Source organism: Psychrobacter sp. KCTC 72983 (assembly GCF_014280455.1).
Taxonomy (GTDB): domain Bacteria; phylum Pseudomonadota; class Gammaproteobacteria; order Pseudomonadales; family Moraxellaceae; genus Psychrobacter; species Psychrobacter pacificensis.
In genome coordinates this window covers 1,326,445-1,441,787 of sequence record NZ_CP060390.1, presented here as the reverse complement: position 1 = coordinate 1,441,787, position 115,343 = coordinate 1,326,445, and the positions used below count along the sequence as shown (strand labels likewise).

Below are 115,343 nucleotides of genomic sequence, written 5' to 3'. Positions count from 1 at the left end.
TTACGATGTTGTGCCATAATTGTGGTAGTCTCAATCCAGTATGACTAATGACGATTTTTGCCTTTATAATATAAAAAGTGTCATTGCTCTAGTTATCGACCTTTTTATAGAATCTTAGATTAACACACCAAGTGCAACGCTAATTAATATTATAGAACGCCTGCATAGGCGTTTTAAACCCTAATCGTTTTCTTGGTCTGTTGTTTAGTTTGTTCTCAATGTCCTGTATTTCATTATCAGAGACTTGTCTAAAGTCACAACCCTTAGGCAAGTACTCTCTGATAAGGCCATTGGTATTCTCGTTGGTTCCTCGCTGCCATGACGCATAAGCATCGGCAAAGAAGAAAGGGCTAAAGAGCTTTTGTTTCACCTTCTTATGCTGAGCAAACTCTTTACCATTGTCAGAGGTAATGGTCTTAACCTGCAACCTCACTGGCGCTAAGAGTTCTATCATTGCCTCTGATACTTGCTGTGCTGTTTTATGACCCACACGCTTCATCTTCAGCAGCCCCGTTTTACGTTCAACGAGCGTGACAATCGCTTGCTTGTGATGCTGACCGATAACGGTATCCGCTTCCCAATCTCCAATACGTGAGCGTTCTTCAACAATACAAGGGCGCTCATGAATCGAGACTCTGTCATTGATACGGCCTCGAGTCTCAGCGGTTAGACGCTGCCGGTATGGTTTTCCTTTACGTCTGAGACACTGCCACAATGTACCGCCCTGCCTCTTATCACGCCAAATATAGCGATAAATGCTCATATGACTGATACCAGCATGAACGCCAGATATTTGCTCAGGACTCCAGTTCTCTTTAAGCTTGTCTGTCACCCATGCCCAGAGGTCAGTCACAATAGTTGTGGCGTTGTTAGCCCGTCTGTCACAAGCCTTGTTATTAGCATGCTTTGCTCGGTAACCTCGTAGGCTTTTATTACGCCTAAGCTCTCTTGATATGGTACTGGGACTTCTGTTTAACACCCTCGCTATAAAATTAATACTATGTTTTGCCCCTTTAAGGGCATAAATCTGGTATCGTTCACCTAGGCTTAGATGTGTATAGCTCATGGTTGCAATCTCACTTTGGTCGGTGGATAAAAACTTTGATGCTAGCGCATCTAGGTCTTTTTTTCACCTTGCATTTGGTATTGCACTTCATGTGTTAATCTAAGAATAAAAATACTTCTTCAGCAATACTCTATAAATAACACACTATTATTCTGCTATAGATAATAAAAAGGTATCAGTACCAAGGTTTTGAATAAATCAATTACTATAACAAACGATGATGATTTCACTATATGTTTTTGTGTCGATATAGGGCCATGCTCTCATGCAACAGTTTAAGTCCTTACAGCGATTATTGATCTTCTATGCATCGACCTTGCTGGTCATGCTATTGCTGTACTATGTCACGTTTTTTGATGGGTTGAGACATCATAGCGAACAACACAGTATAGATACTTTTCATGCATTACAGTACAGTATTACTGAGCATGCCGCGCCTATCGATGTAGAAATAGAAAAAATCCTAAAACAGCCTGCTTTTGACCATATCAGTTATCAGCTTATTTTGATGATGCCATCTGGGCAAACCTATATCCATCGTAAGACTCGACCTAATGAATCAGCTTTTACGACAGTAACGTTTCCAACAGTCAATGCCGCCACTTTTTCTAAGGACAATCAAAGTGCTTATACAGTCAGTAGTAGTGCTTTAACAGGAACGATAAAGCTCGAAAGTGGTCATCAGGTTTATATTGTGTTGCGCTATGAGCCTTTGACTGTCGAATGGACCTCGTACCGTTATTGGCTACCATTAACGGTGGCTTTGATACTATTTTTTATTGCTTTATTTTACATGCTCCACCGTCGAACCAACTGGGAGCAGCTAATAGCTTACACTGATAATTTGAGTGTTCATGCAAAAGAGTCTTATACGCCGCCGCCCTTTTTACAAGAAAAGTCCACCACTGAGTTTTTGCTGCTAGGTCATGCACTGAGCCGTGTCAGTTATCGGCTACACAACGACTATCGACGTATCAAAACATTAAATCATCGTTTGGAGCGCTTGGTTGATCAGGCACCACTGCCAATGCTGATGAGCTTACGTCATGGTCAGATTAGTTTCTATAATCAACGCTTTGAAACAATATTTACACCCTCTACCAAAAACGGACACAGGCATATAATCACTGATTTCGTCATGGGCAAAGACGAGGCTACTCAGCACATACTTCAAACGCTAGCTGGTTTACAAGTCTCGCGTACATTGACCGTCTACGGAATACAAAACAAACAAAACTACCAGTTGCATGCCACTCCATGGTTCGGTGAGCATGGACAAGTTCATGGTTTTACGGTAATGCTTAATGATATCAATGAGCTGGTTAATCAGAACGAGCAGTTGCAACAGCAAAATAAACAGCTACAGCAAAAGGTTGATGAGTTCAATAAACTTAGGTTTGTCATCGGTCATAAGTTGCGCATACCGCTAGAAGCTATGATCGATATCCTTGAGCCAATCGATCCGAACACGTTGAATGCAAGACAAAACATAACATTAGATACTTTGATTACCACCAGTCAGAACATGCTCACCGCACTCAACGAGACGCTACATATAGGAAATATCGAGGTTAGAAAAACTCGCCTTAATATTGAGCCCGTCGATATTTATAAGCTTGGTCAGGAAGTTAATGAGCTAATCATAAATGATACGAGGCAAAGAGGGCTTGAGCTGATTTACTTTTTTGCCCCAGACTGTCCGCGCTCTATTGGTACTGATGACGTGCGTCTCCGGCAGATTTTGCTGAATCTACTGCATAATGCCGTAAAATTCACCCCCTCCGGACATGTCGCACTTATTATAGAACAAACTGACTACGAGCAAATGTCAGAGGCTAACAAAGAGACCTTACAGTCTATCAATAAAAACCTTACCGCAGATGCAGTGAGTTGCTGGGTGCGCTTTAGTGTGCAGGACACTGGTATCGGTATCACATCTGCCAAACAGCATCAGCTCTTGTCGTACTTAAATAAACCCCATAGCCAAGATATCAACCCAGTAGCGCAAAATGCTATCGATACAGGGTTGGGACTAAAAAACGTCAATAGCTTTGCGCGATTACTAGGCGGCTTTATAGAACTAACCAGTACCGTGAATGAAGGTAGCATGTTCAACCTTTATTTGCCTTGCCGACGCCCAAACTATCAGTCGGTATATCATCCTAGTCAGCACCTAAATCATATTTGCCTAATCGCGATCGTCCACCAGCCGCTTGTCGCGCAACATTTACAGCGGCTTTGTGAGCACTTAGCGATATCTAGCACTATTTATACTGCTGTAGACCTAGCGACTATAGAGCAATTAACAGAACGCCTAAGTCAAGATCAGCAAAGCTTGGCACCCATACTTCTACTAGATTATGAGTACTATGATACCAGCGCGATCTTAGTTGGTAATAAGCCCGATACTGACAGCTCAGCGAAATATCAAAACTCATTATCACAAGAGCAGGCTGACCTCACAAAACCCCATTTAACGCACAGCAATCACATAGTCACTAGCATCGATAGACGGCAGGCATTAAATAGCCTACTCGCTAATACATCCTTACCTAAAATACTATTTAGTATGAAACCTGAGCGCCGTATACCCTCTATGTTACTCGATCAATGCGATGGCTTTTTGGCAAAACCTTTAGATAGTGCGCTATTACTGTCTGAAATCCTGCGCTTGACAATGCCAGCTAGAAAAAAGCTAACACAAACACAAGATATTAAAGAGAACATTAGCGAGACAACTGCTCAAGAAGAAAGTTCGCAGCCATTATCACCCCTTATCTTAGTGGTGGAAGATAGCCCAACCAATCAAAAAATAGCCTGCAAAATGCTAAGTAAACTTGGCTATCGCAGTATCGTTGCAGAAGATGGTCAGCAAGCGCTTGATATATTAGCCAGCCAGCGTGAAGAGATCTCCCTCATTTTGATGGACTGCCGGATGCCAGTCATGGACGGTCTACAAGCTACTCAGGCAATCCGCGCACAAGACGACGATATACCTATTGTCGCACTAACGGCGAATAATACAGAAGAGGATCGCAAGGCGTGCATGCAAGTGGGAATGGATGAGTTTTTATCCAAGCCTATCCGTAAAGAGGATCTAGAAACCGTTCTACAAAGCTTTATACCCTAAACGTTAATAACAAAATCACCCTCTCAACATTATAGTTGATCCAATTTAAGAGCGGTACAAGGCAACCGAGTGCAGATGTATCTGTCATACTTCAAGCGAGGTTAACGATGTAACGCTTTTATAGTGGATTGACTATACTTTGATTTCGTAATATGGACAGGGTGAATATTTAAACAGGTAAGTACAGCCTCAAACGTTATTTCATAAAGCCATTATCTGCTAAAAAAGCTTCTGTAATTTGGCTTTGAGGATTTGCAGTATTCATACCACCAGATTGTGATTTATTTAGCAAACGCTCCAAATAGCGTGCAACGATATCCACCTCTATATTCACCTTACTGCCTACCAGCCAGTGTTTCGCAATATTAGTCACTTGTGCCGTATGCGGGATAATATTTAAAGAAACGATATTGTCACGTACCAGATTGGTAGTCAAACTAATCCCATCTACCGTGATAGAACCTTTGGTCGCTGTATAGTGCGCCAACTCTTGTGGTATCTCAATCTCAATATAAATAGAACGTGCGTCTTGCTGTAGTTTACTGACGACACCTACCCCATCCACGTGACCGGCAACAATATGGCCACCAAAACGAGTCGTTGGTAGCATCGCTTTTTCTAAATTGACCGTATGACCTGCTTTTAATGCTTCTAGCGCTGTTCGAGCAATAGTTTCACGTGAAACATCAACAGAGTAATGGTTATTACCTAGCTCTACAACAGTCAAACAGATACCGTTCGATGCAATAGAATCACCGAGCTTTACGTCGCTAAAATCTAGGTCGTTAGACTCTATTGTTAAGCGTATATCACCGCCCGTTGGTTGCATCGATTTTACGGTTCCAACGCTTTCTATAATTCCAGTAAACATATCATCCTCATCTCGTTATTATAATGCTGTTATAAACACATCACTTTATTTATCAAATACTTAACCAAATTTCTTAGTGCTGTCTTTCTGAGTACACTTCGCAGTGAAACACACGGGAAATGCAGGCGGTCATAGGATAGATTGTGGATAAGTAAGTATAAGTCAATAGAATATTCTTAAAGTCTTTATTAATTATAGAGTTATCCACAATGATGCTAAATTTAGTTTAGCGCTCGCAACGTAAGATTTAAAAAAACATAAGTTATTGATTAGTATATAATTTATCATAAAAACTCAAAAATAATCAGCTTTTCATGTTTCATGTGGAACAAAGTTGTACACAGTTTCATGTGGAACATTTAAAATAGTAACGTACTTATCCACATATAGTTCACATTATAAGCATTTTGCGGATAACAAAATCACAAATAAGCAACCTACAAAGGCAATAGCGTTAATTTAAGGTCAGAACCAAGTTTCTCATAATTATAAATATCGAAGCGCAACTGTTGAGCCAGTGAGATAGGATTGAAATTGACCATTGGTCGCGCTTGATCACCAAGGAGACAAGGCGCCTGATAAACAATCAATTCATCGACGAGCTGCTGACTCAAAAAACTTCCCGCAACGCCAGCACCCGCCTCCACCAAGACATCATAACACTGATGGTCTCTGACTAATGTTGCTAGTAAATCAGTGAGATCATCTGTGCGCCAATAAATCGTATCTGTACGGCGGCACAATTGATAATCAGACTGAGCACTGTGCTCTAAACGCTGACGTCTATCGAGCACTACAATCTGAGGTGATGGTATTTTTTCGGGTAATACGCCTAGTTTATTTGAACGCACGTTGAGCTGCGGATCATCAGCTATCACTGTCTCACTACCGGTTATGATTGCCCCACTTCGTGCGCGTATCTTTTGTACATCTTCGCGGGCTGCGTTTGATGTAATCCATTTTGACTCACCAGATGCCATCGCGGTGCGACCATCTAGGCTAGTCGCTATTTTTAATCTGACATATGGCATCTGAGTCCGCATGGCTTTTAAAAACCCGCGATTTAATGCTTCTGCCTGCTCCGTCAGTATGCCAACTGTCACTTCAATACCAGCTTGCTTAAGTAGCTTTACCCCGCGACCTGCCACCTGTGGATTGGGGTCTAGGCCGGCAATCACAACACGCTTTACATTAGCTTTAATAAGTGCCAACGCACACGGCGGTGTACGGCCTGTATGGCTGCATGGCTCTAGAGTCACATAAGCCGTTGCGCCCACTGCTCGATCGCCTGCTTCTTTTAATGCAAATACCTCTGCATGTGGCTCACCAGCTTTCGGATGAAACCCTTGACCGACCACTTCTTCAGTTTGGACGATGACACAACCTACTACTGGATTTGGCCTAGTAGTATATAAACCGAGCTTAGCTTGTTCGATAGCAAGCATCATAAAGTAGCGATCTTGCGCATCTTGAGAGTGATTTATAGTTGGCATAACAGTAGGCTTATGAATGATTGGTAATAATTACGGAGAATTTTATTTAATAATCTAAGCGCTTTGAACTCAAAATCAGTTTAATAGTTAGACATATTTATTGATGTACCAGCTTATTTGTCATTTGGACGGATATTGGCAATTTCCTGATGAAAAGCATCAATGTCTTGAAAGTCGCGATAGACGCTAGCAAAGCGCACATAGGCAACATCATCTAAAGTTTTTAGCTCACTCATGATGATTTCGCCCAAGACTTTACTACTGATTTCACGCTCACCCATCTGTCTGACGCGTTTTTCAACTCGGCTGATCATTGCTTCTTGCTCATCGATAGTGATGGGGCGCTTTTGCAAAGGCAATAAGATAGACCGACGCAGCTTTTCATTGTCGTAAGGTTCAATCTTGTTGCTGGATTTGATAATCCTTGGCATCACCACTTCTACCATCTCAAACGTTGTAAAACGCTCTTGGCAACTGTTGCATGAACGGCGGCGACGCACTTGCGCACCTTCTGCAGCAAGACGTGAGTCAATCACTTTTGTCTCTGATGCATTACAATACGGGCAGTGCATAGCAATTCCTTCTTTTATGACTAAGAATAAAAGCAAAACTTATGAGATAGACAAATGTATTGAGTAATAGATAGAGTTATTCAACCGTTATTTACCAATACAAAAACTACCAAATATTTTGCCAAGCAAATCATCAGCACTAAACTCACCTGTAATCTCACCCAAACTCTGCTGGGCCTGACGCAAGCTTTCAGCAACCAACTCACCTGCTTGGAATACCGTTAACTGCTCATGCGCCTCTGTTAAACAGTTGGCTGTCCGTCTGAGAGCATCTATATGACGAGTACGAGCGATTAAGCTATTTTCTGGTGGATGAAAACCTACCTTAGCGCATAGTGCTTCGACTAAATTATCGATACCAGCGCCTGTTTCACATGAAACATTAACTTGTTCGTAGCCTCTATCTTTGATTTCGGCTTGCATCGTAGAGGCAGATTTTTCGCTACTATCATCGCTCAGTAGATCACTTTTATTGGCAATGATGAGTAAGCGTTTGGCATCTGGCAGCTCGCCGAATAACTGCTCAGCCAATTGCAACGGTGTGCTTTCTTCTTCAACATCGCGAGTCACATCGTAAACCATCAGCAGCATATCAGCTTGGGTAATGGCGGTACGGGCACGTTCAATGCCGATACGCTCTACGGTATCCTCTGTATCACGTAAGCCTGCCGTATCGGTAAGGTGAAGTGTCAAACCATTGAGCACGACCGTCTCTTGTAACGTATCACGCGTGGTGCCAGCGACATCGGTCACGATAGCACGTTCTTGCCCTGCTAGACGATTTAGCAGGCTTGATTTACCAGCATTTGGCCTACCTGCTAGGACAACATGGATACCATCACGTAAGAGCTGACCTTGCTTTGCTGTGGCTAAGACTTGCTGTATCTTATCTTGCGTTTGCTCAAGTTTGCTCTGTATCACGCCGTCAGATAAAAAATCGACATCCTCTTCATCAGGGAAATCAATGGCAGCCTCAACGTGCAAGCGCAAATGAATCAACTGTTCTAATAGCTGGTTTATTTTTTGGGAGAACTCACCACTTAGTGAACGAATCGCACTACTCGCGGCCGCCGCACTGGTCGCATCAATCGCATCAGCGATCGCCTCTGCCTGCACCAAATCCAACTTATCGTTATCAAAAGCGCGATAAGAAAACTCTCCGGCACTCGCTTGTTTGGCGCCTAATTCAAATACACGTGCAAGCAACTGGTTCTGTAAAATAACGCCGCCATGCCCTTGCAGCTCAATCACATCTTCACCCGTGAATGAGTGCGGACTTTTAAAGAACAGTACGAGCCCTTCATCAATAACGGTGCCATCCGCCTGATAAAAGCGGCAGAAGCTAGCCATACGCGGCGTAAAAGCAGATTTACCCGTCAGCGCGCAGGCCATGGCGTAAGCACGGCTACCTGACAGACGTATAACACCCACACCCCCTCGCCCGAGTGGCGTTGCAATCGCAGCAATCGTGGCGAGTCCCGATGTATTAGATTTTTCAGAATGATTCGGTGTGGCTAATGCCATCTCTAAGGAATCCACAATAACTCTCAATAACTAAAAATCCCATTATAGACGTCTGTGCTCATAGTGACAAAGCAAACTTTGAAACGCGGCCTAATCGTTGATATTTTCTCTTTAATGTTGATAAGCTGTGGATAACATTTTAGCACTTATAAAAAAACCACCGCTTGCGCGATGGTTTTTGTTTTTATCCTTCTGATAGAGCGTCAATTAGTCAACTATTTTTACCGTGCGACGTTTCTGCTCTTCTTCGACTTTCTTATTTACAATATATTGCTGAGTCATACTGAACAAGTTGTTCACTGTCCAATATAGTACCAAACCTGCTGGGAAGAATAGCATGAATGCGGTAAAGATAATTGGCAAGAACTTCATCACTTTTGCTTGCATTGGATCTGCTGGCTGCGGATTCAACTGCTGCTGGATGAACATGGAAACACCCATCAATAGCGGCAAGATGAACCAAGGATCCATGGCTGAAAGATCGCGAATCCACAAAATCCAAGGCGCATGACGCAGCTCGACACTCTCTACGAGCACCCAATACAAAGCTAAGAAAATTGGCATCTGCATCAAGATAGGTAGACAACCCGCCATCGGATTGACATTCTCTTCTTTGTAGATGGCCATCATTTCTTGCGACATTTTCATGCGGTCGTCGCCATGCTCTTCTTTTAGCGTTTTTAGTCTCGGCGCAATAGCGCGCATTTTTGCCATTGAATAATAGCTCTTATTAGAGAACCACATCAAAGCAATTTTGACTAAAATGGTGAGGATAATGATTGACCAACCCCAGTTACCCACAACTTTATGCACACCTTCCAAGATAGCAAACAAGACTTTCGATATTGGCCACAATAAACCGTAATCAACCGTCTTATTCAGACCAACTGCCACATCTTTTAGCTCAGACTGTACTTTTGGACCTGCGTACAGTGTGGCATCCAACGTCACTTGCTTATTCGGTGCGACATTGACTGGCTGACTGTTAAAGCCGATAAAGTAGTCGTTACCAGTCTCGCGGGTAAAGAATTTACCCGTGAAGTTTTCAGGCGTCCATGCAGAGACAAAGTAATGCTGTACGATGCCAACCCAACCTTTATCACTGGTCGTCGTCAACTCACCATCGCTGAAGTCTTTAAACTTCAGTTTATTGTATGGATCATCTGGCGTACCCCACGCACCACCTAGATAAGTCGCCATGCTCAGCGCGCCTTTATCAGACATGCCAGGATCTTTACTATCGTCGCGTTTTAGCTGCGCAAACATCTGACCTTGCCACGCATTGGTAGAGGCGTTTTGAATTTTGTAGCTAATATCGATCGGATATTTGTTTTCAGTAAAGGTGAATGTCTTGGTGATTGTCACGCCATCTTTTTTGTAAGTAAGCGGTACTGACAATGTCTGTTGCCCTGCTTCCATTACATAATTGTTGGCGGTGTGGCTATAAATCGCACGGCCTTCTGCCGTATCAATACCATTTTGACCAATCAAGCCAGACTGAGCCACGTATACACGGTTGCTGTTGTTTTCTAGCAATACGAAAGGCTTATCGCTATCGAGCGTCGCGTCATACTGCTTGAGCGCAGCATAGACAATATCACCGCCTTCTGGGTTGATTTTGATTTCATAGCGATCGGTTGTTACCGTGATTAATCCTGTGTCCTTTGCAGGGGTCGCTGTCACAGCTGCGTTATCCACAGGTAGGGTCTGAACCGGAATATCGCCTGCGGCACCAGTGGTAGAAGGAATGTCAGCACCTACTGAACTTGTAGTTTCTGGCACTGCTTCTACAGCTGGTGCATCGGCATAATCATCTCGCCATGCCAAAATCAGCAGATAAGCGGTAATTAGCATCGCAATGATGATCATCACCCGAAATATCTTTTGCATAAACCTTTCCTAGATTAAAAATTAGGGAATGAAAAATTAGGGCATGTGTCATGACTGTATTGCATAGTTATCATCATGATCGATAACCGCGTTGAGAGTCATTTACATAAAATGTGCATCATTTTACTAAAAATCTGCTTCAAATGATACCAAGAGTGTGGATAACTTGTGGGTAAGTCATTGAAGATGATATCTAAAGCCCGAAGTTATGATTTTTATGTTGTCTTCATTAAGTAGTTAAGACGTGGCACATACCCCTGACGATCTCGGTAAACACCCCATCCTCTACTATCGCTACTCGTTGTAGAAGGTATATATTGATACCGATAAGAAGATAAAGGGAGCGGGACAAAATCAATGCCGTGTCCACCAAGCGGATGACATTTACTAAGACGTTTTAACAGCAACCAACTACCTACACGAGTGCCATGCCACGCCAAAGCTTGTTTACCATAGTTTGAACAGGTGGGATAGTAACGGCAGCGAGCAGGTATGATAGGGCTAATTATTTTTTGATAAAATTTTATTATATTTAATATAAAAACAAAAATTATTTTATTTATTAAAACTAATAATTTTTTCATTTTATTTTTTTTCTATTTTTTTAAAAATATTATTTATTTCTTTTTTTAATTCTTTATTATCAATATCCTTTATCGATTTTTTTACTATAAAAACAATATCTTTATTTTCTAATTTAAAAGCTTTTGTACGGAACTGCTCACGGATATGTCGTTTAATCAAATTTCGAACGACAGCAGTAGGCACTTTACGCTTAGTAATCGCCATACCGATACGTGGCTTGTCACAGGCACTGGGTCTCACAAACGCCATCAAGTGGCTCTGATGTATCTTACGCTCAGGTGCGTCAAACACTTCACGAAAAGCTGCTGGTGTCAGTAGGCGCTGCTCTTTAGTAAAATTGGCTGTAGGTGTAGCTAAAAGAGATTTGGGCATGGTATGACCTAATATGATAGGGAATGGCGATATTAAAGATAATAGCAAAATATAGAAACAAAAAAAGCGCCGATGCGGGCGCTTTTAATATATGGCTAAGTGTCAGTTGTGATGATTGACTATTGCAATCTATAAACAATAGGAGCACAACAAGCAATATTAGCCATGCTTATCGCTATCTACTGATTATACAGTTAGACGATGACGTCCTTTAGCACGGCGACGAGCTAAGACCTGACGGCCTTTTTTAGTTGCCATACGAGCACGGAAACCGTGAGTACGTTTACGCTTGATCACGCTTGGTTGGAATGTACGTTTCATAACTCACCTATCAAAATAATGGACTAAATTCGTAATAACGGAGGATTATACCATCCAGTATAGTTTTGGTCAATAAACTAATTTAGCCTGTTTTCAGAGATTCAGTTTCTGCTATCAGATTGCTAGATATTATTTGTTCAATACTTCCGTTTTGTTTAATCAGTGTTTTTAGTTGACAGTAAATAATTTCTGAAGTTATCCACAGTTTTGCATGAAATCTATAATAATAATTAATTAATATATATAGAGTTGTTGTTATTGGGGCTTTACTTATCTGTGGCTAACTCCACTTTATCCTTATTTATCAAAACACTAGGCTATGGGTAAGGTTGTGGATAACCTGTGGGCTAAATATGGATAACTTATCTTGTAGAGTTATCCACAAAACTATCCACAGTCTTATCCCCAAAAAACAAGGTTTTATCCACAGGGTATTTATGTTAGATTAGCCCCTACTTCGTGTGTGGCTTCTCATAACTTTCCAGTGTGACTTTTAACATAGTTAATCACTGTTGATACCAAGTATTTCTGTAGAAGGTCAGGCTATTAAAGTTAATTATTATTGCAAATTATAGGGTTAGTATTTTTCATGATAGACACAGCAAATATTTGGGATAAATGTCTGAACGATTTGCGCTATAACGTTAAAGACAACGTTTTTACCATGTGGCTGAGACCTCTATCAGCTTATCAAGAAGCACAAACTCTGATCATTCTTGCGCCTAATGATTATTTTGTCACGTATATTAAAAAGAACCATCTTCAAGATATTCAGCAATTGGTTGCTAAGCACAGTCAAGGTAGCATTGAGGAGGTTGTTGTCCGTGTTGATAATGCTGGACGTGAGGTAGACGATAGTCAGCAGACAAAAACAGGATCATTATTTTTGGAGGATAAGCCCTCCCCTACTCCATCTGAGCATAAATTTGAATCTATCCATCATAATAATTCAAAAGCAGGTATCGACGCTAATATGCGTCAGGGAGAACTGATCGACTCAGTGGATGCCAAGTCATTAAGCTATCTCAACCCTGACTTTACTTTTGAGACATTCGTCACTGGTAAGTCCAACAATCTGGCCTACAAAGCTTGTTACGAGCTTGGTAAAAAACAATCAAAAAATCGACACAATCCTTTATTTATATATGGACCTTCTGGATTAGGAAAAACGCATTTAATGCATTCTGTAGCACATCGATATCTAAAAAATAATCAAAGTTTTTATTATTTTACTTCTGAAAAATTTATAAACCAATTGGTTTATTCATTAAGAAATAATAAAATAGAAGATTTTAAAAAGAAAATAAAAAAAGTAGATTTATTAATTGTAGATGATATTCACGTCTTAGCAGGAAAGACCAAAAGCAGTAATGAATTTTTAACATTGTTTGCAGATTTTACCAGTGGTGACAAACAACTGATTTTGGCTTCTGATCGTCATCCATCACAAATGACGGAATTTGATGAACGCTTTAGATCGCGATTTTCTTGGGGATTGACAGTCGCAGTTGACCCTCCTGAGATTGATACTCGCGTGCAAATTTTGCAGAAAAAAGCCGCTTCTTATGGCATGGTGCTGCCTAAAGAGTGTGCATTGTTTATCGCTCAAAACGTGGTATCCAATGTCAGACGTTTGGAGGGTGCTCTCAATCAAGTTTTTGCAAATGCCAATTTGACAGGTGCACAGATTACTCTTGAGATGGTGCAATACGCGTTAAAAGACATCGTTGCTATGCGTGTACAAGCCGTAAATATGGATAATATCCGAAAAATAGTCGCTGAATACTATGATGTAACGGTGAAAGACATTATTGGGCGTAAACGTACGCGTAGCATCGCCAGACCTCGCCAAATAGCGATGGCCTTATCGCGTGAGTTAACAGGTGATAGTTTTCCTGAAATTGGTCAATCATTTGGTGGACGTGACCATACTACAGTGATGCACGCTTGCGATAAAGTAAATGAATTACGAGCAGCAGATCCAGCGTTTGACAAGGATTATAAGACGCTAGCGTTGATGTTACAGGCAGGTTAGTAGAGTAAGTCTTCACTGTATTTTAGGGAGAAAATATCGTTTATAATATTGAAAATATAAGCAGATAGATGCTCTGTAGATTATAGTCGGTAGACAAGGTATTATTAGACGATTACGTCAAATTTTTATAAAAAATCATTCAAATAAGAGTAACTAAGCATGCAATTATCGATCAATCGAGAATCGTTACTAAAAGCTATCAACTTGATCGCCAAAGCCGCTGATAAACGCCATAATATGGTGATATTGGGTAATATTAAGCTGCAGTTATCAGAGTCCGAGCTTATCTTGACAGCCTCAGATTTAGAAGTGGAGCTGACATCGACCTTGAAATTGCCTGCTGGTGCTTGTGTTGAAGCAGGAACAACGACGCTACCTGCAACAAAACTAAAAGATATTTGTAAGTCTTTACCTGCACAAGCCCAAGTTAACCTAGCGACTCAAGCGAATGAGCGTTGTCTACTTACCAGTGGCAAGAGCCGTTTCACGCTAGGTACCTTACCCAGTGAAGACTATCCAAGCTTGGGCAATCCTGAAAATATCACGCCGTTGAACATCAGCCGTAGTCGCTTGACAGATTTGATTCACAAAACTCAGTTTGCGATGGCAATTCAAGATGTACGTTATTATTTGACGGGTATGCTGTTTGATGTTTCACAGCAGCAGCTGACGACCGTTGCGACTGACGGACATAGATTGGCCTTGGCACGTAGCGTTATAGATGTGAGTGCTGATCTGAGCATGCAGGCTATCTTGCCACGTAAGGCAGTGATCGAGCTTGAGCGTTTGGCGACTGAGCTTGGCAAAATGCTAGGGGATAAGGACAATGCAGTGACGCTGAGTTTTGGGCGTGAGTTTTTGCAAGTGAGCTTACCATTTGGCGATGTAGATAGTGCAGGGCAAGTCAGCCAAAACCTAATGGTGACGTTTACTGCCCGTTTGATTGATGGCAAATTCCCTGATTATCGCCGCGTCATGCCAAGCAATACAGATAAGCTCGCGTTATTTAATCAAGAAAAAATGACTGACGTATTACGCCGGGTTGCGATTTTGAGTAATGAGAAGTCGCGCGGTGTGGTCTTTAATTTTGCCAGTGATGGTATGGTAGAGGTACGTGCCAACAATGCTGAGCAAGATGAAGCCGTGGAGATGATACAAGCCAAATATCAGGGCGAACCAATGGAGTTATCATTCAATGCTGCGTATCTACAAGATGTGCTAAGTGTTATTCAAGGTGATTTGCAGATGCATATGAGCCAATCGAATGCTTCAGTGTTGGTCAATCAGCTTAATGATGAGTTCCATCAATACGTCATCATGCCGATGCGTATATAGTCTGATTTTTTGCACATCATACAGCATTGAACCGCGCTAGCATCTTTTAAGTATTTACGCGGACAGCTTAAATTTAAATAAACTTTTGCTTGCTTTGAAAGCTGAAAATAATGGGCGGCTATCGATATCATGATTGAACGTCTACAAGTATCAAATCTGCGCAACCTCACACAAGTTAATTTGCAGTCGACCGTTTGCAACGTTGTCATCGGTGCAAATGGTAGCGGCAAAACCTCTTTACTTGAAGCGATATTCTTATTATCGAGAGGCAAAAGCTTTCGCCATCACCAGCCAAAACGTTATATACAGCATCATCAAAACCATGCAACGGTCTATGCTAAGCTCAATGATGATCGTACGTTGGCCATTCAAAAACAAGCAGATGCGACAACCATTCTGCGTCTTAATCAAGCGACTGTCTACAATCAAAGTATATTGACTGAGCAGCTGCCCACGCTATTGATAGATCCCTCAACGATGGATATGTTAGAGCAGGGTAGTGCCAGTCGTCGCCAGCTATTAGATTGGTTGGTGTTTCACATGAAACAAGGTTTCCACCCACAATGGGTCGCCTATCAACGCCTGTTAAAACAGCGCAATAGTTTACTAAAAAAGACTCGTCAATTGACGCAAGTCCAGCTAGCTGAGCTAAAGTCTTGGGATAAAGGACTAAGTAATCATGCGGCATTGATACATCATTATCGTGAGCAAGTATTTACTGAGTGGCAGCCTTATTTTGCCAAAAGTGTTCTGCAATTGTTGCCGTCTTATGCTGAGAAATTGAGCCTAAGTTATAACGCTGGCTATGACACTAATGTCGCGCTTGATGTACAGCTTAATGAGCGATTAGAGCAGGATTTACAGTTAGGATATACCCGTATAGGCAATCATCGGGCTGATATCCACGTACATTGGCGCTCTGATAATACTGTACGGTCTGATGATGTTATAGATAGTCAGGCGACAAATACAAATACAGCGTCCTCAAACCATGAGGTAAATGCTAAATTACCAACTCTAAAAGAGCAGGCAGCAAATGTATTGTCCCGCGGTGAAAAGAAGCTGCTTATTACTGCGCTACGCTTATCACAACTACCATTACTGCTCAATGATAATAAATATAGCGCTTCGTTCGCTAATAACTCAACATCGAGAGCGACTCCTGTCGTGCTACTAGATGACATCACCGCAGAGCTAGACGATAGGGCGATAGGTATTCTTTTATCAACATTAGCGCAGCTGCCTTGTCAGGTGTTCATGACCAGCTTGACGGATGATATCGTACATCTGGTTAATGAGTTATGGTCAAAACCTAGGTTGTTTCACGTGAAACAAGGTCAGATATGGTCTGTTGATTAATTCCTGTTGATTAATTCTTAATCGCTTATCATCACTTTAAGCATTTTCCTGCCTACTTATAACGCCTTTTATGCGTCCTTTACTGAGTATCACAGTCACGACTATTACTTATACTAGCTATTAGACAAAGACACCGACTCATAAGTCGTAAAACTCCCAGTAAACAGTGACTTACAGACAAAAAAATGCTAAAATAACCCTTTATTTTTGTCCTGTTCTCAGCAATTTATTCGATAGCATCATATAACAGACTTCTATTTTTTATTTCTTTATAAGTAATTGATAATTAAATATTTTATTTATTTCAATAGTTTTAACAATGGCTAGAAAAACAAAGACTATTACTAATAAGTAATTTGCCAATTTTATCTCTATGCAGCCTTTTTTAGGCTAACGGTGGTTAGTAGTTTAGCCGCTCATATGCACTCTAAGTGATGAATAATAGAAGTTGGTTTTAAGATGCCATCATGAGGTGCATTTTTATAAGTGCGCTGATAAAAACGGCTGATTATGGCTAGATTAAGGAATGTACATGAGTGATTCATTACCTATTGACCACGAGCAATTGATAGACGACAGTGCTACTGAAGCCGCTGTATCTACTGTAGTTTCAGAAGTATTACCTTCTGATTATAGTTCTAAGGATATCCGTGTACTACGTGGGCTAGAGGCTGTACGCGTGCGCCCTGGTATGTATATTGGTGACACTGACGATGGCACAGGCTTGCATCATATGGTCTTTGAGGTCGTGGATAACTCTATTGATGAGGCGCTGGCCGGTCACTGTGATCAGATTGATATCATCATTCACGAAGACGAGTCTGTCAGTGTGATGGATAATGGCCGCGGTGTACCAGTCGATATCCATCCAGAGGAAGGGGTGTCAGCGGCGCAGGTCATCATGACAGTCCTGCATGCAGGCGGTAAGTTCGATGATAATAGCTATAAAGTCTCAGGCGGTCTGCATGGTGTTGGGGTATCGGTCGTCAATGCGTTGTCTAAAAAGCTTGAGATGAATATCTGGCGTGAAGGCTATCATTACCGTCAGACCTATACTGATGGTGTACCTGACGCTGATATTCAGCAGATGGAAGCGACCGATCAAACCGGTACGCAAATCCGCTTTTATCCAAGCAGCGACGTATTCACCGGCACAGTCTTTGAATATGATATTTTGGCAAAACGCCTACGCGAGCTGTCATTTTTGAACTCCGGTGTGCGTATCGTTCTGACCGATGAGCGTATTGATAAGCGTCGTGAGTTTGAGCATAAAGGCGGCTTACTAGAGTTTGTCAGCTATATCAATGCAGGCAAAGACGGTATTAATGAAGTATTCCATTTTACCAGTCAGCAAGACGATGGTATCAGTGTCGAAGTCGCGCTGCAGTGGACCGATACGTATAACGAAAAAGTATTGTGTTTCACCAATAACATTCCGCAAAAAGATGGCGGTACGCATTTATCAGGTTTCCGCTCAGCCCTGACACGCGGCTTAAACAGCTACATGGATCGTGAGAATTTATTCAAAAAAGAAAAAGTCGCGGCGACTGGCGATGATGCTCGTGAAGGTCTAACGGCTATTGTCTCGGTGAAAGTGCCTGATCCAAAATTCTCAAGCCAGACCAAAGACAAGCTGGTCTCAAGTGAAGTGAAATCTGCTGTCGAATCAGCGATGCATGATAAGTTCAATGATTATCTGCTAGAAAACCCAAGCGCTGGTAAAGCCATTGCTAATAAAATCATGGAAGCTGCTCGTGCGCGTGATGCGGCCCGTAAAGCGCGAGAGATGACTCGCCGAAAGACGACTCTGGATATTGCAGGTCTGCCGGGTAAGTTGGCTGACTGCCAAGAAAAAGATCCAGTACTATCTGAGCTATATATTGTGGAGGGTGACTCTGCAGGTGGCTCAGCGAAGCAAGGTCGTAGCCGTAAGACTCAAGCGATTTTGCCGCTAAAAGGTAAAATTTTGAACGTTGAGCGTGCACGTTTTGACAAAATGCTATCGTCCGCTGAAGTGGGTAACCTGATCACGGCACTTGGCTGTGGTATCGGCCCTGATGAGTATAATCCAGATAAAGTACGCTACCATAAAATCATCATCATGACCGATGCCGATGTGGATGGCTCACACATTCGTACCCTGCTGCTGACATTCTTTTTCCGTCAAACGCCTGAGCTGATCGAGCGTGGCTATGTATATATCGCCCAGCCGCCGCTATATAAAGTGAAAAAGGGTCGTCAAGAGCTTTATCTCAAAGATGATGAGGCGCTAAAAGCGTATCTATTGTCATCAACCATTGATAGTACCAAGCTACATGTTAGTGCGGATGCGCCTGCTATTACAGGGCAAGCGCTTGAATCATTGCTGAATGATTATAACCAAACTCAGCTGATCAAAGCGCGTTTGCAGATTCGCTTCCCAGCGGTCATCTTGGATGCGTTGACGCATACGCCAAAGCTATCCGTTGATATGACTTATGATGAGTCTGCGATGCAGGACTGGCAAAAAGCCATGCAGGCTCAGCTTGACGTCTTTGGTAGTGAGTTAAATCCTGAGATTGAGTTGGTCAATATTCATGCACCGCAGTCACAAGATATGGATTCAGCGGCTGCCGATCTATTGGGTATGACACCTGCAATTGGCACTGAGGCCGCAAGCACCGCAGAAGGCGAAGCATCAGACAATGAGGCTTTATCTACTAAGGCGCAGTGGCTACCACGTGTCACAGTCTATGTGCATCAATTGGCACACCATTATCTGTTAGATGCTAGCTTTATCAACTCAAGTGAGTATGGCAAATTATTACGTCTATCAAGCGAGTGGAATACCCTGCTTGAGAGTGATGCCTTTATCCGCCGTGAAGCAAGTGCGGGCACGACTAAAGATATTCCAGTACGTGACTTCGATTATCTCTGGCAGCAAATGATGCTCGACGCGCGTCGTGGTCTGGCTATCCAGCGCTACAAAGGTCTAGGTGAGATGAACGCCGACCAGCTATGGGATACCACGATGGATCCAGAAAACCGTCGTATGCTACGTGTCACTATCGAAGATGCGATTGCCGCTGATCATATGTTTACCTGCTTGATGGGTGATCATGTCGAGCCACGTCGTGTCTTTATTGAAGAAAATGCGTTAACCGTCTCAAATCTAGATATCTAATTTTGAAACTGATCAGTAACAACGTATAAAAATACCGCTTCGTCTATCGAAGCGGTATTTTTGTTTCACGTGGAACCTTTTTTATAAAGCTAATCATACCTGCTATTCGAGTTAAGAGAAAATACCATGATTGAAGTAGTGCTGCTCGCGATTGCACTCGCGATGGATGCGTTTGCCGTATCGATAGGACTGGGCGCAAAGTCACAGAAACAAAGCCAGCAATATGCACGTCATCTCGCTATTTATGCCGCATTATATTTCGGTATCGCGCAGGGTGTGATGCCGCTCATTGGCTATTTATTGGGTGCAGCGCTGTTGGGATGGTTGGCGGCGGCCGCGCCTTGGATTGGCGGTATCATCTTAATTGCGCTGGGTGGCAAGATGCTGTACGAAGTGCTCAGTGGTGAGGATGACGAAGAAGATATTGACGTGGGCGGTAGTGTCATTAGCCATCGCACCATGTTTACCCTTGCTATTGCTACCAGTATTGACGCCATGGCAGCAGGATTTACGCTAAATTTATTGGCCTTGAACGCGTGGTTAGCTTGCTTGATTATCGCGGTCGTAACGGCGGTGTTTGGCTGGCTCGGGGTCTATTTAGGACGACGCTCTGGTACATGGCTGGAGGATAAGGCAGAAGCATTGGGCGGTGTAGTGCTGATTGCGATTGGTATCAAAGTCATGTTCTTTGGCTAATCTATTTAGAGTTTCACTTAGCCTTTATGCAAAAAGCACCGCCTTGAATATCAAAGCGGTGCTTTTTTTGTTTCACGTGAAACTTAGGCGTGTTAGGTATTCAACGACTATTCTTCGTCGGTATCAAAGCGCCACGCGAGTACACGAGTGCTCTTTTGACCTTGGCTCATCTCAATGATACGCATCTGCGCGACATTAAGCTGCTTTAATAGTAGTTGTAAAGGTTTCACGTTTTCAGATTTTGATACTAACGTCGTGAACCAGCCGACATGCTCAGCATAGCTTTGGCTTTCTTTTGCCATCTTGGTCAAAAACGCAATCTCGCCACCTTCACTCCACAATTCTTTATGCTGACCACCGAAGTTTAGGTTTTGCGCCGCGTTACCTGACTTGGTTGAATGACGGCTGATTTGCTCGCTTTCATTTTTACCGCGATGGCGTTGCAGGTTGTGCTGCTTGCGGCTATTGGCTTCCATCGCTTCTTCTAATGACGCATGAAACGGTGGGTTACACACCACCACATCGAAATAATCTTGACGACCAATGATGTTTTTAAAGATGAACTTAGGCTCAGGCTGTAGCTTTACTTTGACCGCGCTTTTTAGCTTAGGATTGGCGTCACAAATGAGGGTGGCAGTATTGACCGAAACTGGATCAATATCGCTTGCGGTAAATCGCCAGCCGTAGCTTTGGCTACCGACAATCGGATAGATCGCACTGGCACCAGTACCGATATCAAGGGCGTGAATGTCTTTACCCGTTGGCGGTGTGTTGTCGGCATTCACGTGCGTGGTTTGCGCGAGTAAATCCGCAATATAGTGAATATAATCGGCACGCCCAGGAATTGGCGGACATAGATAGCCGTCAGGAATATCCCAAAACTTAACGCCGTAATAGTGCGCCAGTAATACTTTGTTCAGCACACGAACCGACTGATGATCCGAGAAATTAATCGTGGGCTCGCCTTTGGGGTTAGTGATGGTATGCTCAGCAAGCTCAGGCAACGCGCGAGTCAATACGGCAAAGTCGTAACGACCTTGATGTGGATTGCGCGGATGCAATTGACCAAGTTTTTTGGCGGTCGCAGGCGATCGGTTTCTGTGTTTACTATTGGCAGGATTACGGGTCATGGGCTTACTTGTCATAATGTCAGGCTACGATATATGGATATAAGTCAGCAGTGTAGCAGATTTCACCGCTCGCAAATGAGTTATCGATGACGCAAGATCAGGTTGAGCCCCAATACGATCATCGCAGACCCCAACACACGGTCGATCCAATGCTCAAAACGCTGAAATCGTCGATGAATCGCAGGGGCAGAGAGTAGCATCACCACGGTGCTAAACCAGGCCATCTGCAAGACCATCATCCAGACGCCATAAATCGCCAATTGCCAAAGTGGGATGTCTGGCGATAGGACAAGGGTAAAAATCGCCACAAAATAGACAGGCGCTTTTGGGTTGAAGACATTGCAGAAAAACCCGCGACGCAATGTGGTAAAAGTATCATTAGGCGTTGTAAATTTGGTATGAGTAGAGGCGTCTTGCTTTGCTTGTAAATGATCAATAGGTGCGTTCTCTTGCGTTACTGACGCTGTTAGTTCTACTGGCTTTTTAGGTTTGGCCTGAATGCCTTGCCACCCTAGATAGATCAAATAGCCGCCACCTAGCCATTTAATCGCGTTCAATAGCGGCTGCGAGTGGGCAATCACCGTTGCCAATCCTAGCACTGAATAGATAATGTGTACAGACAGCCCCAAGGTAATACCCAAACTACAAATCAAACCAGTACGTCGACCCTTAGCTAAGGTCTGCTGCGAGACCAACACAAAATCAGGACCTGGTGGAGCGGCTGCCAGCAAGTGAACGCTCGTGATTAGCAAAAACCCATGCCAAAACTCCATAAAACCCTCTGTACCCTATCCAGTCTGAATCATAGTTGCACTTATCACAAATGAGGTCAACTTTTATCTATTATCGCGCCATTCGAGTCATTGCTATCGCTTGTGTTATGGTTATATGCTGTCTATATTAAATGAAGTATTAAAAATAGTCCTATCGACAAATCGCTATAAATAAGCGATCAAGATTCGACGATATAACTAGGGCGTGTTGAACATTCGCAAATAGGCACTGCTGATTGCTAAAATTGTTCCAGACAAGGCACGAAGCGACGATAATGCAGATGCCTTAGCGAGATTTGTAACGCAGTATGGGGCAATTTTAGCATCAGCCCCAACGATAAAAGCAGGGGACAGGACTCTTTTTTGCCGCTTCATCGTTAAAAATAAGCGCTTAGAGTGACTAAACTTATTATTTTTAACATCGAATCGCCTAAAAAATAGTCGCTGTCAGTGCCATGGTCGAATGTTCAACACGCCCTACTCACTTCATAAAAAATAACTTTGACAAGGACATCACCATGACGACGGACAGTACTACGCAAGACAACCGCATTACTTATGACACAGACGGCACTATTTGCCTGATTGGGCTAAACCGCGCCAATAAACGCAATGCTTTTGACAGTCATATGATTACCCAGCTATCTGACGCATTGACTCGATATGAAGACGATGAGCATCTACGCTGTGCGCTTATCTTTGCGTATGGCGATCACTTCACCGCTGGGCTCGATCTGGTCGAGCTACAAGATAAGCTAAACGATGGTGTGTTTGAGTTTGATGATAATCAAATTGACCCGTGGGGCATTAGTGGACGCTTACGCACCAAACCTGTGGTGGTGGCGGTCAAAGGCACGTGCTTTACCGTGGCTATCGAGTTGATGCTCAATTGTGATGTGGTCATCGCAAGCGACAACTGTAACTTTGCTCAAATGGAAGTCCAGCGCGGCATCATGCCATTTGGCGGAGCGACGGTACGCTTTGTCGCGGCGGCAGGCTGGCAAAAAGCCATGCCATATCTACTCACGGGCAAAACGTTCGATGCGCAAACGGCTGATCGACTGAACTTGGTCAGTGAAGTGGTGGCAAATGGGACTGAGTACGAGCGCGCATTAACACTGGCGCAAGAGATCAGCAAAGCTGCGCCGCTGGGCGTTAGAGGCGCGCTATCCTCCGCGCAAGATGCGAGCCGCAATGGTGCCGCGACGGCACTGGCTAATATCCACAGCTATTTGCCGCCGCTCTTTCATTCAGAGGATGCCAAAGAGGGCGTGATGGCGATGGTTGAGAGAAGGGAAGCTGAGTTTAAGGGGCGATAGGGAATTTTTAAATGGACATTGAACAAAGAATGTAATCAATTACTTGATGCCAAAAAAGAACATTCTCTTATTTGCTGAGCCGATATCTTCAAAATCTATATTTAGATTATCGGTAATCAGCTTCTTTCTGACATTTTTGGATGCTATTATTAAATCTCGCTCAAATTTGGCACCATTAATAGCTAAGTCTTCACTATAAAAGTTCGTATATCCTGAGATAAGTATTCTAAGATATAAACTAAAATCAACATAATTACCGCATTCTCGTTTAACCTTAGTCATCGATTGAAAACTATTTATTCGTCCTATAGCCTTATGAAAAACTGGTTCAGGAATGTATCGTTGATAAGATTGTAGTCTGGAGTTATAAACTATATCAAAGCCTAGGTATGTGAAATTGTCTTTAGCACCACATATTTTGGTTTTCGGATCTCCAACTTCCTTTTCAATATCTAAACCAATATTTTTAAGGTTTTCTTGAACGTGGTCTTTTAGTTCTTTAGCTCTATCATAAGAGTTACTAAAGATTAGAAAGTCGTCTGCGTAACGTATATACGGTGTGCTGTTCTTAATCATTAAATTGTCAAACTCGTATAAATACATTGAAGAGCACAATGATGCTATAGGCATACCTTGACGAACACCTTTACCACTAAGTTTTTTTAGGTATGCTTCTATCAGTTTTTTGTGCTTTAGATCGCCATAATCTAATTTAGCATCGCAGTATACGAAACTTTTAAGAATAGCAGTTAACTCTTTATCGTCATTTAATCCAATAAACTCTTTTTCAAACTTTTTTACAGCGATTTCTCTATTTATATTGTCAAAAAATTTGACAATATCTGCTTTAATAACGTATCTATACTTGCTCCGATACTCTATAACGTCATCTAAAGCTTTGCGAATACCATGTATGGTTTTCTTGTTTGGTGTTCCTTTATCATCAATATATTCTACTTCTTTGTCGTTATAACCTTTATTCAAGGCATGATCATATTCACAAAATACTTTGTATATTTCTTCATAATGGTCTTTTAAGTATTTAATAAATAGCTTTTGAACGATTCTATCTTGTACTGAGGGAACACAGACCAAACGAGTATTGTCTAATGTCATTACATCGCGTTTAAGACAGTTAGTTTTAGGCAAAATAACAGGGGTGAGATGGTCACAGTTATACTTGAAATCTGATATTTTTTTACAAATACTATCTAAAGCTTTGTCACTAAAATCATTTAAATAATCATTAACGGTGATGTATTGAGTATGGTAGGAGTTGTCGGCTTTCGACTTGTTTTTAGCGAGTTGATTAAGAGTGGATTTAAAATTTTCTTTCACATAAGATGAGAAGTTAACCTTATCTGTCATGATTATCTCCCTTGCTTCTACTTAACAAACCTTTTGCAAAAATTCATATATCAAGTTCTATTAACAAAATAAAGAATTTATGCAAAAGGTCTATTCACTAGATAATCATGACGAAGGTCGAGTGCTCCACGCAAATTATGAGCAAGCTTTCTTAAGCGTTGAACAATGTCGCCACTTAAATATAGCGCACGTTTGGAACGGTACGTCATATAGCTGTCATATGGAATGATAAGCTCATCTACAACAACCTTACAATCAGTTAAATTGTTAACGTCATTTGGAGCCATACCCATCAGTTTTGCGATTTTCTTACGGATTATTTCACTGTTATATATTAACACATACGAGTGTGCAATCGTTATCAATACTGCCACAAATATGTATGCCTTTGTCGCAAATGGTGCTGTTGGCGATAGTGCGCCGTTTATCAGTACCGCTCTTTCAAGCCATAATAGCGGCTCAATAAGTTTATTTAACAGGAAAGCTATTTTCGATATGTTCACCATGTCATCACCATTTGATATTGTTTCATCCTCTTGAGTAGTAGGTAGCAAGGGCAAGAGTGCTCCACGCAAATTATGAGCAAGCTTTCTTAAGCGTTGAACAATGTCGCCACTTAAATATAGCGCACGTTTGAAACTGTACGTCATATAGCTGTCATATGGTGTGACAAGCTCATCAATAACCAGCTTACAATTTGTTAAATTGTTTACGTTATTTAGAGCTAAATAGATAATAGCATTAATATTTACAAATTAGCAAACACTTGTTAATGAAATCGTTATTATTCAAATCTTACCCTCAAACCTCACCTAAATCTTCCAAATCCACATACTCCTTTTTACCATGAATCTTATACATCTTACGGTCGATCTCTGGATACAGGGTAATATCGATCGGTGGTCGGCTGCCACCCATCAGGTAAGTGGCATCGGCATCGCTCTCATTGCGCATCGAATGCGCCGCGCCATGTGCAGGGAAACCGACAAAATCTCCAGCACTCAGCTCATAATGCTCATCACCATAGCGCAGCGACAGCTCACCTGACAGTACATAAATGAACTCATCCGACTCCTCGTGATAGTGATGGGTCGTCGTCTCATCTCCCGCTTCCACCCGTACGAGGTGCAAGCCAAACTTGGTCAGACCAACGATATCACTGAGCGATACCGTATGGCGGATAGCGTGCTCATTGAACTGGTGAATATGCTTAGTCTCAGGCGTGTTATCGATATCGGATTTGGTCAAGACGTATGCTTGCGTGTCCTTAGGCGGCTTTTGTTCTGGTGTCGTCATCATCGGTCTCCTTGATTGATGCTTTGAGTGTATACCACTATTAGCCAATAGTAACAGGTTTTAAAAGGGACGAGATAGGCGTGATGTTGATAATCAGATAGCGGCTTTATATATCCTGCATAAAGCGATTGTTGATGACGCCATTCCTGTTGTACCCTGAACCATTATTTTAAATGAAGGGGAATGCGGGTGTTGTATAACTTTGATGAAGTCATCGATAGACGTGGTACGGGATCGCTTAAATGGCACTATAGCGATGATACGATTCCGCTGTGGGTGGCGGATATGGATTTTAAGGCCGCACCGCCTATCTTAAACGCGATTGAGCAAGCCGTACAGCATGGCATATTGGGCTATACCAAACCTACTGAGGCGCTATATGACGCCATTATCGAGTGGCATGGCAGTCGCTATGAGTTACCACTTGCTAAAGAAAATATTTTGTTTTCCCCGGGTGTCGTGCCAAGCTTAGCGCTGATGATGAACGTCTTTACCGAGGTAGGGGATGCGGTGCTGGTCAATGATCCTGTGTACACGCCCTTTATGAGTAAGGTTGAGCAAAATGGTCGCACGCTCATCACCTCATCGTTACAAGAGAGCGAGGGTAAATATCACTTAAATTTAGCTGATATCGAAGCCAAGATTATCGATCATGATGTGAAGCTATATTTAGTCTGCAATCCGCACAATCCGGGCGGGCGCGTATGGATGAGAGAGGAGCTTGAGGCGCTACTGACGATTTGCAAAAAGCATGATGTAGCGATTGTCAGTGATGAGATTCATCAGGATTTGACCTTGCGCGAGCATACCTTTACACCGTTTTTAACGCTGGCACAAGGCTATGAGCATAAGGTGGTCAGTCTGACCTCAATGACCAAGACCTTTAATATTGCGGGGATTAAAGGCTCGCTGATTTTTTCTAAGGATGCCGCACTGATAGAAAAAATTGACGCCCAGCAGCATCTAAACGATGAGTATGAGCTCAACATGTTCGCCTATGCCGCGATGCACAGCGCCTATCGTGACGGCGGTGAATGGTTGGCACAGCTGCTTGCCTATATTGAGGACAATATTGAGTTTACCTTGCAGTTTTTCGCTGAACATCTACCCAATATCAAGGTAATGCGACCAGAAGTGTCCTATCTGATTTGGCTGGATTGCTCAGCATATAGTCAAGACGACGAGCAGCTTTATGATATTTTACGTGCGGCGAAAGTGGAGCTGAGCGCAGGCTATAAGTATGGCAGTGAGGGGCATTCAAAAATGCGTATCAATGTTGCCTGTCCGCGTATGCTGTTAGAAGCGGGCTTGGCGCGGATGGTGGTGGCGTTTGAGGGGTTGGGGAATTAAGACATTATTGAGAAAATGGGCAATGCCTTATTGCTGACCTAGTGAAACAAGCAAACTATTGATTCTATTAATCGAGATCAAACATGGATGAAAAAGTTAAAGCATCATGGGAGCGTGTACTTCACCCCACGACGCTTAAAAAAAATATCATTACAGCCTCTATATTTTCGATGGGCTTCGAGATGCTCAAGAATAGTATTGTTGAAAAGATAAAAGGCTTTTTTACTAATGGGTTCGATGAAAATGGAATGATTGTTAGCGCTGAGTATAAAGAAAAGGTGCTTGTCTTGAATAGAAGCCGACTCTATGCATCTTTAACGTGGCTACGAGATATGGGTGCCATTGATGATGAAGATTTAGAGAAATTTGAGTATATCGAAAGGTGCCGCAACACCTTAGCTCATGAAATGTTAACATTTGCTTCGTCTGGGATTGACTTTGATGTCACAGAAACTTTTGAAGAAATGGTCGGTTTATTGAGAAAGATAGAGATTTGGTGGTTTGTAAACCTAGATATGGCAATAGACCCAGATGCTTATCCTGAAGATCTAGATTTAGAGCAGGTTACTCCAGGTCCAGTATGGGGTCTTCAAATGCTTATTGACGTTGCGTTAGGTTCAGAGGATGAGGCGCAAAAATACTATAATTACTTTGTCGCAAACTCGGACAAAGTTTAAGATGTGCATTTCCTCGGAATTTTTCAACTCTCCTACAACTAGCTGCGAATGTATGTTGAATTGTACAAAATAGTATGGTCTAAATTTTCAACCACTTCCCAAAGCTCAATCGGTCATAACCATTGAGCCTTAATATCTATACAGTTACTCTATCGGAGATAGCTTACCATGCGGGCTTGAGCGCAGGTACTGTTTGGGCGCTTTCACTTTTGCGGCAAGCTCACCTGCCACGCATCAACAAAACCACCTCTAAACAAACGGTGCATCAGGACAATGCGACGCTTCCAGTTCTTTTTCTGTAGGTGCGCGCAGCAACGTAATCGGCGCTGTCTGCGCCGCTTGCCACTCAATCAAGCCGAGCTCAGCAAACTCACCCAGCCAGCCTGCCATTGCCCAATGTTGCCACTGATCATAAAAGCGATTGGCATTGATAACGATACTGTCCAAGTGATTTAGCGGCGGACGGCAGACGCTGTGCTGCTGATGGTAGACGATTTCGGCAGTCAGATAAAACGGCATGCCGCACGCGCGTGCGCGAAACGCAAAGTCAGTGTCCTCCGCGCCGTAGCCGACATAAGCGGTGTCAAAGCCCCCAAGCGCATCAAACTGCTGGCGCGTGATGGCAAAGCACAAGCTCCAAAACGCCCCGAAGTCCTCGGTCTGCGTCATCGCGGCGGGCGCGAGTGAGTCTGTGGGCGCAAAGTTGGGACGATAAGGGTTGTATACGGAGAGCGCATCTAGCGCGGCATTATTTAGCATCCCAGCTGACAGCGCTGCTGACTCGGCGGCTGACAGCGGGCGCGTCAGATATTTGGGCTGCCCCATCAGCAGCGCGTTAGGATGCGCCGTGAGCTTGCTATACAGTCCAGCGATGCTGTCCGCCGCAACCAGACAATCGACATCTAAGAATATCAGCGCATCGAAGCTCGCGTGCGTGGCGCCGATATTGCGATTGTGCCCGATATCAAAGCGCGCTTGCTTATCGTTGCCATCTTTCGTGGTCGGAATCTGTACGATGTTCAGCGCGTATTCGTTTAGGCGCTTGGGGTCGGCGTCGTCATTGACGATGATGACTTCGGCAGGTGGCGTACTGCTGTTGGCAAGGGCGGCAAGCAGATTGTATAAGTGCGTGTTACGCCCATAGCAGGTAGTGATGACGCTCACAGGCGCGGTCGGTCGCTTCGGGGAGGCTTTGTCGTGATGCATCATAGGCTTAGTTTTTCTTATTATTAAAAGATGATTATTCGGGACGCAGCGCAAGTTTGGGCAACAGCCACTCATTAAACCATGCCTTGGTATCGCTATAGTCGCCAAAGCTATGCATCAATGCGGCAGCTGAGGTGTCCGAGTCAGGCGCTGTCTGCGTAATGGCTGTCGGCGTAGGCAGCTGCCCGTTATTGTTTTGCACCGTTTTACAAAAGTCATCCCAGCTGAGCGCCCGACCTTGCGCAATCAAGGCATTGGCGGTGGCAACTTGCTCGTCATGCGGGCGCGCGTCAGGCTGTACGATAATGGGCGTCTGCTCGTAATAGACCTGCGCGATGCTGTTTAGCCCGCACGCCATAAACAAGGCATCACTATGAATGATAAACGGGCGCACGTCTTTGACCTGCGTGGCAATATCGACCAAGTGGCGCATGTTATCACTAATAGGACCGAGCGAGATGATAAAGGCATTGGGTAGCAATTCGCGTAGCCTGGGCAGGCGCGCATCGATGGCTTGGTGTCCGCCATAGCCTTTTATCACCGTGATAATAGGCGCGCCTTCACGATACGGCGTAGCATCATTTTTTAATTCATTGAGTAATGTCAAAAACTCGGAACGGGTTAAATCCGTACTGGGCGCTGTACCGATAAAGTCCAAATATAGGCTTTTCTTTGGCATCCATGCAGGCATGTCTATCGCCTCAAGGGCGCGCGGATACGGTGCGAGCATTGCCAGCGCCCCTTTAAAAGCCTCTACGTGCGGCGTATCGTCCCGCACGCCAGTCAGACGCACGTACAGATAGGGCATGCTGATCGTGCGACACAGCATAGCAATCTCAGCACTGACATCGATGATCATCAGATCAATCTGCCGCGCGTCTAGTGCCTGTATCAACTGATAGCTGCGCGCTTGAATGTCGCGACTGCCGACAGGGGAATAGTGTAAGCTCTCAGGCTGCCAGTATTGTCCCGCACGCCCTTTGAGCACATCGTCTGCGCGCTCATCTTCAGGCGCGAGACGGATAACTTGCGCTTCCCTAATATTGCTAAAGCTATAATCCGCCGCAGACACGCTGGTAAAAACCGTGAACTGCGCGCGCACAGGTTCAGGCAGCAGTGCCGCCAGCTTGTCCGCCTGCCGACAATGCCCCGAGCCGTGATGATGGGCGTAATAGCCGATGCGCATCCCTTAACCCTCGGCGTGCTGTGGCAAGGTGTCGAGACTTGGCGTCGCTTGTGGTGGTGGCATCGAAGGTAAATGTTTGGGCGTGGCAGCACTGGGCTTTTGCGCTGTGGATAGCGATTGTTGTTCTGGCGCCAGCGTCTGATAATACAAGTCTAAATAGCCATCGACCATCGTGGTATCGGCACAAAATAACTTGGCACGCGCACGGCACGCCGCCCGTGAGATGGTTTTGATATTATCAAAGGCTTTGATAAAGGCGGCTTTGTCTTCTTTAGCGACCACAATGCCCGTTTCAGACGTGACAATCTCCGCGCACGCACCCACATCAAAGCCAATCACAGGCGTGCCGCAGGCGAGACTCTCTGCCAATATCAGCCCATACGGCTCATCCCACGTGCTGGTAAACAGCATCGCCGTCGCTTGACTCAAGTAGCGGTTAATCTCTGCTTTGGTTTTGTGACCGACATAGTCGAGCAAATCGCTGCCTTGCTGCTTGTCTTGGAGTAATAACGGCGCGACAGATTGCTCAAAATACTGCGCATTGCTTTTGGGGCCTGCGATAATCAGGCGTTTGCCCGCCGCCAAGCAATATTGCATTGCCAAATGCGTGCCTTTTTCAGGACAAATACGTCCGTACCACAGATACACTTCGTCATCGATAGGTGTTAGCTGCGCGTCAAAAGAGTCCACATCAATACCGTTATACACCACTTTAGATGGCACAAATTCGGCAAACAGTTTTTGCTGATAGGTACTAATCGCGGTAAATTGCGTATCGGTGCCCAGTTGTAGGGTCAATAATGCCAAGCGCAGCTGCGGAAAAATCGGCGTATGAAAAGTGGTAAAAAAGCGCTTGCCAAAGACCTGACCCATCATCATCGGAATGTGGTGCAAGCTGTGATTGTGTACCACATCAATCTCGCCGCGTCCGTCACGCTCGATAATATCGCGTAGCGCATGTTGATAAGCGAGGTACTGATACATCTCCTCGCGCCCCATCGCCACCGACTCATGCTCGTTTGGATAGACCATCGCCTCAAATGCTTGACGCGACAATAGCGGTACAAGGGTCGCGTCTGTCTGACTGTCAGCATGTGCGTAAAGCAGCACCTCGTGCCCCGCCGCAACCAACTTGTCACAAATCAGATGGGTAATCATCTCAAGCCCGCCTGCGTAAGGCTCAGCAATCGGGTATAAAGAATGCGCAATGATAGCAATGCGCAAGGGTCGCTTCTGCGGCGTGACAGAAGCAGTGGGTAAAGATAAAGGGGGCATAATATTTCCTATGGCGGCGTTTATTCATCATCGTTATGGCCGCCGCTGTTATGGTTGTTGTTATTGAAAATAAAGGTAAAAGTCAGGATAAAAATGTGCGCAAAATAAAAAGTAAAATAAAGGTTAAAAGTTAATGGTCTGCTTATCTTGTACGCGATCAGTCGTCTCGATAAAGGGCATTTTTTGACTGTTTAGTGGTTTTACATATTCTGTATTTAATAAGGGAAAAGGTGCTGATGGTTCTGGTAAAGAATGCAGGTACTCGGCCTCACTGGCCGCGCTGTAATTGGCTAAAGCAAGTCTTGCGGCAATGAGTTTTAAACCAAAGACGGTGAGCGCGCAGGCGAATAATATCGGGGAATAAGCCGCAGACAGCGGTGATACCAACAGGGCAGTGAGCGCATTTAACATCAATAGTAATTTGGGTAAGGCACGGCTATTGGCGTGCTTTAGCGCTGATTGCGTGGCATCAGGAGCGATTTTTGGGGTACACACAAAGGGCTTTTGCCGTCCCCACAATACAGGCAACCAGCACAGCGCACCCACTTCCCAAAAGTTTAAATGCATCAGCCATGTACGTAAGCGTTTAGGAATAGAATGTCGATAGCCGCGCTGCATTTGCTGGGTGAGTGGCGCTTGGTCGTGCAAATACGCCCATAAACGGCGCAGTAAAAATACGCCGTAACCTGCATAGATGACAGCCAAAATCGGTAACGCCCATGTGCTGTCATGGCCCACCATTAATGCAAACGCCATTACCATCACCGTGATAAGCTGAAGCAGGATTAAAATCCCTGTGCCGTTGACCCATGCACTAAGCTGCGACAAGTGCGCGCGCTGATAGCGGCGCTGCTCAGCTTTGCTGTGTTTGGTTGTCGCCATACTCGCGGCATACGTCGGATGCAGACGACGTAACAATGGCGCGGCAAGATAGCGACAAAAAATCTGCATATTGCCATATACCCAGCGCTGACGCTGTGCCAATAAATCACACAAGGTTGCGGGCAGCAGTCCCGTTGCAATCACTGTAGGAATAAAGGCGCTACGCATATCATGCTGATGCATGAGCACCCCCATCTGCGCGTCTTCGGTGATTGATGCGCCCGACCAGCCGCCCAGCTGCTGCAAATCACGACGGCGAATGACCGCATAGGTGCCTGTCGATAAGGCGCGTATACGATTGCGCGGCTGATATAGGTGATGGTTAAAGTAATGATTCAGCTCGCTGTGAATGTCCTCAAGATGGGCGCTGCGATAAAACTGCGGAAACTGTAATAGTGTGTGCTCAGGATAGTCGTTAATGGCTTGTACCATCGCCTCACGGGCATGCGGCAATGCTTCATAATCGCTATCCACCACCACGATATGACTACAGCGTCTGTCCATCCACGCCAGCGCCAAGTTAAGTGCACCCGCTTTGTAGCCTGCAATCTCATCAATATGATAAAAGCGCACGTTGAGCGCGGCATCTAGCGATTCACAAAAGGCGGCCAGTGGTTGATAAAGAGATTTATCCGTATGGTTATTATCAATAATTAAGATTTCATCCACTGCCTGTTTGACAGCCAATAACGACTTAATGGTTGCAATCACAATCTCAGGTGGCTCCGCTCGTGTCATTAGCTGGAAGCTAAAGGCAATCGTGGCAGTAGTCGACTGAGATGATACGGGCGCAAAAACTGTATCTTGCACACCGTGCATCATACGAGACGCAGACGTTAAAGGAGTCATAATCTTTTATTCTTATCGTTATCGAGCTGTGGACGTTGGAAACAGGGGCAGCAAATAGCGCTTTGGTTTTAATGAAATATTTAATTGGCGCTTGAGAGAACAAATTCATAGTAATACAAAGCTTGGTAACATATTGATTATTAAGTGTTAGTTTCTGCACTATCTCGTAATGTTACGTAAGTTTTTCAGTCATTAACTTAAGAAATTTAGTGAAGCATCGAAAATATAGAGATACACACCTATAAAATAAGGTTTTATAAAAGGTTTATAGCGATAGGCGTCAAAAATCTGTCTTAGTCATGTCCTTATGTTGAGTGCGTCAACGCTTGAAAAAAATAGTTAAGAATAAACCGCATATCAACCGCCATTCATGGCGCTAAACTTGTTAAAATAGGGCACCAATTTTTTATTGATGGATACTCACCTTATGACGACCGCATCATCGACGCCAACTATCAAGCAAGACCGCATTTTAATCCTCGATTTTGGCTCGCAATACAGTCAGTTAATCGCCCGCCGTGTGCGCGATTCTGGGGTATTTTGTGAGATGTTCCCTTATGACATCGACACTCAGCGTATCATCGATTTTGGCGCAAAAGGCGTCATCTTATCGGGTGGCCCTGAGAGTGTGCATGCGGACAATAGCCCGCGTATCAATGACGCGGTGTTTGAGCTCGGTGTACCAGTACTTGGCATTTGCTACGGTATGCAGGCGATGGCAGATCGCTTCGGCGGGCAAGTTCATGCCAGTGATATTCATGAGTTTGGTGCGGCGACCATCGAAGTAAATGGTCACTCGCAGCTGACTGACGGTATCGAAGACAGCAAGACTGACGGCGCGGCTGCCAAGCTAAACGTTTGGATGAGTCATGGTGATAAAGTCATCAAAGCGCCTGAAGGCTTTGACATCGTTGCTAGTACGCCAAGCTGCCCGATTGCGATTATGGCTAATGATGACAAGAAATACTACGGTCTACAGTTCCACCCAGAAGTGACGCACACCCTACAAGGTCAAGCGCTGCTAGGTCGTTTTGTCCATCAGATTTGCGATTGTGCTGGTGAGTGGACGCCAGACAATATCGCTGATATGCGTATTGCACAGCTCAAAGAGCAAATCGGTGACAAGCAAGTATTGCTCGGACTATCGGGCGGCGTGGACAGCTCAGTCGTTGCAGCACTACTGCACAAAGCCATTGGCGATCAGCTGACTTGTGTGTTTGTGGATAATGGTCTCTTGCGTCTGCATGAAGGCGATCAGGTCATGCAAGTTTTTGCAGAAAACATGGGCGTCAAAGTCGTCCGCGTCGATGCCGAAGAGCGCTTCTTAACCGCGCTGGCTGGCGAGAGCGACCCAGAGAAAAAGCGTAAAATCATTGGTAAAACCTTCATCGACGTATTCGCTGATAGTGCGCGTCAAGTGAGCGAGCAGAGCGATGGTAAAGTTGTTGAGTTCTTAGCACAGGGTACGATTTACCCAGACGTGATCGAATCTGCTAAGTCACATCAAGGTAAAGCACACGTCATTAAGAGCCATCATAACGTTGGCGGTTTGCCAGATGACTTGGCGTTTGAATTGGTTGAGCCGTTACGCGATCTATTTAAAGATGAAGTGCGTAAACTTGGTATCACCCTTGGTCTACCAGAGAAGATGATTTACCGTCATCCATTCCCAGGGCCAGGTCTAGGCGTACGAATCCTTGGCGAAGTGAAAAAAGAATACGCTGATGTCTTGCGTTTGGCAGATGCTATCTTTATGCAGGAGCTGGAGCGCTCTGGCTGGTATGACAAAACCGCGCAAGCCTTTGCGGTATTCCAACCAATCAAATCAGTTGGCGTGGTCGGTGATGGCCGCCGCTATGCGTGGGTGATTGCGCTACGTGCCGTTGAGACGGTGGACTTTATGACCGCGCGCTTTGCCCATCTACCGTATGATTTGATTGAGACAGTATCGAATCGCATCATGAATGAAATCGCTGAGGTCTCACGCGTGACGTATGATGTGTCGAGCAAGCCGCCGGCGACGATTGAGTGGGAATAATCTCTACTCAGTATTTAGCTGAAATAAAAAACACTCAACTTGGTTGGGTGTTTTTTGTCTAAATTCCTGTATCAGGTGGTATAGGGTTATTTTCTTCGTACGAAAGATAGTCAAAATCGATACGTTGATATTGGCGTAAAGTACCTACAGAAATTTTAAATTCAGTGCCTACTTTAGGAACAGAGACGTCCATTCCTGCATCTTTTAATATATCGGCATATTCATTAAGTGCATCAGTAGCAGAAGCAATAGACTGATCATTAGAAGCTATACCTAACAAATTAACTGAATAAGTTTCTTCATCCTTAATATCTCGATTTGGATAAATATCAACATATATACCAGTTAGATATTCATTAGCTCGCTTAGCAATCTTTTTTCTTTTACCTTTTTTATCAGAAGACGCGATTAGCTGATCGAATTTAGTAGGTAATGCTGGTCTTTTATAACGACCAGCTAGCCAATCAATATACTGATTTAGGTTCCCTTCTAAAAAGTTAATTGAAGAATCAGGTTTAAATTCTTCAAGAAGTGACTTTTTTATTTGAATTTTTTCGTGAGCTTTTAGCTCTAAAATAACCTTCTCATCAGAGCTGTTTGAGTTGGCTTCTATATGCAATATTCTAGGATGACGATTATGGCTATACTGTTTATTAAACGCTTCAGCTGATAAAGGCCGGACAATAGAGAGCTCGATGTATTCTTCTTGCGAGGAGGCAACGTCGCATGATTGCGAGGCAACAACCAACAAGTTGTTAGCAGATATAGTGAACGTACTATCTATATCACCTATTAGCTTTGCAACTGTTTCAGGTTTGACAAAGCTGCCTTGTCGCCATCCTAATGCTTCGAGTATACGCTGCATTTAAACCTCTAAATTAAACCTAATTCAGGCGTCAGTGATTGATGAGCAAGACGTCGACCTGCAAAAATTATTTTTTCTCTATCAAGCTTTTCGTCTGTTAACATTTGCATCACGCTAGTAGAACCTAGGATAGGGGTAAACAGCTTTTCTTTATCAGTAGGAAGCTTGTTATAACTCCAGTCTTCTGCGATAACGCTTAACTCAAACACTCTTTGTCTATCTTTTTCTTTACTAATCCCTTGCTTCTCCCAGTTGTACAGTGTTTTTCTTGAGACACCAACAAGCTTAGCAAGCTCTTCATCACTCAAATCAAAATACTCTTTTATTGTCGAAAGCTGAGACTGGCGAGTATTGTACTTAACATTAATACTTGATCCGCTTGCTTGGCTCATTTTGTCAATTATATAACGACTGTTATCGTAACTGGTTGATTTCTTAAAAGCATAGGCTGGAGTAGTGGCAAGAATAGAAGCGCCTATAAAAGCGGTAGTAATGTTCTTATTTATCCAGCTATTTGCTCCATAACTGTTTTGTCTCATTTCCATGCCTCCTTGGCTTGTTCTGTTGTTACATTCCAAAATGCTTTTCGACTGATTTTATGCATGTGTGATAGCTTACTAAGTATTAATCCTTTATTAAAATCTAGTGGACCGGACTCTTCTTCCTGAGCATTCCATACATGGTCGATATCCAATAGTAGTCTTTTGACAGGCTTATCAGAAGATTTTTCTATTGCAATGGGTAAATTCTCTGCATCAGGCCAAACTAAAACTTTATCCTCACCGTATATCGAACGAATAAAAATAGCCCCTTCTGTGGTTCTCCATAAAGTTTCATTAGTCTGTCTTAGTAAGCTCCCTGACAGTTTTAAATCATCGTTGTTGTATAGTCTAGGCTGAACAAAATCTTCTATTGAGCCTTTGCCTTCAATGTTAAAAATGGTATCGCTATAACGTAAGCCAAGACCTAAACAGAGGCTTGGGTTAATAACATCTATAATAGTTTGTAATAAGAAATCACAGTTCTCTTCAAATCCATTAAAGCGTTCATATTCACTAGTCATAAACAATAAACGATTCTGGTTAACCGAAGCTGCGGTATGACTATTTTTAGAGATAAACTCCCAGTTGGCTTGAGCCTCTAAGCTTATACCGTTAGGCGACACCGTAATTTCTTGGGTCTCAGTGTTCCTTAGAATTGGTAGCTTATTTCTCAAAGCATCTTGAATCTTAGGTATGTATTCCTTTATACCTAGTATAGGAGAAAATCTAAATTCTGCTAATACAAAGACCAAAGGTTGATTTGATAACTTTTTATAGTCACACATGTTGAACTCTCAGTAAGCTGATAAGTCTATTTAAAGTTATTATATAATACACACTATGTGTAATTAGTTGTGTAATTTTTGGAAAACAATTGAGAATTCCAAAAAAAAGCAGCACCCCGAAAGAGCACTGCCATCATCTAAAAACTCATTTCTCTAAACCAATAACCTAACCCCGCACATTCACCACATAACGCCCAACCACCTTACTCGAAATAAAGCGATCTAAGTATTCAGGCGTTTGCTCAAGGGTAATTTCTTCAGCATAACCCTCAAGGTCAGGCAATTTCATATCGGTTGAAACGCGCTGCCAAATCGCTTTTTTGTCCTCAAGGGGGATAAGTACCGAGTCGACACCCAATAATGACACTGCTCTGGTGATAAATGGCATGACCGTCATCGAAAACTCCGCACCGCCCGCTAGGCCGCAACTGGTCACTGCGCCGCCCGCTTTGGTTTGCTTGAGCAAATTAGCTAGATAATCGCCACCGAGTGTATCAATGGCATTGGCCCACAGCTCACGGCCGATAGGTTTGCTACCGATTTCATTGATCGTATCGCGATGACGGACTTCGCTTGCGCCAAGATTTTTTAGATAATCGCTTTGTTCAGGCTTACCTGAGAAGGCGATAACCTCGTAGCCCAATTGACTTAATATAGCGATACTGATACTACCGACGCCGCCCGTTGCGCCCGTGACGGCGACTGGTCCGTCTTCAGGTTTTGCGCCCATTTTCTCAAGCTTTTGCACGCTTAAGGCTGCGGTTAGGCCGCCAGTACCATAAATCATTGCTTCTTTTAATGTTAATGATTTTGGACATTCTATCGCCCAATCAGCGGGTATCGAGATTATCTGGCCAAGCCCGCCTGCGGTGTCCATGCCGAGATCATAGCCGAATACCAACACTTCTTGCCCTGCGCTAAACGTGCCTGATTTGTCACTGACGACGACACCTGCCGCGTCAATACCAGGGGTATGCGGATAGTTTCTGGTGATTCTTTTATTGCCCGTGGCTGACATGGCATCTTTGTAGTTCAATGATGAATAATGCACTTCGATGAGCAAGTCATTCTCTGGTAAGTCACTGACTTTGCGCTCGTGAATGCTTTTTTTGAATTCACCGTCGTTAGTTTCTTCAACGACTAAGGCTTTAAACGTTTTCTCGTTTGACATAGTGATATCCCTATTACGTTTTATTGTTTATGTTCATGAGTCATGGCTTAACTATCGCATGCTTCATTATCTCATGACTGCAAAGCCATTAAAGCAAAAAAATCCCACTGTACTTTAGGATAAATACAAACGGGCTTCTTGTTATTTTATGCTACCTCTGATGATAATAGTCGTTGAAAGGTTAGTGTGTAAATTATAGTTTTGACAATACTTTAAAGTTACTAAGGTTTTAATAGTACCTTACCTTTTTTGCCAGATTGCACATCACCTGAGACGGCTTTGGTAATCTCATCAAGCCCATAAACCGCTTCAATTGGTAATTTTAGATTGCCGTTGGTCGCGCGCTCTAGTAGTTCATCAATCAGACGCTGTTTGTTGTCCAGATCCATTTCTTGGCTAGTTTTGCTGCCCCAGAAGCCTTTGACGATAGCTTGCTTAAAGATCAGGCTGCCAGCGTCTAGTTGCATTGGTTTACCTGACATAATACCAAACGAGACCAACGTGCCGTTGCTACCGAGTAGCGATAGCAGCTCATTGCTTGATTCGCCACCGACGGAGTCCACAGCAGCGGTGATCTTGTCCTCACCGATGATAGCGCGGACTTGGTCTTGCCAGTCATCATCAGTAGTGACGACATTGTTTTTGATATCTAGCGCGGTCAGCTCTTCTAACGAGTCTTTGCTACGCACGAGATTAATGGTGTTCACACCGCGTGCCGCTGCCAGCATGGCTAGTGTTTTACCAACAGCACCATTAGCCGCATTATGGATGATCCATTGTCCACTATCTACTTCTAGGAATTCAAGAAGCATCAAGGCGGATAATGGCATAGCAATCAGCTGCGCGGCCAGTTCGTCTTCGATGCTATCAGGGATGACAAACACCATAGTGGCAGGGGCGACAAAATACTCTGCCCACGTTTCGTGCACACTGGCACAGGCCACGCGCTGACCGATGCTTAAGTCTGTGACCTCATCACCGACCGCATCAATAATTCCTAACGCTTCACTACCGCCAACCGCTGGCATTTCTGGCTTGTAGCCGTATTGCCCGCTGACCGTTAGCATGTCGTGGTTATGAATGGGGGAAAGGATGGTTTTGATACGTACTTCGTTGGCAGCAGGCTGCGGCATAGGACGCTCGCCCACGCTCAGTACGTCGGAAGGTTTGCCAAAGTGATCATAAGTAGCAACGCGCATAAATTATCCTTAATCAATTATTTGTTATTATGTGTGTGGGTCCCAGACCATCACACCATCACATTATGGTTATGGTGTAGCTATCGTACTGTGTGATCTGGTTTAAATATAATCAGTATGGATCATACTATAGATAACAATAGACTGGTCGTCTAGTAAATAGATGATAACGTTATGTATGGTTTTGTTTCAGGTGGATTAAATGCTCAGTCATTGTCTTGACAGCATAGATATGGATTGCTGCATTTGATAAAGATGAGCAGTCGCCATACTGATCATGTACAGACATAGTGCTTGAGCCGTCAATGACACGGCGCTATATGGAAAGAGATTGACTATATAGAATAGAGGCTTAATAAAATAGCGGCTTAATAAAACTCAATGCGACTAAGGATGTGCTCCTGCACCATATAAGCACAAAAATACGCGCTGGGCCACGCCACGATAAAGACCAATCCCCACGAGTGCATCAGCTCGGTAAAAAAACCGTCAATATAGCCCACCTTTATAAGCAATAATACGGTTGAGATGATGAGTGACATCATCATCGCCATAAGACCAGTAAAGATCAGGCGATAGTATTTGCGGCGGGTGCGTATTCTGATGGTGGGGAAGTTGGCCATAGTTTCGATTATCCTACAAGTGATAGCAGTGCTCATGATACTCCGTGATGACGGACTGGTAAAATCGTTATTATCAATCGTCAGGTTTGCTATAGATTCATAACCATCTTTTTATCTTGAGAAAAACAATATCTCTAGATAATGCGCTCTTCTAGAGAGCAACTTTTGCTACGATAATCTATGATAAGTAAGACTAAACGATAAATAGGAAAATAGCGCTATTGGATACGCAGTTTACGATGACCCAAGATTTTTATAAGCAGCGTCTGACAGATAGCGGTTTGCAAATGGTGATACCTCAAGAAGACGCAAGGGTAGAGGTGCACCGAATTATCTATGAGGAGCTGTGCCAAGGGCAGTTATTGGATAGCTCAAGAGAATATTATCAAAGGATCATTGAGCAGTTAGCTGATGCAGGCTGCGAGGGCGCGATCTTGGGCTGTACTGAGATTGGCATGCTGATTAAGCAAGCTGACAGCCCCATCCCTGTGTTTGATACCACCGCTATCCATGCGCGAGCTGCGGTAAGGTTTTTAGTGGATAAGGCAGTCGGCTAAATACTGCAAAGATAGCATAAAGCCTGCTGCGACCGTTTAGCCTTTATCGTAAGTTGGTTAATGGCTATCATGAACCTTTTTGTGCACTTTGACGATACGGCGCAGCGGTAACCGTCTCCATGGTGTCGTTGGTAGGGCAAATAGCAGCATGGTTTTGGCGATAGACCCTTTGGTAAGGTCACGCGATTTATTAGAGGGCGTACTCGTGTCGCTTAAGGTGCATCCTTATATGCCACTTTGATTGGGCTTTGATGAGTGTCAGTTGGGTTTAATTGAGAATAGATAGTGAGCTTAGGGTTGTAGTTATAACCACTACTGCTATAAAGCGCTCCTATTATAAATGACAATGCTTAAGCTATCTTGGCTAGAAAGGTAAACAAGAGCTAACGATAGTCTTGTTTATAGGCATAAGAAATAAGGGTTTGACTAGAAAGTTATAAATTAAAAAATCTAGGCACAAGTTTAGCGCTAAAATCAAAGTCAGATTTTGTTTCCACCTTAATTCTAAACAAGGATGTCTTTATGCTATTTAAACGCTTAGGCCTTGCCGCACTATTTAGTCTCTCTATCGTAGGCTGTACCACAGCGCCCAATACGCTTGCCGTTAACACTACCCAAAAAATTATCCAATATGAGCGCAATAAGTCTGATCTGGATGTCAAATCATTTACGCTAACTTCTGGCGACAAGTTAGTTTATGCCGAAAACGCCAACCTAACAGGCGAGCCCTTACTCCTTATTCACGGTTTTGGTGGTAATAAAGACAACTTCACCCGTATCGCTGATGAGTTAGAGGACTATCATCTGATCATTCCTGATCTGCTGGGTTTTGGTGAATCGAGCAAACCTATGAGCGCAGACTATCGCTCACAGGCACAGGCCACGCGCTTACATGAGCTGTTGCAAGCTAAAGGATTGGCAAGCAATATTCACATCGGCGGTAACTCGATGGGCGGCGCGATCAGTGTCGCGTATGCTGCACAGTACCCAAAAGACGTCAAAAGTCTGTGGCTTGTCGATAGCGCAGGGTTTTGGTCAGCAGGCGTGCCAAAATCGCTTGAGGGCGCAACCCTTGAGAACAACCCATTGCTGATCAATAGCAAAGAAGACTTCTACAAGATGTACGATTTTGTCATGTATAAGCCGCCTTATTTGCCCAAGTCAGTCAAAGCGGTATTCGCGCAAGAGCGTATCAATAATAAGGAGTTGGACGCCAAAATCCTTGAGCAAATCGTCACTGATAGTGTCGAGGAGCGCGCTCAAATCATCGCGAACTATCATATTCCAACGCTCGTGGTTTGGGGTGATAAAGATCAAGTCATCAAACCTGAAACGGTCAATGTGATCAAAGACATCATCCCGCAAGCGCAAGTCATTATGATGGAAGATATCGGTCATGTGCCGATGATAGAGGCAGTAGAGCAAACGGCTGATGACTATGAAGGGTTTCGTGCAACGCTGAAGGGTCAGTAATTCACAAACCTTTTATTAATCGTGTCAGTAAGGCGTCTGTACTTTCGTTTTTGACTAACGTGACGCCTTGCCCTGCCCATAACGACAGATGCTCGGCGTCCAAACGCTTGGCTGCATCCGCCCGCATAAACTTGGTCATGGCATTGAGTTGCGGGTAGGGCGGTAGCGTATCTGCACACTCAAACTGAGCAAAATCACGCAAATAGTTGTTTAATAATCCACGTGCAAGCTTACCTGAGAACAATCTGGTTAAGCGCGTCTCAGTACTGCGTAACCCTTGACTGGCATCAATAAGCGCTTGTTTATACGTATCATTAATACCGCATTGATCTGTGGTCAAAAACGCCGTTCCCATTTGCGCAAGCTCAGCACCTGCCGCTTGTACTGCCTTAATATCCTGTCCCGTCATGATGCCGCCCGCGGCGATCATTGGAATATCCGTGCAAGCGCGCGTTTGACCAATCAATGTCAGCAGCCCCATGGGGTCATTTGCGCTTTGTGGCAGCCAGCCACCGCGATGGCCGCCCGCTTCGACGCCTTGTACGCAGACGGCGTCCGCGCCAATATCCGCCCATGCTTTTGCCTCGTGAGGATGATTGGCCGTACCGACGACACGTGTGCCTAGACTCTGTAAGTGCTGCACTTGCTCGGCACTGATAATACCAAAGGTAAAGCTAGCGACAGGCACGGGGTTGTCATAGAGCACTTGTAACTGGTCTGCAAACCTAAGCGCTGGTCGCTCAGGCAATGAGGTGTCTATCTGGTTTTTTTGATAATATTCGTCTAACCAAGCAGGGATGTCGCTAGTAAAGGTATTAGACTCATGCTCAGACAACACCATTAAATTAATCATAAAAGGACGGTCGGTGCGCGATTTGATGGTATTGATTTGCTCGTTTAACACCTCAGGCGATGTGGTGCCAGCACCCAATGAGCCAAGCCCACCAAAATCACTCACTGTCAGCGCCAGCTCAGGCGTAGTCGCTCCTGCCATTGGTGCTTGGACGATGGGGTAGGTGAGGTTAAGCGTATTGAGTAAGCTCATGAATGGCTCCTTTTTATTAGGATATTTGCATGACTTACTGTAGCAGAGGTAGGCGGTGCGCGTGTTGGATAGTGTTTATTTAGTTGATGAATAGGGTGGTGGGTTTTGGTCATGCTTTTGCATTTGAGATAACTATATAAAGATTAATTCTAAAGTCTAAGAAACTTCAAGTATATTTTTTAAGAAAAATAATACTTCAGGGTATTCAACATTCATTTCGTTAATATCAGATTGTTCAATTATAGTCAATTCCACCTAAAAGTGTTATAAATTAATTATCAAATCCAATTGTTATTATAAAGACCATGACTTACTCACTAGATTTTCGCAAACAGGTACTAAAAAGCTTAGACGAGGGTATGACCTTTGCCGAGGCGGCTGAGTCTTATAATCTGAGCCCAACCACCATACAGAACTGGAAGCGGCGTGTTCATAGTAAAACAACCAGGCAAACCAAGCCCTATAAAATACCAGATGATGTGCTACTTAATGATGTCAAAGAGTATCCCGATGATTACCAGTATGAGCGAGCTCGTCGTCTAAACTGTAGTAAAACAGGCATTCATCATGCCCTAAAGCGCCTAGGCATCAGTCAAAAAAAAGACTTTAGAACATCCAAAAGCCTGTCCAATCAAAAGAGCGGCGTATCAGAATAAGCTTGAGCACTTTAAGCAGCAAGGCTACCCCATTGTATATATGGACGAAAGCGGCTTTGAGGCTGAAACCATTCGCTCTCATGGTTATGCACCGATTGGTAAACCCTGTATCGATAGCTACAACTGGCAAGGTAAAAAGCGAACCAACGTTATCGGTGCTCTCTATGAAAAGATGCTGTTTGCACTAGATTACTTTAAGCACAACATTAACAGCAGCATATTCTACAACTGGTGCAAACAAACCCTAATCCCAAGTCTTAAAACCAAATGCGTGATTGTGATGGATAACGCTCGATTTCATAAGAAGAAGCGCATTCAAAAGCTACTGAATAGGCATGGTCATCGTATTCTATGGCTGCCACCGTACAGCCCTGATTTGAACCCTATTGAAAAGAAATGGGCACAAGTAAAGTTTCTACGCCAAGGCTGGTTGGAAAACGACTTATCCAAGTTGTTTTATGATGTTTGTCCTAACCATAACAATTTTATTTTGAACTGACTATATTTGACAGCAAGTATTAGTTAAAATCATCTTCATACCTTCTTGAGTAAAATTAATACTGCTTTTTTCAGGATTATTTTGCTTAGTAATATCTGTAATAAAATCTAATATAGGACTTTTGTTATACGCCCTAGAAGTTCTCTTGAGTCTGTCAGATTTTTTTATAGCTTTATATTTTTTTCTTCTTAATATTTTATTCGTTGCATCATATAAAATATCTGGGTAGATAAAATCTTCAAGCTCAATATCATTATACTCTTTACCATCGGCTCGAATGATATACCTACAGTTCAAATCTATATCTTTATAATGCCTACCTCTTAAAGAATTAAAAATGCTCCTGCCTTCACTATCACGATCAAATATTGCAACTATTTTTGGTTTATATTCTAAATCAGAGCAAAATTCTTCTAAGAATCTTAGATAACCGGGATATTTGGTAACACCACCTCCAATTAGGATGTTCGGAATAGGTAAGTTGAATTTTTTAAACAAAAAGGTAAGTATGTCTTTATCTTCCTGTCCTTCTACTAGAACATTAAACGGCATTACTTCCCATGAATCATTTTTACTTATACCAAAATTTTGTTTGATTCTTTGAGATTTTTCAAAATCAGATCCTTCGTATACCATCGTATTTAGCTTATAAAATAAAAAACCTTCTTTTCTAGCATACTCTTTCAATTCCTTAGTACCTTCAAATAAGAAGGTGTTTTTGAGGTTCTGTGTATTTATGAAAAAATGAGAGTGAGTAGTTATTAATATTTGACTATCTTTAGACTCTTCTAATAGCCTTGAGTATAGGCTTTTCTGCAAACCTGCTTGTAGGAAAATTTCAGGTTCATCTATTGCCCAAATAACATCCTTTTTAGTTCTTGAATTGACATACTGTATTAAAGACAATAAGATAATTCTTTGAATTCCACTCCCTTTAGTTTCCAGTTTCCGTTCATTGGTATCGTATAAAGTGAATTCGATAATTTTAGAAATAGCTTCTCTAAGAAAGTCATATTCTGGGAATTTAATTTGAAGCTTCCAATTATCAGAATCTATCGAGTCAACCTCCTTTAATAGGTTTTGGAAAATACTAGTTAAGTCGTTTTCAATATTTTTTACAGCACTCTTTGATAAATCTATAAACTGATTTAATTTTTCAAGAGAGTCTTTCTGAGTTTGGCCTCTTCTCTTATCCATACCTAAAGGTAAGATAGCATCATTGACAATCTCTGAAATTAGCTTGGGTATATCTATATTACTTGCCTCAATGAAGAAAAAGCTGAAATTACTATTTAAAAAATCTTCTATTTCTAGTTTGGATAACGATTTTCTACCTTTCTTCCCTTCGAGAACTACCTCCTTTATACCCTTTTTCTCACTAAAAGATTGTTTTATTTCCAAAACCTCAGAAGATTTATTTTCAATAAATCTACCTGTTAGCACTGTTTTGTATCCAGCACCTCTTGACCCCTCCACGATATGGTACGGGACATCCCTATCTGCATCAAAGTTATCAATTTTCGGATTGAAAAATAAGTTTAAAGCTCTCAAGAAGTTAGTTTTGCCTACATTATTTGAACCACATATAACTGTTAGATTGTCATTATCTATTTTCAGCTTAATGTCACTTATTGAGCGATAGTTTCTGATTCTAAATTCTACTAGTTGGTATTTCATTACTTATGACTTCCATAGATATTATTTTAAATAAGTGAATGTAGCTGTATTATGTCCTAATCTTTTCAAATAGACCTCTTGCATAAGTCGTCGCTAGCCCCTACCGCCTCGTTGATAAAGTTTATTAAATTGGTACTTTTGCAAGAGGCCTAATGTAAATAGAAAGTTATGACCATCTCTCCCTTAGTGTGCCATAAAAGCTTATTATAAATAATCTATATACTGAATTTTTACACAAAAAAAGAGCCAATCATCCAAGCTACCCAAAAGATGACTAAGAAAATTGACACATTTTTATAACTTTACTTCTTAACTTTTGCTATTAATTCAACTGCAACAATACTTTCGCACTCATCAGCAGCTTAACCATATCATCACCGCTAATCGGCAAATTCCAATGACACGCCCTAAACAGACTGACTCTAGCTTTTTACTTCAACGGACTTATCGTTAGTATGACGCCGAATCCATCTGGATCAGTCAACTCGATGCCGTTTTCATTCCAATAAGGATTTTGTGAGGTGATTGGTAGTATATCTGCCTGTTTTGCTCTATCTATAATGGTTTGGATTTCTTCTTCGTTGTCTAAGTAAAACACGATCAAATCATCCCTGTCAGGATGATGGTTTGCTTTATCAGCGGAATAGGTAAACTCCATATGCCAATCCTGATCGGGAAATCCTAAAAAAACACCATCGTAACCATTATGGTCTTTGAAGCCGCCCAGCTTTTCTAGTCCAATAATATTCTGATAAAAATCAATAAGGGTGTCCAAATTATTGGTGTGCCGTGCATATCGAAATTTCATAAGTATCCTTACTCAATCCTAGTCCTGCGGTGGCCATGGACGATCACGATCGCTCTCGATCCATTCGGCGACATAGCCAGTTGGCGGTAGGTCCCAGTCAGACTTGCCCAATGCGGCCAGTACTTGCGCAGTATCGATCACCCGTCCACCTTTGGTCACGCCCGTACGCAGTAGCGCAGAGGAGCAAGGTTTGCCTTTGACCCACATGGATTGTTCAATATAGAGCCAGCGCGCATCGATACCGACGATTTTAGTTTTTAGCGTGACTTTGTCAAAGGCACGAATACGCTTGCGATATTGGATGGTACTGCCAGCGATGACCAGACCCCAACGCTGTTTTAGCAGCTGCGTGCCAAGTCCGCTACGCACCGCAAAATCCATACGCCCCAAATCATACAGCGTGAATACGCGACCGTTATTCATCTCTAAGAAATTATCGATATCCGTCAGGCGACAGCGAAACTGAATCTCGCTGGTCTCTTTTAGAGTTAAGGTATCGCCCTTTTTTACTTTTAAGGCGGCATGAGCGATGGTGCTGGCATAACGGATAAATGGGTACATAAAGTCGTCTCGAAGGTTTAAAGAACAGCATTAAAAGTCGTTAAATTAGGAGCTATTGTCAGGGCTACTTAGGCCTATTTTTTATGTGACTCGACCCCAATCCAATTGAAGTAAGCACTCACCGTTTCGGGTATCCAGTTAATATCAAATTTTGAAGATTTGCCATTAGTATTATTTTTTGCTCGACCTTTATCTGAGCGATAACGCAAATAGCCGATATGTCCACCGTGCTTCGTATCGATAATAGTGACGCAGTCGGAGACATCGTTCGCGGTGGCGGTAAAACCCAAAAAGGGATCGTCTTTGGCGCTAATCAACAATAAGGGTTTTTTGACATCGCGTAAGTAGGGCAGGGCTGAGGCGCTATGATAGTAGTCGTTGTTAGAGCGGTAGCCATGACGCGGCGCGGTAAAGATATCATCAAAGTCGCTGATACGATTGACCGCTTTGATAGAGTCGATCTCCTCTTGAGTAATGTCATTGGCTAAGGCTTTTTTGATAATTGGGTTGAGCAAATAAGGCGTATAAATACGATGACTTAAAAAGCTATGCATACTCAGCGCCGCTGATGACATATCAACAGGGGCGGAGATAACAGCCGCGCCTTTGCAGAGCGCTTTCTCGCCGTATTCGCCCATATATTTTGCCAGTGCATTGCCACCTAAAGAGACACCGACTGCATAGATATTGGCGTATTTTTCGCTTAGGTTTTGCAGCATGTAGTGCACTTCGCCCGTATCACCTGCATTATAAAACACCCGTCCACTAGCTGGAATACCACCACAACTACGAAAATGGGCGACCACAAAGTGCCACCCTTGCGCGTGCATCTGATAAGCCAGAGCGCGGGCATAATGGCTATCGCTACTGCCTTCCATACCGTGGAACAAAACGATTAATGGCGTTTGTTCAAGTTCACCATTTTCTGAATTTTCTGAATGTTCTATAGGATGCGCATCATAAAAATCGTAAGCAATATCGCTTTCATCCAAAGAGTCTTTTTCGACTTCGCGGCGATAAGTTGGTGCTTTTGGCGCAAAAAACTTGGGCAAGATGCTTTGCAAGTGTGGATTGGTCAGCCAAAAGGGCGGTTTAAAGGGGTTATAGGTAAAGGTTGTCATAGTAGGATTTCTACAGTTGTAAAATAAAAGTATAAATAGAAAATATGAGTATAATTTAGATAGCTAGTTTCAAGTGAAACAAAACAATTTTATAAGACTAAGTCTATAAATCGTTAATTTAACGAATTTGTCATCATACTAAGCTCGCAGCAAGCTTCCAACAGCTTTCGGTGAACGGTTCAGTGAACAGGTGATTACTGTATTATGTAATTAAGCTCAGTTTACTTCTTTAAAACATACTAATCTGTAGGTTCTATCACTCTACCTGCAATCGCTAGTTCAGTTTTTAAGGTCTCAATATCGGCCTCTGCGATAGTTACAGTCAAAGTAACTTGCTTACTATAAGCGACATCATCAACACCACCTTTCAAGCTCTCAACCACATAGCGACACTGAGCTTCAGTCGCAAAGTCCGCTAGTATTTGCACTTGCGTCATCGGCACGTAAGGTTGCAATATCATCTGATCGACTGCTGCTTGGGCGGAGCCTGCATAGGCACGAGTGAGACCGCCAGCACCTAGCTTGATACCGCCAAAGTAACGCACGACGACGATGATCACGTTGCCGATGGACTTATGTTGCAAGACATTTAATATTGGTCGCCCTGCGGTACCACTCGGCTCGCCATCGTCATCAAAGCCTGCGCTGGTGGTGTTGTCAGGGTCGCCGATGATATAGGCCCAGCACCAATGGCGCGCATCAGGATATTGCTCGCGCAGCTGTTCCACGTGAAACATCGCTTGCTCACGCGAGCTGACAGGATAGGCATGAGCGATAAACTCAGATTTTTTGATCTCAAGCCGCGCGGTCACGGGGTTTTTTAAGGTTTGATAGCTCATATTGCATCGATGGTACACTTAGGGTTAGATGGGATATGTTAAACTGACACCACTATAACAAAACCCTATATGACTAAAGGTAGTAAAAAGTATGCGTCTCGATAAATTTATCAGTAAAGCCACTGAGCTGTCACGCAAAGAGTCCAAAAAAATCCTCCACGCCTCTGAGATCACCGTCAATGATGAGGTGGTCAAAGACCCTGGCCTACATGTCGATATTATCAATGATGAAGTGCTGTGGGCAGGCGAGCCGCTCTCGGTGGCGACGGGTAATCGTTATATCTTGCTGCATAAGCCTGAAGGCTTTGAGTGTACGTTAAAGGCCAAAGAGTATCCTATCGTCACCGAATTGATTGCCGTACCAGAGCTAGGCAGTTTACGTATCGCAGGTCGCTTAGATGTCGATACCACAGGCGCACTGCTGCTTAGCGATGATGGCGGCTGGCTACACCGTGTCACAAGTCCCAAGCACGAGCACGCCAAAGTCTATGAGCTAACGCTTGCTGATCCTATGAACGAGGAGGAGCAAGCCCGCGCAATCAAAAAGGTGGGCGAAGGTATCTTGTTAGAGGGCGATTATGAGCCGACCAAACCGGCTACCCTTGAGTTTATCGATGAGACCCATGCGCGTCTAACCTTGGAGCAAGGCAAATACCATCAGGTCAAACGCATGATGGGCTACTTTGGTAATAAAGTCGTTGCGCTGCACCGCGCCAGTATCGGTCATATCAATCTAGACGGCTTAGAGAAAGGCGACAGTCGTTTCTTAACGCCAGAAGAAGTCGCCAAGTTCTAGCCACTGACCTCTTTAGTATGCGCATCCATACTACTGTTTAAGTTATTATTTTAAATTCATCAGCAGCCACGACACCGTGTGCTGCTTTTTGTTGTCAGCTATTTATGTTTGTGATTCTCTTTTACTATTTCTGCGGTCTGCTTGTGTTGCCTATCTCTTAAAGTTGGGTAGCCATTTTGCAAAATTGCGCCGCTAATCATTTGTGTAAACCTTCCTTGTGATACAGTCTGTCTGATATCTCAATCTATTTTTTTACATAATATTATGATGAGCAATCAAGATAGATATTATCAAGTACAGAATTTATGAGTTATTAACGAGGACTGCTTTTGTGAAACTATCTGCCTTTAATTCGGTAAGCCTGATTAGCCTTGTACTACTCGCAACCACGGCTTGTGCTCAGTCAAACTCAGCGGATGCGGCGAGCACCCAATTGAACCAAAACAATCAAAGCATGCAGACGAGCAAAGCGGTAAGTGCAACTGTTGATAAACGCTTGCGCCAAGTGCTAACCCAAGCCGGTATCAAAACGCAGATTACCTCCATTGCGCCGTCCAAATTACCCAATATGTATCAGGTAAACTTGGCTGAACAGCCGCCGCTGCACATCACAAAAGACGGTCGTTATGTCATCCAAGGTGAGTTAAAAAAGAATTCAAGCAAGCGGGTAGTGACCAAAACACCAGTACGCAGCACGAGTGCGCAGGTAGGCAAGCCTGTCAGTGCAGCAGTCAAATCGGTGCTGCTCAAAAATACGCGTGCGCTCAAAAACATGAGTGCAAAAACGCCGTTCTTTTATACCGCAGTACCCGGCGTGATTTGGGGCGCAACGCTAGAAGGGGTGCCTTTCTTATTATCGGACGATGCGCAGTACATCACTGACGGTGAGATATCAGTGATCGAAAACGGTCAGTTTATCGGGCTCGATGAGAGTTTTGAGCGGCGCAAAAACCAATCGGTGTTTGCGATATTGGATGAAAGCCAACTGATTATTTATCCAGCCACCACAACTGAGAAGGCGGTGATTTATGTGGCTGATGACGTCAACTGCCCGTATTGCCGCCGATTTCATCAGCAAATACCCATGCTCAATGCCAAAGGAGTGACGGTCAACGTCATCGGCTATCCGATATACGAGCAGTCCCCTGAGCAAATGCGCGGTATCTGGTGCCAAGGTAGCGAAAACAGTCGCCGTCAGGCATTTGATAAGGCGATGCTACAAGGAGAGATGACACCTGCATCAGCGAGCTGTAACGTCGATCACGTGACGCCCAATCGCGAAAAAGCCGCTGGACTGGCGGTGATAGCAACGCCTGCCATTTACCGTGAGGACGGTGTACTATATCAAGCAAGCTTCGAGAGTCCTGAGTTTTTAGAATTTTTGGGTATCGAATAATCACATTGGTGTCGTTCACATTTTAGTGAATAAAGATTTTAAATCACGTCACAAAAAACCGCTTTATGAGCTGATTCATAAAGCGGTTTTTATCGTTTGACTTATCAAAATTTTGAATATCAAAAGCGATCTCAACTTGTTTATGGCAAGACAATATCGACGATCTTCCACTCAATCAAGCCTTGGCGCTGCATCTCTATCGTGAGTGGATAGCCTTTGACTTGACCGCTGATAGCAAAGCAATTGATACCGCAGTAGCTCAATGTTGGCTTGTCGCTATCGTTGCCTTGTGCCGCGTGCTCCTCAAGCTCGCTGGCTTGTTTTTTCATGACTTGCTGGATTTGGCTCTTGACCACCGCATCGACATCGCCGTGCTGAACAATCAAGCTTTGAATGAGGTTTCTGAGATCGACCTGATCGCTTGCGATGGCCCATGCCGCCGCCAGCTCTTTGGTTGCTGTATTGGCTTGACCCTGAGTGTTAATGATCTTTTCGATATTTTGCGGCGTGATGGCACCATCGACGGCCTTTGTGATAAAGCCATCGGCTGCTTGGGTTAATGCGTCTCCGCCCAACTCAGCAATCAGTGGGTACTTTGTCATGGTCGTGGCAAACTGGTCAGTCAGCTGATGTTGGATGCTTGGACGCACTTGCTCGTAATCAATGGTCGCTGCGATAGCGGCACCGTCTTTGGCATCGTAGGCATTTTTGAGCTGATAAGCACTGTAATAAGGGGAGCCTGCATAGATTGCTACGGCAATCACGATTAATAAAACAATCAGCTTTTTCATAAGACGGGGAACCTTGTCGCAAACGTCATGGGTATAAATGACCGTAGATATGGCGATAAATACTAGCACGACTCGTCATTATTCAGGTATGAAAAGCTTTGTAATAATCTTAATAAATCGTGTATACCGCCGACTCAAGACCTCAACTATGAATTTCATGACTTAAGCGCTTGATAAATCAGCAGACCATCTCCATAAATAGCGCAAACTTTTTATAATTGATTTGGCTAAGTAGCCCCCACCGTATTTTTCGTTACATGCACATATTATCATCCTGTGACATTGTGGTTTGCCATGTTTCACATGAAACGTTGCTGTGTGATTGTGTATGAGATGACGACCGTCAATGGTAAAAGCTGATCAAAGCTAACGAACTGACGAGCTGGTGGTGCTACGAAGACGATAGGAGAAACCATGAGTAAACGCGATTTTTATGAAGTATTAGGTGTCAGCAAGACCGCTGACAGCAAGGAGATTAAGCGAGCCTACCGCAAGCTTGCCATGAAATATCATCCAGATCGCAACTCTGATGACCCTGATTCTGAAGACAAATTCAAAGAAGCCTCAATGGCTTATGAAGTACTGAGCGATGAAGAAAAGCGCTCAGCGTATGACCGCATGGGTCATGCTGCCTTTGAAAATGGCATGGGTGGCGGTGCAGGCGGCGGCAACTTCCAAGACATCTTTGGCGATATTTTTGGTAACTTTGGTGATATCTTTGGCCAATCACGTGGCGGCGGTGGTGGACGCACGCGTCGCGGCTCTGACTTGCGCTATGTGATCGAGCTGACATTAGAAGAAGCAGTACGTGGCTGCAAAAAAGAAATCAGCTTCACCGCGCCAGCGCCATGTGACACTTGTGATGGTAAAGGTGCCAAAGATGCCTCTGATGTCGTGACCTGTCAGATGTGTCATGGTCAGGGTCAAGTGCGCATGCAGCAAGGTTTCTTTGCCGTGCAGCAGACTTGCCCGCAGTGTGGCGGCTCTGGTAAGCAAATCAAAAACCCTTGCCCTGACTGTCATGGTAATGGCGTCAAAGACAAATCACGCACGCTAGAAGTATCTATCCCAGCGGGCGTCGATGATGGTGATCGCGTCCGTCTGGCAGGTGAAGGCGAAGCTGGCGCCGCAGGCGTACAGAACGGCGACTTGTATGTCGAAGTACGTGTCAAACCGCACAACGTCTTTACTCGTCAAGGCGCGGACCTCTATATGGATGTACCAGTCAGTATCACGGATGCCGCACTTGGTAAAGAAGTTGAAATCCCAACCTTGGATGGTAAAGTAAAAATCAAAGTGGCAGAAGGGACGCAGAGTGGCAAACTGCTACGTGTACGCGGCAAAGGCGTGACGCCAGTACGCACCACGATGAAAGGCGACTTGATATGCCGTGTGGTCATCGAAACCCCTGTCAATCTGACTCGTGAGCAAAAAGATCTATTGCGTCAGTTCCAAGATACGTTAGATGATGACAGTAAGCATCAGCAGTCGCCACATAAAAAATCATTCTTTAAAAAGATTGGCGATTTGTTTGACTGATTATTTAACTCAGACAGACTGTTGCTAGATAGCCATACTGAGAGTAAGCCCAAAGGTTTCATGTGAAACCTTTGGGCTTTTTCTTGTGCTGATAAAAAACCACTCAGTTAACGATATTTGTTAAACTGACGATAAATGATATCCAAAAATAACCCACCAAATATAAAGTATGTAAGGTAGCGATATGAGTCAAGAAACAACAGAACAAACCATTAAAGTTGGTGTCATCGGTGCAGGTGGTCGTATGGGTCGTATGCTTATCGAAGCGGTACAAAATAATCCTAAGACCATCCTGAATGCAGCGATTGAGCGCCAAGGATCGAGTCTCGTCGGCGCGGATGCAGGCGAGGTGGCAGCTATCGGACGTTTAGAGGTGCAAATCGTTGACGAGCTAGAGGCTGTAATTAATGACATCGATGTGCTGATTGACTTTAGCTTGCCTGATGCGACTGAAAAAAACATGCAAGTTTGTGCCGAGCATAATGTCGCGATGGTTATTGGCACCACAGGATTTAATGAGGCGCAAGAGCAGGTATTGGCAAAAGCCAGTGGAAAAATCGCTATCGTCTACGCAGGTAACTATTCAACCGGCGTTAACCTGTCATTGAAACTACTTGGTATGGCAGCCAAAGCATTTGGCAATGATGCTGACGTAGAGATCATCGAAGCGCATCACAAACACAAAATCGATGCACCGTCTGGTACCGCATATATGATGGCTGAAGCCGTCGCAGAAGCGCGCGGACAGAACCTAAAAGATGTTGCCATCTACGGACGCGAAGGACAAACGGGCGAGCGCGAATCAGGCACGATTGGTATTCATGCGGTACGCGGTGGAGAGATCGTAGGCGACCATACTGTGATGTTTATCGCTGATGGTGAGGTGGTTGAGATCACTCACCGCGCACGAGAGCGCATGACTTTTGCCGCAGGTGCTGTACGTGCCGCAACTTGGGTAACCGAGCAAGCCGTTGGGCAATATGATATGCAAGATGTGCTGGGGTTGAATGATTAGAGCGCATTGACGATGACTTAAAAAAGGTGAGGAGATGCAGGTGAATCGTATAAAGCACGAATTGGCTAGTACCGTTCTTAAGGTGAATATTACCAAAAATATAAGCTTGCCCGCGTTTGCCCTAAGTCTGGCTGTCCTACCAATCACCGTACAAGCCAGTAACGTCCAAACCTATGTGATTGACACTTATGGCGGTGCCACGCTCCTGCCAACAGTAAAGCAACAACTCAATAATAGCGCTGATGGCGGCACCGTCAGCATCTACCAAGGTAAGCTAGTACTAATAACAACACCCCGCAATTATCAAATGATACAGCAGCTACTCACGCAGATTGACCGTCAGCCACAAGCGCTCACAGTCGCTGTGCGTGTTGGCAATAGCAGCAGTGTTCAGGATAATATTCGTCAGGGTCAGGTTATTATTACCAAGCGCAATATTCAGGGATCGGGTGTTTGGAATCAAAGTAACGGCCAGAAGCAAAGCAGCAGTTTATATCAAGTACAGACGCTTTCTGGTAGTGCCGCTAGTATCAGTACCGGCACGCTCTATTCATTGACGCAGAACTATCGTGCCACTATTCAACCGAATTATCATTATCCAGATGACCGTCAGCCAAACGCGCAGATTGTCATTCAGCAGCAGGTACTACTGCCAACGACGCAAGGCATTGCTGTCACACCGCGTCTACTACCGAATGGTCAAATCGAAGTGAGGTTGTCACAAGTTGAAGAGCGACTGGCGCGATCCAACTCATCCTACAATAGGTACGGCACGAGCAGTAATAGCATTCAAAGTCAAAGTCTGAACAGTACGATCATTGTGCCGCGCGGACAATGGGTGACGATTGGTGAGATTTCACAACGCTCAACCAGCAGCGGCAGTCGAACGACCAATAGCATTAATAGTGTACCGATAGCTCTGCTGGTTCAATAGCTCATTGTGCAAATGGCTAAATACAAAAAAGCGCGGTGTTGTTATTAATAGCACCGCGCTTCTCTATAAATGATAGGTTCAAACCCTAGTCAATATAAACCACTTCAAGCGGCGGGAAGCCGTTAAACTCTACTGATGAATACGAGTTGGTATAAGCACCTGTGGTTAGCCAATAGATTTTGTCACCAATCTCAAGCTCTTCTGGCAGCTGATAACCTGCTTCTTCGTACATGATATCGGTTGAGTCACAGGTTGGTCCTGCCAGTACGACCGTCCCTTCACTGGTAGATGTTTCCATCTTGGGAGTATAAACAGGATATTTGATGGCTTCGCCGAGCGTCTCGATTAAGCCTTGGAATAAACCAACATCCGTATAGACCCAGCGCGCCAAATCTGTGTCTGATTTGCGAGAGATCAGTACCACATCACTGACCAAGACACCTGAACCACCGACGAGTGAACGACCTGGTTCTAAAATAATCTCAGGCATCTCATCTGCATCGTAGTCATCAGTCAAATAGCTGGTAATCTCTTCTGCATAGACCTTAATAGGATTGACTTCGCTGATGTAGTTGGTTGGGAAGCCGCCACCTAGATTGATCATTTGTAGCTTGATGCCTTCTTCGTTCTTCATCCAGTCAAACATATACTTAACTTTGGCTAATGCATCATCCCATGCCGCAACGTCTTTTTGCTGGCTACCCACATGGAACGAGATACCATAAGGTACCAAGCCAAGCTCACGCGCCTGAATAAGCAAATCAATGGCCATATTAGGGTGACAGCCAAACTTACGTGACAATGGCCATTCTGCTGTCTCTGATCCTTGTACCAATATGCGCACAAATACTTTAGAACCAGGGGCATGTTTAGCAATATTTTTAAGGTCTGCTTCTGAATCAGTCGCGTACAGATCGATACCTTTTTCAAAGGCATATTTGACATGGGCGGCTTTTTTGATGGTGTTGCCATAAGAAATGCGTGATGGCTCAACACCGCAATCCAGCACACGATCCAGCTCATAGATGGAGGCACAGTCAAAGTTAGAACCAAGCTTTGCCAGCAGATTGATAACTTCAACCGCAGGACTGGCTTTCATCGCATAATGCAGTTTGGCATTCGGGAACAGGCTGACCATCTCATGATACTTAGTCTCGATACGACTTAGATCCACCACTAAAAACGGGGTCTCACGACCCTCAGCAGCTTTGGTAAATTTCTGCCAGCTGGCAGGGTCAAAATATTGGTCAATTTTGATCATGGTCATAGTAGTAAACCTTTGGTGAGAACAGTATCTGCTAAAAAATTGGCACCATCTAGTGGATATCAGAGAGTAACATCCACTATAGGCATCATTATGTAAAGGAGAAAGAGATTAAGAATTGATCGGTTGTGACTGCTGCTCAGCGGACTGGGCGCCTTGCTTTTCGCGTATCTTGAGGACTTTACGAACTTTATCACGGGCACGTGTCTGTTTCAAACGAGACAGGTAGTCGACGAATATCACGCCGTTGAGATGATCCATTTCGTGTTGGATACAGACGGCAAGCAAGCCTTCTACCACTTCGTCAATGACGTCGCCGTTCTCGTCTAATGCTTCGATACGTACTTTATTAGGGCGCTCGACTTTGTCGTAGACATCTGGGACCGAAAGACAGCCTTCTTCGTACGGTTGTTTTTCTTCTACCAATGGCGTGACCTTTGGGTTGATAAATACTCTTGGGGCACTTTTGTCTTCAGACAAATCCATCACGATGAGCTGAATATGACGATCGACTTGGCTTGCAGCAAGGCCAATGCCTTGAGCATCATACATTGTCTCAATCATGTCTGAGATTAAGGTTTTGATTTCAGCAGTCACTTCCTTGACTGGCTTGGCAATCGTGCGCAAGCGGGGATCTGGGTAACTTAAGATAGGGAGTAGTGCCATAACGCTCACCTCAATGATAGGGACAAAATAGGGTTGATATTATAAGATAAATGGGGACAAAAGTAATGCTTATCAATACTTTCCCGTCTATATCAGGTCTCATGCATCCACAAATTAAAGATTTTGATAGGTATCTGGACACAAAAAAGCCTCACTTAACGCAAGGCTTTTTTGTAGATATTCTATCTAGTCGGTAATTATGCACGGCGTTTGTTTACAATCATTTCATACAAAAATAGCAAAATGATCGCACCGATAACTGAGAAGATAAGACCAGTAAAACCGCCATCTGCGTTGATACCAATTAAGCTCGCTAGGAAGCCACCTAACATGGCACCGACGATACCCAATACGATCGTCATGATCCAGCCCATAGGGTCACTACCTGGCTTAATAGCACGTGCCAATAAACCTGCAACCAAACCTACGATAATCATCCAAATAAAACTCATGTTATTCTCCTAAATTATGAATATTTATAATATGTTGCTAATTTAATAACTCCATTGTAAAGATTCCTCAAACGCAAGAGTAAGCAAAAAATGTTACCTGTGTAGGGCCTATGTGAGGAAAAAGTCAGATTTGCTATTACGTAGGTGCAATAGGTAAACGGAAGGTTACAAAGGTAGCCATGGTGCTAACAGAATGGCGTATCAATCATTTAGCCACGACAGAAGAATTTGATAAGGATAGGGAATTAAATAAAAAAAGCGTAGCCCGTCTATGAGACAGCCACGCTTTTGTTTAATACTAATTTTAGGGTTTAGGGTTTAGGGTTAAATCAATCGTTTATTTATCACGCAATGCCGCTAATAGACGCTGATGAATCCCCTCAAAACCACCGTTGGACATCACGACTATTGCATCACCTGCTTGAGCATGACTACTGATATGTTCAATAATAGTATCGACACTAGACATTACGTGCTGGTTAATGATGGAGTCACTTGTAGCCGTGGCTTGTTCGATGACTTCTCTCAAACCCCATTCCAGTCCCGCTGGCTCATACCACAATGTATAGTCAGCGAGGGCAGCTGACTCAGCCAAGCTGTCTTGGTGAATACCCATTTTCATGGTATTACTGCGCGGCTCAATAATCGCCCAAATACGTCTGCCAGCCAGTTTCTTTTTGGCACCGTCTAATGTTGTGGTAATTGCAGTAGGGTGATGGGCAAAGTCATCAAAGACTAAGACATCGTTTACATCACCGATCAACTCCATCCGGCGTTTGATACCAGCAAAAGCCGATAATGCGGCGCAAGCGGTAGAGATGCTGACACCGACATCATAAGCGGCCGCGACGGCAACCAAGGCATTATTGACGTTATGAATACCACTCATGCCCCAGTCGATGACAGCTACTTCTTTATCAGCAGCAAAACTGACTTGAAATTGACTGCCATCTTCGCGAATGAGTTCCGCTTGCCAGTCGCTATTGTTTTTAAGCGTACGGTCGTTTTTACTGGTATTAGATGCGGTCGTATCGATGACAGCAGTACGCCAGATAGGGGTCCAAACGCCTTTTGCTAACGTATCTTCTAAGCTGATAGTTGCTGCAGGCATGATAATTTTTCCAGTGCTTGGAATCATACGTACCATATGATGAAACTGCGTTTGGATCGCATTCAAGTCAGCAAAAATATCGGCGTGATCAAATTCTAGGTTGTTCAAGATAGCGGTGCGCGGACGATAATGAACGAATTTTGAACGTTTATCAAAAAACGCAGAATCGTACTCATCAGCTTCCATGACAAAATAACCAGAAGGGACTGTCGTATCATCGTCAGTTTTTTCTGCCCCTAGATAGCTGCTGTGTGCAAATACCTGCTGTAAGTGCTCATCAGTGGTATTGACCAGTGGCACACCGCCAATTAAAAACCCTGTATCGATACCAGCGTAATGCAATATCCAAGCAAGCATGGTTGTCGTTGTTGTCTTACCATGAGTACCAGCAACCGCTATCACGTGGCGCGATTGCAGCACTTGCTCTGACAAAAACTGCGGACCTGACGTGTAGCGCAGACCCGTATCTAGCATATATTCAATCACATCCATGCCACGCTTCATCGCATTACCAACAACGACCAAGTCTGGCGCTGGTTGCAAATGCTTTACGAGATAGCCTTCTTCAATAGTGACGCCCGCATTTTCAAGTTGGGTAGACATAGGAGGATATACGTTGGTATCTGAGCCAGTAACGGTATGCCCAAGTTCACGCGCTAATAATGCCAGCGAGCCCATAAAAGTACCACAAATACCAAGAATATGAATATGCATAGACGTTCCGTAAGAGCTTGAATAAGAGAAATAGAGAGAGTAAAAATAAAGTTTTGGGTGCTGAGCTGTTATCAATCGTGACTAACGGTTTAATCAGTCATTGCCATGGCAGTAGTCTGGCAGACAAGCGATCATTGTAAAGTAAACGCTGGTCGATGACCAACAAAAAACGCCTAACAAGTAGGCGTTTTTTGGCTGATAAGTATCGTCGGGTTCGCTACTGCAGCCATTCAATTATATGACAATCTACTTACGTGACAACGTATAGTCATTATTTAGGTTTTTTTGCTCATCTATCAAAATCAGATGATTGTCTTGAATATAATAAGACTCAATATGTTTGTCTTCATATACAATGGTAATTTTGTCTTTATCTTGACGATAGACGCCAGACTCAAGTAACGGTGCGCGCTGTTGTTCAGCATCGTGATGGGTGCTGGATTTTAGTACAGAGCCATCAGAAAATAGGTTCAAAGTGACATCGATACTATCGCAGTCTTCACAAGGCACCATACCGCCATAATCACCCATTAGCGTGGCTTGTAGCGCACTACTGTTCGATTCTGAGTGTATAGTAGAAGGGTGCGTATGCCCCTCATTACTGGATTGAGCAGCAGCAATAAGTGATTGCCCTTCTGTAGATTCATTCAAACTGTCATCAGGATTTGACTCAGACATACTATCGCTTTCTATCTCTTCTGATGTGCTCTGCGGAGCAGACTCTGCTGATGCGTCGACAAATGAAGCTTTAGTCCTCATGTCTTGATCAGAATTCGAGGAGGCACTATCACAGCCTATCAATAGCACACAGAGTGGTACCGCTAATAAGGACGGTCCCCAGCGTCTAATGACAGTAGATGTGGTAGAGCAAATAGGTGCAAGATATATCATGGTCATACCAAAAACAGTTTTTGAATAGCGTTTTTAAAAATCACCTATGCCACTGGCAACCGTTATCAAGATAATCTTGTTGCCAAAAAAGAGAGACAAGGGGTCGTATAAACGTTGCGATAATATAGATATTGGAATTTGAGAGCGTAGCTGATCTTTGAAATGTAGACAATTTATCGCTCAAAAGAACAGAGCTCTCATAACTTCTCACTAAAACTACCCACTGAAAAAACAGGCTGTCTAAAGGTATCAAAGGGTTACAGATATATCTGTGGACTTTTTGTTGTGTTCAATATGCTTGGTATAGCAAAGTAGGCTCTATCGGTTTGTCTAACATAGGTAATAAAAGAGGTTTAACAGTCGCAGATAATAAAGCAGACATTGCATAGCAGAGTATGAATGTCTGTTTAGAAAGAAGTGATAACGGTAAAATATAAAGTGATTTTAATGAACTATCGAGCGATAGACTGGTTGGTGATAGGTCGCACGATACGCCACAGTATCACCCCATGCGCCACAAGAAGTACGCTAAATAGGATCAACGACAGCTCAGGGATACTAAGTCCGACAAACGTCCAATCGATAGAAGCACACTCACCAGAACCTGCAAATACTTCTTTGAGCACTTGCAACATAGGCAAGGTATCTAGCCAATAGTCCAAGCCTGGGCCGCATGACGGTACTTGATCGGCAGGTAGGTGCTGTAGCCAAACATGGCGTATAGCCACAGCAGTAGACCAGCCAATACCTGCCAAACTACCAAGCCATAATAGCAACTTCACCACTTTGGATTTTGGATTAAATAATGCTGATATCAGCGCAAAACCGCCCATGACTATTAGACCAATACGCTGAAAAATACAGAGCGGGCAAGGCGAAAGCCCTAGATGGCGCTGTAAATAAAACAGTGCAAAGCTCATGCCTATTATGGCCATCAATACTAAAAATATTTGTAAGTTACGATAAGTGGTCAGCTGTCGCATGGTGCGTTACTCTTATGGTTTCATCTATACAGAGGTTAGGATGCAATCAGGTTTAGCGATACTGCTGTAAAAAGTCCATAAAGTCTTCTGTCTCAGACTTCTCAATCTCAGCCTGCTGCAAGATAGACTTTTCTGCCAATACTTCGTATTTCGCTTGGGTGTTTGGACTGAGAGTCTGCTGCAATAATGACTCGCGATGCTGCTGCGCTAATGTAAAACCAAGCTGCCATAGACTACCTAAGCGTTTGCTATCAGAGTTTACTTGGGCGGAGATCGTCGACTCAGAATGTCCGGCTTTGCCTTGCATCAATGCCACTGCAGCACGGTAGTCATTGCCACCATAATGAGCATCTAGCAATGCAGCAAGTGGCTGCATACGCTCTAGATGCATCAGCATCCAGCCCTCAAGCGATTGCTCTTGACCGTTATTGATGATGTGCAGACCTTCACGGCGACCTTCGTTGACCACACGCTCTAGATTAATAGCGAGTGCTTCTTCTTCTTCAGGCAGCAAATCAGGTGAATCGCTGAATAGACAGTAGAGCGCCATCACTTCTAAAAAGCAAGCACTAGAGAGACGAATACCAACATCGCTATAAGGATCGAGATCAATCGCACGAAACTCAACATAAGCAATACCGCGACGCTCAAGCGCTTCGGTTGGTGTCTCACCACTCATCGCAATTTGCTTAGGACGGATAGGGCTATAGTATTCATTTTCTATCTGAAGGATATGATTATTGATCTGAACTGGGTTGCCATCTTCATCTTCCAGACCAAGCTTGGCAAAGCTCTCATGCGGTGTTTGGATCGCGCGGCGTAGTCCAGCGACATACTCTGGCAAATAGTTATAACGAATATCTAGCTGCTCTTGCACGCTATTGGTATAGCCAAGTTTGCCCATACGCAGGCTGGTGGCAGTCGGTTTATAGTAGGTTGAGTCATTTAGACGCTCTAGATCATGCTCACGCCCAGCAACAAAACAAGGACATACGCTTGGACTTGCACCCAATAAATACAACACAATGCTGGTCAGTCGCTTAAAGTTGCGAATAAGCCCTAGGTATTTCTCGTTTTTGAATTCTGTTAGCGTCTGCTCTTGTGCCGTTGGGGTTTGCGCTTGCCACGTTTCAAAGAGCGTGTCACCAAAAGATAGATTGTAATGTAACCCTGCGATGGTCTGCATACGGCGACCATAACGGATACCAAGACCACTGCGATAAAGGGTTTTTAGCTTACCTGTATTAGAGCTACCATAATCAGCCAGTGGAATATCTTCATCTTTAGAAGACAACATACAAGGCATAGATAGCGGCCACATCAGCTCGCCGTCAGGCATGCCTTGATACACCAATACATGCAATTGACGCAGCATATTGAGTGTCTCTTTTGGCGAAGCTTTTGGTTCGGTGATAAGCTCAAGCAGACTTTCTGAATAATCGGTTGTAATAAAAGGATGAGTCAATTTTGATCCGAGTTTGGCTGGATGCGGCGTCTGTGCCAAAAAACCATCAGGCCTCACGCGCAGTCCTTCTTTTTCGATACCGCGGAGCATACCCGTTAAATGCTGGCTGCCAAACCAATTGGGAATGTCAAAATTAGCAAAGCTACTCGCAAAATTACTCATAATAGTCATCTATTGTTATTCATTATGGCAGATCAAAACACGATGGGCGTTTGTCCATAAAAGAGGTAAATGTTGGGTCAATAATTCCGTCAGTTTAGCTCAAAGCCGTATTGAAAACCACGAACAATTACAAATACGATAAGCTTTGAGCAGGACGTTTGGGCTAGATTTTTCTCAGTATTTTTGATGAAATTGGTCAGCACGGATACTTTGCGGATTCATCAATATTGGCAAAAAAGCATCTATCTCAAAGATAGATGCTTTGATCGCGATGCTGCAAGTCATCCAATACGGCTTTGGCGCATGATCACAGGAATGTTGAGACGCAATAAAGGCATAGTATCGTTGGGTCATAGAGCCAAATCGCGAAAACCTAAATTGAGAATGACGAGCCACAGCCGCAAGTGGTGGTGGCATTGGGGTTGGTCACGACAAAACGTGCGCCTTCTAACCCTTCAGTGTAGTCAACGGTAGAGCCTTGCAAATATTGATAGCTTAGCGAGTCAACAACCAAGGTCACATCACCATTATCAAAATTGGCATCGTCTTCATTTAAGTCGTTGGCAAAGTTAAAGCCATAAGAAAAACCTGAACAGCCGCCGCCCGTCACATAGACGCGTAGCATCAGTTCACTATCACCTTCTTCTTCGCGCAGACGGCGTACTTTTTGTGCCGCACTGTCGGTTAGGCTTAATACCGTAGGATCTACTGGCTGATTTGAGCTTGGATTAAATTGGTTGGCTGATTCGTTCATATCTACCTCAGTTGCTAGGATCAAATGCGGTCGTCGTCCTGTTTGGGTTTGCAACAAAATGATTGCAAATAAAGATACGCACGGCGTTTGATTTAATTGGGTGCTGTCGTTATGGCAAAGCTATTGGTGCATTATAAGCTGTTTGTGCGATATCAATACGGTGTTTGTGCCACCAAAGCACTTTATTGATGATAAGCACTTATCTTTAGCAGTATATCATAATGGGAGTAGCGATTCGCTTGTCAAGAGTCATCGTCCTTACCAAAACTGATGAATCAAAACTTTTATAGCTATCAAGGTTATATAGTCAATCAATATTAAAAGTGGTACAAGGCAGACGAGTGCAAGTACTACAGTAGTAGGCTAAACGAGTCTAACGCTGTAACACTTTAATAGTGGTTCGACTATACTCATTATGTGTGCGAGAGTATATGGCTGCCAAAGGTCTTATTATAGTCATTCGTATCGATAGGCTGACAAGGATTATATAATCTAGGGTCATTGGCATAAATACTTAATTTTAAAACACTTCGTTTTGAAATAGTTATTTAATTGTTTGCCTATGCGGCAAGCGTTTGAAATAATAGCCGCCAGTAAACATGCCAGACGTGTGTTTTTTATTGCCTTGAGTTTTATATTATTGTTGAGATGAAGAGAGTATATGATCGAATTTAAAGACGTAAGCGTACGCCGTGATGGTCGAGAGTTGTTTGCAGGGGCAAGCTTTCAGCTCCATCCGGGTCATAAAGTCGGCCTAACGGGCAATAATGGCACCGGCAAATCTACCTTGTTTGCGCTACTGCTTACGCAAATGGGTACGGGGGACACTGAAGTCACGCTGGACAAAGGCGAAGTGAGTATCCCTGATAGTTGGCAGGTGGCGCACATGGCGCAGGAGGTCGGAGCCAGTGATCAGACGGCGATTGATTACGTGTTGAGCGGTGATGAGCAGTGGTACGAGATTAATGCCGCGCTCAGTGATTTAAGCGCTGTCAGCGATGAGCAAATTGGGGTGTTGCATCAGCAGTTCGATGAAATCGATGGCTACCGTACACCGACCAAAGCGGCACAAATCATGGCAGGCCTTGGGTTTAACACCAGTCAGCACGAGCTGCCTGTCTCAGGGTTTTCGGGTGGCTGGCGCATGCGCTTAAACCTCGCCAAAACCTTGATGAGCCGCGCTGATTTGATGCTGCTCGATGAGCCGACCAACCATTTAGACTTAGACGCCATTCTCTGGCTTGAGACTTGGATCAATGCTTATACCGGACTGGTCATCGTCATCTCGCACGACCAAGCGTTTTTGGATGCTACCGTCGGTCATATCTTGCACGTCGAACAACAAAAAATCACTCTTTATACCGGTAATTATCAGCAGTTTATTCGTACCCGTCACGAGCGTATGGCGCAGCAGCAGCAAGCGTTTGAAAAACAGCAAGCGACCCGCGCCCACTTGGACGACTTTATTCGTCGTTTCCGTGCCAAAGCCAGTAAAGCGAAACAGGCACAAAGCCGTATCAAGCAGCTTGAGCGTATGGCAGAGCTGTCGCCGATGATAGCGGACAACCCATTCTCTTTTCGCTTTTATGAGCCAGCCAATATGAGCTCGCCGCTGATTGAGATGACACACGCTGATATTGGCTATAGCGATACGCCTTTGCTTCGTAACGCCAATGTGCAGGTCACGCCTGATACGCGTCTTGGGTTACTGGGTATGAATGGCGCCGGTAAGTCGACCTTGATTAAAGCCTTGGTCGGCGAGCTGAAAATTTTGTCAGGTACTTACCGCGTGTCCGACACGCTCAAGCTTGGCTACTTTAACCAGCATCAAATGGACGCTTTAGATGCGGCGGCCACCCCGCTACAGATGATGCGCCGCCTAGCTGGTAAGACATCAGACGCCGATTTGCGTTCGTTCCTCGGTAGTTTTGATTTTCGTGGTGATCGTATCGATACGCCAAGTGAGCTGTTCTCTGGTGGCGAGCGCGCTCGTCTGACGCTGGCTTTGATTGTCTGGCAGCGTCCAAACGTGTTGGTCCTCGATGAGCCGACCAACCATTTGGACTTACAAATGCGTCAGGCGCTGACCCTAGCCTTACAAGGCTTTAAGGGAGCGGTGGTGCTGGTTTCGCATGATCGTGAGCTGATTGCCAATGTCTGTGATGAGCTATATTTGGTGCATGACGGGCAAATCGATGCGTTCGATGGTGATATCAGCGACTACGGCAAATGGCTGGCAGAAAAGCGTAAGCAAGAAAATTCACAAGACAAAAGTAGCAGTAATAAGAAAAGTAAAAAAGAGAGCAAAAAATTCGTTTCACGTGAAACAGGCAATAGCCAAGTGACCAATCAAGTGAGCAATACAGCACCTGATAATTCATCAAAAAGTAACACTGCGACCCCAGCGCTTAGTAAAGAAGAACAACGCAAATTAGCCGCTGAACAGCGTAAGCGCACTGCACCTATCCGCCGCGAGATTGAAGAGGCTGAAAAAGCACTTGCCAAGATTGAAGGGCAGCTTGCAACGCTTGAGGAAAAGCTGGCTGATACCGAGTTGTACGAAGAAAGCCGTAAGGCGGACTTACTGGTCTTATTGAATGAGCAAACCGCGCTACAGCAGCAGCACAGCGATAACGAAGAAAAATTGCTGCTATCGATGACGACGCTAGAAGAAATGGAAGCGGAATTTTAGTAGCAAGTTATATGAGATTTGGCTGTTAAGCGATTTTCGTCGTAAGTAATCAAACATAAAAAAGGGAGGGCATCAGCCCTCCCTTTTTTTACATCGTTTTTTGTAACATTATTCTTTACGGTATTTACCATCACCGTAGGACAGTACTTTCATTGTGGTCGTACAAAGCTGGCAATCGATTTGACTAGCAGCAGCTTTCGATAAATCAAGAATACGGCCTCGAATATAGGGGCCTCGGTCTGTGATTTTGACCACGACACTTTTTTTTGTTTTTTGGTTGGTCACTTGAACTTTTGTGCCAAACGGTAACGTGCGATGGGCAGCGGTTAGTGAGTTCATGTTAAAGATACTACCACTTGCAGTGCGTTTACCATGAAACTTGCTGCCGTAATAACTGGTATTGGCCGCAAAAACTGTGGTACTCAGTAATAGTGATAACGTGACAACCAAAGACTTAATTAAATATGACATTCATGACCTATAAGCAATTTATGAAATAGACAGCGATGCTTGCCTATGTTGTCATACCCCTATGAGTATGAATAAGGAGGGGATTTTACAAGATATAGATTGTCAAACTATTACAGCCGTGTAAAAAACTCATGAGGTCAAATGCTTGTTTTTTAAGGGAAAAATATCATTTTTGACTAAAAATAATGGAGAGAAGAGTACTGAAGATAGACTTATAGAGAATGGTTCTTATTAAGAAGTCAACAAGAGACCAGAAAGTAAATAACAAAATGCAAATAAGTGATATATAAATACGAATACTATCGATATAGTAAGTTTTGACCGCGAAAAGCCTACCGAAAACAGTCTGTTTTATTGTAATAAAAACTTTCTATTTTATTACTAAACTGTAAAAAAACCAAAATTATTGATTGCTTTGGGCTGTTTGAGAAAACTGGTCATATCGTATAGCGAGTCGTTAAGAAAAACATGGTGGTTCATGGCTGTTAAAAAACAGAGGTTGGAATATTTCAGTAAATATAAACAACAATCATTGAGTAAAAAAGACGGTCTCATCACTTTTAGTAATCATTAAGCGGCTTTATTTTTGTCTTTATATTATATTTTTCAATTTTCGTTACATCAATAAAAGTCAGTGATATAAAGCATTCTAGGAAGTCATCTAGAGCAATATTTACTATAGAGATATATTTCTATAAGTTTCCTTACAAAACAGTTGCATAAAAGAGACTTTAAGATTAGAGTTTTCGACCCAACAAATATTAACTAATGGAGTCACGTATGAAAAAAGTTGTTGCTGTGGCATTGCTCGCTGTTTTGACATCAGGATGTGCGACGCAAAACTATCTTGTGTCTTCATCGACTGCACCGACAGCCGCTACGAAGGCTGATGCTGATAAAATGCAGACTTTCTTTGTCAGCGGTTTGGGTCAAGAGCAAGACATTGATGCGGCCGAAGTTTGCCAAGGCAAAGAGAATGTGGCTAGTATCCAAACGCAAAGCAACTTTATCAATATTGCGCTAGGTTTTATATCTTCAGGTATCTATACCCCACGCCAAGTCCGTGTTTACTGCAAGTAAGGAATAATGAATATGAAAAAACTACTAACAATGGCAGTGATGGGTTCAGTATTATTGGTATCAGGTTGTGCAACCCAAACAGGTCTTATTCAACCAACTCAAAATACCACTCCAGAATATACTAAGTCACAGACCTTCTTTATTGGTGGTATTGGGCAAGAACAGACTGTAAACGCTGCTGAAGTATGCGGCGGCGCACAAAATGTTGCCAAAGTTCAAACAGTACAAGAAGCCAAAGACATCGCACTAGGTTTGGTCACTTTTGGCATTTATACCCCTCGTACGGCTAAAGTGTTCTGCCGATAAGAGACGCTATCAATACCTCACATCATTTATTTTGACCATTAATTGATCGATGTTGAGCGTTGTATCTTAGAGCCGTTAAAAAAAGAGCAAACAGTCACTGTTTGCTCTTTTTTTTGTGGTGAGTATTGGTCATCAGTGATGACAGAGATACTGCAATGAATTGGTAAGATTACTGGTAATATTTTTATAACGGTGTTTATTTTGATTATTGCTATCATAAAGTATGGACTATAAAAAATGACTATACCGAACACTAATATTGATCGATATGATCCATTCTACAGTTGGCATTTCGGTATGACTGATATGTTTTTATGTTGAGGAAAATAATATGGCAGAGAAAAATTACTATGACATTTTAGGGGTCAAAAAAGACGCCACAGACGCCGAGATCAAAAAAAAATACCGTAAGCTTGTGCGTCAATTCCATCCTGATGTCAGTGATGATCCAGACGCGGATAGTAAGATTGCTGAGATTAATAACGCTTATGAAACCATTAGAGATAAAGACAAGCGTGCCGAATACGATGCGATGTTGAACAACCCGTTCGCTGGACAAGGTGGTGCAGGCGGGTTTGGTGGTTTTGGCGGTCAGGCGGGAACGTCGCAAGGCGGCTTTCGCTGGGAGGATATCAAAGGCCAGTTCGGCGATGGCGAAGCATTTGGCGATGGCGGCTTTCGTTTCGATGATATTTTTTCAGCGTTTGGTCGCGGGGCGCGTGGTTCAGCCGGTGGTCGCTCTCAAAGCCAAGGGTTTGACCCTTTCGGTGGCGGTTTTGGGACGCAAGATAGTAAAGGTCAGGACCAGCATGCCGAGATTACAGTCGATCTGTCTTCGGTCTATCAAGGGGACGACTATAGCATCAAGTTAAACGTTCCTGTGCGTCAGCCTAATGGCGAGGTGAGCTACGACAACAAAACGCTCAAAATTAAAATTCCAAAAGGCATTACTGATGGCAAGCAAATTCGCTTGAGTGGGCAAGGTGCTGCTGGCAGTAGCAACGGCAAAAATGGTGATTTGTTCTTAAAAGTAAAAATCCGCCATGATGACAATATCCGTATCGAAGGTGCAGACGTTTACCAGACTGTCAATATCGCACCATGGGAAGCCGCATTGGGTGAAAAAATTAATGTCAGCACGCCAGCTGGCAAGCTTGGTGTGACCATACCCAAAAACAGTAAATCAGGTAGCAATCTGCGTCTAAAGGGCAAAGGTATCCCTGCCAAGCAAGCGGGCGATTTATACTTGACCTTAAATATTATTAACCCTGATGTCAGTAGCGATGCGGCAAGACAGGCTTATGAGCAGCTCAAGCAAGCCTTTGCCGACACCACTATCAACCGTTAATCCATGCGCTTGATGGTCGACATTCATCATGATAGTCAATAGTGAGTCATCAAGATGAATGCACCAAGGATGAAATAAAGAGAAAACGAGGATAATAGCTATGAAACACTCGCCTGAATTTACCGATATCATTATGAGCTTAGATGAGCTTGTCTCTGCTTGTGGCCAAGAGCGCCAATGGGTCATCGAATTGATTGAAGAAAGTATTATTGAATACGATGTGCCAGAACGTGAGCAATTCACTGGCTATCAGCTGACAACCGTGCGCCGTGCCTCACGACTCAGCCGTGATTTTGATGCCAGCGTGCCTGCCATTGGCTTGATACTTGAGCTGTTAGATGAGGTTGAGCAGCTGCGTCAATTCAAACGTCAGTCTGAGCGCCAAACGCCTATCATAGAGGTTGAGATCGACAGTATAAAGTAGTTAAGACCTAAAAATACCGCATAAAAAAAGGCCTTTATTAGGCCTTTTTTTATCGACAGAAAATGCTTTGCTAAAAATTAACGTGAATAAGTAGGATCAGCTGCTGCGGTAAATAGCACGTCCGTTGAAGAGTTCAGTGCGGTCTCTGCCGAATCCTGAATCACACCGATGATAAAACCAATGGCAACCACTTGCATAGCAATGTCGTTCGGTATGCTAAATAAGCTCGCTGCTAATGGAATGAGTAGCAACGAACCACCAGCAACACCAGAAGCACCGCAAGCACTAATCGTCGCCACCAAACTCAATAGAAGCGCTGAAGCAAAAGACACCTCAATGCCCAAGGTGTGAGCGGCAGCAAGGGTTAACACGTTGATGGTAATCGCCGCACCCGCCATGTTGATAGTTGCTCCTAGCGGGATGGTCACTGAGTAAGTATCTTCGTGCAATCCAAGCTTACGCGCTAGGTTCATATTCACGGGAATGTTGGCGGCTGAACTGCGCGTAAAGAAGGCTGTAATTCCTGATTCGCGTAGACATCTGAACACAAGTGGATAAGGGTTTTTGCCCGTCTTAACAAGCACGATAATAGGGTTTGCGACCAAAGCGATAAACAGCATACAGCTGATCAGTACCATCAAAATACGGGCATAGCCTGCTAGCGAGGCAAAGCCTGTCTCAGCGACCGTACTGGCAACCAGACCCAAAATACCAAAAGGCGCTAGGGCAATAATCCACTTGACCACTTGCGAGATGGCATCGGCAAAGTCACCAACGACATTGCGTGCCGTGTCGCTGGCTTGGCGTAGCGCAAAACCAATGATGATGGCCCATGCCAAGATACCGATATAATTGGCTTCTGCAATGGCATTGACCGGGTTGGCAACCAAATTCATCAATAGGTTGGTCAATACTTCTTTTAGGTCGGCGGGGGGAACTTGCGCGATATCGGCGTTGACCAATACCAGATCAGTGGGGAACAAAAAGCTGGCACCAACGGCGGTTAAGGCAGCCAAAAAAGTGCCAAACATATACATGATCAGCACAGGCTTGACATAGACTTCATTGCCACTGCGATGTTGGCTAATCGCCGCCATGACCAAAATGAACACCAGTATAGGCGCTACGGCTTTTAGTGCACCAACAAACAATGTACCAAGTATCCCTATGGCGATACCGATACTTGGTGCTAGCCAACCGATCAGCACCCCTAATACCAAACCAATAATAATGAGCGGCACCAGCCCGATACGCTGATACATCGCAATCAATGAACGCATTTGTACATCCTCGACGTTTGTCAAAAGTAAATGAATTGTTTGAGCAAAAATTTATCGAGGGATGGTAGCATTTTTTGGCATATTCGCATACCACTCATAGCAGTGGAGGCGACGTATAAAGTGAAAGGTAACAGGTAAAATATAACGAGTGTGCTCAAATGTGGAGCAAGTATGGACGAATATTCATTAGCGCAAATGCTTGGTCAGTCGGACATTAGAAATAGCGACATACCCAGTGATGCCTAAGATAGGGAGTGTGCTCTTTAGTAAGACAGTGAAGAGGTTAGTGACAAAGTAAAGAGAGAAATAAATGGTCGCACTATACCTTAAAGTGGGTCAACTCATAGCCTAATTGCTGATAGGCTTTATATTTGTGGCGACCTTCTTGGGTACTGGTAGCATCAGGTCGGATCAGCTCAAGGACGCGAGAGGGCTTGGCATTATTGGTCGTAGCCATAAAGCCAGTCACCGGACGTGTCGTTGTATTGAGCACGATACCATTAAAGTCTGCTGGCATATAACTGCCGAGCAATACGGGCGCTAACGATTTGTCGGCGTCAGAGTCAGCGGCTTTAGAATGAATATCCGACAAGCAGTGATGCGGGATAAAGCTGGTGGCATCTTGTGCCCAAAGTGCTCTATCTAGCTCTGCTAGCAACGTTTCATCTTCGATCAAAATCAACAAAGACTGCGTGCTTTTGTTCAGCGCTGTCTGAGTCAGCTGACAAATAAAGCCCAAGAAATCTTGGGCTTTACTTTCACTTAATAGATAAAAACTGATCTTCATAGAATGGTTTTCATAAAGTATTTTATAAAATAGCATTTATCAATAGACGGTCATTAATGCACTGCCATTGATCGATTAAGCCATATCCGCGCTGTTTTTCAGGTACTGCATAAATAGCGGTACTGGACGACCAGTCGCGGCTTTATCTTTGCCTGAGTTCCATGCGGTACCAGCAATGTCTAAATGCGCCCATGCCTGACCTTCTTCAATGAAGCGAGACAAGAAGCAAGCAGCAGTCACTGCGCCCGCACCTTTACCACCGATGTTTTGGATATCAGCAATTGGCGAGTCAATCAGTGCTTGATACTCGTCGTCTAGTGGCATGTGCCAGATAAGATCACCTGATAAGTTGCTCGCATTCTCGAGATCAAACAATACATCTTCATCGTTACTAAAGACTGCCGAACGCACATGGCCTAATGCAACCACGCAAGCGCCAGTCAATGTGGCGACATCGATGATGGCTTTTGGATTATAGCGCTGTACATAGCATAAAGTATCAGCCAATACCAAGCGACCTTCGGCATCGGTGTTCAGAATTTCAACAGATTTACCATTCATGGCTTTGACAATATCGCCTGGGCGCGTGGCATCACCTGATGGCATATTCTCAGCACAGGCGAGCGCACCGACCACGTTGATTGGTAGACGTGCTTCACATAAAGCTTTGATGGTACCAAGTACTGAGGCTGAACCACCCATGTCAAACTTCATCTCATCCATTGCCGCGCCTGGCTTGATTGAGATACCGCCTGAATCAAAGGTCACGCCTTTACCGACCAAGACGATAGGCGCATCATCATTTGTAGCTTGTGCATTATTGTCGCTAGCTTTGTCGGCTTTCTTAGCGGATTTTTTGGTTGGTAGTTTATCAGTGAGCGCTTTTTTTAGACCAGTCACTTTTGCGTTGCTAATCGTTTGCTCGGTGGTGCCAGCGTTTGCACTAAATGAGGATTTACCGCGGTACTCCATGATGACAAGCTGACCTTCTTTGGTAGAGCCTTGAGCCACTGATAAGAAACAGTTCATACCCAGCGCTGACATCTCGTCTTCACCGAGTACCTTGACAGTCAATAGGTCAGGATAGGTTTTTGCAAGTTCTTGTGCTTGCTCTGCCATATATGCAGGGAAGCAGATATTACCTGGCTCATTGGCGACGTCACGAGTGAGGCTTTGACCGGCGAATACTGCCTCAGCAAATGCGAGTGCAGGCTGTAGTGAGTTATCAGCTAACAGATAAATATCAGTCAATACAGGGGTCGCCTGCTCAGACTTATATTTGTCAAAGCGATAGCTGGCTGCCAATAGGTTTAGGGCAAATTGACCAAAATGGCTCTCTTCTAACGCATCACCCAAGGCAACGGTAATAGACGATACTCGCTTTTGCGTGCTGCTATAGATGGTCTTGGCAATTTTTTGCAGTACGGTATTGTTGAATTTGTCCGTGTTGCCAACACCAACCAACAATAGCTGTACAGGGTTTTGTTTGGTGGTTTTTTTATCCCCTGCCAATGCATAATCAGCAACGGTCTCACAGGCGGTTCCCTTGAAGTGAGAGACTTCAATCAATTGCTCAATACGAGCGGTATAGTCAGTCAACATGGAGTCGGCAAGGATGTTTTTCTTATCATCGACCAAGACCACCAGACAAGCGTCGTCTTTACTTATGGCTTCTTTTTTGAGGATTTTTTGCGTATGCGTCTTTGGCAGGTGCTGAGATAATTTGATATTCATATAGTTATCCTTATTAGAGTTATGAAAATGATGCAATTGCTGGTGCCTGTTAGATTATTGGATTATTTGGCTTGTAGAGCAATCACGATAGTGTAGCATATTGCGATGATGGTGCGCAGTTTGCACCGTTTAGGTAAAATGTCGGAACCGTTTTACTTGATCAGTGGTTAGGGATTCACGCTAACCTTTCACCAACTCATCAGTCGTTACTAACGCACTAAACCTGTCTTGTAGCGCTGCCATCGCGGTGTCATGCATGACCTCAGCACTGATGGTTTTTCTAGTAGCACTTGGGAGATCGCGAGTGGCACAGGCGTCGTGACAGACAAAATTGTCAAAACCCAGATCAAAAGCAGCTCTCACACTGGAACTTACGCACATGTGGCTCATGAAACCTGCAAAAATAATTTGTTGTTTGTTTGCAGACGAGAGTAGTGATTGTAGCTGCGTATCATAAAACGCATTGGGATGGTTTTTGACAATCACCGTCTCGCCATCATGCGGCTGTAGTTGCTCGACTATCTCGACGTTAGATGATAAGGGATCAAAGACATTGCCATTTTCTTCTGCACCGTGATGGGTGATGTGAAAGATGGGGACATCTTGCTTGCGGGCTTTATCCAGCAATAGTCGTGCGTTGTCGATGGCCTTAGCGCCCGCTTGCCCCAGTGGCATCGCGCCATCGACGTATTCGTTTTGATAATCAATGAGAACGAGGGCGCAGTTTGACCAATCAAGCGTATTGAACTGACCACCAGCAAGTTCAAGTAGGGTTGCGGGCGTAGATATGGTATTAGTCATTGGTATTCTCCATTACATTAGATGACATAAAAATATTTTTATCCGTCAGTCAGTTTAGCAATTAATAACAGAGATAGAGGTTCGATGATACGAATGACAAACAAACCTTTCCAAACTAAATAAATAAAAAACGTATTGGAGAAAACCCTGTTAAACCAATTCCATATAAGATTTCATTAACGATTTATCCGATATTTGATATGTTTATCGTCTACCAATAGTAATGTGCTATCAGTAAGGTGTACGTAATGTTTGCAAACACATTTCACAGCCATTTTTAGGCAAAACATGCTACGATTAGCGGTTATATTTGTCGCTTGTGTTTGTTGAGTAGGACTAATCAGTCACTCAGTAATTGTCAGTATTATTTGAACGTATATGATGCCTATGATGCCTATGATGCCTATGATGCATTGTTATTGTGCTCAAATATGACGATAGATCCCCCAATCCATCATGCGCATACCAACTGTTTAAGAGTACCCATTGTGATATTACGCCGCTATATGACTCGACAAGTTGCCTCGACCACTGCTTTGGTGCTGGGGTTTTTGGTAGTAATGATGCTTGGCGGTCGTTTGATACGTTATTTTGGCATTGCTGCTGAAGGCCGTTTGGATATTAGCCTGCTGTTTACGATCATCGGGTACAACCTGCCGTATTTTCTAGAATTGATATTACCGCTAGCCTTTTTTATCGCGTTGATGCTGGTGTTTGGTCGTTTATATGTCGATCAAGAAATGGCGGTTATTAATGCCAGCGGCGTGTCTCGCGGTAGGCTGGCGCGCCTGATGACACCATTGATATTAGCGTTGTTTGTCGGTGAGGCGGCGCTATCTATTGTAGGCAAACCATGGGGCGTACGCTCATCCGAGGCGGTGTGGCAGCAGCAAGCATTGACCAGTGCGTTTGACTTGATTCGCCCAAATGAGTTTATCAGTAGCGGTAACTACCATCTATACGTGGGTAGTCTCAGCGATGATAAGAAAAAACTACAAGATGTGATATTGATCCAATCTGAACCGACGCCAAAAGGTAATGCTGGCAAAAGCGCTGATATGAATAATACCATTGATCAAGAAACCGCGGATCAAATGGGCATCTCTGATATGCCAAAAGATATTATAAATAGAGATGCAAAAAACATCAGTAAAGACACCATCACGCTCGCCAAGCGTGCTGAACAGGTCAATACTGGCAATAGTGGTGTGACCCAGTTGGATCTATTTCAAGGTCGTCGCTATGAGGTGGGTGCAGGCAGCTTGAAATACAATCAAGTCGCCTTTGACCGTTATCGCATCACGCTTACTGAATCCTCGCAAGACGTCATTACTGAAGACAATATTGAAACCCAAGCAATTGGACCTCTATGGCAAGCGGCAACGGGTGATGCACAAACCAGTACAAATAACGCGCTGCGTGCTGCTCAAGGTGAGCTTGGCTACCGTCTGGCACTGCCGTGGCTGATGATTATCGCACCGATGCTGGCTGTACCGCTTGCGCAAGTGCGTCCACGTCAAGGGCGTTGGCTGCGTCTATTTCCTTCTATCTTATTATTTGTCAGCTGTGCGCTAGGCATCATCTCGCTTAAGAACGCAGTGAGCAAAGGCAGTATTAGCGTATGGGCATATGCATGGCTGGTATTAGGCTTTATGGCACTAGCGCTTTATTTGAATTGGGGCAGCCGTGTGCAACATCGTCTGCGCTTTCGTAAACAAGAAAACAGATTAACCGTCGCCGCGCCTATCAGCAGTCTGGACAATCAACACAATAGCTCACAAGGAGGGCAGTCTTAATGCGCTCTTTATTTGCTAAGTCTGCAGGGACTGATCAGTTGGCCAAAAAACCTGCCAATTTAAAAGTCCTCAGCCGTTATGTCAAACTCAACGCCTTACTTGCTATTATCGCGGCCGTCGTCGGTTTATGGGCGTTACAGCTGGTCTTTTCTTACTTATCAGAGCTCGATTCGTTAGATGACCGTTATACGATGGGGCAGGCACTTAAATATATCTTTTATCGATCACCCTATTTCTTAGAGCAATTCATCCCAACGGGTGCGCTACTCGGTGCCGTCATAGGATTGGGCTTACTTGCTAATAAAAGTGAGCTGGTCGTCATGCGTGCGGCTGGGGTCAGCATCTATCGTATCGTCGGCTGGGTGTTACAACCTGCCTTCATTTTTGTACTACTGGCATTGGCGATTAATCAGTTCGTGCTACCGCATTCCAATCAATTGGCAAAGCAAATAAACGATGAGGACAACACATCGCTAGTCACTTCGGTGCGCGGCTATTGGACGGTGCAGCCACGCTTTGAAAATGCACAAGATGGCAGCGCCACACCTGATGGCAGTGATATTTTATATATCGATTATGCCGATGTTGCCGGTAATATCGGCGAGGTAAAACGTTGGCATTTAGATAACAACGGTAATCTGCAAACCGCTGTACATGCTAATGGCGGAAAATATACGGGGCGTGAGCCTATCGATGTGACCAGTGACAAGCCAAGCGAGCAGTATCGCTACGAATGGCAGCTGAACGATATGGTCGAGCTTAGCATTAATCAGGGCTTTGAGAGTAGCCAAGCCGTTTCACCATCAGATACGCTCAGCTTACCATTCGCTCCAGAGTCGGTGTATCTACTGACGCGCAAGGCAGAGGATTTGTCTTTGACGCAACTATACGAGCATCGTCAGTTTATGCGAGGGCAGGGCAAGCGCTCCTTGGATCATGAAGTGGCGTTTTGGCAAAAGCTGCTCTCACCTTTATCAATATTGTCACTGGTCATTGTTGCTTGCTCATTCGTCTTTGGCTCGCTACGGACGCACAGTTTGGGCTTGCGCATCGTGGTGGCTTTGCTGTTTGGCTTGCTCTTTAGCTATATTCAGGATTTGGTTGGGTTTATATCGCTCGCCACAGGATTCTCGCCCATGCTCATGGTGTTGTTACCGATAATAGGCAGTGCCGCGCTTGGTGGCTACTTAATCAAGCGGCAGATGTAGAAAGACAGTTGGTCATACAAGACAAAAAGCACGCTAGATCTATTTTAGCGTGCTTTTTTATGACGATCTTTTATGGTTGGATGCCGAAGACTAATCTTTGGTCGCCATGGTAATCGTATAGGTTTTACCTTGTTTGATCTTTTCGCTATTACCGAACACTTCGGTAAACGAGCGCTTCATAAACTGACGCAAACCATTGATCGTCACCACATAAAAACGCCCACCTTGACGCATGCGGGCATAAGCATCGAGGAAATACAGATAATGCTGCTCTTTACCGACTTTGGCAGGCAAGTTCGACATCACAAGGCTAAAGTCTTTGTCCGCTGCCACATGATTAAAGCCATTGGATAAATGCACATCGACATTTTTTAGACCATTTTTTTCGCAGTTACGGCGCGCATATTCTACCGCCATAAAGTCTTTATCAATCAAAGTATGCTGACCATTCGGACATTCACGCGCGGCGGTCATACCAAGCACACCATAGCCACAGCCCAAGTCGATTGAATCATCATCTTCTTGGAAATCCACATAATCAAGCAGCATCAGGCTACCATCATCGAGCTTTTGTGGTGAAAAAATACCCCACGTGGTTGCAAAATCAAACGGCTTACCCAGCACGTCTTGCTGAAAATGGATGTCTTCGCGCCAATGTTGGGCGTTTTTGAGGAGGTCAGCAGGTGGTCTATGGCTCATGGGATTCTCAGATAATAGATAGGGAAAAGGAGGTGCGTTGTCCAATTAGGACAGTGCGCATCGTATGATGGATATTGTAACGAGAAAAGGGTAGGTTTGCAGCTATCTGTTGTATTGTGGGACGTCGTTATTGCAAAAATTGTGATAGGAGCTGATCCTGCCGTCCGCTATTATCTGCCATATCTGCTAGGGCACGGCTATAGACAGGTCAGGTTGCTGCTACCGCGACATCCTGACCTACCAAGCCTTTGCAATCTAGCAGTCATGACAGGATAACTGCTCCAGCCAGGGCTAAACCGCACCGTAAGGCGACTATTGTATTATTGCGAGATTTAAATGGGGAAGACAGCTGTTAAAGAATGATAAACAGCATTTCTAAGACGTCAATATGTTAATTTTAAATTTTTGAGCAAGCTATATTCGTTAAAATATAGTTAACTGAATATCAAATATATATGACAAAATTGATTTTTTCTGCGTAACATATTGAAAAATATAGTAAATTAGTTGTTTTACTTAGTTTTCAGCTCTTGGCCTTGTTTAAAAATCGCGTTACTCATTGCTTTATACTTCAAAATCTCAATTAACCACCTTGACTTGCATTAAAGTATGCAATAGAATCTAAGTTATAGAGACAAGAAAAAGCCCCTGAGCGAGCTATCCGACTAAAGAGAGCGTTCAGGAGCAGTTTTTCAAATAGAGTAATGGATTATTAAACAGCTCAGGCTGTACCATTTTTTTACGCATACTACATGAGGTAGTAATGGATAGTTTACCCAAAGTACTAGATTTTGTCAATGAACAAGCAACTTATCAAGTTGCACGTAGTGGTCATTTTGAACAGCAAGGTGATCAAGTAAGAGCTGATGCCTACCGTAATAGGTCCAAGGACTTTCTATCTTTAAAGCAGTTTATCGAAAATAACTGTAGAGAAAAACCCTCCTCAAACTCTATATATATCACTCCTAATGACCTTATTGGTTTACCTCCTGAGCTAATTGCAGAACTTAATATCTCCGAATCAGATAAACAAGACTTCCTATTAATGGAAGTTGTTGAAGATCTGGGTGGTATTGCAAGTATCGATAAAATAATGATTCGAGTTTACCATAAAACTGGTGAGATACTTGAGCGTCAAAAGCTTGGTGCAAAGCTATATAGAATGATTAGTAAAAATTTAATATATTCTCTTCCTAGTAAGAAAGGCGTTTATTCTTTACAACCAGTGAGCGAAGAGGAGGAACAAAATATGGAGGATTAAAAAAGCTCAGCAACGGCAATTGCTGAGCTTAGAAATTAAAAACCAAAAAAAATGAGTAGTCTCAGAGGTTGATGACTATCATAATTTAAAGGTATTTTGTACTTTTGAAGTGTACACACATACTTTATATTAAATGTTAGGCATTGTCTATGCCTCTGTGGCTACTTGTAAATTGATATTACATTAATTATAAGAAGTCAGGAGGCCTATATGGCTAAAGAATGTTCCTACCCTAAAGCCGTTCATGTACGTTGGTACTGGCGGTATAGATTCAAACGCTGGGAACGCGTTTGTGAACATTGTCGTAGTTATCCAAATCAGCAGTTGTCTTTCGATTTTTAACTGCTAGAGTTTAATTTTATAAAATGGCAATGGCTTTAGAGCTGTTGCCATTTTTTTATCTTCCAAGATAACTCTTTATATTACATTCCTAAGCGTTGCCAGCATACAAAAAACTTTAATCTTAGTTCCCCAGCCGCTTCTTTAACACATGATCAAACACAAACGGCCCAAAGGGCAAAAATGAACCAAGCAAACCAGCAGGGAGCGCCCACAGCGGCATTTTGATTTTATGTGCCGTGATAAAGAGCACCACAATATAGGCGATGAACAACACCCCATGCACAGGCCCGACGTAGCCCACCATTTCAGGCATATTCAGCATATATTTGAGTGGCATGGCGATACCCAGTAGCAGCAGAAAAGACGTGCCTTCCAAATAACCCATAATGGTCAATTTTTTTAACGCAAATGCTTGCGCTTTGGTGAGAGTGGGCTTGGAAGATGGCTCGGCGTACGACACGGTGTATTCCTCTGACGATTATGAATCAATATTTAATGACAATTCTGCTCACCAAGCTACCCAAAAGTTACCCACGCGGATGATGCGCTGCATGTAACTGCTGCAATCTTGCCGTCGCTACATGGGTATAAATTTGTGTGGTAGACAAGTCACTGTGCCCTAATAACAGCTGTACACTACGTAAGTCCGCGCCATGATTGAGCAAATGGGTAGCAAAGGCATGACGCAGGGTATGCGGTGATAGTTCCTTATCAATACTGGCAATTTGAGCGTATTTCTTAAGCAAATACCAAAAATTCTGCCGCGTCATATAACCACCTTGTGCGGTCAAAAACACCGCTTGGCAGTTACCAGATTTTAGATGGGCAATCAGATCGCCGCGCCCATGAGACAGATAGTCTTCTAGCGCATCGCTGGCGTATTCACCGAGTGGCACCAGTCGGGTTTTATTGCCTTTACCTGTGATTTGTAGCCAGCCTGCGTTTAGGTTCACTTGTTCAAGTGACAGATTAATCAGCTCACTGACGCGCAAACCGCAGGCATAGAGCACTTCTAGCATCGCTTTGTCACGCAGTCCAAGCGCCGTACTGGTATCAGGTGCGGCAAGGAGATTATCGACATCAGCCTCGGCCAAATCCTTTGGTAACGGACGTCCAAGCTTTGGGCTTTTGATACGCTCGCAGGGATTGTCTTCGCGCAGATTGCTCGCTATCATCCATAAATAGAACTGACGCAGACTTGAGAGCATACGCGCTTGGGTGCGTGGGGTTTTACCATCTTGGGCAAGCAGCGAAAGGCAGTGCAGCACATCATCAGGCTGCCAGCGGGTCAGGGCGAGTGGGTTGGTCAACTCACAAGAACGCAAGTCGCGCACATAAGCATTACGGGTACGCGTCGCCAAACCACGTGCTAGCATGGCTTGACGAAACTCAGTCATATAAGACGGTTCATCATCGACTGCCAGCGCTTTGGGCTGACGCTGTTGTACGGCGCGGTCACGGCTCATAGGGTGCTCAAGTATAAGTCAGATATAAATTAACCACTTTTTTTCTTCACCACATAGCGATAGAGCGTGGCGCTTTTGGGGTCATCATCATCGCCATCAACAGTGATTTCATCAGGGTCAGTATCTAGGCTGATATTTTCTGCCAATGTTTCTTGAGTCATCAGCTCATGCCCCAGATGACGACAGAAATTTGGAATGTCGCGAGTGGTAGCAGGGTCAGTGGCCAGTATCTCAATCACCTCACCGCTATCTGCTTTTCGGATGACTCGGTGCAGCATCATCACAGGCTCAGGACAGATCAGCCCTTGCGTATCTAGGTGATGGTCGATGTTCGTATCTGGTATAGAAGTAGTCATAGTCATTATCGTAAAGCTAAGTAGGTAGGTTAAAGAATGGATCGTTTGTTTAATCGCTTACTGAGGTGTACTGTCTAGATCGTCTACGGCTGCTGTCTCTTTGTCAGTATTTGCCACGTCTAAGAAGTTAAAAAAGCGCTTAAAACTGACTTTGAATAAAAATGCCACACCCAACCAACAGGACAGTCCTAACCATGCTGTATCAGCAAATAATAAGCCACCGATCAATATGATGGTCGATACGCCAATACTCATGGAAATCATCGAGGGTTGGTTTAAGCGATAACGATAAACCACAAAGGCATCATAAAGCGTGATGGGAATCGTAAGCGCAACCAAGGCATAGGGCAGGTTATAAAACAGTTGATACAGTAGCTGATTGTCATGGAACATCTTAATGCTAGCAATGGTACCAAATACTATAAAGGCCAAAATGGCCGCATAAATGAGATAGATCGCTATTTGGTTTGCACGCTGCGCGCCTCTAATACGAGCAATAGCAAGCGGAGCAAAACCATGTTGCGACTTAGTATGCAAGTCTTGGTCTAGGGCAGTGGTCATAGTAATCAGTCATTTATCTGTGAATAGGTACGATGTAGCAAAATGGTGCGACAGAAATAACAGTGTCTTCTACCTATCTTGCCTAATTAGTCTGCTTTGACCGCATCAATAGCGATACTACTATTTGGATCCGCAAAGTAGGTCGACATCAGGATACAAGCAGAGATATCATCAATCGGATCACGTTCATGCTTGATCCAGCCGTTGTCCCATGCGATTTCTCTTGCTTCGATAGAGGTTAAACGCTCATCACATAATGATACGGTCACTGGCAGATGCTGCTCCATAATTCTATGAGCCAGACGCCGCGCAAATTTATGTGCGCGTTTTGAGAGCATGGAACTGCTACCATCCATATTAAGTGGCAGGCCGACCACGACCTGTGCCACGCCCCAGACTTTTATAATACCGATGAGGTTGTCCCAGTCTGGCTGACCATTATTCATCGCCAAGATATCAAAAGCGCGTGCGGTTTGGGTCAAGCTATTACCGAGCGCCATGCCCATTTTTTTGACGCCATAATCTAGCGCCAAAATAAGATGCGGCTTTATTTCTGGCTCAGAGTCGCCAAGACCGTTGATATTAGACTCATTACTGTCAATACCATTTATATCAAGATCATGATCTGTAGCTTCTGTGCTATCTACTGCAAAAGTACTATCTACCATATTAAAGGCTATCCTTTTTTATCTGTATTCATAGAGCATGTGCTATTAAGCATGTCCGATGTCACTGCTAAGATAGTCAAAGTTGACGCCGATTTTGTCAGCGGCGATTTGCCAGCGCTCTTCGAACGGCGTATCAAACAATAAAGTCAGATCGGCAGGGCAGACGAGCCAATCACCATTACCCAGTTCTTGGTCTAACTGTTTTTTGCCCCAGCTGGCATGACCCAAGCACAGTTGATAGTGACCGACGCCTTGACCTGCCGCGATACGCTTTAGAATATCTTGGCTGGTGGTGATGCAGACATTCTCTGAAATCGCAAAAGAGGACGCCCATTCAGGCTGACCTGTATGCAGCACAAAGCCGACCTCAGGATACATAGGGCCACCTTCTAAAGCCACATCTTCCATCACTTGCGGATTGGTCACTTCAATATCTAAATCTTCTAGAAGCTTGCCCACTCGTGCTTGCTCTAATGGGCGATTGACCATCAGACCTAGCGCACCATGCTTATCATGGCGGCAGATATAGATGAGCGCCTGCTCAAACCTTGGGTCTGACAGCTCTGGCGCCGCAATTAAGAAGTGGTGAGTCAAATTGGTTTTAGACATAGAAACAAACGCAACCGAATAATAAGGGTGAAAGACCACTATATGGTGATAACCAATAGAAAAGCAAGATTCGCGCCAATTGCTATTGATAGCCACAAAGATTTAACAAGTACTTTTTTTGATGAATCGTGCTGGATGATTTAACGACAATTAATGTGTCATTTGACATCAGACAGCAAGCTACGAGCATGATCACGAGTCACATCGGTGATCGTAACGCCACCAGACATACGCGCCAGCTCATCTACCTGCGCGCTGTCTGTCAGTATTATCAGCTCACTTTCGGTCTGTTCTTGATGGTGCTTTTGTACCAAGATATGTTGGTGCGCTTGCGCCGCGACTTGTGCTTGGTGAGTGATCGCGAGCAATTGCTGCGTTTGCCCAAGCGCGCGTAGTAGCTCGCCGACCACCTGCGCCGTACCGCCGCTGATACCGACATCGACTTCATCGAATACGAGCATGGGTTTGGCAGCTTTGTTATCAGCGTTGGTTGCTTGCAAGACTTGCATGACCAGCGCCATTCGTGACAGCTCACCACCTGAGGCGATTTTATGCAGTGGCTGCATGGGCATACCGACATTGGCACTGAACAATAAATCAATATCGTAGCAGCCATGTGCATTGTACTGGCTAGGCTCTGTCTTTTTGGTAAAAACGAACTCGCAGCGCGCATTGGGTAAGGCAAGCGGTTGTAGTTGTTCTATAAGCTGTTTACTAATGGTTGGTGCCGCTTTTGTACGCTCTTGATTTAGCTGTGTGGCCAGTGCTAGATAATCCTGCCAAGCTTGCTCAATTTGCGCGGCCATCGCATCACTGCTCGGCTCGTTTTCTAACTGCTCTAATTGCTTTTGCCAAGCTTTTGCTTCATCAATCAAATCGCTCGCTGGCAAGTTGTACTTACGTGATAAGCGATGACTTAAACTGATGAGATTGTCTAATGCTTGTAAGCGTTCAGGGTCAGGTAGTTGCTGCTCGGCATAATCTGACAGTAGCGCCGTCACCTCGGTGATTTGTTGCTGCGCCAAATGCAGCTGCTCAGAGGCTTGCTCAAAGGTTTGGCTGACACCAACTTGATGATCGCAAAGTTTGATTACTTGCCCGAGCAAGGTCATTACATCTGGCTCATCGGTATCGTTGTCGAGCAGATGCAAGCCATGGCTGGCCTCTTGCATTAAGGCTTCAATATTAGACAGCTCCTCGTGCTCAGATTCAACTTCTGCATAGTCCACAGCCAATAGAGGGGTGATGTCTGCCAGTTGGCTTTGTAAAAGTTGAATACGGTCTTGACGCTGAGCCTCGCGACTTGCAATATCATCAGCGCGACGCTTTAGCTGCTGATACTGCTGATAGCTACTGGCTGTCTGACGCGTGAGTGGCGTTATTTGTGCCATCTCATCGAGCCAATTCACCACAAACTGCGGCTTGAGTAAGGCTTGCTGAGCATGTTGGCTATGAATATTGACCAGTAATGCGCCCAAGCTTTTTAGCTCAGCCAAACTGGCAGGCGAACCATTCAACCATGCTTTTGAGCGACCAGTATTGCTCAGCTGCCGCCGAATAAGTACTTCAGGCTCGTCTAGCGCCCGATCATTCTTGGCAAACCATTCGGCAATGACGCTGTTGTTGTGTACATCAAACTGAGCATAAATGTCTGCGTTGTCTGCGCCATGTCTGACCATCGCGATGTCTGCGCGTGCACCTACACACAAGGATAGTGCATCCAGCAATAACGATTTGCCAGCCCCTGTTTCACCAGTGATGACATTGAAGCCTTCAGCGACACTCAGCTCATGCTGAGCGATCAACGCAAACTGATGTAAAGTTAATGATACTAGCATCAACGCCTCTCATGACAGACAATGAACTTCATATAAATCTTAAGAAGCCATCTATAAAATAAGATAAATAAAGCAATGAATTTATCTATTTAACGACACTAAATAGATAAATATTGTAGGCAAACAGTATGGTGCTAAATGTGCTCAAATACAAACATTAAGGGAGTGTATAATCGAATTTGTGATTGGAAGATTACCACAAAATTATCAAAAACTGGCAATGAGTAATCGCTGTAATATCAATCATTAAGAGGGTTGATTATAGCAAAATTATGTCTATATACTAAGCGCGATTTCGGACAAAATTCATAAAAATAGACTCAGTATAATGATGTGTTAATGGCATAAAAGCAGATAAATAAGCCCATTTGAGCCCAGCATCAAATAGTATTTTCCTAGTCGCTTTAACAAACTTTATAGAGATAATGTGGTAGCATAATCTCACATAATGATAAACTCTTCTTGTTATATTGATGACATACGGTGCATGATAACGAGTCATGATTTTGTAAAATTACAGGCGTATAGTGAGAAGAGTATGCCAATCAGTCATTATTCCAAAGCGTTTTCATAGAACCTGTGGCTACTCTTAGCACGCAGATATCTAGTAGAGAAGGATACCGCACTCAGTGCAGAGAGGTGTGTTGATGACGCGGCTCTAGCGGTAACCAGTTACTTATTTTTTAGTTTTACCATAATTATTTGATAAGGAAGCCACTATGACAGCGGCGCAATTTACTAACGTAACAGTTAATGCCCAAGCGACAGTATCTTATGATGGTCGCTGTTCCAGCCATACCATTATGTTTGAAGACGGTCGTCACAAAACCTTGGGTGTGATCTTACCTTGTGATAACTTGGTTGAGCATTATCACTTTAGCACCAATACATCCGAGCGTATCGAAATCACCGGCGGCGAGTGTGAAGTGAAAATTAATGGTGATGACGAGTTTAGCTACTACCGTGCTGGTCAATCGTTTGTTGTCGAAGGCAATAGCGGTTTCAATCTACGTACCGAAGAAATCGTCCAGTATGTCTGCCATTTAGAAGGTTGATATTATCAACAATGCGATTAAGTTAATATTGGCTGCAATTAAGCTAGTATCATCAGTGAACAGCTAACGCCATCAAATATTAATGACCAAACAATAAACAATATCAGATTGGTATTGTTTATTTCTGTTTTTAGTGCTGACTTAATCGCTCCCTCATTGCCAACGAGTTGCAGTGCTCAATGCCAATGACATTCTTCTTATTCCATCGCTTAGCGCGATATCCACCTAATACTTAATAGGCCTGTTATGGCAAAACCCATTTACTTTTACGGCATTCATGCCATTGATGCGTTACTTAAACACCGCCCTTTGGATGGTCTTAGCTTGTTTGTGCAACAGGGACGCGAGAGTGACAGCCATGTACAAGCCATTATGGCTGAGGCGGAAGCTAATGGTATCAGTATCCAGCCGACCCAAAAAGATAAGCTGACACAGCTATGTGGTAGCCCGCAGCATCAAGGCGTGGTACTCAATGCTCGTCCGCTAGGTTTTGCTGATGAAGGTCTGCTTGATACCATTATTGGTCGCGAACAGTGCTTATTGTTAGTGCTAGATCAAATCACAGACGCACATAACTTTGGCGCTTGCTTGCGCACAGCCGTAGCAATGGGTGTGGATGCGGTCGTATGTCCAAAACACCATGCAGCAAGCCTGACGCCCACAGTCGCTAAAGTATCTGTTGGGGCCGCAGAGATGATGCCGATTATTAGTGTCACCAATTTGGCACGTACACTTTCGCACATCAAAAACGCAGGAGTATTTGTGTTTGGTACGGCGCTCAATGCCGATGCGAAGCCTATCCATGCCGCTGATCTGACTGGCAAAACAGCCATCATTATGGGGTCAGAAGGAGAGGGGATGCGCCGCCTGACAATGGAGAGCTGCGATGAGCTGGTTTATATTCCGATGTCAGGAAACGAGCATGGCAACCTACAAAGCTTAAACGTAAGCGTCGCTACTGGTATGGCACTGTATGAGGTTAATCGCCAGCGAACTTTAGCTGCTGGGCAAGCGTAAGGTACTCTTGGTGTAGGGGTTCTAGCTGTAAGTATAGAGAGGCAAGGTCGCTCTCGTTAAGTATGATATCGTCTGCATGACGATTGCGCTCTTCACGACTGAGCTGGTTGGTCATAATGGCTTTGATTTTTTGAATACTTTGATCATCACGCTGACTGGCACGCGCAAGCTGCGTGTCTTCGGTGGCATCCATTACAAGGATACGTTGGCATAAATTGGCAAGACCTGCTTCTGCTCCCTCAATGAGTAGGGGTGCGGACAATACCACATAAGCTGAGGTACTAGACTCTAACTGTGCTTTGGCTGTCTCACGTATCGCTGGATGCGTGATCGCCTCAAGCTCAATAAGCGCTTCAGGGTTTGCAAATACATGCGTGCGTACGGCCGCTCTATTCATTGATCCGTCATCATTTAATACCCAATCACCGAATCTTTTTTGGATTTTGCGCAGAGTATCGCTGCCTTTAGTAACGATCTCATGAGCGATCACATCGGCATCGATAATATCGATCCCTTGCTCAGAAAACCAAGCACTAGCAGCGGATTTGCCACTACCGATCCCGCCTGTTAAACCAACGACGAGCGTCTTGTTTTTTGTCTGTAGATTCTGTGGTTGACGCGAATAAGATTGTGCGGCTTTATTTGACATAATGATGGCTTATTTGACAGAGGTAGTAAAAGCAGTGACTAATGAAGAAATTGCTTATCAATAATCGTGACTGTAGATTAGGGGAAAATTTTACTATCAAGACTCAGTAAGTATACATACCAAGATACCAGCTGACGATATCTGAGCCGTATAATAAAGCAACAATGCCTGCGACAGCAATGTAAGGACCAAAGGCAAAAGGCCTGCTCTCACCTTGTTTTTTCATCAAGATTATTCCGACGATCGACCCAAGCAAGGATGATAATAAAATAATTAATGGCAACATCATGGGCCCGAGCCAAGCACCTAATACTGCTAGTAATTTAAAATCACCTTGTCCCATCCCATGTTTCTTAGTGATTAAGTAGAATACTTTAACGACGATCCAGAGTGATAAAAATCCGAAGAGTAAACCCCATATCGACTGCGTTGGTGAGACAAACCAGCCTTGTGAGTTGACGGCCAATCCTAGACCTGCTAGTGGAAAAGTCAGGCGATCGGGTAGTAGCTGCGTATCAAAATCAATACCGGTTAGAGCCACTAGTGTCCACACTAAAACGAGCGCTGACAATCCAGTTGCATTGACACCGAATTTGTAGATCACGAGCACCGATAGTAAAGCGGTTACTAACTCAACTACAGGATACCGCAAACCAATCGCAGCTTTGCAGTTTGAGCAGCGCCCTTTTAGTGCCAGCCAGCTGATTAAGGGTATGTTTTCATACCATCTGATCTTATGAGCGCAATGGGGGCAGCGTGAGGCAGGTCGACTCAAAGTAATGGGTTGGTCAGTAGCCACGACATTCGCTATAGGTAACGTATGCTCGCGTGGCATATCTGCCTGTTCGATCATAAATTGGCTACATTCTTGTCGCCAACCGTAAATCATCATAAGTGGGATACGATGAATCACAACATTTAAAAAACTACCAACACAAAGACCTAACAAACCAAATACGACCAAGGCTAGAGCTATATTTTCTTGTAGTAACTGTATGAATTGCATTAAACCATTATCCTACGACTGAGCCCATTTGGAAGATTGGTAAGTACATCGCAATGACCAGACCACCAACTAATACACCCAGTACAGCCATGATCATAGGTTCCATTAAGCTGGTCAAACCATCAACGGCATTGTCGACTTCGTTTTCGTAGTAGACAGCGACTTTATCGAGCATTTCTTCCAAGCTACCAGACTCTTCGCCGATACCCACCATTTGAATAACGAGACTTGGGAATAAATTGGTTGAACGTATGGAGAACTGTAGTTGCTGACCAGTAGAAACGTCATTTTTGACCTGTTGAGTGGCATTATAAAACACGACATTGTTGGTCGCACCAGCAGTAGAATCTAGCGCATCAATGAGAGGTACACCAGCGGCAAAAGTGGTAGATAGGGTACGAGCAAAGCGCGCAATAATTGCTTGATAAGCAATATTGCCAAAAATTGGTGCTTTTAATACCGCACGGTCTAAAAAGTCACGGAATTTTTTAGAGCGTTTTTTTGCTTCTGAAAATCCGATAATAGCCCCACCGATAAAAATAATTAAAATAAACCACCATGCTTTCATCCACTCAGACATACCCACTACCATTTGAGTAAAAGCAGGTAGCTCTGCGCCAAATGACTCAAATAGGTCTGAAAATACAGGCACGACTTTTATTAATAGAATCATAGTAACGATAATGGCAACTACGATGACAGCAATCGGATATTTTATTGCTTTCTTAATCTTTGCTTTTAGTAATTCGCTTTTTTCTTTGTAAGTCGCTACACGCTCAAGCATGGTCTCTAGCGCACCCGATTGTTCACCAGATTCGACGAGTGAGCAGAATAGATCATCAAAGTAACGAGGGTGTTTACGTAGGGCGGAAGCAAAGGTGCCACCTGCTTCGATATCAGCTTTGATTTGTAGCACCAAGTCTTTCATACTCGGATTATCAAGCGAATCTGCTACAATTTCAAAAGATTGAGTCAGCGGGACACCTGCTTTCATCATCGTTGCCAATTGTCGCGCAAAAATCGCAATATCAATGGCTTTAATTGGTTTTTTGAAGGTGTAGAGCGGTTTTGGTTTCTTCTTGATACCTTTAACCGTGATCCCTTGCTTGCGTAAAGTAGCTTTGGCTAACTCTAAGCTACGACTAGTGGTTTCGCCTTTCACCTTTTGCCCGCGCCGGTTTACGCCATCATAGACAAAGTCCAACAGCATGTCAGTCTTAGCTTTTGCCATATTACTACCCTCGAGATTGTCTAATATAGATATTGCAAACATAAAGCAGAATACCAGACAAAATTGTTGGCTGGTATACTTTATTTTAGCGCAAAAAACCAGTGCCTATCTGTTTTATTTTTAAGTATATCTATTAGATAGTATTTCTACGTTAGGAGCCTTTAGAAAGAAAAATACTAGAAGATTAGGGCGTTTTGAACATTCGACCATGGCACTGACAGCGACAATTTTTTAGGCGATTCGATGTTAAAAATAATAAGTTTAGTCATTCTAAGCGCTTATTTTTAACGATGAAGCGGCAAAAAAGAGTCCTGTCCCCTGCTTTTTATCGTTGGGGCTGATGCTAAAATTGCCCCATACTGCGTTACAAATCTCGCTAAGGCATCTGCATTATCGTCGCTTTGTGCCTTCTCTGGAACAATTTTAGCGATCAGCAGTGCCTATTTGCGAATGTTCAACACGCCCTAATAGTTGCATATACGACTTAATGCTTATGCTACTTATTCAGAAGTAACGCGCATCATTTCTTGAATACTAGTGACACCTTGCAGAACTTTTAAAACCCCAGAACGGCGTAGATCTCGAAAACCATTTTTGAGCGCCGCATCTTTGATATCTATGGCATTGCCGTCTTCCATAATGATACGTGAGATGTCGGGGCTGACCTTCATCACCTCATAAATACCTACACGGCCTTTATAACCTTCACGGCACTCATTGCAGCCCACTGGCTCATAAATCACGTTGTCTGGATTATCCAAATCTGCATCAGTAAAACCAATCTCTAGCAAACTTTGACGAGGGATATTGATCGGTTTTTTACAGTTCTTACACAGTCGCCGCGCCAAACGTTGCGCAATGACTAAGTTGACTGACGTTGCAATGTTAAAAGACGCCACTCCCATATTACGCAAACGCGTTAATGTCTCAGGTGCTGAATTGGTATGTAGGGTGGAGAGTACCATATGCCCTGTTTGTGCCGCTTTAATAGCGATCTCGGCAGTTTCCAAGTCACGAATCTCACCAACCATGACAATATCAGGATCTTGACGCAAAAAAGACTTGAGCGCATTAGCAAAGGTTAGGCCGACCTTAGCGTTGACATTGACCTGATTGATACCTTCAAGGTTAATCTCCACAGGGTCTTCGGCGGTTGAAATATTGGTGGCACCAGTGTTTAAGATATTGATACCTGTGTAAAGAGAGACTGTCTTACCAGAACCAGTAGGGCCAGTAATCAGTAGCATACCTTGTGGTTTGTGCAGCGCTTCTAAAAACATCTCCTGCTGATCAGGTTCATACCCTAGCGCATCAATACCAAGCATGGCTGATGAAGGATCTAGGATACGCAAAACGATTTTTTCACCGAATAAGGTTGGTAATGAGTTTACCCGGAAATCGATGGCTTTGGTCTTAGAGATTTTGAGCTTGATACGACCATCTTGTGGTATTCTGCGCTCTGAGATATCCATCTGTGACATGACTTTTAGACGAGCCGCAATTTTACCAGCGAGCTGGACTGGCGGACTGGCTATTTTTTGCATCACGCCATCAACACGAAAACGTACTCGGAAAGATTTTTCGTAAGGCTCAAAGTGCAAATCAGAGGCACCCATGCGAATAGCATCGACCAACATTTTATTGACGAATTTTACAACAGGTGCTTCATCGACCCCATCATTAAGTTTGGTTGTCCCTTCGTCCTGATCGTCATCACCATCTTCAAAACCAACATTTAAGTCACTGTCAGAGAAGCTGTCAAAGCTCTGCATCGTATCAGCGTAAACGCTTTCGATACGCTTTTTTAGCTTGTTTTCTTCAACAACAATCGTTTCGATAGACAAGCGAGAATTAAAGGCAATAGCATCAATAGCATCAACACGAGTTGGATCACTAAGCGCTACAAATAAGCGTTGGCCGCGCTTGAATAATGGCAATGCATTAAACTTACGGACGATTTTTTCATCGACTAAGTCCTTTGGAATGACATCAGTGCTGAGCGCATCGAGATCGAACAAGGGATCGCCAAAGGCTTGTGATAACATTTGAGCAAGGTGATAAGAATCAGCCAGTTTATTGTCTACAAGGTACGGCACCAATCCGATTTTCTGCTCCTGCGACTCAATCTGTGCCGTTTTCATATTTGCTTCGCTAACGACACCATCACTGATGAGCTGCTGCGCTAGACCACCATATTTACTGGTTGTAATAGACATTATGACCTCTCCTTGATAAAGGGTTTGCACACCGCTTTAGAATACAGACTACTATATATGCTTTAATATATTTGCGGTAATGGATGCGTATTTTGATTCAGCAAGTTATTTCTACTTCTTTCGTAATAACTTAGAGAGCATTTAGGGCGTGTTGAACATTCGACCATGGCACTGACAGCGACTATTTTTTAGGCGATTCGATGTTAAAAATAATAAGTTTAGTCATTCTAAGCGCTTATTTTTAACGATGAAGCGGCAAAAAAGAGTCCTGTCCCCTGCTTTTATCGTTGGGGCTGATGCTAAAATTGCCCCATACTGCGTTACAAATCTCGCTAAGGCATCTGCATTATCGTCGCTTTGTGCCTTGTCTGGAACAATTTTAGCGATCAGCAGTGCCTATTTGCGAATGTTCAACACGCCCTAATAATTTTTAATTTCTGTTAGACACAATATACGACTTTACTTTATTTTAGTTTAAAGGCTTTCTACAAATGATTAAACAATCAATACATCAAAATCTCTGTTTTTAGTTGTCATTTTTGAACATAGGTATTGAAAAGCACCGCTGCTTCTGGCAGCACACTACTATAGCACTTACGAATTATTTGTTATACTGGCGCGCATATGAGCCGAATTGGCGCGAATACATGAGACAAGGTAAATAAGTATGCAAGCTTGGGTGATCGGTAATTGGAAGCAGAATCCGGCAACTAGCCATGATGTTGATGCGCTGTTAAGTGACCTGCTGACTAAGGTTGATGCTAAAAATCAAGCTAAAATGCCAACCTCTAATAGTCAATGCAAATTGATGGTAGCACCAAGCAGTATTCATTTGGCCGCAGTCAGTGCACGCTTAGCAAATACTCCAATAATCAGCGCCGCTCAAGACGTGAGCGCTCATAGTGCAAGCACAGGCGCTTACACCGGAGACTGCTCAGCACAGCAAGTCGCAGATACAGGAGCTACTTGGACGATACTTGGTCACTCTGAGCGTCGCCAGTATCATAAAGAATCTCATGACTGTCTAATAAATAAAATGTATCATGCGTTTTCTCAAAATCTTGGTGTGGTGTTCTGTATCGGCGAAACGCAAGAACAGTATGATAATGGTCAAACACTTGACGTTATCAATGAACAACTCTCAGTGATCAAAGATTTACTGGCGCAGCAGCCAGATATTACAGCTTCTTTGTCCGAGAGATTGATTATTGCGTACGAGCCTGTCTGGGCGATTGGTACAGGTAAAGTACCGACTGTGACAGAGGTCAGTAAGACTCATCAACATATCAAGCAAACCGTTGCAGGCTTTGCTGACATAGCAGGTGCGATTACCGTACTGTATGGCGGTAGCGTTAATGCTGATAATGCTGATAGCTTTGCTTCTAACTCTATGATTGATGGCGCATTGGTTGGCGGTGCCTCATTGAAAGCAGATAGCTTCTTAGCGATCGCTGATGCTTTTAGTCAAGCGAATGCTTAATCAAATAAATAACGCTCAGATATCAGTATCATAGCTGATAGACAGTATGGTTTTACCAGTTGGTAAAAGTAGGTTTAACAGTACCCTTGCATTCGTGTACAATGCGCCTTATTTATATAATCGATTTGGTATCATGAGATGCTAGTCATTATTTTTATTAACCTTACGTTTTATTTTCCGTTATCAGTCGTCATTACGCGGCAAAAGAGGCCACCATGTTTACGTTTATATTAGCCCTGCATATTATCGTGGCCATTGCCATGATCGGCTTGATTTTGATACAGCATGGTAAAGGGGCAGATGCTGGGGCTTCTTTTGGTGCCGGCTCATCAGGTACTGTATTTGGTGCAGCGGGAACTGCCAACTTTTTGACGCGTGCGACTGCAGTACTAACGGTCATATTCTTTATTACCAGTATGACGCTGGCGGTGCATGCGCGTAAGCAGGCCGAAGACCAGTTTCGTCTAGACGCGCCAGTGTCAGCACCGCAAACGCCGCGTCCATTGACACAAAATCCTGAATAAGTGGCTTTTGAGTAGTCAGTGCTTGCTATTTTGGTAGGTTACATTTACAATGCTTTTCTATTTTCGCAAGTCCTTATCTATTAATGCCTACCTTACGCATTATATATAGTAGATAGGAAGTTAGAAAACAGAGTAGTAAAATGCGATTGTGGTGGAATTGGTAGACACGCCATCTTGAGGGGGTGGTGGCGCAAGCCGTGGGGGTTCAAGTCCCCCCAATCGCACCAAGTTTTATAGACGTAGCATAGCGTCAGGTTGGATTTTTAGTAGTAATCACTTGATTTATAATTATTTTAAATAAAGTGTTGACACTTCTACATTATCTCACTATAATATGCGTTCTAGATTGATGCGGGGTGGAGCAGTCTGGTAGCTCGTCGGGCTCATAACCCGAAGGTCGTTGGTTCAAATCCAGCCCCCGCTACCACTTTTTATACTGATGTTTTGTACACTAAATTTGTCAGTACCGATTAACCCACCATAATGTTTGTGGGTTTTTTTGTATCTGAAGGTCAGTGTTATCGCGGTATCTATCCTACTTATGTTAAGCTCTAGGTCTATAGAGTACGATATTACTCGTCACTGGTCATCATCGGCCGCCACTGGCACGATGCTCCTTAAGCAACACTATCTTTTATTCCTCACGCTTTTATCGATAGTAGTGCTTTATAACTAATAAAAGCATTGTTTGGCTGAGCTTGATGTTTTTTAGGCTCGCCCCTATATAAACGCACAATACCTGTTATATGTTTGTGGTTTACCATTATATAATGACCGTAACTCTTACTATATATAAGTACGAAAAGAGCAAAGCTTTGATACGGTTTACTGAGTACGATAGATAAGCGAATAGGAAAATACAAAGAGATTATGAAGCTTTCGACTAAAGTTGCAGAACTGACTAATATTATTGCCCCTGCTGTGGCCGCTTGCGATGTGTCGCTATGGGGTATAGAATTTGCGCCACAAGGCCGTCGCTCTTTATTGCGTATTTATATTGAGGCATTGCCAGAAGACCAAGCCCAAGATAAGCACGTTACTATCGAAGACTGTGCCGCAGTGAACCATCAAGTAAGCGGTATCCTCGAAGTTCATGATCCTATCGCTGGTGAATATATTTTAGAAGTGTCTTCACCTGGTTTTGACCGTGCATTTTTCTCAGATGAGCAAATGCATGCCTATGTGGGTCAAACAGTAAGCTTACGTTTGATTCAAGCTATCGGCACAGGTGATCAAAAACGTCGTAAAGCAACAGGTACATTAGATAGTATCGATGATAAAGTTTTAAAACTGACGTCAAGCGATGGTGAGCAGTTTGAGATTGCATTAAGTAATATTGATAAAGCCAACTTAGTTTACGAAGATGCCTAACGACATATTATTAGGCAGCTGCTCATAGATCAGCAGTGTCATCTTCAAATAGCTTATGTGGCTTATAGTAACTATATAATAGCAACACCCAAATTATAAAATTTAAGTCAATTAAAAAATGATAGGACAGGTATAGCATGAGTCGTGAAATCTTAACGGTAGTAGAAACTGTCAGTAATGAAAAGGGCTTAAATCCTGAAGACATCTTTGAAGCCATAGAAGACGCTTTGGTGGTATCGACCAAGAAAAAAGTATATACCGAGCAGCCAGAAGTGGCTGTGCGAGTAGCTATTGACCGTGCAACTGGCGATTATGACACTTATCGTTATTGGACCGTGGTTGCAGATGAAGACCATGAAATGCCTGCTTGTCAGCTTGCTATCACAGATCTTGATCAAAAAGAATGGTCAATTGGTGATATCAAAGAAGAGCAAATCGAATCGATTGAATTTGGTCGTATTGCAGCCACTCAAGCAAAGCAGGTCATCATCCAAAAAATCCGTGAAGCTGAGCGTGCACTTGTGGCAGACGCTTTTGAGCCGCGTGTTGGTGAAATGATGTATGGCGAAGTCAAGAAACAGACACGTGATGGCTATATCATCGACTTAGGCGACAATGCTGAAGGCTACTTGTCACGCGATCAAATGTTGCCACGTGAGCAGCTACGTCCAAAATCACGTATCAACGCCATCTTATATCATGTAAACCGTGAAAACCGCGGTGCACAGCTATTGTTATCTCGCACGCATCCTGAAATGCTATCAGCATTGATGCAAAAAGAAGTACCTGAGATTGCAGAACAAATTATCGAAATCCGTAACGTCGCTCGCCTGCCTGGTACTCGTGCTAAAATAGCCGTGAAGACCAACGATCATCGTATCGATCCTGTTGGGGCTTGTATTGGTATGCGTGGCACACGTATCCAAGCAGTACAGCAAGAGCTAGATGGTGAGCGTATCGATGTCGTAGTATGGTCAGATGATCCAGCTCAGTTCATCATCAGCTCTTTAGAACCAGCTGATGTCAGCAGCATCATCTTAGATGAAGACACTCAAACAGCAGATATTATCTTTAGCACCAACGATCAACTGGCACGCGCGATTGGCTCACAAGGCCAAAACGTACGCTTGGCCTCTGAGTTGACTGGCTATAAGCTGAATATGATGCTCGAAGAAGAGTACAAACAGCGTCAAGAAAACGAATCAAAAGCATTTATTGAATTATTTTATGATCGCCTAGAAGTTGATCAAGATCTAGCGCAGGCGCTGGTTGATATTGGTTTTACCAGTATCGAAGAAGTGGCCTATGTGCCAGTCGATACCTTCTATGACATTGAAGGGTTAGACGATGAAGCAATCGACATGATTCAAGAACGTGCTAAAGACGTCGTCATTGCTGATGAGCTGGTCAAACAACAGAACATGAAAGAGCCAAGTCAAGAGCTTCAAGAGCTTGAAGGTATGACAGTCAGCTGGGCCTATAAAATGGCACAAAAAGATATTATTACCGTGGATGATTTAGCAGAACAAGCCGTCTTCGATCTAGAAGATATCGAAGGATTAGACTCCGAAACTGCAGGAAAACTCATCATGAAAGCTCGGGAATCTTGGTTCGATGAATAAGCGGTAACTGCATATCGCTGTCTTTTGGTGATATGCTATTGAGAATAAAGTGCTGGTGTCTACATACTGTAAATACTGGCCTTAACCCAATCATTTGTAGCCAACAACTGAATTGAACATATAGCAAATAATAGACAGTAGGTGATAATAAATGGCAGATAAGACCGTCAAAGAACTGGCAGAAATGGTAGGCAAAACTACAAGTGCTGTAAAGCAGCAATTAGTAGATGCTGGCCTGCCTGCTCGCGCAGAGGATGACCTAGTCACCGAGTTTGAGCAAGAGAAGTTGGTGACGTATTTAAAACAAAGTCATGGTCAAAACGAAAAGCGTCGTATTAGTCTCAAATCTAAGACAACGAGTACCGCTCGTGTGACTGGCTCTTCGGGTAAATCTAAGAGCGTTAATGTTGAAGTACGCAAAAAGAAAGTATTTGAGAAGCCGGATCCAAAGAAAATAGCTGAAGAATTAGCCGCGCGAGAGCAGGCTCTCATTGAATCTCAAGAGCGTGCTGCTAAAGAAGCAGAAGAACGTGCTGCGACCAAGAAAAAAGCAGAAGAGCGCCAAGCAGCAACTTTAGCTGCAATGCGTGCAAGCTTAGGCTCTAGCAAAAAATCAGACGACAAAAACGATGATATTTCCACCTCAGTTGTCGTTAAAAAAGGCGGTAAAGCGAGCAAAGCCACCGTTGAAGTCAAGCCTAAAGAGCAGCCGAAGAAAAAGGTTACTGCTACTAAACCTAAAGTTGAGACAGCTGCTGAGCGTAAAGCTCGCGAAACTCGTGAGAAAGAAGAAGCGCGTCTACGTGAAATCGAATTAGAAACTCGCCGTACTCAAGCAGAAGAAGCGCAAAAGCGTACGCTTGAGCAAATGCGTAAAATGGCTGGTAAATATACCGATCGTGAGCCTGTTGCCGAAGTGCGTAAAGATGAACCATTGGCTGAAGGCCTGGTCGGTGATGCATTAGAAGAGTCATTTGAAAAAGAACGTCGCGAAATCAAACGCGGTGCAAACAGCACGGGTGCTCGTGGTCGTCGTCGTAAGAATCAAGATGAGCGTGAAATCAAAAACCGTAAAAACGGTTTGCGTTCAACACAAGCATCACAACATAAGTTTGAAAAACCTGTCGAAAAAATCGTCTATGATGTTGAGATTAGTGAGCACATCACTGTTGCAGATCTTGCACAGCGTATGGCAGTCAAGGCTCGTGAAGTCATTAAATTATTGATGAAAATGGGTGAAATCGCTCGCGAATCAGATACCATCGATCAAGCGACAGCAAGTCTGATCGTTGAAGAGATGGGTCACAACCCTGTCCTTGTCAGTGATACCAAGGTCGAAGACGATCTACAAGATGCCGTTGATGAGCGCAGCAGTAACGTGCAAACCCGTCCACCTGTCGTCACTATCATGGGTCACGTTGACCATGGTAAGACCTCATTGCTTGATAAGATTCGCGAGACCAAAGTAGCGACTGGCGAAGCAGGTGGTATTACTCAGCATATCGGTGCTTATCACGTAGAAACCGATCGTGGTGTTATCACTTTCCTTGATACTCCAGGTCACGCGGCGTTTAGCGCAATGCGCTCACGCGGTGCTCAGGCAACTGATATTGTTGTACTTGTCGTCGCAGCTGATGATGGCATGATGCCACAAACGGCAGAAGCGATTGATCATGCACGTGCTGCTGGTACGCCAATCATTGTTGCTATTAATAAAATGGATAAGCCAAGTGCTGATCCTGACCGTGTTCTCAATGAATTGACTACCAAAGAAGTCGTCACAGAAGAATGGGGTGGCGACACACCAATGGCACGTATTTCAGCCAAGACAGGCGAAGGTATCGACGACTTACTAGAGTTTATTAGCTTGCAAGCTGAGTTAATGGAGTTAGAGGCGCCACTAGACGGTGCTGCACAAGGTGTGGTTATTGAATCAAGACTCGAAAAAGGTCGTGGCCCTGTGGTTAGTGTTCTAGTTAAGAAAGGCACGTTGAAACAAGGCGACTTGGTTCTAGCTGGTGAGCACTATGGTAAAGTACGTGCACTAACTGACGAGAATGGTCAACGTGTTAAATCAGCTGGCCCTTCTATTCCTGTAGAGATTTTAGGTCTGCCTGAAACACCTGCGGCTGGTAGTGAATTCTTAGTAGTAACGGACGAGAAAAAAGCGCGCGAAGTTGCGGCCTTTAGAACTAACCGTGAGCGTGAGCGCCAACTTGAGCGTCAAAATGCCATGCGTTTAGAAAGCATGTTCGATCAGATGGGTCAAGGCGATGTGTCATTCTTGAACATTGTATTGAAGACAGACGTACGTGGTTCACTTGAAGCACTACTAGCTGCCCTAAATGAATTGTCTACTGATGAAGTAAAAGTCAGAGTTATCAGTTCAGGTGTTGGTCCTATCTCTGAGTCTGACGTAACACTTGCAGAATCTAGCGAAGCGGTATTGTTAGGCTTTAACGTCCGTGCAGATGCCACCGCACGCCGTAAAGCAGATACAGCTAACATGGATATTCGTTACTATAGTGTCATCTATGGTTTGATTGATGATGTGAAATCTGCAATGAGTGGTATGCTTGCTCCTGAACATCGTGAGAAAATCTTGGGTGTTGCAGAAGTTCGTGAAGTATTCCGCTCTAGTAAGTTTGGTGCGGCTGCTGGTTGTATGGTGGTTGAAGGTACAATCTATCGCAACAAACCTATCCGCGTATTGCGTGATGACCAAGTCATCTTTACTGGTCAATTGCAATCATTACGTCGTTATAAAGAAGACGTCAATGAAGTACGTACTGGTATGGAATGTGGTCTGGCCGTTCGTGGCTATGATGTCGAAGCTGGCGATAAGATCGAAGTCTTTGAAATTCAAGAGTTCGCCCGTACTATCTAAAGCCGCTGTTCGATAACAGAGTATGTAGCAATGCAATATGCCAAATGTGCTGAGCATGCTAGATACTCTGTCGATATTCAGCTGTACTTAGGCCTATCAGGTACACCCTGCTAGGCCTTTTTTAGCAAATATCATTACTACATTTTTTAGCAAACAGTTCTATATATTAATAACAATAGACCCATTAAAGTAAGGTAACAACATGAACCAACGTTTACAACGCTTATCCGATCAGATCCAGCGTGAGCTTGCTGTTCTTATTCGTGATGAAGTCAATGATCCTCGTCTGACAGGTTTTGTCACAATCTCCAGTGTCAAAGTGAGCCCAGATTTAGGCTATGCAGATATCTATGTCACTATCATGGAGCCTGAGCTCAATGATGCCATGACTAAGACCAATCACGTAGAAAGCGTCAAAGTACTGAATAAAGCAGCAGGGTTTTTGCGTACTGAGCTGAGCCATAGCCTAAAAACACGTACTACGCCGCGCCTACGCTTTCACTATGATGAAGTGACTGCTCGTGGTAACTACATGATGGACTTGATTAATAAAGCCGTCAACAAAACTGAGCAAAACGAGAATGACGAGTAAGTTATTATTATGTCTATAACGTCTAAGCAACCTGATAAAAAAGCCAGCAAAGCACCTGAAAAAATAAAAGTTTCAGGGGTTATCTTGGTGGACAAACCCAAAGGTATGACTTCACAGCAAGTTGTGTCGAAAGTGAAGTATTTGTTTAAGTCACCGATACACGATAGCAAAAAGGCTGGTCATACTGGTACGCTTGATCCGATGGCAACTGGTTTATTGCCGATTTGCCTAGGCGAAGCGACCAAGTTTAGTCATTATCAACTGGATGCTGACAAGTCTTATCAAGCAACGATTTTGCTTGGTAGTCAAACCGATACGGGTGATGCAGACGGTCAAGTGGTGGCACAATCATCTATTCCAACATTTGATGATGTTTCATTGGCTACTATCGCACAGCAATTTCTGGGCCCTCAGCAGCAGATACCACCGATGTATTCAGCATTAAAAAAAGATGGCAAAAAACTGTATGAGTATGCCCGCGCTGGTATTGAAATTGATAGGCCACCGAGAGATATCATTATTAAGGCGATTGAGCTGCATGCGATTGATGATATACAGATTTGTTTGACAGTCACTTGTACCAAAGGGACTTACGTACGCGTATTAGCAGAGGATATTGCAAAAAAGCTAGGAACGCTTGGACATTTAACGGCATTGCGTCGCACGCAAGTCGGTAATTTTAGTATTGATGATTCTATTGCACTATCGGCTTTAGAAGACAAAGACTTAGATAGCCGACACTCTCAGTTATTGCCTGTCGATGCGTGTATTGATATCGATGCTGAGTTGGTACTGACCGAAGAACAGTGCGCGCGCGTACATATGGGACAGCGCTTAAACGTATCCGATAGCTTGATAGGTAAGCTTAGAGATTATGTTGCAAGCAATGCTGCTCATCAAATATCCCATGCCAGTGAAGCAGAAACCAATATTGCTGGTTCTGATATCGGTACTGAAGACAGCATGGACATCTCGCAGCCTTTACAGCACGAGTTAGCTGTTGATATACGCTTGCTAAATGAGCAAGGAGCATTTCTTGGATTGGGCGCCATTAGCCTCAATGGACGCTTACAGCCCAAAAAGCTTATCCAACGTTGAGGCTGTATTAATAAATGCTGATCAGTAGGCAACGGTTTTTGTCTGCTTTACTAATGGTTTACACTAATCACATACCGTCACATTTTATTGCAGGTTTCGCCTATGGTGAAACCTGTTTTTTTTATACAGTGTATATACCAGTTAAGGACAGCTGCATAAAATGAAAATGGACGACAATAATAACCAAAAAATAGAATTATAACCAAGGACATTTTCTAATAAGTATAAAACCAGTCAAGGGAAGACTATTAACGATGTATAACATTAATGAATGATAAAAATATTAAAACAAATGAATTAATACAAACTCAATGCTAAATACAAAAGGAAATATTATGAAAACGATCGCTTTTTTACTACACAATAACTTCGAGCAAGCAGAATATGAAGATGTGAATAACCAGCTAAAAAACAAAGGTTATAAGACGCTACTGATCACTACGAACGATGCTAAAGAAGTCCAAGCCATGCAGCAGGATGTAAATAAAGGTGATACCTTTACTGCTGATATCTTCGTAAAAGATGCAAATGTTTCCGATTATGATGCATTGGTATTGCCAGGTGGTACAGTGAACGCTGATACTATTCGTGGTAACAAAGACGCTCATAAGGTTATCAATGCCATTAACGACGCAGGTAAACCATTAGCTGTGATTTGTCATGCACCTTGGGCACTTATCAACACGGGCATTGCTAAAGGCAAAACACTAACCGCCTATCATACGCTGCAAACCGATCTAGAAAATGCTGGTGCGACGTACGTCGATAAGACTGTACAAGTCGATGGCAATTTAATTACTTCACGTAATCCAGATGATATCAGTAATTTTGTCGATGCTATCGACAAAGCATTGTCTTAAATTTTGCTTTATTTATTGAAAGATGAAAAATTAAAAATTCTCAACTATTTATAATTACAATTAAAGATATAATTACAATTAAGGAAAATATTATGTCTAACTCTAACCCAAATGATACTGAACTTGAGCAACAACGTGCTGAATCGGCAACGGCCGCTCTTAAGAGTCAAACTGAAGACAACCATACTGAAAACAGCGAAGCAGCAGCAGACCGCATTGCTAGTAATGTAAAAGATGCTAAAGAAGACAAATAGTATCTTTGTGTGTCATTCAGCCTAGAATGGTACAGCTGCATTTGGCTTTAGCTTAGTAGCAATAATTATTTTAGTATTGGTAACTGTAAAATAGATATTTTGAAAAATAATAATGTAGGAGCTAACATGAGTAACTCAACAGATAATATGGATGCGCAAGAAAAAAAAATTCAGCAATTATCAGAAGACATTGATCCTGGTGAGGATGCTACTCCTGATAGTTTGGCAGAAGCCACCACAGCGTCACCACTTGACGATGACGAGCTAGGTGGCAATGCAACACAAGATGATATTAACAAATAAGCAAACATTGTCATCTGTTGATAAACTGTCCTCCCATTAAGGCCAGATCTAAATTTACAAGTTTTATGAAAAACTGCTGATAGTTCAGCAGTTTTTTGTTATAATTGCCCTCACATTTAAATCAGGTTTTGAATAATGTATGTTAGTTAGATCCACACCTTAACTAGGTGTTGACGTTGATAAATATAATGCATACGTTCAAACGTGTTAAATGGTCGTTATCTTTAACTGAATTTGTCGTACACTAGGTCAACTCTAGTAATGCAGGGTTGTCCTGAATGGCGCGCAAGTTATTTTATTTACTATTCTACTGCTTTTAATCTGACTCAAATTGTAGTCCGTTTTTAAAGTTTTTAGCATTGCCGGAGATATTTATGCTAACTAATACCGATCGTGAACAAATCATCGCTCAATACCAACGTGGCGAAAACGACACTGGCTCCCCAGAAGTTCAAGTAGCTTTGTTGAGCGCTCGTATCAACGATTTGCAGAATCATTTCAAAGAACATAAAGCTGACCATCATAGCCGTCGCGGTCTTATCCGTATGGTTAACACGCGTCGCAAATTGCTTGATTACCTAAAAGGTAAAGATCTTGGTCGCTACACCACTCTTATCAGTCAGTTAGGTCTACGTCGCTAATCTAACGACAATAATACGAGTGGGTGGTAAAACAAAGGACGCCATTATATGGCAGAATCTTAAAATTTTTGCTAACCGCTTGGAACTTGTTTGTTGTTATCGATAAAATAGATTTTTCTAAAAACGGTGTGGAATAGTTTCACGCCGTTTTTTTATGCTTATTCATTTTGAAAGCTATGTTTAGATAGCACCATTTGTCTAAAACACATCAATGTCGACAAACATCAGCTACCAAAAATAATGATAATGATGCTGATTGGGCGTTAAAATCAGTATTTCCTATCGATAACGGCTCTGTTCTGCAATTAATTGGTCAATGGCTATAAATCACTGTAAAATAATGCCTTGTGAGTTCGATAGTATATCTACTGAATATATAGCGACTACTGATAAAGTACTTGTCTCTTAGCTTACTGCGTAAATAGCTGATTCTTGAGAGCGTAGACATAGCCTGGACGGTCTTTAGCGCCGAAGTCTTTTGACTTAATGTCTGTTTGATAGTATTTATAGTAAAGCCAAAATTGAACGACCAAATATACATAATAGTACGATGTCTAGCACGAAAAGATATATGAAATAATTAGGTAAAGTTATTGGCATTGATTGAGATGATTTCTAATAGAGAGATTGTCAGTTAATGACCATATACACAGAATTTTAATGACAGATATCAGGTTTTTCAAAGCTGATATCACTTTTGTCAGTCAACATTAGGAAGATTATATGACAATGTTTAATACCATTAAGCGTGAATTTCAGTACGGCGATCAGCAGGTCGTTATCGAGACAGGCCGAATTGCCCGTCAAGCAAACTCTGTATTAGTACATATGGGTGGCGTGACCGTACTTGTCGCAGCAGTCGTAAAATCAGAAGCCAAAGAAGGTCAAAACTTCTTTCCATTGACCGTAAACTATCAAGAAAAAATGTACGCTGCGGGTAAAATCCCAGGTGCTTACGGCAAACGTGAAGGCCGTGCGAGCGAGTTTGAAACGCTGACCTCTCGCTTAATCGACCGTCCGATTCGTCCGTTATTTCCTGAAGGTTATGTAAACGAGATTCAAATCACCGCAACCGTCGTGTCATCAGACAAGACGCAGCACGCAGACATCGCCGCGATGATCGGTGCATCAGCGGCATTGGCAATCTCTGACGCGCCGTTTAACGGTCCTATCGCTGGCGCACGCGTTGGCTTTATCGATGGCGAATATGTGCTCAACCCAACGCTTGAGCAATTGGAAACCAGTGACCTTGACCTTGTGGTTGCGGGCACCAAATCAGCAGTATTGATGGTTGAATCAGAAGCGGCAGAGCTGTCAGAAGACCAAATGTTAGGCGCAGTCTTGTACGGTCACGAGCAGCAACAAATTGTCATCGACAACATCGTTGCCCTTGCTGAAGAAGTGGGCACACAAAAGCAAGAATTCACCGCGCCTGCTGCCAATGCTGAGCTAGAGTCTGCGGTAAAAGCGCAGTTCGGTGAGCAAGTGGCTGATGCCTATACCATCACCAACAAACAAGATCGCTATAGCAAACTTGATGATATCAAAAATGCTGCCATCGAAGCACTGGCAGGGGATAGCGAATCAGAAGACTATGACAGCAAAGTCTCTGAGATAAAAGACATCTACGAAGATCTGAAATACCGCACCGTTCGTGACAATATCTTATCAGGTAAGCCGCGTATCGATGGCCGTGACCTTGAGACCGTGCGTGCGCTAGACGTGCAAGTTGGCGTATTACCTTATACCCACGGTTCTGCGCTATTTACGCGTGGTGAGACGCAAGCATTGGTGACAACCACGCTTGGTAACACCCGTGATGTCAATATGATTGATTCACTAGGTGGCACGATTCGTGACCATTTCATGCTGCATTACAACTTCCCGCATTTCTCAGTGGGTGAGACAGGCCGCGAAGGCGCGCCAAAGCGTCGTGAAATCGGCCATGGTCGCCTTGCACGCCGCGGTGTACAAGCGATGCTGCCAGATAGCGAACGCTTCCCATACGTCATCCGTGTGGTATCAGAAATCACTGAATCAAACGGTTCATCTTCTATGGCGTCTGTTTGCGGTGCAAGCTTGGCGTTGATGGATGCAGGCGTACCATTAAAAGCACCAGTTGCTGGTATCGCGATGGGTCTGGTTAAAGAAGGCGAGCGTTTTGCTGTCTTGTCAGATATCTTAGGTGACGAAGATCATCTAGGTGATATGGACTTTAAAGTAGCTGGTTCTAAAAACGGTATCACTGCACTACAGATGGATATCAAGATTGAAGGTATTACCCCTGACATCATGGAGCAAGCGCTTAAGCAAGCCCATGCTGGTCGTATCCATATCTTGGACGCAATGAACCAAGTATTGCCTGAGAGCCGTACTGAAATCAACGCTCATGCACCAAACTATGCCGTTATCGAAATCAACCCAGACAAAATTCGTGACGTTATCGGTAAAGGGGGCGCAACTATCCGTCAGCTAACCGAAGAGACTGGTGCGGTTATCGATATCGATGACGCTGGTACGATTCGTATCTTTGGTGAAAACAAAGCAGCGACTAAAGCCGCTATCGGTAAAATCGAAGCAATAACTGCTGAAGTTGAAGTTGGCAAAACTTATGAAGGTACGGTTGCTCGTATCGTCGACTTTGGTGCGTTTGTTAACCTATTACCAAACACTGATGGCCTAGTGCACATCTCACAAATCGCAGAAGAGCGCGTAGAAAATGTATCTGATTATCTGAAAGAAGGTCAGGTCGTTAAAGTGCTTGTGCAAGACGTTGATAACCGCGGCCGTATCAAACTAACTATGAAAGGTGTTGAGCAGAACTAAGGCTCAGTATTTGATGTAGTTTGATTCATAAAAACCGCTTTGGGATGCTCTTATGAGTGCCCACGGCGGTTTTTTTATGGGCGCAAAAAAATGATGACTGGCTAGAGAGCCATTTATAAATCAATGCTTTTGGGCATATGTATATCGATACGCAGTTTTGGTAGGTCTTGTAAATACGTGGTCAATAATGGCAACGTATCAGTCTGCCAATCTAAAGGCAGCGAATTTATACTCCCATTTTTATTAGATATAGGATCGCGTGGATTATCGGAGATAAGCGGACGAGCGAGTAGCGCAACTCTGCGTATGCCTTGGTAGCGTATGAGCGGAATTAATTTCTGCTGTAGGTCGATCAAAGCCGCGATGAGCCAACGCGACCGCGCAGGATGGTATGGGTGGTTTGATACAGCAAGGTTGGCGATATAACTTGGTTGATTGCCGTTACTACTGATGCCAAGACCAGATTGCTCACGTGTGCGCTTATACAGTAAGCAGCTGCCAACACTCAGACTGCCATCACGGCACACGCTATGATAATGATGATAGTTATCAGGAAACAATGTTTTGGCTCGCGTGAGCACAGGGTCTAGAATGACACCAGCGTTATTGACAGGTAAAACAAGCAGCTGTGCATTGCTATTTAAAATAGAGGCATGCGTAAGTTGCAGAATCGCCATTATAGACCTCTTTGTGAAAATCCTACGTTTATTGTGTCTCTGTACTAGTAGAGCTATCCGCTTCTAATTGTGCTATTTGCTGTTCAAGTAGAGCGATTTGTTCTGCTTTCATATCGGTTAGCTGTTTATTCATTGCCAATTGCTCAGCAGCCAACTTTTCTTGTTCAGCTAAGCGTTTACGTTCATCTTCTAAACGATCAATTTCTTCTTTGGCTAAGCTGTCCGTCTTTGGCAGCGGTGCATTTAAGATAGCTTTAGGGTTTCGCGTTTCAACACCCTTATTGTCGTCTGCACTGGCGCTTTCATCAGTGAAACTGCTGTCAGTGAGTACAGTGTCAGGCTCATCAGTTATGATGTGTGGAGTCGAAGCCGCTTGAGCAGCCTCGGTTTGCTTATTCATCGTAGTTGATTGAATGATAGGTGAAACCACTTCTGGCTCGGGTTTTACCCAAAGTAAGTAACCAACAGCAATGAGTATCACCGCAAAAATAAGGATAATCCAAACTCGTCGGCCAGCTGTCGCAGATGTTGCCCTAGAAGGCTTGGTCGATAAAGGGCGCATTTTTTTACGGTTCATATTATGATCGATTTGTGTCAAGAATATAAGTAGACCTACTATAGCAAACTCAAAATAAAAAGCCTATCTATTGATAGATAGGCTTAAGTCAGTATGAAATAGTGAGTTGCTTAGGTGGTAGTCTAGAAACAACACTGGATAACTAGGGTTTGAACTTGACTGTACCACTGGTGCCTGTTGTCATGGCATCGCGAGCAAGCTGATCCTCAAGATGGTTTTTGGCGCTGATGGCATCAGGGTCAGGGCGATGTTCCGAATGTCCGCATTTTGTGCATTCGATGTATTCATCTGGCGCTGGCGTAACAATATTTATCTGTACCACAGCATCCATCTCCTGGCATTTTGGACAGCGCACTCCTGCTAAAAATCGACGTTTAGGGCTTGATGACTGATAGCGCATTTAGATAGCCTCGCGTGTTGTTTGAGCATTTGCAGCATCAGTGTTTTTTGCATCAGTGAAACCGTTATGGCGTAGCAAGGCATCTATGTTCGCACTACGGCCACGGAAGTTTTCGAAATTGGTTTTGGCTGGAAAACTGCCTCCAACAGACAGGATCGACTCACGAAAAGCTTTACCCGTTGCTGGGTTAAAAATACCGTCTTCTTCAAACTTACTAAACGCGTCAGCTGATAGCAGCTCAGCCCATTTATACGAGTAATAACCTGCAGCATAGCCACCTGCGAATATATGGCTGAAGCCATTGGCAAAGCGGTTATAGTCAGGTGTTTGCATGATAGCGATATCGCTACGCACGGCATTTAAAGTCGCTAAGATACCCTCATAATTAAGTGCTGGTGTATGGGCATGAATCAGCAAATCAAACAGCGCAAACTCAATCTGGCGCAGCGTTTGTAGGCCGCTTTGGAAGTTTTTGACAGCCAATAGTGCATCAAGTTTGTCTTTAGGCAATGGCTCGCCAGTGTCGACATGACTGCTAATAAGGGCAATGCCTTCAGCATCCCAAGCCCAGTTTTCCATAAACTGACTAGGAAGCTCGACGGCATCCCATTCGACGCCATTGACACCCGCGACATCACCGACCGTCACTTGAGTTAACAAATGATGTAAGCCGTGACCAAATTCGTGGAATAAGGTCAGCACCTCTTCATGGGTCAATAAGCTTGGCTTGCCATCAAGTGCGGGCGTAAAATTGCCAACCATGAAGCAAACAGGTAGCTGCTGATGGTTTTGTTCCTCGTAACTGTAACGAGATTGAAAACCACTCATCCAAGCACCGCCGCGCTTGCCGCTACGAGCAAACAAATCAAAATAAAATCCGCCAATCAATTGATCATCAGCATCAAACAGTTGGTAAAAACGTACGTCATCGTGCCAGCGTGATACAGAATGATCATCTGCACCCTCATAGCTTTGCTCTTGTACTGTAATACCATATAGACGTTCGACAATGGCAAACAAACCGCTCGTCACTTTTGGCAGTGGGAAATAAGGACGAATCTCTTCTTGTGACAAGCTAAATTCACTTTGTTTTACTTTCTCAGCGATGTAGGCGCTATCCCAAGGTTGCAATTTATCAATGCCATAATCCTGCGCATACCTCTGTAACTGTGCTAAATCTTTCTGCGCGGCTGGGGTCGCTTGAGTGGCCAAGTCACGCAGGAACGTTTCTACCTCTGAGACACTGTCTGCCATCTTAGTCGATAGGGATACTTCAGCATAATTATCAAAGCCTAATAACTTGGCCTTTTGTTCACGTAAGGTGAGAATTTTGCTCATGATGTCAGCATTGTTTAATGACTCACCTTTAGCATTGGTATGCGTATCAAATTCAGAGGCGCGCGTGACATAAGCGCGATACAGCGTTTCCCGTAAGCTGCGATCATCAGCGTGGGTCATAACCGCTAGATATACAGGAATGTTCAAGCTTGCGACATAATAAGGCGTCGGAAGCGCGTCTATATCTGTTTGACTCAGGGTGCCATTAGCAAGCTCACGCGTTTTGTACTGTGCACCTGCATCTGCCAATAGCGCCAAACCGCTCTCTGTTAAGCCTTTTAGCTGACTTTCTTCTAAAGGCAATGCAAAGGCTTGGGTTGCATCCAAGATATGATCTGAGAATGTTGCAGATAAGGTTGATAGCTCGCTTTGGATCGCGGCAAACTGCTCTTGCTCAGCTTGAGGCAAGGCGACCCCTGATAACTCAAAGCTACGTAGTGCCAGCTCGATCGCCCGCGCACGTGCCGGCTCAAGTGCCGCAAAAAACTCGTTATCATCGGCGATCGTTTGATAGCGGGTAAAAAGTGGCTGATGTTGACCAACCCGCGTCCCGTAAGCCGATAACTTGGGCAGTAGCTCGTGATGGACATGACGAATCTCATCGTTACTCATCACGCCATTGAGATGAGACAAGATTCCCCAGCTACGATCCAGCGCTAGATTGATATGATCAAACTGCATCACATCTGCCAGTGCTTGCTCAGCGCTTAATTTTGCAATGCCAGTACTATTGTCAGCCCCCGCCGTCAAGTTATCTAAGAAACTATTGGCATCGTCGATAGCATTGATGACTTGGGTTTGTAATGTACTTGGCGCAGCATTGGTAAAATCAACAAGGCGCAAATCTGAAGAAGGAAGAGACATAAAGGTATCCGATATTAATGATTATTATGAAAGAAACATTGGGCAAACGTAGCTTTTAAATCGCGCTTGATACGATCTAACTTTGCGATGTACTACGACTCGCGCCATTTAAAATTTATATTTAGTTATATAAAAGATGGGTTCATTTAGTCAAAATACAACCTGAGTACTTATAAACTAAGAGTGAATGCTTAAACTAAAAGTGAATGCTCAAAGGAAACGACAAATAATATAGTAAGTTGAGATGTTAGAAATCTTTAACAATACAGAGTGCTCTACTTACAAAGTGCTATCATTTGCTTGCAAATTAACCCTATAGCGAGCTTAGGGTAGCTGATAGCATCAAGATAAAGGAATTTAAAAATTGTACGCCGATCAGGCGTACAGATAGACAATGGACAAAAAATATTGATGAATTGACAGAATAATTCGTTGTTTACCGACAATGATTAGAGCTGCTATTAATAATAAATAAGGCAAGATGCCCTGACATTGTACTCATAAAAGAATGTATAAAATCGACAGTAAATGATAATAAAACAAGGAGCAATATATGAAAGCGACTCTTAAAAGCTTACGTGAAACCAAAGCCAATCCAGCGGTAAGTATCTTTGTTAAGACCCACCGCGCGCATCCAGCTAACGAGCAAGATCCTATCGCTCTAAAAAATCAGTTGAAAGTTGTCGAAGACCGCCTAAATAAAGAATATGATAAGAGCACAGCGACGACTATTTTAGATAATATTCATGCAAAGACCAAAGAATTAAATCATAACTATAATCTTGATACTTTAGCGATATTTGCTAGTACAGATGATGTGCAAATCGTCCGTATGCCAATCGATACGACCGAGCGCGTTGTCATATCAGACAGCTTTGCCACTCGTGATTTGGTGCGTGATATGGCCAGTGCGGTACATTACTACACGGTTGTCCTAACCCGCGATAATTCTCGTCTGATTGAAGCATCAAATGATCGCGTCATTAGAGAGTTTGATAAAGATGACGACATACAAAACAACATGGAAAATATCCAGTTTCCTGTTGAAAATAACGGGCTGTATACCACAGGTGACGGTGGGTCAGATCGTTCATCAAATAATGAAAGCAGCCACTTAAAAGAATACTTTAATCAAGTCGATAAAAGCGTACAAGAGCTATGGGGTGAGCACAAAATGCCACTCGTGATCGTTGGTGACGCCAAAAACATCGGTTACTATAAAGAAGTCTGCGACCGTCCAGACAACATCATTGCTACCGTGTCAAATGTTACTAATTTAGAAGATGGCAGCGCTCAGCATATCGTTGATAGTGTACAAGAAGCGGTAGAAGAATACCGTACATCATTACATCATGCTGCTTTGGGCGAAATCGATAAAGCCCGCGGTGCGAATATGCTGCAGACTGATCTGCAGGAAGTATACCGTAGTGCATTCCAAGGCGCCGGCGAGACCCTTTATGTACGTCGTGGCTATATCCAATCTGCCAAAATTGATGAAAAAGCGCAAACTCTAAGCCTTGTAAGCGACGCTAGCGCAGAAGGCGTGACTGATGATGCGATCGGTGAAATCATCGAGCATGTCATCCATAATGGTGGTAAAGCTGTATTTATGCCACAAGATATCATGGGTGAAGATCAACCAATCGCGTTGGTTACTCGTTACTAATTTAACGATGATCTAACAATAACACCTACGTGCGATATTCATTTATGAATTGGCCATCAATAATGCATAGGTGTAATATGAGAGCATTGGTTCGATATGAGCCAGTGCTCTTTTTATTTCTTTCATTACTATCACTCTGGGTGTTATCGTAGCTGAGCTATTGATTTTTACTCCATAAATATTGAGCGTACAATTAACCAAATTATGACTACCACCTCTTTTGTTTTAACTAGCTACAACATTCATAAAGGCATGTCACCACTAAACCGTCAGGTGAAAATGCAAGGTATTGCTCAAGCGTTAGAAGCGGTGGGCTCCGACATCTTATGTTTGCAAGAGGTGCAAGGGCAAAACCTTAAACGCAATATGCAATATAACGAATATCCCAATCAGTCTCAGCATGAATGGTTTGGCGAGTTTTTAGATCTAGAAAATAGCTATGGCAAAAATTCAGAATACGAGAATGGTCATCACGGCAATGCCGTATTAAGCCGGTTCCCATTAGACCCAAAACACAATGTCAATATTACCGTCAATAGGCTGGAGCAGCGCGGCGTCCTGCATTGTGAAGTGCAGCCTATCGGTTGGGACAGACCAGTTGTTGTACTGTGCGCGCATCTAAATCTGTTTGAGCGTGACCGTATCAAGCAATATCAGGCCATCAGCGATTATGTAAGAAATGAGATTGCACCTGATCAACCGCTCATCTTGGCAGGCGATTTTAACGATTGGAAAAAGATGTCTTGCGACAAACTGGCTACCGAGCTTGGTATGATAGAAGCATTTAGACATTGTCATGGCAAATTGCTACCGACATTCCCAGCAAAACTGCCAGTGCTCAGTTTAGATCGTATCTATCTGCGTAATTTGGTTGTCAAAGACGCATGGGTACATGGTGGGAAGCCGTGGTCATCATTGTCGGATCATTTGCCGATTAGTGCAGAACTGATGCTGCCTTAATACTTTCTTAATACTTGGTGGTGATGTGCTCGGATGCACTGCCTTGATAATCTATCGAGACTAAAACATCTTTTTAGCAAAAATACTATCGACTAAAATTGCCCCTTATGAAATAGTCATCTAACTTGCAATAAATAGTAAGCACTAACTAATAAACAAAATATAAGGATATATCACTATGGCAACGCCATCTACTAACGACAATAACCAACAACCTCAACTCCCCAATACCCAGCACGCTGCCCTGATATGTGAATTCGGTGAACCAGAAGTAATGATATATCAGGATGGTGTCGACATCCCTGAATTACAGGACGATCAGGTATTGGTCAAAGTCGCCTATGCCGGTATCAACCCTGTCGATTATAAAACCCGCCAAGGCAAAGG

Annotated in this window: 104 protein-coding genes and 2 tRNA genes (1 of these 106 running past the window's edge); 46 read left to right on the top strand and 60 right to left on the bottom strand. The window is 43.7% G+C overall.

Annotated features, from left to right (window positions below; genetic code table 11):
* Positions 1 to 139 precede the first annotated feature (139 nt).
* Positions 140 to 1,066, bottom strand: coding sequence for an IS30 family transposase (locus PSBA01_RS06175; RefSeq protein WP_025643743.1), 927 nt, complete (start codon positions 1,064 to 1,066; stop codon positions 140 to 142).
* Between the two features lie 265 nt (positions 1,067 to 1,331).
* On the opposite strand from PSBA01_RS06175, the gene PSBA01_RS06170 reads away from it, so the two are divergent.
* Positions 1,332 to 4,196: a response regulator gene (locus PSBA01_RS06170; protein ID WP_186475342.1), complete on the top strand. Its 2,865-nt coding sequence runs from the start codon at positions 1,332 to 1,334 to the stop codon at positions 4,194 to 4,196.
* Between the two features lie 196 nt (positions 4,197 to 4,392).
* Here the strand turns inward: PSBA01_RS06170 and PSBA01_RS06165 are convergent, their stop codons facing one another.
* The 8 genes from PSBA01_RS06165 to rpmH all read right to left on the bottom strand — a co-directional run bounded on the left by PSBA01_RS06165 (position 4,393) and on the right by rpmH (position 11,824).
* Positions 4,393 to 5,067 (bottom strand): riboflavin synthase, encoded by a 675-nt coding sequence (locus PSBA01_RS06165; RefSeq protein WP_071002669.1) that lies wholly within the window; start codon positions 5,065 to 5,067, stop codon positions 4,393 to 4,395.
* 437 nt (positions 5,068 to 5,504) lie between these two features.
* The gene (ribD, locus tag PSBA01_RS06160) at positions 5,505 to 6,560 is read right to left on the bottom strand and encodes a bifunctional diaminohydroxyphosphoribosylaminopyrimidine deaminase/5-amino-6-(5-phosphoribosylamino)uracil reductase RibD (protein ID WP_071002668.1); all 1,056 of its coding nucleotides are present in this window, start codon (positions 6,558 to 6,560) and stop codon (positions 5,505 to 5,507) included.
* Positions 6,561 to 6,673: 113 nt separating this feature from the next.
* Positions 6,674 to 7,132, bottom strand: coding sequence for a transcriptional regulator NrdR (gene nrdR, locus PSBA01_RS06155; protein ID WP_071002667.1), 459 nt, complete (start codon positions 7,130 to 7,132; stop codon positions 6,674 to 6,676).
* 87 nt (positions 7,133 to 7,219) lie between these two features.
* A complete protein-coding gene (gene mnmE, locus PSBA01_RS06150; RefSeq protein WP_093070253.1) occupies positions 7,220 to 8,656 on the bottom strand; it encodes a tRNA uridine-5-carboxymethylaminomethyl(34) synthesis GTPase MnmE in 1,437 nt (478 codons plus the stop codon).
* A 207-nt stretch (positions 8,657 to 8,863) separates the two neighbouring features.
* Positions 8,864 to 10,546 (bottom strand): membrane protein insertase YidC, encoded by a 1,683-nt coding sequence (gene yidC / locus PSBA01_RS06145; protein ID WP_093070251.1) that lies wholly within the window; start codon positions 10,544 to 10,546, stop codon positions 8,864 to 8,866.
* A gap of 215 nt (positions 10,547 to 10,761) precedes the next feature.
* Entirely contained in the window at positions 10,762 to 11,130 is a 369-nt protein-coding gene (yidD, locus tag PSBA01_RS06140) for a membrane protein insertion efficiency factor YidD (RefSeq protein ID WP_093070248.1), read from the bottom strand.
* Between the two features lies 1 nt (position 11,131).
* A complete protein-coding gene (gene rnpA, locus PSBA01_RS06135) occupies positions 11,132 to 11,503 on the bottom strand; it encodes a ribonuclease P protein component (RefSeq protein ID WP_093070245.1) in 372 nt (123 codons plus the stop codon).
* A 186-nt stretch (positions 11,504 to 11,689) separates the two neighbouring features.
* Positions 11,690 to 11,824, bottom strand: coding sequence for a 50S ribosomal protein L34 (rpmH, locus tag PSBA01_RS06130; RefSeq protein WP_007394757.1), 135 nt, complete (start codon positions 11,822 to 11,824; stop codon positions 11,690 to 11,692).
* A 589-nt stretch (positions 11,825 to 12,413) separates the two neighbouring features.
* On the opposite strand from rpmH, the gene dnaA reads away from it, so the two are divergent.
* The 5 genes from dnaA (at position 12,414) to PSBA01_RS06105 (ending at position 20,412) form a co-directional block, all read left to right on the top strand.
* A complete protein-coding gene (dnaA, locus tag PSBA01_RS06125) occupies positions 12,414 to 13,859 on the top strand; it encodes a chromosomal replication initiator protein DnaA (RefSeq protein WP_186475461.1) in 1,446 nt (481 codons plus the stop codon).
* 159 nt (positions 13,860 to 14,018) lie between these two features.
* Complete coding sequence (gene dnaN / locus PSBA01_RS06120; RefSeq protein WP_186475341.1) at positions 14,019 to 15,194, top strand: DNA polymerase III subunit beta; 1,176 nt, start codon at positions 14,019 to 14,021, stop codon at positions 15,192 to 15,194.
* Between the two features lie 129 nt (positions 15,195 to 15,323).
* Positions 15,324 to 16,553 (top strand): DNA replication/repair protein RecF, encoded by a 1,230-nt coding sequence (recF, locus tag PSBA01_RS06115; protein WP_093070238.1) that lies wholly within the window; start codon positions 15,324 to 15,326, stop codon positions 16,551 to 16,553.
* 532 nt (positions 16,554 to 17,085) lie between these two features.
* Positions 17,086 to 19,716 carry a DNA topoisomerase (ATP-hydrolyzing) subunit B gene (gene gyrB / locus PSBA01_RS06110; protein ID WP_093070236.1) on the top strand — a complete coding sequence of 877 codons (2,631 nt, stop codon included), beginning with the start codon at positions 17,086 to 17,088 and terminating at the stop codon, positions 19,714 to 19,716.
* 126 nt (positions 19,717 to 19,842) lie between these two features.
* On the top strand, positions 19,843 to 20,412 hold the full coding sequence (locus tag PSBA01_RS06105) for a manganese efflux pump MntP family protein (protein ID WP_093070234.1): 570 nt from the start codon (positions 19,843 to 19,845) through the stop codon (positions 20,410 to 20,412).
* 107 nt (positions 20,413 to 20,519) lie between these two features.
* On the opposite strand, the gene rlmF is transcribed toward PSBA01_RS06105, so the two are convergent.
* Together rlmF and PSBA01_RS06095 are read right to left on the bottom strand one after the other, a co-directional pair.
* Positions 20,520 to 21,557, bottom strand: a complete 1,038-nt coding sequence (rlmF, locus tag PSBA01_RS06100; protein WP_186475340.1) for a 23S rRNA (adenine(1618)-N(6))-methyltransferase RlmF — start codon at positions 21,555 to 21,557, stop codon at positions 20,520 to 20,522.
* Between the two features lie 65 nt (positions 21,558 to 21,622).
* Complete coding sequence (locus PSBA01_RS06095; protein ID WP_186475339.1) at positions 21,623 to 22,315, bottom strand: LysE family translocator; 693 nt, start codon at positions 22,313 to 22,315, stop codon at positions 21,623 to 21,625.
* 518 nt (positions 22,316 to 22,833) lie between these two features.
* Between PSBA01_RS06095 and PSBA01_RS06090 the strand changes: the two genes are divergently transcribed.
* Positions 22,834 to 23,634 carry a crotonase/enoyl-CoA hydratase family protein gene (locus PSBA01_RS06090; RefSeq protein WP_186475338.1) on the top strand — a complete coding sequence of 267 codons (801 nt, stop codon included), beginning with the start codon at positions 22,834 to 22,836 and terminating at the stop codon, positions 23,632 to 23,634.
* A 39-nt stretch (positions 23,635 to 23,673) separates the two neighbouring features.
* On the opposite strand, the gene PSBA01_RS06085 is transcribed toward PSBA01_RS06090, so the two are convergent.
* The 3 genes from PSBA01_RS06085 to PSBA01_RS06075 form a co-directional block, all read right to left on the bottom strand.
* Entirely contained in the window at positions 23,674 to 25,002 is a 1,329-nt protein-coding gene (locus PSBA01_RS06085) for a reverse transcriptase domain-containing protein (protein WP_186475337.1), read from the bottom strand.
* Between the two features lie 77 nt (positions 25,003 to 25,079).
* Positions 25,080 to 25,652 carry a hypothetical protein gene (locus PSBA01_RS06080; protein ID WP_186475336.1) on the bottom strand — a complete coding sequence of 191 codons (573 nt, stop codon included), beginning with the start codon at positions 25,650 to 25,652 and terminating at the stop codon, positions 25,080 to 25,082.
* Between the two features lie 151 nt (positions 25,653 to 25,803).
* Positions 25,804 to 26,301, bottom strand: coding sequence for a cupin domain-containing protein (locus PSBA01_RS06075; RefSeq protein ID WP_186475335.1), 498 nt, complete (start codon positions 26,299 to 26,301; stop codon positions 25,804 to 25,806).
* A gap of 180 nt (positions 26,302 to 26,481) precedes the next feature.
* Here PSBA01_RS06075 and PSBA01_RS06070 point away from each other — a divergent pair, with 180 nt between their 5' ends.
* On the top strand, positions 26,482 to 27,648 hold the full coding sequence (locus PSBA01_RS06070; protein ID WP_093070223.1) for a MalY/PatB family protein: 1,167 nt from the start codon (positions 26,482 to 26,484) through the stop codon (positions 27,646 to 27,648).
* An 83-nt stretch (positions 27,649 to 27,731) separates the two neighbouring features.
* On the top strand, positions 27,732 to 28,325 hold the full coding sequence (locus PSBA01_RS06065) for a hypothetical protein (RefSeq protein WP_093070221.1): 594 nt from the start codon (positions 27,732 to 27,734) through the stop codon (positions 28,323 to 28,325).
* Between the two features lie 249 nt (positions 28,326 to 28,574).
* On the opposite strand, the gene PSBA01_RS06060 is transcribed toward PSBA01_RS06065, so the two are convergent.
* From PSBA01_RS06060 to PSBA01_RS06045, 4 genes are all read right to left on the bottom strand, one after another.
* Positions 28,575 to 29,534: a glycosyltransferase family 2 protein gene (locus PSBA01_RS06060; protein WP_186475334.1), complete on the bottom strand. Its 960-nt coding sequence runs from the start codon at positions 29,532 to 29,534 to the stop codon at positions 28,575 to 28,577.
* Between the two features lie 31 nt (positions 29,535 to 29,565).
* Positions 29,566 to 30,717 (bottom strand): hypothetical protein, encoded by a 1,152-nt coding sequence (locus PSBA01_RS06055; protein ID WP_186475333.1) that lies wholly within the window; start codon positions 30,715 to 30,717, stop codon positions 29,566 to 29,568.
* Positions 30,718 to 30,720: 3 nt separating this feature from the next.
* Positions 30,721 to 31,992, bottom strand: a complete 1,272-nt coding sequence (locus PSBA01_RS06050; RefSeq protein ID WP_186475332.1) for a glycosyltransferase — start codon at positions 31,990 to 31,992, stop codon at positions 30,721 to 30,723.
* 123 nt (positions 31,993 to 32,115) lie between these two features.
* A complete protein-coding gene (locus PSBA01_RS06045; protein ID WP_186475331.1) occupies positions 32,116 to 33,723 on the bottom strand; it encodes a glycosyltransferase family 2 protein in 1,608 nt (535 codons plus the stop codon).
* A gap of 427 nt (positions 33,724 to 34,150) precedes the next feature.
* On the opposite strand from PSBA01_RS06045, the gene guaA reads away from it, so the two are divergent.
* A complete protein-coding gene (guaA, locus tag PSBA01_RS06040) occupies positions 34,151 to 35,761 on the top strand; it encodes a glutamine-hydrolyzing GMP synthase (RefSeq protein WP_093070211.1) in 1,611 nt (536 codons plus the stop codon).
* Positions 35,762 to 35,819: 58 nt separating this feature from the next.
* Here the strand turns inward: guaA and PSBA01_RS06035 are convergent, their stop codons facing one another.
* From PSBA01_RS06035 to PSBA01_RS06010, 6 genes are all read right to left on the bottom strand, one after another.
* Positions 35,820 to 36,626, bottom strand: coding sequence for a hypothetical protein (locus PSBA01_RS06035; RefSeq protein WP_186475330.1), 807 nt, complete (start codon positions 36,624 to 36,626; stop codon positions 35,820 to 35,822).
* Positions 36,627 to 36,634: 8 nt separating this feature from the next.
* Positions 36,635 to 37,165: a hypothetical protein gene (locus PSBA01_RS06030; protein WP_093070207.1), complete on the bottom strand. Its 531-nt coding sequence runs from the start codon at positions 37,163 to 37,165 to the stop codon at positions 36,635 to 36,637.
* Positions 37,162 to 37,953, bottom strand: a complete 792-nt coding sequence (locus PSBA01_RS06025) for a TIGR04255 family protein (RefSeq protein WP_093070204.1) — start codon at positions 37,951 to 37,953, stop codon at positions 37,162 to 37,164. The genes PSBA01_RS06030 and PSBA01_RS06025 overlap by 4 nt, the downstream gene beginning before the upstream one ends.
* A gap of 166 nt (positions 37,954 to 38,119) precedes the next feature.
* On the bottom strand, positions 38,120 to 39,124 hold the full coding sequence (locus PSBA01_RS06020) for a YhdH/YhfP family quinone oxidoreductase (protein WP_093070203.1): 1,005 nt from the start codon (positions 39,122 to 39,124) through the stop codon (positions 38,120 to 38,122).
* Positions 39,125 to 39,345: 221 nt separating this feature from the next.
* Positions 39,346 to 40,323, bottom strand: a complete 978-nt coding sequence (locus PSBA01_RS06015; RefSeq protein ID WP_093070201.1) for a zinc-binding dehydrogenase — start codon at positions 40,321 to 40,323, stop codon at positions 39,346 to 39,348.
* A gap of 368 nt (positions 40,324 to 40,691) precedes the next feature.
* On the bottom strand, positions 40,692 to 40,982 hold the full coding sequence (locus PSBA01_RS06010) for a DUF2798 domain-containing protein (protein WP_228724654.1): 291 nt from the start codon (positions 40,980 to 40,982) through the stop codon (positions 40,692 to 40,694).
* Between the two features lie 203 nt (positions 40,983 to 41,185).
* Between PSBA01_RS06010 and PSBA01_RS06005 the strand changes: the two genes are divergently transcribed.
* Complete coding sequence (locus tag PSBA01_RS06005; protein ID WP_093070354.1) at positions 41,186 to 41,503, top strand: aspartate/glutamate racemase family protein; 318 nt, start codon at positions 41,186 to 41,188, stop codon at positions 41,501 to 41,503.
* 522 nt (positions 41,504 to 42,025) lie between these two features.
* The gene (locus PSBA01_RS06000) at positions 42,026 to 42,976 is read left to right on the top strand and encodes an alpha/beta hydrolase (protein ID WP_093070199.1); all 951 of its coding nucleotides are present in this window, start codon (positions 42,026 to 42,028) and stop codon (positions 42,974 to 42,976) included.
* 1 nt (position 42,977) lies between these two features.
* On the opposite strand, the gene PSBA01_RS05995 is transcribed toward PSBA01_RS06000, so the two are convergent.
* Positions 42,978 to 44,021: an NAD(P)H-dependent flavin oxidoreductase gene (locus tag PSBA01_RS05995; protein ID WP_186475329.1), complete on the bottom strand. Its 1,044-nt coding sequence runs from the start codon at positions 44,019 to 44,021 to the stop codon at positions 42,978 to 42,980.
* Between the two features lie 305 nt (positions 44,022 to 44,326).
* Between PSBA01_RS05995 and PSBA01_RS05990 the strand changes: the two genes are divergently transcribed.
* Positions 44,327 to 44,677, top strand: a complete 351-nt coding sequence (locus tag PSBA01_RS05990; protein WP_186474644.1) for an IS630 transposase-related protein — start codon at positions 44,327 to 44,329, stop codon at positions 44,675 to 44,677.
* Positions 44,652 to 45,176: an IS630 family transposase gene (locus tag PSBA01_RS05985; protein WP_186475459.1), complete on the top strand. Its 525-nt coding sequence runs from the start codon at positions 44,652 to 44,654 to the stop codon at positions 45,174 to 45,176. Before PSBA01_RS05990 ends, PSBA01_RS05985 begins: the two co-directional genes overlap by 26 nt.
* Here the strand turns inward: PSBA01_RS05985 and PSBA01_RS05980 are convergent, their stop codons facing one another.
* The 5 genes from PSBA01_RS05980 to PSBA01_RS05960 form a co-directional block, all read right to left on the bottom strand.
* Positions 45,177 to 46,853 carry an ATP-dependent nuclease gene (locus tag PSBA01_RS05980; protein WP_186475328.1) on the bottom strand — a complete coding sequence of 559 codons (1,677 nt, stop codon included), beginning with the start codon at positions 46,851 to 46,853 and terminating at the stop codon, positions 45,177 to 45,179. It abuts the gene before it with no gap.
* Positions 46,854 to 47,283: 430 nt separating this feature from the next.
* A complete protein-coding gene (locus PSBA01_RS05975) occupies positions 47,284 to 47,661 on the bottom strand; it encodes a VOC family protein (RefSeq protein ID WP_093071292.1) in 378 nt (125 codons plus the stop codon).
* Positions 47,662 to 47,679: 18 nt separating this feature from the next.
* Positions 47,680 to 48,222, bottom strand: coding sequence for an acyl-CoA thioesterase (locus PSBA01_RS05970; protein WP_093071293.1), 543 nt, complete (start codon positions 48,220 to 48,222; stop codon positions 47,680 to 47,682).
* A gap of 74 nt (positions 48,223 to 48,296) precedes the next feature.
* Positions 48,297 to 49,343, bottom strand: a complete 1,047-nt coding sequence (locus PSBA01_RS05965; RefSeq protein ID WP_186475327.1) for a YheT family hydrolase — start codon at positions 49,341 to 49,343, stop codon at positions 48,297 to 48,299.
* 239 nt (positions 49,344 to 49,582) lie between these two features.
* Complete coding sequence (locus tag PSBA01_RS05960) at positions 49,583 to 50,182, bottom strand: YigZ family protein (protein WP_093071295.1); 600 nt, start codon at positions 50,180 to 50,182, stop codon at positions 49,583 to 49,585.
* Between the two features lie 91 nt (positions 50,183 to 50,273).
* Between PSBA01_RS05960 and PSBA01_RS05955 the strand changes: the two genes are divergently transcribed.
* Together PSBA01_RS05955 and PSBA01_RS05950 are read left to right on the top strand one after the other, a co-directional pair.
* Positions 50,274 to 50,978: a pseudouridine synthase gene (locus tag PSBA01_RS05955; RefSeq protein ID WP_093071296.1), complete on the top strand. Its 705-nt coding sequence runs from the start codon at positions 50,274 to 50,276 to the stop codon at positions 50,976 to 50,978.
* Between the two features lie 331 nt (positions 50,979 to 51,309).
* Complete coding sequence (locus PSBA01_RS05950; protein ID WP_093071297.1) at positions 51,310 to 52,374, top strand: disulfide isomerase DsbC N-terminal domain-containing protein; 1,065 nt, start codon at positions 51,310 to 51,312, stop codon at positions 52,372 to 52,374.
* 140 nt (positions 52,375 to 52,514) lie between these two features.
* Here PSBA01_RS05950 and PSBA01_RS05945 read toward each other — a convergent pair whose 3' ends face one another.
* Positions 52,515 to 53,165, bottom strand: a complete 651-nt coding sequence (locus PSBA01_RS05945) for a DUF2939 domain-containing protein (protein ID WP_186475326.1) — start codon at positions 53,163 to 53,165, stop codon at positions 52,515 to 52,517.
* 414 nt (positions 53,166 to 53,579) lie between these two features.
* On the opposite strand from PSBA01_RS05945, the gene dnaJ reads away from it, so the two are divergent.
* The 3 genes from dnaJ to PSBA01_RS05930 all read left to right on the top strand — a co-directional run bounded on the left by dnaJ (position 53,580) and on the right by PSBA01_RS05930 (position 56,653).
* Positions 53,580 to 54,704: a molecular chaperone DnaJ gene (dnaJ, locus tag PSBA01_RS05940; protein ID WP_071002636.1), complete on the top strand. Its 1,125-nt coding sequence runs from the start codon at positions 53,580 to 53,582 to the stop codon at positions 54,702 to 54,704.
* A 184-nt stretch (positions 54,705 to 54,888) separates the two neighbouring features.
* Positions 54,889 to 55,719 carry a 4-hydroxy-tetrahydrodipicolinate reductase gene (gene dapB / locus PSBA01_RS05935; protein WP_186475325.1) on the top strand — a complete coding sequence of 277 codons (831 nt, stop codon included), beginning with the start codon at positions 54,889 to 54,891 and terminating at the stop codon, positions 55,717 to 55,719.
* Between the two features lie 40 nt (positions 55,720 to 55,759).
* Positions 55,760 to 56,653, top strand: a complete 894-nt coding sequence (locus PSBA01_RS05930; RefSeq protein ID WP_228724653.1) for a type II and III secretion system protein — start codon at positions 55,760 to 55,762, stop codon at positions 56,651 to 56,653.
* An 85-nt stretch (positions 56,654 to 56,738) separates the two neighbouring features.
* On the opposite strand, the gene PSBA01_RS05925 is transcribed toward PSBA01_RS05930, so the two are convergent.
* From PSBA01_RS05925 to erpA, 8 genes are all read right to left on the bottom strand, one after another.
* Positions 56,739 to 57,914, bottom strand: coding sequence for a type III PLP-dependent enzyme (locus PSBA01_RS05925; RefSeq protein ID WP_186475458.1), 1,176 nt, complete (start codon positions 57,912 to 57,914; stop codon positions 56,739 to 56,741).
* Positions 57,915 to 58,028: 114 nt separating this feature from the next.
* Positions 58,029 to 58,583 (bottom strand): peptide deformylase, encoded by a 555-nt coding sequence (def, locus tag PSBA01_RS05920; protein ID WP_186475323.1) that lies wholly within the window; start codon positions 58,581 to 58,583, stop codon positions 58,029 to 58,031.
* Positions 58,584 to 58,780: 197 nt separating this feature from the next.
* Positions 58,781 to 59,035, bottom strand: a complete 255-nt coding sequence (locus tag PSBA01_RS05915; RefSeq protein WP_058024727.1) for a GlsB/YeaQ/YmgE family stress response membrane protein — start codon at positions 59,033 to 59,035, stop codon at positions 58,781 to 58,783.
* A gap of 337 nt (positions 59,036 to 59,372) precedes the next feature.
* Positions 59,373 to 60,860 (bottom strand): UDP-N-acetylmuramate:L-alanyl-gamma-D-glutamyl-meso-diaminopimelate ligase, encoded by a 1,488-nt coding sequence (mpl, locus tag PSBA01_RS05910; RefSeq protein ID WP_186475322.1) that lies wholly within the window; start codon positions 60,858 to 60,860, stop codon positions 59,373 to 59,375.
* A 246-nt stretch (positions 60,861 to 61,106) separates the two neighbouring features.
* Positions 61,107 to 61,619, bottom strand: a complete 513-nt coding sequence (locus tag PSBA01_RS05905; RefSeq protein ID WP_228724652.1) for a copper resistance protein NlpE N-terminal domain-containing protein — start codon at positions 61,617 to 61,619, stop codon at positions 61,107 to 61,109.
* Between the two features lie 584 nt (positions 61,620 to 62,203).
* Positions 62,204 to 62,734: a disulfide bond formation protein B gene (locus PSBA01_RS05900; protein WP_071002630.1), complete on the bottom strand. Its 531-nt coding sequence runs from the start codon at positions 62,732 to 62,734 to the stop codon at positions 62,204 to 62,206.
* 52 nt (positions 62,735 to 62,786) lie between these two features.
* On the bottom strand, positions 62,787 to 64,361 hold the full coding sequence (gene gshA, locus PSBA01_RS05895; RefSeq protein WP_093071306.1) for a glutamate--cysteine ligase: 1,575 nt from the start codon (positions 64,359 to 64,361) through the stop codon (positions 62,787 to 62,789).
* A 373-nt stretch (positions 64,362 to 64,734) separates the two neighbouring features.
* Positions 64,735 to 65,115, bottom strand: a complete 381-nt coding sequence (erpA, locus tag PSBA01_RS05890; protein ID WP_058024722.1) for an iron-sulfur cluster insertion protein ErpA — start codon at positions 65,113 to 65,115, stop codon at positions 64,735 to 64,737.
* Positions 65,116 to 65,776: 661 nt separating this feature from the next.
* On the opposite strand from erpA, the gene PSBA01_RS05885 reads away from it, so the two are divergent.
* On the top strand, positions 65,777 to 67,807 hold the full coding sequence (locus PSBA01_RS05885; protein WP_186475320.1) for an ATP-binding cassette domain-containing protein: 2,031 nt from the start codon (positions 65,777 to 65,779) through the stop codon (positions 67,805 to 67,807).
* Positions 67,808 to 67,915: 108 nt separating this feature from the next.
* On the opposite strand, the gene PSBA01_RS05880 is transcribed toward PSBA01_RS05885, so the two are convergent.
* Positions 67,916 to 68,278 carry a septal ring lytic transglycosylase RlpA family protein gene (locus PSBA01_RS05880; protein WP_058024720.1) on the bottom strand — a complete coding sequence of 121 codons (363 nt, stop codon included), beginning with the start codon at positions 68,276 to 68,278 and terminating at the stop codon, positions 67,916 to 67,918.
* A gap of 780 nt (positions 68,279 to 69,058) precedes the next feature.
* Between PSBA01_RS05880 and PSBA01_RS05875 the strand changes: the two genes are divergently transcribed.
* The 4 genes from PSBA01_RS05875 to PSBA01_RS05860 all read left to right on the top strand — a co-directional run bounded on the left by PSBA01_RS05875 (position 69,059) and on the right by PSBA01_RS05860 (position 71,436).
* Positions 69,059 to 69,358: a Bor family protein gene (locus PSBA01_RS05875; RefSeq protein ID WP_058024719.1), complete on the top strand. Its 300-nt coding sequence runs from the start codon at positions 69,059 to 69,061 to the stop codon at positions 69,356 to 69,358.
* A 12-nt stretch (positions 69,359 to 69,370) separates the two neighbouring features.
* The gene (locus PSBA01_RS05870; protein ID WP_071002625.1) at positions 69,371 to 69,664 is read left to right on the top strand and encodes a Bor family protein; all 294 of its coding nucleotides are present in this window, start codon (positions 69,371 to 69,373) and stop codon (positions 69,662 to 69,664) included.
* Positions 69,665 to 69,995: 331 nt separating this feature from the next.
* Entirely contained in the window at positions 69,996 to 71,012 is a 1,017-nt protein-coding gene (locus PSBA01_RS05865) for a DnaJ C-terminal domain-containing protein (RefSeq protein ID WP_186475319.1), read from the top strand.
* Between the two features lie 100 nt (positions 71,013 to 71,112).
* Positions 71,113 to 71,436, top strand: a complete 324-nt coding sequence (locus PSBA01_RS05860) for a chaperone modulator CbpM (RefSeq protein ID WP_071002623.1) — start codon at positions 71,113 to 71,115, stop codon at positions 71,434 to 71,436.
* 77 nt (positions 71,437 to 71,513) lie between these two features.
* Here the strand turns inward: PSBA01_RS05860 and sstT are convergent, their stop codons facing one another.
* The 4 genes from sstT to PSBA01_RS05840 all read right to left on the bottom strand — a co-directional run bounded on the left by sstT (position 71,514) and on the right by PSBA01_RS05840 (position 76,038).
* Positions 71,514 to 72,716 carry a serine/threonine transporter SstT gene (gene sstT, locus PSBA01_RS05855; protein ID WP_186475318.1) on the bottom strand — a complete coding sequence of 401 codons (1,203 nt, stop codon included), beginning with the start codon at positions 72,714 to 72,716 and terminating at the stop codon, positions 71,514 to 71,516.
* A gap of 319 nt (positions 72,717 to 73,035) precedes the next feature.
* The gene (locus tag PSBA01_RS05850; RefSeq protein ID WP_186475317.1) at positions 73,036 to 73,503 is read right to left on the bottom strand and encodes a DNA polymerase III subunit chi; all 468 of its coding nucleotides are present in this window, start codon (positions 73,501 to 73,503) and stop codon (positions 73,036 to 73,038) included.
* Between the two features lie 75 nt (positions 73,504 to 73,578).
* Entirely contained in the window at positions 73,579 to 75,237 is a 1,659-nt protein-coding gene (locus PSBA01_RS05845; protein WP_186475316.1) for a leucyl aminopeptidase, read from the bottom strand.
* A 180-nt stretch (positions 75,238 to 75,417) separates the two neighbouring features.
* Positions 75,418 to 76,038: a cysteine hydrolase family protein gene (locus PSBA01_RS05840; protein ID WP_228724651.1), complete on the bottom strand. Its 621-nt coding sequence runs from the start codon at positions 76,036 to 76,038 to the stop codon at positions 75,418 to 75,420.
* A gap of 506 nt (positions 76,039 to 76,544) precedes the next feature.
* On the opposite strand from PSBA01_RS05840, the gene PSBA01_RS05835 reads away from it, so the two are divergent.
* Positions 76,545 to 77,834, top strand: a complete 1,290-nt coding sequence (locus PSBA01_RS05835) for an LPS export ABC transporter permease LptF (RefSeq protein WP_186475456.1) — start codon at positions 76,545 to 76,547, stop codon at positions 77,832 to 77,834.
* Positions 77,834 to 79,042 carry an LPS export ABC transporter permease LptG gene (lptG, locus tag PSBA01_RS05830; RefSeq protein WP_186475315.1) on the top strand — a complete coding sequence of 403 codons (1,209 nt, stop codon included), beginning with the start codon at positions 77,834 to 77,836 and terminating at the stop codon, positions 79,040 to 79,042. Before PSBA01_RS05835 ends, lptG begins: the two co-directional genes overlap by 1 nt.
* Positions 79,043 to 79,132: 90 nt before the next feature.
* Here the strand turns inward: lptG and PSBA01_RS05825 are convergent, their stop codons facing one another.
* Positions 79,133 to 79,741 carry a class I SAM-dependent methyltransferase gene (locus PSBA01_RS05825; RefSeq protein ID WP_186475314.1) on the bottom strand — a complete coding sequence of 203 codons (609 nt, stop codon included), beginning with the start codon at positions 79,739 to 79,741 and terminating at the stop codon, positions 79,133 to 79,135.
* 763 nt (positions 79,742 to 80,504) lie between these two features.
* Between PSBA01_RS05825 and PSBA01_RS05820 the strand changes: the two genes are divergently transcribed.
* Positions 80,505 to 81,002: a hypothetical protein gene (locus PSBA01_RS05820; protein ID WP_186475313.1), complete on the top strand. Its 498-nt coding sequence runs from the start codon at positions 80,505 to 80,507 to the stop codon at positions 81,000 to 81,002.
* 463 nt (positions 81,003 to 81,465) lie between these two features.
* On the opposite strand, the gene PSBA01_RS05815 is transcribed toward PSBA01_RS05820, so the two are convergent.
* The 7 genes from PSBA01_RS05815 to recN all read right to left on the bottom strand — a co-directional run bounded on the left by PSBA01_RS05815 (position 81,466) and on the right by recN (position 86,842).
* Positions 81,466 to 81,804, bottom strand: a complete 339-nt coding sequence (locus tag PSBA01_RS05815; RefSeq protein WP_228724650.1) for a DUF3817 domain-containing protein — start codon at positions 81,802 to 81,804, stop codon at positions 81,466 to 81,468.
* A 67-nt stretch (positions 81,805 to 81,871) separates the two neighbouring features.
* Positions 81,872 to 82,810 (bottom strand): site-specific tyrosine recombinase XerD, encoded by a 939-nt coding sequence (xerD, locus tag PSBA01_RS05810; protein WP_186475312.1) that lies wholly within the window; start codon positions 82,808 to 82,810, stop codon positions 81,872 to 81,874.
* A 29-nt stretch (positions 82,811 to 82,839) separates the two neighbouring features.
* On the bottom strand, positions 82,840 to 83,166 hold the full coding sequence (tusA, locus tag PSBA01_RS05805; protein ID WP_186475311.1) for a sulfurtransferase TusA: 327 nt from the start codon (positions 83,164 to 83,166) through the stop codon (positions 82,840 to 82,842).
* 57 nt (positions 83,167 to 83,223) lie between these two features.
* Positions 83,224 to 83,727: a hypothetical protein gene (locus PSBA01_RS05800; RefSeq protein WP_186475310.1), complete on the bottom strand. Its 504-nt coding sequence runs from the start codon at positions 83,725 to 83,727 to the stop codon at positions 83,224 to 83,226.
* An 86-nt stretch (positions 83,728 to 83,813) separates the two neighbouring features.
* A complete protein-coding gene (ruvX, locus tag PSBA01_RS05795; RefSeq protein WP_267448887.1) occupies positions 83,814 to 84,233 on the bottom strand; it encodes a Holliday junction resolvase RuvX in 420 nt (139 codons plus the stop codon).
* Between the two features lie 207 nt (positions 84,234 to 84,440).
* Entirely contained in the window at positions 84,441 to 85,004 is a 564-nt protein-coding gene (locus PSBA01_RS05790; protein WP_093069684.1) for a YqgE/AlgH family protein, read from the bottom strand.
* A gap of 158 nt (positions 85,005 to 85,162) precedes the next feature.
* Positions 85,163 to 86,842 carry a DNA repair protein RecN gene (recN, locus tag PSBA01_RS05785; RefSeq protein WP_093069687.1) on the bottom strand — a complete coding sequence of 560 codons (1,680 nt, stop codon included), beginning with the start codon at positions 86,840 to 86,842 and terminating at the stop codon, positions 85,163 to 85,165.
* A 719-nt stretch (positions 86,843 to 87,561) separates the two neighbouring features.
* Here recN and PSBA01_RS05780 point away from each other — a divergent pair.
* Together PSBA01_RS05780 and rlmB are read left to right on the top strand one after the other, a co-directional pair.
* Positions 87,562 to 87,897: a pyrimidine/purine nucleoside phosphorylase gene (locus PSBA01_RS05780; protein ID WP_058023616.1), complete on the top strand. Its 336-nt coding sequence runs from the start codon at positions 87,562 to 87,564 to the stop codon at positions 87,895 to 87,897.
* Between the two features lie 246 nt (positions 87,898 to 88,143).
* The gene (gene rlmB / locus PSBA01_RS05775; RefSeq protein WP_093069689.1) at positions 88,144 to 88,914 is read left to right on the top strand and encodes a 23S rRNA (guanosine(2251)-2'-O)-methyltransferase RlmB; all 771 of its coding nucleotides are present in this window, start codon (positions 88,144 to 88,146) and stop codon (positions 88,912 to 88,914) included.
* On the opposite strand, the gene coaE is transcribed toward rlmB, so the two are convergent.
* From coaE to pilB, 4 genes are all read right to left on the bottom strand, one after another.
* Positions 88,877 to 89,563 carry a dephospho-CoA kinase gene (coaE, locus tag PSBA01_RS05770; RefSeq protein WP_093069692.1) on the bottom strand — a complete coding sequence of 229 codons (687 nt, stop codon included), beginning with the start codon at positions 89,561 to 89,563 and terminating at the stop codon, positions 88,877 to 88,879. The two genes, rlmB and coaE, sit on opposite strands and share 38 nt — an antisense overlap.
* Before the next feature lie 103 nt (positions 89,564 to 89,666).
* A complete protein-coding gene (locus PSBA01_RS05765) occupies positions 89,667 to 90,569 on the bottom strand; it encodes a prepilin peptidase (protein WP_093069694.1) in 903 nt (300 codons plus the stop codon).
* A 7-nt stretch (positions 90,570 to 90,576) separates the two neighbouring features.
* Positions 90,577 to 91,800: a type II secretion system F family protein gene (locus PSBA01_RS05760; protein WP_093069696.1), complete on the bottom strand. Its 1,224-nt coding sequence runs from the start codon at positions 91,798 to 91,800 to the stop codon at positions 90,577 to 90,579.
* A gap of 500 nt (positions 91,801 to 92,300) precedes the next feature.
* Positions 92,301 to 94,016 (bottom strand): type IV-A pilus assembly ATPase PilB, encoded by a 1,716-nt coding sequence (gene pilB, locus PSBA01_RS05755; RefSeq protein ID WP_093069698.1) that lies wholly within the window; start codon positions 94,014 to 94,016, stop codon positions 92,301 to 92,303.
* A 667-nt stretch (positions 94,017 to 94,683) separates the two neighbouring features.
* Between pilB and tpiA the strand changes: the two genes are divergently transcribed.
* From tpiA to pnp, 14 genes are all read left to right on the top strand, one after another.
* Complete coding sequence (gene tpiA / locus PSBA01_RS05750) at positions 94,684 to 95,496, top strand: triose-phosphate isomerase (RefSeq protein ID WP_093069701.1); 813 nt, start codon at positions 94,684 to 94,686, stop codon at positions 95,494 to 95,496.
* A 215-nt stretch (positions 95,497 to 95,711) separates the two neighbouring features.
* Positions 95,712 to 96,020 (top strand): preprotein translocase subunit SecG, encoded by a 309-nt coding sequence (secG, locus tag PSBA01_RS05745; protein ID WP_021814138.1) that lies wholly within the window; start codon positions 95,712 to 95,714, stop codon positions 96,018 to 96,020.
* 142 nt (positions 96,021 to 96,162) lie between these two features.
* Positions 96,163 to 96,247 (top strand) — tRNA-Leu (locus tag PSBA01_RS05740).
* A 123-nt stretch (positions 96,248 to 96,370) separates the two neighbouring features.
* Positions 96,371 to 96,447, top strand: a tRNA-Met gene (locus PSBA01_RS05735).
* Between the two features lie 443 nt (positions 96,448 to 96,890).
* Positions 96,891 to 97,391, top strand: a complete 501-nt coding sequence (gene rimP, locus PSBA01_RS05730) for a ribosome maturation factor RimP (RefSeq protein WP_093069703.1) — start codon at positions 96,891 to 96,893, stop codon at positions 97,389 to 97,391.
* Between the two features lie 137 nt (positions 97,392 to 97,528).
* The gene (gene nusA / locus PSBA01_RS05725; RefSeq protein WP_186475309.1) at positions 97,529 to 99,013 is read left to right on the top strand and encodes a transcription termination factor NusA; all 1,485 of its coding nucleotides are present in this window, start codon (positions 97,529 to 97,531) and stop codon (positions 99,011 to 99,013) included.
* A gap of 151 nt (positions 99,014 to 99,164) precedes the next feature.
* A complete protein-coding gene (gene infB, locus PSBA01_RS05720; RefSeq protein WP_093069708.1) occupies positions 99,165 to 101,900 on the top strand; it encodes a translation initiation factor IF-2 in 2,736 nt (911 codons plus the stop codon).
* 202 nt (positions 101,901 to 102,102) lie between these two features.
* Complete coding sequence (locus PSBA01_RS05715) at positions 102,103 to 102,492, top strand: ribosome-binding factor A (protein WP_093069711.1); 390 nt, start codon at positions 102,103 to 102,105, stop codon at positions 102,490 to 102,492.
* 9 nt (positions 102,493 to 102,501) lie between these two features.
* The gene (gene truB, locus PSBA01_RS05710; RefSeq protein WP_071002601.1) at positions 102,502 to 103,590 is read left to right on the top strand and encodes a tRNA pseudouridine(55) synthase TruB; all 1,089 of its coding nucleotides are present in this window, start codon (positions 102,502 to 102,504) and stop codon (positions 103,588 to 103,590) included.
* Positions 103,591 to 103,925: 335 nt separating this feature from the next.
* Entirely contained in the window at positions 103,926 to 104,450 is a 525-nt protein-coding gene (locus tag PSBA01_RS05705; RefSeq protein WP_071002600.1) for a type 1 glutamine amidotransferase domain-containing protein, read from the top strand.
* Positions 104,451 to 104,542: 92 nt separating this feature from the next.
* Entirely contained in the window at positions 104,543 to 104,704 is a 162-nt protein-coding gene (locus PSBA01_RS05700; protein WP_156770984.1) for a hypothetical protein, read from the top strand.
* Positions 104,705 to 104,830: 126 nt separating this feature from the next.
* Positions 104,831 to 105,007, top strand: coding sequence for a hypothetical protein (locus tag PSBA01_RS05695; RefSeq protein WP_167669387.1), 177 nt, complete (start codon positions 104,831 to 104,833; stop codon positions 105,005 to 105,007).
* Positions 105,008 to 105,381: 374 nt separating this feature from the next.
* Positions 105,382 to 105,648 (top strand): 30S ribosomal protein S15, encoded by a 267-nt coding sequence (gene rpsO, locus PSBA01_RS05690; protein ID WP_058023603.1) that lies wholly within the window; start codon positions 105,382 to 105,384, stop codon positions 105,646 to 105,648.
* Between the two features lie 723 nt (positions 105,649 to 106,371).
* Positions 106,372 to 108,474 (top strand): polyribonucleotide nucleotidyltransferase, encoded by a 2,103-nt coding sequence (gene pnp / locus PSBA01_RS05685; protein WP_186475308.1) that lies wholly within the window; start codon positions 106,372 to 106,374, stop codon positions 108,472 to 108,474.
* 113 nt (positions 108,475 to 108,587) lie between these two features.
* Here the strand turns inward: pnp and PSBA01_RS05680 are convergent, their stop codons facing one another.
* The 4 genes from PSBA01_RS05680 to PSBA01_RS05665 form a co-directional block, all read right to left on the bottom strand.
* On the bottom strand, positions 108,588 to 109,151 hold the full coding sequence (locus PSBA01_RS05680) for a hypothetical protein (protein WP_071002598.1): 564 nt from the start codon (positions 109,149 to 109,151) through the stop codon (positions 108,588 to 108,590).
* Between the two features lie 28 nt (positions 109,152 to 109,179).
* Complete coding sequence (locus PSBA01_RS05675) at positions 109,180 to 109,728, bottom strand: hypothetical protein (protein ID WP_071002597.1); 549 nt, start codon at positions 109,726 to 109,728, stop codon at positions 109,180 to 109,182.
* 142 nt (positions 109,729 to 109,870) lie between these two features.
* Complete coding sequence (locus PSBA01_RS05670; protein WP_058023599.1) at positions 109,871 to 110,128, bottom strand: YheV family putative metal-binding protein; 258 nt, start codon at positions 110,126 to 110,128, stop codon at positions 109,871 to 109,873.
* Positions 110,129 to 112,330: a M3 family metallopeptidase gene (locus PSBA01_RS05665; protein ID WP_186475307.1), complete on the bottom strand. Its 2,202-nt coding sequence runs from the start codon at positions 112,328 to 112,330 to the stop codon at positions 110,129 to 110,131. It abuts the gene before it with no gap.
* 553 nt (positions 112,331 to 112,883) lie between these two features.
* On the opposite strand from PSBA01_RS05665, the gene PSBA01_RS05660 reads away from it, so the two are divergent.
* The 3 genes from PSBA01_RS05660 to PSBA01_RS05650 form a co-directional block, all read left to right on the top strand.
* Complete coding sequence (locus PSBA01_RS05660) at positions 112,884 to 113,996, top strand: hypothetical protein (RefSeq protein ID WP_058023597.1); 1,113 nt, start codon at positions 112,884 to 112,886, stop codon at positions 113,994 to 113,996.
* A 204-nt stretch (positions 113,997 to 114,200) separates the two neighbouring features.
* Positions 114,201 to 114,956: an endonuclease/exonuclease/phosphatase family protein gene (locus tag PSBA01_RS05655; protein ID WP_186475306.1), complete on the top strand. Its 756-nt coding sequence runs from the start codon at positions 114,201 to 114,203 to the stop codon at positions 114,954 to 114,956.
* 178 nt (positions 114,957 to 115,134) lie between these two features.
* Positions 115,135 to 115,343, top strand: partial view of an NADP-dependent oxidoreductase gene (locus PSBA01_RS05650; RefSeq protein WP_186475305.1) — the 5' portion only. The gene runs 817 nt beyond the window's last position; 209 of the gene's 1,026 nt are visible here — the first part of the coding sequence; it begins with the start codon at positions 115,135 to 115,137; its stop codon lies off the right edge, out of view.

Bases quoted from the DNA above. Each gene is read 5' to 3' on its own strand.
- PSBA01_RS05995 (WP_186475329.1), bottom strand. From the start codon at position 44,021: ATGAGCTTACTCAATACGCTTAACCTCACCTACCCCATCGTCCAAGCA.
- PSBA01_RS05925 (WP_186475458.1), bottom strand. From the start codon at position 57,914: ATGATCAAAATTGACCAATATTTTGACCCTGCCAGCTGGCAGAAATTT.
- gyrB (WP_093070236.1), top strand. From the start codon at position 17,086: ATGAGTGATTCATTACCTATTGACCACGAGCAATTGATAGACGACAGT.
- PSBA01_RS05990 (WP_186474644.1), top strand. From the start codon at position 44,327: ATGACTTACTCACTAGATTTTCGCAAACAGGTACTAAAAAGCTTAGAC.
- rlmB (WP_093069689.1), top strand. From the start codon at position 88,144: ATGGCAAAACCCATTTACTTTTACGGCATTCATGCCATTGATGCGTTA.
- PSBA01_RS05705 (WP_071002600.1), top strand. From the start codon at position 103,926: ATGAAAACGATCGCTTTTTTACTACACAATAACTTCGAGCAAGCAGAA.
- PSBA01_RS05680 (WP_071002598.1), bottom strand. From the start codon at position 109,151: ATGGCGATTCTGCAACTTACGCATGCCTCTATTTTAAATAGCAATGCA.
- dnaA (WP_186475461.1), top strand. From the start codon at position 12,414: ATGATAGACACAGCAAATATTTGGGATAAATGTCTGAACGATTTGCGC.
- PSBA01_RS05880 (WP_058024720.1), bottom strand. From the start codon at position 68,278: ATGTCATATTTAATTAAGTCTTTGGTTGTCACGTTATCACTATTACTG.
- PSBA01_RS05760 (WP_093069696.1), bottom strand. From the start codon at position 91,800: ATGGCAAAAGCTAAGACTGACATGCTGTTGGACTTTGTCTATGATGGC.
- PSBA01_RS06085 (WP_186475337.1), bottom strand. From the start codon at position 25,002: ATGACAGATAAGGTTAACTTCTCATCTTATGTGAAAGAAAATTTTAAA.
- PSBA01_RS06060 (WP_186475334.1), bottom strand. From the start codon at position 29,534: ATGATGCATCACGACAAAGCCTCCCCGAAGCGACCGACCGCGCCTGTG.
- pnp (WP_186475308.1), top strand. From the start codon at position 106,372: ATGACAATGTTTAATACCATTAAGCGTGAATTTCAGTACGGCGATCAG.
- nusA (WP_186475309.1), top strand. From the start codon at position 97,529: ATGAGTCGTGAAATCTTAACGGTAGTAGAAACTGTCAGTAATGAAAAG.
- rlmF (WP_186475340.1), bottom strand. From the start codon at position 21,557: ATGACAAGTAAGCCCATGACCCGTAATCCTGCCAATAGTAAACACAGA.
- PSBA01_RS05905 (WP_228724652.1), bottom strand. From the start codon at position 61,619: ATGAGGACTAAAGCTTCATTTGTCGACGCATCAGCAGAGTCTGCTCCG.
- PSBA01_RS06165 (WP_071002669.1), bottom strand. From the start codon at position 5,067: ATGTTTACTGGAATTATAGAAAGCGTTGGAACCGTAAAATCGATGCAA.
- PSBA01_RS05835 (WP_186475456.1), top strand. From the start codon at position 76,545: ATGACTCGACAAGTTGCCTCGACCACTGCTTTGGTGCTGGGGTTTTTG.
- PSBA01_RS06070 (WP_093070223.1), top strand. From the start codon at position 26,482: ATGCGGGTGTTGTATAACTTTGATGAAGTCATCGATAGACGTGGTACG.
- PSBA01_RS05820 (WP_186475313.1), top strand. From the start codon at position 80,505: ATGGATAGTTTACCCAAAGTACTAGATTTTGTCAATGAACAAGCAACT.
- PSBA01_RS05790 (WP_093069684.1), bottom strand. From the start codon at position 85,004: ATGTCTAAAACCAATTTGACTCACCACTTCTTAATTGCGGCGCCAGAG.
- lptG (WP_186475315.1), top strand. From the start codon at position 77,834: ATGCGCTCTTTATTTGCTAAGTCTGCAGGGACTGATCAGTTGGCCAAA.
- truB (WP_071002601.1), top strand. From the start codon at position 102,502: ATGTCTATAACGTCTAAGCAACCTGATAAAAAAGCCAGCAAAGCACCT.
- def (WP_186475323.1), bottom strand. From the start codon at position 58,583: ATGGCACTACTCCCTATCTTAAGTTACCCAGATCCCCGCTTGCGCACG.
- PSBA01_RS06065 (WP_093070221.1), top strand. From the start codon at position 27,732: ATGGATGAAAAAGTTAAAGCATCATGGGAGCGTGTACTTCACCCCACG.
- yidC (WP_093070251.1), bottom strand. From the start codon at position 10,546: ATGCAAAAGATATTTCGGGTGATGATCATCATTGCGATGCTAATTACC.
- recN (WP_093069687.1), bottom strand. From the start codon at position 86,842: ATGCTAGTATCATTAACTTTACATCAGTTTGCGTTGATCGCTCAGCAT.
- PSBA01_RS06090 (WP_186475338.1), top strand. From the start codon at position 22,834: ATGACGACGGACAGTACTACGCAAGACAACCGCATTACTTATGACACA.
- secG (WP_021814138.1), top strand. From the start codon at position 95,712: ATGTTTACGTTTATATTAGCCCTGCATATTATCGTGGCCATTGCCATG.
- PSBA01_RS05875 (WP_058024719.1), top strand. From the start codon at position 69,059: ATGAAAAAAGTTGTTGCTGTGGCATTGCTCGCTGTTTTGACATCAGGA.
- mnmE (WP_093070253.1), bottom strand. From the start codon at position 8,656: ATGGCATTAGCCACACCGAATCATTCTGAAAAATCTAATACATCGGGA.
- PSBA01_RS05980 (WP_186475328.1), bottom strand. From the start codon at position 46,853: ATGAAATACCAACTAGTAGAATTTAGAATCAGAAACTATCGCTCAATA.
- tpiA (WP_093069701.1), top strand. From the start codon at position 94,684: ATGCAAGCTTGGGTGATCGGTAATTGGAAGCAGAATCCGGCAACTAGC.
- PSBA01_RS05860 (WP_071002623.1), top strand. From the start codon at position 71,113: ATGAAACACTCGCCTGAATTTACCGATATCATTATGAGCTTAGATGAG.
- sstT (WP_186475318.1), bottom strand. From the start codon at position 72,716: ATGCGTTCATTGATTGCGATGTATCAGCGTATCGGGCTGGTGCCGCTC.
- PSBA01_RS05900 (WP_071002630.1), bottom strand. From the start codon at position 62,734: ATGCGACAGCTGACCACTTATCGTAACTTACAAATATTTTTAGTATTG.
- rnpA (WP_093070245.1), bottom strand. From the start codon at position 11,503: ATGCCCAAATCTCTTTTAGCTACACCTACAGCCAATTTTACTAAAGAG.
- PSBA01_RS05960 (WP_093071295.1), bottom strand. From the start codon at position 50,182: ATGAGCTATCAAACCTTAAAAAACCCCGTGACCGCGCGGCTTGAGATC.
- rpmH (WP_007394757.1), bottom strand. From the start codon at position 11,824: ATGAAACGTACATTCCAACCAAGCGTGATCAAGCGTAAACGTACTCAC.
- PSBA01_RS05825 (WP_186475314.1), bottom strand. From the start codon at position 79,741: ATGAGCCATAGACCACCTGCTGACCTCCTCAAAAACGCCCAACATTGG.
- PSBA01_RS06005 (WP_093070354.1), top strand. From the start codon at position 41,186: ATGACCCAAGATTTTTATAAGCAGCGTCTGACAGATAGCGGTTTGCAA.
- recF (WP_093070238.1), top strand. From the start codon at position 15,324: ATGATTGAACGTCTACAAGTATCAAATCTGCGCAACCTCACACAAGTT.
- PSBA01_RS05665 (WP_186475307.1), bottom strand. From the start codon at position 112,330: ATGTCTCTTCCTTCTTCAGATTTGCGCCTTGTTGATTTTACCAATGCT.
- PSBA01_RS06010 (WP_228724654.1), bottom strand. From the start codon at position 40,982: ATGAGCACTGCTATCACTTGTAGGATAATCGAAACTATGGCCAACTTC.
- PSBA01_RS05850 (WP_186475317.1), bottom strand. From the start codon at position 73,503: ATGAAGATCAGTTTTTATCTATTAAGTGAAAGTAAAGCCCAAGATTTC.
- PSBA01_RS05965 (WP_186475327.1), bottom strand. From the start codon at position 49,343: ATGACAACCTTTACCTATAACCCCTTTAAACCGCCCTTTTGGCTGACC.
- PSBA01_RS06105 (WP_093070234.1), top strand. From the start codon at position 19,843: ATGATTGAAGTAGTGCTGCTCGCGATTGCACTCGCGATGGATGCGTTT.
- erpA (WP_058024722.1), bottom strand. From the start codon at position 65,115: ATGAACGAATCAGCCAACCAATTTAATCCAAGCTCAAATCAGCCAGTA.
- PSBA01_RS05845 (WP_186475316.1), bottom strand. From the start codon at position 75,237: ATGAATATCAAATTATCTCAGCACCTGCCAAAGACGCATACGCAAAAA.
- PSBA01_RS05885 (WP_186475320.1), top strand. From the start codon at position 65,777: ATGATCGAATTTAAAGACGTAAGCGTACGCCGTGATGGTCGAGAGTTG.
- PSBA01_RS06075 (WP_186475335.1), bottom strand. From the start codon at position 26,301: ATGATGACGACACCAGAACAAAAGCCGCCTAAGGACACGCAAGCATAC.
- PSBA01_RS06035 (WP_186475330.1), bottom strand. From the start codon at position 36,626: ATGCAGCGTATACTCGAAGCATTAGGATGGCGACAAGGCAGCTTTGTC.
- PSBA01_RS06000 (WP_093070199.1), top strand. From the start codon at position 42,026: ATGCTATTTAAACGCTTAGGCCTTGCCGCACTATTTAGTCTCTCTATC.
- PSBA01_RS06030 (WP_093070207.1), bottom strand. From the start codon at position 37,165: ATGAGACAAAACAGTTATGGAGCAAATAGCTGGATAAATAAGAACATT.
- PSBA01_RS06020 (WP_093070203.1), bottom strand. From the start codon at position 39,124: ATGTCAAACGAGAAAACGTTTAAAGCCTTAGTCGTTGAAGAAACTAAC.
- PSBA01_RS05955 (WP_093071296.1), top strand. From the start codon at position 50,274: ATGCGTCTCGATAAATTTATCAGTAAAGCCACTGAGCTGTCACGCAAA.
- coaE (WP_093069692.1), bottom strand. From the start codon at position 89,563: ATGTCAAATAAAGCCGCACAATCTTATTCGCGTCAACCACAGAATCTA.
- PSBA01_RS06050 (WP_186475332.1), bottom strand. From the start codon at position 31,992: ATGCCCCCTTTATCTTTACCCACTGCTTCTGTCACGCCGCAGAAGCGA.
- PSBA01_RS05975 (WP_093071292.1), bottom strand. From the start codon at position 47,661: ATGAAATTTCGATATGCACGGCACACCAATAATTTGGACACCCTTATT.
- PSBA01_RS06025 (WP_093070204.1), bottom strand. From the start codon at position 37,953: ATGTGTGACTATAAAAAGTTATCAAATCAACCTTTGGTCTTTGTATTA.
- PSBA01_RS05670 (WP_058023599.1), bottom strand. From the start codon at position 110,128: ATGCGCTATCAGTCATCAAGCCCTAAACGTCGATTTTTAGCAGGAGTG.
- tusA (WP_186475311.1), bottom strand. From the start codon at position 83,166: ATGACTACTTCTATACCAGATACGAACATCGACCATCACCTAGATACG.
- PSBA01_RS06015 (WP_093070201.1), bottom strand. From the start codon at position 40,323: ATGCGCGTTGCTACTTATGATCACTTTGGCAAACCTTCCGACGTACTG.
- PSBA01_RS05870 (WP_071002625.1), top strand. From the start codon at position 69,371: ATGAAAAAACTACTAACAATGGCAGTGATGGGTTCAGTATTATTGGTA.
- PSBA01_RS05915 (WP_058024727.1), bottom strand. From the start codon at position 59,035: ATGAGTTTTATTTGGATGATTATCGTAGGTTTGGTTGCAGGTTTATTG.
- PSBA01_RS05715 (WP_093069711.1), top strand. From the start codon at position 102,103: ATGAACCAACGTTTACAACGCTTATCCGATCAGATCCAGCGTGAGCTT.
- PSBA01_RS06055 (WP_186475333.1), bottom strand. From the start codon at position 30,717: ATGCGCATCGGCTATTACGCCCATCATCACGGCTCGGGGCATTGTCGG.
- ruvX (WP_267448887.1), bottom strand. From the start codon at position 84,233: ATGGGCATGGCGCTCGGTAATAGCTTGACCCAAACCGCACGCGCTTTT.
- gshA (WP_093071306.1), bottom strand. From the start codon at position 64,361: ATGAGTAATTTTGCGAGTAGCTTTGCTAATTTTGACATTCCCAATTGG.
- PSBA01_RS05945 (WP_186475326.1), bottom strand. From the start codon at position 53,165: ATGAAAAAGCTGATTGTTTTATTAATCGTGATTGCCGTAGCAATCTAT.
- dnaN (WP_186475341.1), top strand. From the start codon at position 14,019: ATGCAATTATCGATCAATCGAGAATCGTTACTAAAAGCTATCAACTTG.
- rpsO (WP_058023603.1), top strand. From the start codon at position 105,382: ATGCTAACTAATACCGATCGTGAACAAATCATCGCTCAATACCAACGT.
- PSBA01_RS06175 (WP_025643743.1), bottom strand. From the start codon at position 1,066: ATGAGCTATACACATCTAAGCCTAGGTGAACGATACCAGATTTATGCC.
- PSBA01_RS06045 (WP_186475331.1), bottom strand. From the start codon at position 33,723: ATGACTCCTTTAACGTCTGCGTCTCGTATGATGCACGGTGTGCAAGAT.
- xerD (WP_186475312.1), bottom strand. From the start codon at position 82,810: ATGAGCCGTGACCGCGCCGTACAACAGCGTCAGCCCAAAGCGCTGGCA.
- guaA (WP_093070211.1), top strand. From the start codon at position 34,151: ATGACGACCGCATCATCGACGCCAACTATCAAGCAAGACCGCATTTTA.
- PSBA01_RS05675 (WP_071002597.1), bottom strand. From the start codon at position 109,728: ATGAACCGTAAAAAAATGCGCCCTTTATCGACCAAGCCTTCTAGGGCA.
- mpl (WP_186475322.1), bottom strand. From the start codon at position 60,860: ATGCATATTCATATTCTTGGTATTTGTGGTACTTTTATGGGCTCGCTG.
- PSBA01_RS05780 (WP_058023616.1), top strand. From the start codon at position 87,562: ATGACAGCGGCGCAATTTACTAACGTAACAGTTAATGCCCAAGCGACA.
- yidD (WP_093070248.1), bottom strand. From the start codon at position 11,130: ATGAAAAAATTATTAGTTTTAATAAATAAAATAATTTTTGTTTTTATA.
- PSBA01_RS06170 (WP_186475342.1), top strand. From the start codon at position 1,332: ATGCAACAGTTTAAGTCCTTACAGCGATTATTGATCTTCTATGCATCG.
- dnaJ (WP_071002636.1), top strand. From the start codon at position 53,580: ATGAGTAAACGCGATTTTTATGAAGTATTAGGTGTCAGCAAGACCGCT.
- PSBA01_RS05695 (WP_167669387.1), top strand. From the start codon at position 104,831: ATGAGTAACTCAACAGATAATATGGATGCGCAAGAAAAAAAAATTCAG.
- PSBA01_RS05840 (WP_228724651.1), bottom strand. From the start codon at position 76,038: ATGACTAATACCATATCTACGCCCGCAACCCTACTTGAACTTGCTGGT.
- PSBA01_RS06095 (WP_186475339.1), bottom strand. From the start codon at position 22,315: ATGGAGTTTTGGCATGGGTTTTTGCTAATCACGAGCGTTCACTTGCTG.
- PSBA01_RS05700 (WP_156770984.1), top strand. From the start codon at position 104,543: ATGTCTAACTCTAACCCAAATGATACTGAACTTGAGCAACAACGTGCT.
- PSBA01_RS05970 (WP_093071293.1), bottom strand. From the start codon at position 48,222: ATGTACCCATTTATCCGTTATGCCAGCACCATCGCTCATGCCGCCTTA.
- rimP (WP_093069703.1), top strand. From the start codon at position 96,891: ATGAAGCTTTCGACTAAAGTTGCAGAACTGACTAATATTATTGCCCCT.
- dapB (WP_186475325.1), top strand. From the start codon at position 54,889: ATGAGTCAAGAAACAACAGAACAAACCATTAAAGTTGGTGTCATCGGT.
- PSBA01_RS05865 (WP_186475319.1), top strand. From the start codon at position 69,996: ATGGCAGAGAAAAATTACTATGACATTTTAGGGGTCAAAAAAGACGCC.
- PSBA01_RS05660 (WP_058023597.1), top strand. From the start codon at position 112,884: ATGAAAGCGACTCTTAAAAGCTTACGTGAAACCAAAGCCAATCCAGCG.
- PSBA01_RS05655 (WP_186475306.1), top strand. From the start codon at position 114,201: ATGACTACCACCTCTTTTGTTTTAACTAGCTACAACATTCATAAAGGC.
- ribD (WP_071002668.1), bottom strand. From the start codon at position 6,560: ATGCCAACTATAAATCACTCTCAAGATGCGCAAGATCGCTACTTTATG.
- PSBA01_RS05765 (WP_093069694.1), bottom strand. From the start codon at position 90,569: ATGCAATTCATACAGTTACTACAAGAAAATATAGCTCTAGCCTTGGTC.
- infB (WP_093069708.1), top strand. From the start codon at position 99,165: ATGGCAGATAAGACCGTCAAAGAACTGGCAGAAATGGTAGGCAAAACT.
- nrdR (WP_071002667.1), bottom strand. From the start codon at position 7,132: ATGCACTGCCCGTATTGTAATGCATCAGAGACAAAAGTGATTGACTCA.
- PSBA01_RS05800 (WP_186475310.1), bottom strand. From the start codon at position 83,727: ATGACCACTGCCCTAGACCAAGACTTGCATACTAAGTCGCAACATGGT.
- PSBA01_RS06080 (WP_186475336.1), bottom strand. From the start codon at position 25,652: ATGACGTACAGTTTCAAACGTGCGCTATATTTAAGTGGCGACATTGTT.
- pilB (WP_093069698.1), bottom strand. From the start codon at position 94,016: ATGTCTATTACAACCAGTAAATATGGTGGTCTAGCGCAGCAGCTCATC.